Annotated in this window: 99 protein-coding genes (1 of these 99 running past the window's edge); 62 read left to right on the top strand and 37 right to left on the bottom strand. The window is 37.0% G+C overall.

The features are described from left to right. Positions 1-164 precede the first annotated feature (164 nt). Positions 165-278, bottom strand: a complete 114-nt coding sequence (locus ACTJIW_RS18515; RefSeq protein ID WP_440718470.1) for a DUF5777 family beta-barrel protein — start codon at positions 276-278, stop codon at positions 165-167. 437 nt (positions 279-715) lie between these two features. Here ACTJIW_RS18515 and ACTJIW_RS18520 point away from each other — a divergent pair, with 437 nt between their 5' ends. The 5 genes from ACTJIW_RS18520 (at position 716) to ACTJIW_RS18540 (ending at position 4,026) form a co-directional block, all read left to right on the top strand. After that, entirely contained in the window at positions 716-1,150 is a 435-nt protein-coding gene (locus tag ACTJIW_RS18520; RefSeq protein ID WP_121361099.1) for a thioredoxin family protein, read from the top strand. Then, positions 1,134-2,084 carry an FAD:protein FMN transferase gene (locus tag ACTJIW_RS18525; RefSeq protein WP_012025735.1) on the top strand — a complete coding sequence of 317 codons (951 nt, stop codon included), beginning with the start codon at positions 1,134-1,136 and terminating at the stop codon, positions 2,082-2,084. Before ACTJIW_RS18520 ends, ACTJIW_RS18525 begins: the two co-directional genes overlap by 17 nt. Before the next feature lie 59 nt (positions 2,085-2,143). Then, positions 2,144-2,314: a DUF4266 domain-containing protein gene (locus tag ACTJIW_RS18530; protein ID WP_235023078.1), complete on the top strand. Its 171-nt coding sequence runs from the start codon at positions 2,144-2,146 to the stop codon at positions 2,312-2,314. Positions 2,315-2,326: 12 nt separating this feature from the next. Continuing rightward, complete coding sequence (locus ACTJIW_RS18535; RefSeq protein WP_012025736.1) at positions 2,327-3,511, top strand: DUF3570 domain-containing protein; 1,185 nt, start codon at positions 2,327-2,329, stop codon at positions 3,509-3,511. Positions 3,512-3,747: 236 nt separating this feature from the next. After that, positions 3,748-4,026 (top strand): hypothetical protein, encoded by a 279-nt coding sequence (locus tag ACTJIW_RS18540; RefSeq protein WP_044047925.1) that lies wholly within the window; start codon positions 3,748-3,750, stop codon positions 4,024-4,026. 123 nt (positions 4,027-4,149) lie between these two features. Here the strand turns inward: ACTJIW_RS18540 and mobC are convergent, their stop codons facing one another. Genes mobC through ACTJIW_RS18555 form a run of 3 tightly spaced genes read right to left on the bottom strand, consistent with a single transcriptional unit; the run spans position 4,150 to position 7,801 of the window. Continuing rightward, entirely contained in the window at positions 4,150-6,126 is a 1,977-nt protein-coding gene (gene mobC / locus ACTJIW_RS18545) for a conjugal transfer protein MobC (protein WP_440716291.1), read from the bottom strand. A 32-nt stretch (positions 6,127-6,158) separates the two neighbouring features. Continuing rightward, positions 6,159-7,424 (bottom strand): relaxase/mobilization nuclease domain-containing protein, encoded by a 1,266-nt coding sequence (locus tag ACTJIW_RS18550; protein ID WP_440716290.1) that lies wholly within the window; start codon positions 7,422-7,424, stop codon positions 6,159-6,161. Beyond that, positions 7,412-7,801: a plasmid mobilization protein gene (locus ACTJIW_RS18555; RefSeq protein WP_012025739.1), complete on the bottom strand. Its 390-nt coding sequence runs from the start codon at positions 7,799-7,801 to the stop codon at positions 7,412-7,414. Before ACTJIW_RS18555 ends, ACTJIW_RS18550 begins: the two co-directional genes overlap by 13 nt. Positions 7,802-8,110: 309 nt before the next feature. On the opposite strand from ACTJIW_RS18555, the gene ACTJIW_RS18560 reads away from it, so the two are divergent. After that, the gene (locus ACTJIW_RS18560) at positions 8,111-8,410 is read left to right on the top strand and encodes a hypothetical protein (RefSeq protein ID WP_073411337.1); all 300 of its coding nucleotides are present in this window, start codon (positions 8,111-8,113) and stop codon (positions 8,408-8,410) included. A 559-nt stretch (positions 8,411-8,969) separates the two neighbouring features. Here the strand turns inward: ACTJIW_RS18560 and ACTJIW_RS18565 are convergent. Beyond that, positions 8,970-9,437 (bottom strand): JAB domain-containing protein, encoded by a 468-nt coding sequence (locus ACTJIW_RS18565; protein WP_440716289.1) that lies wholly within the window; start codon positions 9,435-9,437, stop codon positions 8,970-8,972. Between the two features lie 366 nt (positions 9,438-9,803). On the opposite strand from ACTJIW_RS18565, the gene ACTJIW_RS18570 reads away from it, so the two are divergent. Then, positions 9,804-10,142: a DUF6965 family protein gene (locus tag ACTJIW_RS18570; RefSeq protein ID WP_440716288.1), complete on the top strand. Its 339-nt coding sequence runs from the start codon at positions 9,804-9,806 to the stop codon at positions 10,140-10,142. Between the two features lie 61 nt (positions 10,143-10,203). Here ACTJIW_RS18570 and ACTJIW_RS18575 read toward each other — a convergent pair whose 3' ends face one another. Further along, positions 10,204-10,653 carry a response regulator gene (locus ACTJIW_RS18575; protein WP_012025744.1) on the bottom strand — a complete coding sequence of 150 codons (450 nt, stop codon included), beginning with the start codon at positions 10,651-10,653 and terminating at the stop codon, positions 10,204-10,206. Positions 10,654-11,081: 428 nt separating this feature from the next. Here ACTJIW_RS18575 and dinB point away from each other — a divergent pair, with 428 nt between their 5' ends. The 6 genes from dinB (at position 11,082) to ACTJIW_RS18605 (ending at position 19,531) form a co-directional block, all read left to right on the top strand. Further along, positions 11,082-12,266 (top strand): DNA polymerase IV, encoded by a 1,185-nt coding sequence (dinB, locus tag ACTJIW_RS18580; protein WP_012025745.1) that lies wholly within the window; start codon positions 11,082-11,084, stop codon positions 12,264-12,266. Further along, positions 12,267-15,323, top strand: a complete 3,057-nt coding sequence (locus ACTJIW_RS18585; protein ID WP_440716287.1) for a DNA polymerase III subunit alpha — start codon at positions 12,267-12,269, stop codon at positions 15,321-15,323. A gap of 29 nt (positions 15,324-15,352) precedes the next feature. Continuing rightward, on the top strand, positions 15,353-15,973 hold the full coding sequence (locus tag ACTJIW_RS18590; protein WP_440716286.1) for an alpha-ketoglutarate-dependent dioxygenase AlkB family protein: 621 nt from the start codon (positions 15,353-15,355) through the stop codon (positions 15,971-15,973). A gap of 187 nt (positions 15,974-16,160) precedes the next feature. Beyond that, entirely contained in the window at positions 16,161-16,478 is a 318-nt protein-coding gene (locus ACTJIW_RS18595) for a DUF3606 domain-containing protein (protein ID WP_440716285.1), read from the top strand. A 149-nt stretch (positions 16,479-16,627) separates the two neighbouring features. Further along, positions 16,628-16,876, top strand: coding sequence for a hypothetical protein (locus tag ACTJIW_RS18600; RefSeq protein ID WP_012025749.1), 249 nt, complete (start codon positions 16,628-16,630; stop codon positions 16,874-16,876). Positions 16,877-17,167: 291 nt separating this feature from the next. Then, the gene (locus tag ACTJIW_RS18605; protein ID WP_440716284.1) at positions 17,168-19,531 is read left to right on the top strand and encodes an ATP-dependent helicase; all 2,364 of its coding nucleotides are present in this window, start codon (positions 17,168-17,170) and stop codon (positions 19,529-19,531) included. A gap of 197 nt (positions 19,532-19,728) precedes the next feature. Here the strand turns inward: ACTJIW_RS18605 and xseB are convergent, their stop codons facing one another. After that, a complete protein-coding gene (xseB, locus tag ACTJIW_RS18610; protein ID WP_440716283.1) occupies positions 19,729-19,953 on the bottom strand; it encodes an exodeoxyribonuclease VII small subunit in 225 nt (74 codons plus the stop codon). Continuing rightward, on the bottom strand, positions 19,913-21,361 hold the full coding sequence (gene xseA / locus ACTJIW_RS18615; protein ID WP_440716282.1) for an exodeoxyribonuclease VII large subunit: 1,449 nt from the start codon (positions 21,359-21,361) through the stop codon (positions 19,913-19,915). Before xseA ends, xseB begins: the two co-directional genes overlap by 41 nt. Positions 21,362-21,714: 353 nt before the next feature. On the opposite strand from xseA, the gene ACTJIW_RS18620 reads away from it, so the two are divergent. The 4 genes from ACTJIW_RS18620 to ACTJIW_RS18635 all read left to right on the top strand — a co-directional run bounded on the left by ACTJIW_RS18620 (position 21,715) and on the right by ACTJIW_RS18635 (position 27,933). Next, complete coding sequence (locus ACTJIW_RS18620) at positions 21,715-22,242, top strand: DUF6252 family protein (RefSeq protein WP_440716281.1); 528 nt, start codon at positions 21,715-21,717, stop codon at positions 22,240-22,242. 16 nt (positions 22,243-22,258) lie between these two features. Continuing rightward, positions 22,259-25,750: a T9SS type A sorting domain-containing protein gene (locus ACTJIW_RS18625; protein WP_440716280.1), complete on the top strand. Its 3,492-nt coding sequence runs from the start codon at positions 22,259-22,261 to the stop codon at positions 25,748-25,750. Between the two features lie 379 nt (positions 25,751-26,129). After that, positions 26,130-27,290 carry an IS3-like element ISFjo2 family transposase gene (locus tag ACTJIW_RS18630; RefSeq protein ID WP_440716279.1) on the top strand — a complete coding sequence of 387 codons (1,161 nt, stop codon included), beginning with the start codon at positions 26,130-26,132 and terminating at the stop codon, positions 27,288-27,290. Between the two features lie 64 nt (positions 27,291-27,354). Then, on the top strand, positions 27,355-27,933 hold the full coding sequence (locus ACTJIW_RS18635) for an IS3 family transposase (RefSeq protein WP_440716278.1): 579 nt from the start codon (positions 27,355-27,357) through the stop codon (positions 27,931-27,933). 182 nt (positions 27,934-28,115) lie between these two features. Here ACTJIW_RS18635 and ACTJIW_RS18640 read toward each other — a convergent pair whose 3' ends face one another. Next, on the bottom strand, positions 28,116-28,361 hold the full coding sequence (locus tag ACTJIW_RS18640) for a hypothetical protein (protein WP_012025757.1): 246 nt from the start codon (positions 28,359-28,361) through the stop codon (positions 28,116-28,118). A 589-nt stretch (positions 28,362-28,950) separates the two neighbouring features. Between ACTJIW_RS18640 and ACTJIW_RS18645 the strand changes: the two genes are divergently transcribed. From ACTJIW_RS18645 to ACTJIW_RS18675, 7 genes are all read left to right on the top strand, one after another. Further along, entirely contained in the window at positions 28,951-31,140 is a 2,190-nt protein-coding gene (locus ACTJIW_RS18645) for a hypothetical protein (protein WP_440716277.1), read from the top strand. Between the two features lie 78 nt (positions 31,141-31,218). After that, positions 31,219-31,977, top strand: coding sequence for an SDR family oxidoreductase (locus ACTJIW_RS18650; protein ID WP_440716276.1), 759 nt, complete (start codon positions 31,219-31,221; stop codon positions 31,975-31,977). Positions 31,978-32,057: 80 nt separating this feature from the next. Then, the gene (locus ACTJIW_RS18655; protein WP_073411356.1) at positions 32,058-32,546 is read left to right on the top strand and encodes an STAS/SEC14 domain-containing protein; all 489 of its coding nucleotides are present in this window, start codon (positions 32,058-32,060) and stop codon (positions 32,544-32,546) included. Positions 32,547-32,784: 238 nt separating this feature from the next. Beyond that, positions 32,785-33,009: a hypothetical protein gene (locus tag ACTJIW_RS18660; protein ID WP_440716275.1), complete on the top strand. Its 225-nt coding sequence runs from the start codon at positions 32,785-32,787 to the stop codon at positions 33,007-33,009. Between the two features lie 28 nt (positions 33,010-33,037). Further along, positions 33,038-33,181, top strand: a complete 144-nt coding sequence (locus ACTJIW_RS18665; RefSeq protein WP_440716274.1) for a hypothetical protein — start codon at positions 33,038-33,040, stop codon at positions 33,179-33,181. A gap of 18 nt (positions 33,182-33,199) precedes the next feature. Next, complete coding sequence (locus ACTJIW_RS18670; protein ID WP_440716273.1) at positions 33,200-33,709, top strand: SRPBCC family protein; 510 nt, start codon at positions 33,200-33,202, stop codon at positions 33,707-33,709. Between the two features lie 201 nt (positions 33,710-33,910). Further along, positions 33,911-34,813, top strand: coding sequence for a magnesium transporter CorA family protein (locus ACTJIW_RS18675; RefSeq protein WP_073411359.1), 903 nt, complete (start codon positions 33,911-33,913; stop codon positions 34,811-34,813). On the opposite strand, the gene ACTJIW_RS18680 is transcribed toward ACTJIW_RS18675, so the two are convergent. Then, positions 34,814-35,191, bottom strand: coding sequence for a response regulator (locus ACTJIW_RS18680; RefSeq protein WP_012025764.1), 378 nt, complete (start codon positions 35,189-35,191; stop codon positions 34,814-34,816). It abuts the gene before it with no gap. Between the two features lie 537 nt (positions 35,192-35,728). Between ACTJIW_RS18680 and ACTJIW_RS18685 the strand changes: the two genes are divergently transcribed. Beyond that, positions 35,729-36,160, top strand: a complete 432-nt coding sequence (locus ACTJIW_RS18685; RefSeq protein WP_073411361.1) for a response regulator — start codon at positions 35,729-35,731, stop codon at positions 36,158-36,160. A gap of 36 nt (positions 36,161-36,196) precedes the next feature. Here ACTJIW_RS18685 and ACTJIW_RS18690 read toward each other — a convergent pair whose 3' ends face one another. Then, complete coding sequence (locus ACTJIW_RS18690) at positions 36,197-38,677, bottom strand: PAS domain-containing sensor histidine kinase (protein WP_440718468.1); 2,481 nt, start codon at positions 38,675-38,677, stop codon at positions 36,197-36,199. A 1,740-nt stretch (positions 38,678-40,417) separates the two neighbouring features. Here ACTJIW_RS18690 and ACTJIW_RS18695 point away from each other — a divergent pair. From ACTJIW_RS18695 to ACTJIW_RS18705, 3 genes are all read left to right on the top strand, one after another. Then, the gene (locus ACTJIW_RS18695) at positions 40,418-40,993 is read left to right on the top strand and encodes a Crp/Fnr family transcriptional regulator (protein ID WP_440716271.1); all 576 of its coding nucleotides are present in this window, start codon (positions 40,418-40,420) and stop codon (positions 40,991-40,993) included. Between the two features lie 87 nt (positions 40,994-41,080). Further along, on the top strand, positions 41,081-41,869 hold the full coding sequence (locus ACTJIW_RS18700; RefSeq protein ID WP_440716270.1) for an alpha/beta hydrolase: 789 nt from the start codon (positions 41,081-41,083) through the stop codon (positions 41,867-41,869). Continuing rightward, positions 41,853-42,434: a hypothetical protein gene (locus ACTJIW_RS18705; RefSeq protein WP_440716269.1), complete on the top strand. Its 582-nt coding sequence runs from the start codon at positions 41,853-41,855 to the stop codon at positions 42,432-42,434. Before ACTJIW_RS18700 ends, ACTJIW_RS18705 begins: the two co-directional genes overlap by 17 nt. A 380-nt stretch (positions 42,435-42,814) precedes the next feature. Here the strand turns inward: ACTJIW_RS18705 and ACTJIW_RS18710 are convergent, their stop codons facing one another. Next, entirely contained in the window at positions 42,815-43,996 is a 1,182-nt protein-coding gene (locus tag ACTJIW_RS18710) for a thioredoxin-like domain-containing protein (RefSeq protein ID WP_440716268.1), read from the bottom strand. 997 nt (positions 43,997-44,993) lie between these two features. Here ACTJIW_RS18710 and ACTJIW_RS18715 point away from each other — a divergent pair. From ACTJIW_RS18715 to ACTJIW_RS18735, 5 genes are all read left to right on the top strand, one after another. Beyond that, positions 44,994-45,782: an SDR family NAD(P)-dependent oxidoreductase gene (locus tag ACTJIW_RS18715; RefSeq protein WP_012025771.1), complete on the top strand. Its 789-nt coding sequence runs from the start codon at positions 44,994-44,996 to the stop codon at positions 45,780-45,782. A gap of 233 nt (positions 45,783-46,015) precedes the next feature. Further along, complete coding sequence (locus tag ACTJIW_RS18720; protein ID WP_149207130.1) at positions 46,016-46,822, top strand: phytanoyl-CoA dioxygenase family protein; 807 nt, start codon at positions 46,016-46,018, stop codon at positions 46,820-46,822. Positions 46,823-46,976: 154 nt separating this feature from the next. Then, positions 46,977-47,663 (top strand): CDP-alcohol phosphatidyltransferase family protein, encoded by a 687-nt coding sequence (locus ACTJIW_RS18725; RefSeq protein ID WP_149207129.1) that lies wholly within the window; start codon positions 46,977-46,979, stop codon positions 47,661-47,663. Position 47,664: 1 nt separating this feature from the next. After that, a complete protein-coding gene (locus ACTJIW_RS18730) occupies positions 47,665-48,090 on the top strand; it encodes a GtrA family protein (RefSeq protein WP_121361085.1) in 426 nt (141 codons plus the stop codon). A gap of 23 nt (positions 48,091-48,113) precedes the next feature. Beyond that, on the top strand, positions 48,114-48,689 hold the full coding sequence (locus tag ACTJIW_RS18735; protein ID WP_012025775.1) for a DUF4833 domain-containing protein: 576 nt from the start codon (positions 48,114-48,116) through the stop codon (positions 48,687-48,689). A gap of 507 nt (positions 48,690-49,196) precedes the next feature. Here ACTJIW_RS18735 and ACTJIW_RS18740 read toward each other — a convergent pair. From ACTJIW_RS18740 to ACTJIW_RS18765, 6 genes are all read right to left on the bottom strand, one after another. Continuing rightward, on the bottom strand, positions 49,197-49,718 hold the full coding sequence (locus ACTJIW_RS18740; RefSeq protein ID WP_440716267.1) for a DUF3347 domain-containing protein: 522 nt from the start codon (positions 49,716-49,718) through the stop codon (positions 49,197-49,199). Next, positions 49,715-52,153 (bottom strand): zinc-dependent metalloprotease, encoded by a 2,439-nt coding sequence (locus tag ACTJIW_RS18745; RefSeq protein WP_440716266.1) that lies wholly within the window; start codon positions 52,151-52,153, stop codon positions 49,715-49,717. Before ACTJIW_RS18745 ends, ACTJIW_RS18740 begins: the two co-directional genes overlap by 4 nt. A 5-nt stretch (positions 52,154-52,158) precedes the next feature. Then, entirely contained in the window at positions 52,159-53,583 is a 1,425-nt protein-coding gene (locus ACTJIW_RS18750; RefSeq protein ID WP_121361083.1) for a RagB/SusD family nutrient uptake outer membrane protein, read from the bottom strand. A gap of 3 nt (positions 53,584-53,586) precedes the next feature. Beyond that, on the bottom strand, positions 53,587-57,129 hold the full coding sequence (locus ACTJIW_RS18755; RefSeq protein ID WP_440716265.1) for a SusC/RagA family TonB-linked outer membrane protein: 3,543 nt from the start codon (positions 57,127-57,129) through the stop codon (positions 53,587-53,589). A 227-nt stretch (positions 57,130-57,356) separates the two neighbouring features. Further along, positions 57,357-58,493 (bottom strand): FecR family protein, encoded by a 1,137-nt coding sequence (locus ACTJIW_RS18760; protein ID WP_440716264.1) that lies wholly within the window; start codon positions 58,491-58,493, stop codon positions 57,357-57,359. A 201-nt stretch (positions 58,494-58,694) separates the two neighbouring features. Beyond that, positions 58,695-59,264 (bottom strand): RNA polymerase sigma factor, encoded by a 570-nt coding sequence (locus tag ACTJIW_RS18765; RefSeq protein ID WP_440716263.1) that lies wholly within the window; start codon positions 59,262-59,264, stop codon positions 58,695-58,697. Positions 59,265-59,491: 227 nt separating this feature from the next. Here ACTJIW_RS18765 and ACTJIW_RS18770 point away from each other — a divergent pair, with 227 nt between their 5' ends. The 8 genes from ACTJIW_RS18770 (at position 59,492) to ACTJIW_RS18805 (ending at position 67,053) form a co-directional block, all read left to right on the top strand. Next, on the top strand, positions 59,492-61,339 hold the full coding sequence (locus ACTJIW_RS18770) for a glycoside hydrolase family 97 catalytic domain-containing protein (RefSeq protein ID WP_440716262.1): 1,848 nt from the start codon (positions 59,492-59,494) through the stop codon (positions 61,337-61,339). A 341-nt stretch (positions 61,340-61,680) separates the two neighbouring features. Continuing rightward, complete coding sequence (locus ACTJIW_RS18775) at positions 61,681-62,808, top strand: NAD(P)/FAD-dependent oxidoreductase (RefSeq protein ID WP_440716261.1); 1,128 nt, start codon at positions 61,681-61,683, stop codon at positions 62,806-62,808. Further along, complete coding sequence (locus ACTJIW_RS18780) at positions 62,809-63,522, top strand: methyltransferase domain-containing protein (RefSeq protein WP_440716260.1); 714 nt, start codon at positions 62,809-62,811, stop codon at positions 63,520-63,522. Beyond that, on the top strand, positions 63,519-64,571 hold the full coding sequence (locus ACTJIW_RS18785; protein WP_012025785.1) for a type III polyketide synthase: 1,053 nt from the start codon (positions 63,519-63,521) through the stop codon (positions 64,569-64,571). The genes ACTJIW_RS18780 and ACTJIW_RS18785 overlap by 4 nt, the downstream gene beginning before the upstream one ends. A 14-nt stretch (positions 64,572-64,585) precedes the next feature. After that, complete coding sequence (locus tag ACTJIW_RS18790; protein ID WP_274253461.1) at positions 64,586-65,023, top strand: 3-hydroxyacyl-ACP dehydratase FabZ family protein; 438 nt, start codon at positions 64,586-64,588, stop codon at positions 65,021-65,023. Next, a complete protein-coding gene (locus ACTJIW_RS18795) occupies positions 65,020-66,294 on the top strand; it encodes a beta-ketoacyl-[acyl-carrier-protein] synthase family protein (RefSeq protein WP_440716259.1) in 1,275 nt (424 codons plus the stop codon). The genes ACTJIW_RS18790 and ACTJIW_RS18795 overlap by 4 nt, the downstream gene beginning before the upstream one ends. Before the next feature lie 4 nt (positions 66,295-66,298). Beyond that, on the top strand, positions 66,299-66,553 hold the full coding sequence (locus ACTJIW_RS18800; RefSeq protein ID WP_012025788.1) for an acyl carrier protein: 255 nt from the start codon (positions 66,299-66,301) through the stop codon (positions 66,551-66,553). Further along, positions 66,550-67,053: a 4'-phosphopantetheinyl transferase family protein gene (locus tag ACTJIW_RS18805; protein WP_440716258.1), complete on the top strand. Its 504-nt coding sequence runs from the start codon at positions 66,550-66,552 to the stop codon at positions 67,051-67,053. Before ACTJIW_RS18800 ends, ACTJIW_RS18805 begins: the two co-directional genes overlap by 4 nt. 190 nt (positions 67,054-67,243) lie before the next feature. Here the strand turns inward: ACTJIW_RS18805 and ACTJIW_RS18810 are convergent, their stop codons facing one another. The 3 genes from ACTJIW_RS18810 to ACTJIW_RS18820 all read right to left on the bottom strand — a co-directional run bounded on the left by ACTJIW_RS18810 (position 67,244) and on the right by ACTJIW_RS18820 (position 69,511). Beyond that, on the bottom strand, positions 67,244-68,224 hold the full coding sequence (locus ACTJIW_RS18810) for an SMP-30/gluconolactonase/LRE family protein (protein ID WP_440716257.1): 981 nt from the start codon (positions 68,222-68,224) through the stop codon (positions 67,244-67,246). Positions 68,225-68,323: 99 nt separating this feature from the next. Then, on the bottom strand, positions 68,324-68,911 hold the full coding sequence (locus tag ACTJIW_RS18815) for a Crp/Fnr family transcriptional regulator (protein ID WP_149207116.1): 588 nt from the start codon (positions 68,909-68,911) through the stop codon (positions 68,324-68,326). A gap of 162 nt (positions 68,912-69,073) precedes the next feature. Beyond that, positions 69,074-69,511, bottom strand: coding sequence for a nuclear transport factor 2 family protein (locus tag ACTJIW_RS18820; protein ID WP_262410425.1), 438 nt, complete (start codon positions 69,509-69,511; stop codon positions 69,074-69,076). A gap of 125 nt (positions 69,512-69,636) precedes the next feature. Between ACTJIW_RS18820 and ACTJIW_RS18825 the strand changes: the two genes are divergently transcribed. Together ACTJIW_RS18825 and ACTJIW_RS18830 are read left to right on the top strand one after the other, a co-directional pair. Continuing rightward, positions 69,637-69,999, top strand: coding sequence for a winged helix-turn-helix transcriptional regulator (locus tag ACTJIW_RS18825; protein WP_012025793.1), 363 nt, complete (start codon positions 69,637-69,639; stop codon positions 69,997-69,999). 449 nt (positions 70,000-70,448) lie between these two features. Further along, positions 70,449-71,543, top strand: a complete 1,095-nt coding sequence (locus tag ACTJIW_RS18830) for a serine hydrolase domain-containing protein (RefSeq protein ID WP_440716256.1) — start codon at positions 70,449-70,451, stop codon at positions 71,541-71,543. Between the two features lie 336 nt (positions 71,544-71,879). On the opposite strand, the gene ACTJIW_RS18835 is transcribed toward ACTJIW_RS18830, so the two are convergent. After that, positions 71,880-72,710 carry a T9SS sorting signal type C domain-containing protein gene (locus tag ACTJIW_RS18835; RefSeq protein WP_440716255.1) on the bottom strand — a complete coding sequence of 277 codons (831 nt, stop codon included), beginning with the start codon at positions 72,708-72,710 and terminating at the stop codon, positions 71,880-71,882. A 754-nt stretch (positions 72,711-73,464) separates the two neighbouring features. Between ACTJIW_RS18835 and ACTJIW_RS18840 the strand changes: the two genes are divergently transcribed. Next, positions 73,465-73,929, top strand: a complete 465-nt coding sequence (locus tag ACTJIW_RS18840; protein ID WP_121361068.1) for a response regulator — start codon at positions 73,465-73,467, stop codon at positions 73,927-73,929. Positions 73,930-73,976: 47 nt separating this feature from the next. Here ACTJIW_RS18840 and ACTJIW_RS18845 read toward each other — a convergent pair whose 3' ends face one another. Continuing rightward, entirely contained in the window at positions 73,977-76,244 is a 2,268-nt protein-coding gene (locus tag ACTJIW_RS18845; RefSeq protein ID WP_440716254.1) for an ATP-binding protein, read from the bottom strand. Positions 76,245-76,363: 119 nt separating this feature from the next. Beyond that, a complete protein-coding gene (locus ACTJIW_RS18850) occupies positions 76,364-76,819 on the bottom strand; it encodes a response regulator (RefSeq protein ID WP_012025798.1) in 456 nt (151 codons plus the stop codon). A gap of 797 nt (positions 76,820-77,616) precedes the next feature. On the opposite strand from ACTJIW_RS18850, the gene ACTJIW_RS18855 reads away from it, so the two are divergent. Continuing rightward, the gene (locus ACTJIW_RS18855) at positions 77,617-78,093 is read left to right on the top strand and encodes a response regulator (protein ID WP_440718469.1); all 477 of its coding nucleotides are present in this window, start codon (positions 77,617-77,619) and stop codon (positions 78,091-78,093) included. Between the two features lie 18 nt (positions 78,094-78,111). Further along, positions 78,112-79,608, top strand: coding sequence for an ATP-binding protein (locus ACTJIW_RS18860; RefSeq protein ID WP_440716252.1), 1,497 nt, complete (start codon positions 78,112-78,114; stop codon positions 79,606-79,608). Positions 79,609-79,705: 97 nt separating this feature from the next. On the opposite strand, the gene ACTJIW_RS18865 is transcribed toward ACTJIW_RS18860, so the two are convergent. Then, complete coding sequence (locus ACTJIW_RS18865) at positions 79,706-80,116, bottom strand: hypothetical protein (protein WP_440716251.1); 411 nt, start codon at positions 80,114-80,116, stop codon at positions 79,706-79,708. A 148-nt stretch (positions 80,117-80,264) separates the two neighbouring features. On the opposite strand from ACTJIW_RS18865, the gene ACTJIW_RS18870 reads away from it, so the two are divergent. Beyond that, positions 80,265-80,483 carry a hypothetical protein gene (locus tag ACTJIW_RS18870; protein WP_440716250.1) on the top strand — a complete coding sequence of 73 codons (219 nt, stop codon included), beginning with the start codon at positions 80,265-80,267 and terminating at the stop codon, positions 80,481-80,483. A gap of 72 nt (positions 80,484-80,555) precedes the next feature. Here ACTJIW_RS18870 and ACTJIW_RS18875 read toward each other — a convergent pair whose 3' ends face one another. Next, positions 80,556-80,939, bottom strand: coding sequence for a response regulator (locus ACTJIW_RS18875; RefSeq protein WP_440716249.1), 384 nt, complete (start codon positions 80,937-80,939; stop codon positions 80,556-80,558). 360 nt (positions 80,940-81,299) lie between these two features. On the opposite strand from ACTJIW_RS18875, the gene ACTJIW_RS18880 reads away from it, so the two are divergent. The 4 genes from ACTJIW_RS18880 to ACTJIW_RS18895 all read left to right on the top strand — a co-directional run bounded on the left by ACTJIW_RS18880 (position 81,300) and on the right by ACTJIW_RS18895 (position 84,122). Continuing rightward, a complete protein-coding gene (locus tag ACTJIW_RS18880) occupies positions 81,300-82,004 on the top strand; it encodes an SDR family oxidoreductase (protein ID WP_440716248.1) in 705 nt (234 codons plus the stop codon). A gap of 242 nt (positions 82,005-82,246) precedes the next feature. Then, positions 82,247-82,813, top strand: a complete 567-nt coding sequence (locus ACTJIW_RS18885; protein ID WP_440716247.1) for a Crp/Fnr family transcriptional regulator — start codon at positions 82,247-82,249, stop codon at positions 82,811-82,813. A gap of 77 nt (positions 82,814-82,890) precedes the next feature. Then, positions 82,891-83,631 (top strand): SDR family NAD(P)-dependent oxidoreductase, encoded by a 741-nt coding sequence (locus tag ACTJIW_RS18890; protein WP_440716246.1) that lies wholly within the window; start codon positions 82,891-82,893, stop codon positions 83,629-83,631. A 206-nt stretch (positions 83,632-83,837) separates the two neighbouring features. Then, on the top strand, positions 83,838-84,122 hold the full coding sequence (locus ACTJIW_RS18895; protein WP_012025806.1) for a hypothetical protein: 285 nt from the start codon (positions 83,838-83,840) through the stop codon (positions 84,120-84,122). Between the two features lie 104 nt (positions 84,123-84,226). On the opposite strand, the gene ACTJIW_RS18900 is transcribed toward ACTJIW_RS18895, so the two are convergent. Together ACTJIW_RS18900 and ACTJIW_RS18905 are read right to left on the bottom strand one after the other, a co-directional pair. Beyond that, positions 84,227-86,347: a cation:proton antiporter domain-containing protein gene (locus ACTJIW_RS18900; RefSeq protein ID WP_440716245.1), complete on the bottom strand. Its 2,121-nt coding sequence runs from the start codon at positions 86,345-86,347 to the stop codon at positions 84,227-84,229. A gap of 3 nt (positions 86,348-86,350) precedes the next feature. Beyond that, on the bottom strand, positions 86,351-86,926 hold the full coding sequence (locus ACTJIW_RS18905) for a hypothetical protein (RefSeq protein WP_440716244.1): 576 nt from the start codon (positions 86,924-86,926) through the stop codon (positions 86,351-86,353). A 260-nt stretch (positions 86,927-87,186) separates the two neighbouring features. Between ACTJIW_RS18905 and ACTJIW_RS18910 the strand changes: the two genes are divergently transcribed. Next, the gene (locus ACTJIW_RS18910; RefSeq protein WP_149207099.1) at positions 87,187-87,495 is read left to right on the top strand and encodes a hypothetical protein; all 309 of its coding nucleotides are present in this window, start codon (positions 87,187-87,189) and stop codon (positions 87,493-87,495) included. A gap of 132 nt (positions 87,496-87,627) precedes the next feature. On the opposite strand, the gene egtB is transcribed toward ACTJIW_RS18910, so the two are convergent. Both egtB and ACTJIW_RS18920 read right to left on the bottom strand, forming a co-directional pair. Then, positions 87,628-88,815, bottom strand: coding sequence for an ergothioneine biosynthesis protein EgtB (gene egtB / locus ACTJIW_RS18915; RefSeq protein ID WP_440716243.1), 1,188 nt, complete (start codon positions 88,813-88,815; stop codon positions 87,628-87,630). 12 nt (positions 88,816-88,827) lie between these two features. After that, entirely contained in the window at positions 88,828-89,820 is a 993-nt protein-coding gene (locus ACTJIW_RS18920) for an L-histidine N(alpha)-methyltransferase (RefSeq protein ID WP_440716242.1), read from the bottom strand. Positions 89,821-90,301: 481 nt separating this feature from the next. Here ACTJIW_RS18920 and ACTJIW_RS18925 point away from each other — a divergent pair, with 481 nt between their 5' ends. Together ACTJIW_RS18925 and ACTJIW_RS18930 are read left to right on the top strand one after the other, a co-directional pair. Then, positions 90,302-92,023 carry a flavin monoamine oxidase family protein gene (locus ACTJIW_RS18925; RefSeq protein WP_440716241.1) on the top strand — a complete coding sequence of 574 codons (1,722 nt, stop codon included), beginning with the start codon at positions 90,302-90,304 and terminating at the stop codon, positions 92,021-92,023. A 1-nt stretch (position 92,024) separates the two neighbouring features. Then, positions 92,025-93,785 carry an alpha-keto acid decarboxylase family protein gene (locus ACTJIW_RS18930; RefSeq protein WP_440716240.1) on the top strand — a complete coding sequence of 587 codons (1,761 nt, stop codon included), beginning with the start codon at positions 92,025-92,027 and terminating at the stop codon, positions 93,783-93,785. A 257-nt stretch (positions 93,786-94,042) separates the two neighbouring features. Here the strand turns inward: ACTJIW_RS18930 and ACTJIW_RS18935 are convergent, their stop codons facing one another. Further along, a complete protein-coding gene (locus ACTJIW_RS18935) occupies positions 94,043-94,495 on the bottom strand; it encodes an Lrp/AsnC family transcriptional regulator (RefSeq protein ID WP_012025814.1) in 453 nt (150 codons plus the stop codon). Between the two features lie 164 nt (positions 94,496-94,659). Here ACTJIW_RS18935 and ACTJIW_RS18940 point away from each other — a divergent pair, with 164 nt between their 5' ends. Further along, positions 94,660-95,652: a bile acid:sodium symporter family protein gene (locus tag ACTJIW_RS18940; RefSeq protein ID WP_121361056.1), complete on the top strand. Its 993-nt coding sequence runs from the start codon at positions 94,660-94,662 to the stop codon at positions 95,650-95,652. Between the two features lie 94 nt (positions 95,653-95,746). Here the strand turns inward: ACTJIW_RS18940 and ACTJIW_RS18945 are convergent, their stop codons facing one another. After that, on the bottom strand, positions 95,747-96,778 hold the full coding sequence (locus ACTJIW_RS18945; RefSeq protein WP_433811777.1) for a methionine synthase: 1,032 nt from the start codon (positions 96,776-96,778) through the stop codon (positions 95,747-95,749). Between the two features lie 33 nt (positions 96,779-96,811). Continuing rightward, positions 96,812-97,864, bottom strand: coding sequence for a DUF1852 domain-containing protein (locus ACTJIW_RS18950; protein ID WP_440716239.1), 1,053 nt, complete (start codon positions 97,862-97,864; stop codon positions 96,812-96,814). A 432-nt stretch (positions 97,865-98,296) separates the two neighbouring features. Here ACTJIW_RS18950 and ACTJIW_RS18955 point away from each other — a divergent pair, with 432 nt between their 5' ends. Both ACTJIW_RS18955 and ACTJIW_RS18960 read left to right on the top strand, forming a co-directional pair. Further along, positions 98,297-101,614 carry a TonB-dependent receptor gene (locus ACTJIW_RS18955; protein WP_012025818.1) on the top strand — a complete coding sequence of 1,106 codons (3,318 nt, stop codon included), beginning with the start codon at positions 98,297-98,299 and terminating at the stop codon, positions 101,612-101,614. Between the two features lie 148 nt (positions 101,615-101,762). Further along, positions 101,763-103,025 carry an MFS transporter gene (locus ACTJIW_RS18960; RefSeq protein ID WP_440716238.1) on the top strand — a complete coding sequence of 421 codons (1,263 nt, stop codon included), beginning with the start codon at positions 101,763-101,765 and terminating at the stop codon, positions 103,023-103,025. Between the two features lie 130 nt (positions 103,026-103,155). On the opposite strand, the gene ACTJIW_RS18965 is transcribed toward ACTJIW_RS18960, so the two are convergent. Further along, entirely contained in the window at positions 103,156-104,946 is a 1,791-nt protein-coding gene (locus tag ACTJIW_RS18965; protein WP_440716237.1) for a S41 family peptidase, read from the bottom strand. A gap of 78 nt (positions 104,947-105,024) precedes the next feature. After that, positions 105,025-105,798 carry an AraC family transcriptional regulator gene (locus tag ACTJIW_RS18970; RefSeq protein WP_440716236.1) on the bottom strand — a complete coding sequence of 258 codons (774 nt, stop codon included), beginning with the start codon at positions 105,796-105,798 and terminating at the stop codon, positions 105,025-105,027. Between the two features lie 679 nt (positions 105,799-106,477). Between ACTJIW_RS18970 and ilvN the strand changes: the two genes are divergently transcribed. After that, complete coding sequence (gene ilvN / locus ACTJIW_RS18975) at positions 106,478-106,981, top strand: acetolactate synthase small subunit (RefSeq protein WP_440716235.1); 504 nt, start codon at positions 106,478-106,480, stop codon at positions 106,979-106,981. A gap of 89 nt (positions 106,982-107,070) precedes the next feature. Here the strand turns inward: ilvN and ACTJIW_RS18980 are convergent, their stop codons facing one another. Continuing rightward, the gene (locus tag ACTJIW_RS18980) at positions 107,071-107,379 is read right to left on the bottom strand and encodes a winged helix-turn-helix transcriptional regulator (RefSeq protein WP_200799108.1); all 309 of its coding nucleotides are present in this window, start codon (positions 107,377-107,379) and stop codon (positions 107,071-107,073) included. 146 nt (positions 107,380-107,525) lie between these two features. Between ACTJIW_RS18980 and ACTJIW_RS18985 the strand changes: the two genes are divergently transcribed. Next, a complete protein-coding gene (locus ACTJIW_RS18985; RefSeq protein ID WP_073411410.1) occupies positions 107,526-108,269 on the top strand; it encodes an SDR family oxidoreductase in 744 nt (247 codons plus the stop codon). 104 nt (positions 108,270-108,373) lie between these two features. Here the strand turns inward: ACTJIW_RS18985 and ppk1 are convergent, their stop codons facing one another. Continuing rightward, positions 108,374-110,395, bottom strand: a complete 2,022-nt coding sequence (ppk1, locus tag ACTJIW_RS18990) for a polyphosphate kinase 1 (RefSeq protein WP_440716234.1) — start codon at positions 110,393-110,395, stop codon at positions 108,374-108,376. A gap of 411 nt (positions 110,396-110,806) precedes the next feature. Here ppk1 and ACTJIW_RS18995 point away from each other — a divergent pair, with 411 nt between their 5' ends. From ACTJIW_RS18995 to ACTJIW_RS19005, 3 genes are all read left to right on the top strand, one after another. Next, positions 110,807-111,883, top strand: a complete 1,077-nt coding sequence (locus ACTJIW_RS18995; protein ID WP_440716233.1) for a calcium:proton antiporter — start codon at positions 110,807-110,809, stop codon at positions 111,881-111,883. 425 nt (positions 111,884-112,308) lie between these two features. After that, positions 112,309-114,588, top strand: coding sequence for a beta-glucosidase BglX (gene bglX / locus ACTJIW_RS19000; RefSeq protein ID WP_440716232.1), 2,280 nt, complete (start codon positions 112,309-112,311; stop codon positions 114,586-114,588). Positions 114,589-114,954: 366 nt separating this feature from the next. Continuing rightward, positions 114,955-115,343: the start of a two-component regulator propeller domain-containing protein gene (locus ACTJIW_RS19005; RefSeq protein ID WP_440716231.1), read on the top strand. The gene runs 3,766 nt beyond the window's last position; the window shows 389 of its 4,155 coding nt (coding positions 1-389); the start codon lies at positions 114,955-114,957; the stop codon falls past the right edge of the window.

A 115,343-nucleotide genomic window follows, 5' to 3' on the forward strand; every position in this document is an offset into this window, starting at 1 on the left:
AAGTCCTTTTTTGATTATTTTATTAGTTTTCATAATTTTTGTAAGTTTTTTAAAGTTACTTACGTGTACTTTAGCCCTGCGGTTTTAGAAATAATTACAAATTGATCAATTTAGAATCGTTTTAAATACAGAAATTACCTAATAATTTAATTATAAAGCAGGTACTAGTAAACTCTGGTAAGATTAAATCCAAAAAATATATCTCGTTTTGTCCAGTCGCCAGTGGTTCTTCCCAGATACCCAGCCTGATCAATTGCCTGTGAACTGGTAAAATGGATCTGAAAACATGACCGCCGGTTTCCAGATCAAAACCTATAAATAATGAATTAAAGAGAATTTGGCGCCCTGTTTAAATGCGCCGCATAATCCATATTTAAGGACCAGCAGCTTAGCGAATTAATATCTTCCTCCAAATCCTATGGCATATTGGGAATTTCAAACGGTATTTTACCAATACGGCTGCTCTATCGCATTTCTGGCATTGTCGGTCTTTTTGGACGCCAGGGCAGGAGGATCAAACATGCTGACTGCAGTCCTGCGAATTTGTATCTGGGGTACTTTTGCAATGGCCGCATCCGCACTGGTCGGATACATTTTCGGGGTGCAGACCTCATAAAAATAAAATCTGCTTTAAAATTTAAGCCAATCTTAAGCAATTTAAAAAAATAAGAAACCGCTCAATTCGTTTTATCGTATATCTCTAAAACAACTGGAAATGAAACTCATTACATTACTCCTGCTGGTAACGGTTCTGCCTATAAATTGGGAACCTGACTTTAATAATGCTAAAAAGACGGCAAAGGAAAAGCACGAATTAATCCTGTTGAATTTCTCGGGTTCGGACTGGTGCGGCCCCTGCATTGCAACACGAAAGGATTATTTTGAAAATCCTGCCTTTACAGCTATGGCAGATCAAAATTTAGTATTGGTTAATGCTGATTTTCCGAGAAAAAAGAAAAATACCGGAACCCCGGAACAGGTGAAACGAAACGAAGCATTAGCCGAAATATATAACAAGGAAGGCAGTTTTCCCTTAACGCTTCTTTTGGATGCTGAGGGCAGAGTAATCAAAACCTGGCATGGAAAACCCGAAAAAACACCTGAGGAGTGGACTGCCGAAATAAAAGCGATCTGTGACAGCCGAAAATAACATTCCCAAAACGCAGAAGTATTCCCAGTCGCTAAAACTGATGGGAAACAGTTTTACTATTACCGTTGTGGCCGAGAATCAAAAGACCGGTAATGAGTACATCAACCTGGCTGTTGAAGAAATCAGGCGGATCGAAAAACTCCTGACCACCTACAAAGCGGACAGCCAGACCAATCTGATCAATGAAAATGCAGGAATCAGGCCGGTCAAAATTGATCTGGAAGTGTTTGATCTTATCGAAAGGTCAATTGGAATTTCAGGAATTACACAGGGCGCTTTTGACATTTCTTATGGAAGCATAGACAAAAGTCTCTGGAATTTTGATAAATCCATGAACAGCCTGCCGGATTCCCAGACAGCACTTAGAATGGTCCATCTTATCAATTACCGAAATATTATCCTGGACAGGGAAAACACGACGGTATTTTTGAAAGAGAAAGGCATGCGGATCGGTTTTGGGGGTATTGGAAAAGGATATGCCGCAGAAAAGGCAAAGCAAGTACTTTTAAAGCATAATGTGCAGAGCGGCATCATCAATGCCAGCGGAGATCTCTGCGCCTGGGGACTGCAGCCAAACGGGCAAAAATGGACCATCGGCGTGGCGGATCCCGATTCTCCAAACGCAGCATTCTCTTATATGGAAATCTCTAATAAAGCGGTGGCTACCTCGGGTAATTATGAAAAATACGTAACAATCGACGGTAAAAAATATTCCCACACCATTGACCCAAAAACGGGACTGCCGATAACCGGAATAAAAAGCGTGACCGTCATTGCATCCAACGCTGAATTTGCCGATGCCATGGCCACTCCTATTGCGGTAATGGGCATTCAGGCAGGTCTGTTTTTAATAGATCAGATACCGGATCTATATTGTATTATCATTGACGAGAGTAATCAAATTTACACTTCAAAAAACATTCACCTGAGATGAAAAAACCAAAACAAAAAAGTCTAAAACTTTTATGCAGTACTGCATTTGCCGGTATCCTTATGGGTTCCTGCACCCCGGTAAAAGAATACCAGAAGGGAAAAATCAACGATTCTGAAATGGTGCTTTCCAATAGAAAAATCGAAAAGACAGAACTTAGTTTTCAATCCTACCGAGAGGGAGCTTCCGGGGCAAATTCAGGAAAAAGCGGCGGCGGCTGCGGCTGTAATTAATAGCAAAAAGAAATGAAAAGAAAATTCATTACCGGATTTGCGCTGCTGATGCTCTTTCAGGCCAAGGCGCAGGATGTCCCAAGTGACTCCACAGGATACAAAAGCAGAAAATTAAAACTCGAAGAGGTAAACCTGGTATCGAGCTATTACAAACAAGACGGAAACAATTCGGCTGTTACCGGCGGCATAGGTTCGGAGCATCTGACCGATATAGCCAACACCATTGATGTTAAACTGGTCAAGTACGGACAGACCGGAATCAAACATACTTTTGATATTGAAGCCGGAATTGACCATTACACTTCAGCCTCATCCGATAGGATTGATTTGAGCGCCAATTCATCCGCTTCTTCCTCAGACAACCGCTTCTACCCTTCCCTGATGTATCTTAGAGAAAATGAGCAAAAAGGCAGAACGATCGGCATCGGGGTTTCCTCCTCTACAGAGTTTGACTACCAGTCATTTGGAGCAAATATCAGCTTCTCCCAGAAAACAAGAGACCGAAACGGCGAGTTTACTGCTAAATTTCAAACCTTTATTGACCAGCTCAAACTCATTGCCCCCCTTGAACTTCGCAGCCCGGGAAGCGAAGGTTATGACACTGCCGGACGCAATACGTTTGCCGGAACCCTGAGCTATTCCCAAATAGTAAACCAAAACCTGCAATTGCTTTTCGTGGCTGATTTAATCAGCCAGAACGGCTATTTAAGCCTGCCGTTTCACAGGGTATATTTTAACGACTATTCGGTTCATCAGGAAAAAATGCCCGACAGCAGATTAAAAATACCCTTGGGGATCAGGGCCAGTTATTTTCTGGGTGATGCTATTATTATACGGGCTTACTATCGTTACTATACTGATGACTGGAGCCTAAAGGCGCATACTGCCGATCTTGAAATCCCGGTGAAGGTAACACAATCACTTTCATTTAGTCCGTTTTACAGGTACTACACTCAGAGCGGCACAAAGTATTTCAAAGGTTATGCACAGCATACTGCAGCTGATCAATATTACACCAGCAACTATGACTTGTCTAAATTCGAGAGCAGTTTCTTTGGAATGGGAATGAAATTTACTCCCCCTAATGGAATCTTTGGGCTTAAACACTGGAATACTCTTGAGATCCGTTACGGACATTACAACAGAACCACTAACATGAGCTCTGATATCATTAGTTTAAACATCAAGTATAAATAGCATTGGATATAAAAAGCCCAAATATAAAATTGGGCTTTTTACGTTGCTCTTAAAACAAGAAAGCAATACTGAGATGCGAATATCTCTATTCAAGCAGCCAAAAACAAACCATTCCCATTTTTCAAGGGCATGCCATTTTTACCACAAAAGGTTTAAGTCTATAATAATATGAAAGAAACCACAGCAAAAACCAAAATGCATGTATGCCCGTCTATAGGGATAAAAACCGTATTGTCATGGAAACATCACCTGTTATATTAAAAGTACTGCAGACTCTTGCAGACCGATATGGAAAAAGCTGTTCTTTGGAAGAGCTGACCAGTCTGGTTCACCTGAAGGTTCACAGCTCAATTACAGATCGTTTGTACGCTGCAAAACAACGCCAGTCTTACCTATTAGATGCTTTGCTGTATCTGGATGATCAGGGGTTTATCTTTTTAAATTCCGATACCGACCGAAGTGTAATTACCATAAAGGGCCTGATGAAAGTAAATAACAAGCTTTTATGGAATTAGTTTGTGCTGCCGGTGCCTGACCGTCTTATCTTTTGATCGAAATCAACATTAAGGGCAGTGGTCTACATAAGATTTCACAGGCAGTCATCCAAAAACACGCCAAACAAAATACCCGAAAAGATCTCACTTCTTAACAATAAGATGCTGCTGCGCGGGGTCATTGAGAAGTCTTTCCATCTCGGTATAAATAATATCCTGCACATCACACTTGATCTGCTGGAAATTCCGCTGTATCATCCCGGAATCCAAATGCCGCACAGGCGGTACTTCCGTATAGTTTTCCTCTTCCCTGCGCAGGGCTTCATGGTCGTTTACAATCTCACAGTGAAAGGTTTTCAGTTTGATGCGGCACTGCGGATCATCGGCAGTCATGCCCACAAATTCCCCTGAACTGAGCGATGAAATCTTGGATGGCGGCACGGCGGCTTCCAATTGTCTGGAGCGGCTGATGGAGGCATCCGAACTGTTGATGGAAATACTTTCCCTGTCCTGCATGATCTTCCCGAAACGTTCCGAAAGCTGTTTGGCCGTATCCCCTGCCACCTGCCCTGATATGATATTTCCGGTGATGTTCATAATCACCTCGGCCTGTTCGCGCCCATAGTCTTTTCTGAGCTGGCTGAAATCCTGTATCCCCAGGCAGGTGCTCACTTTGTTGCTTCTGGCCGTAGCAATCAGGCTGTCCATGTTGTTGAGATAAATAGTGGGAAACTCATCAAAAATAAGACTGGATTTGAGCTTTCCTTTTTTGTTGACCAGTTTGATCAGCCGGTTGACATAGAGCGATAAAACAGCGCCGTAAATCTGTATTTTCTGCGGGTTGTTTCCCATGCAGACAATCTTGGGCTCCAGGGGATTATTAATGTCCAGGGTAAAATCATTTCCCGATAATACATAATAGAGCTGGGGGGAAGAAAGCCGGGCCATGGCTATTTTAGCCGAGGCAATCTGTCCTTCGAGCTGTTCCATGGCATCGTTAAGATATGCATTGACAAAAGGGTTGATGAGCACCTCAATTTCCTTATCGGTGCGCAGCAGGGTAAAGAGGCTGTCATAGTCGGCCTGCATGAGTTCAATAACGTGCGGCAGGGTGCAGAATTCCCCATCCTTGTACCTTCTGAGATACCAGATCACGGCCGATAAAAAATTGATCGGCGATTCCACAAAAAAGTCGCCCTGGCGTTTGATCCACTCCCGGTTGAGCCCCAGAAGGATAGTGCGTGCGGATTCCGAGGCATCGGTAATATCTTCCATACTCTGCGGATCCAGCGGATTGCAGCGGTGCATGATTGCATCAAAATTAATGAAGTAACATTTCGGCACCACTGTGTAGGCGTGTTTGTATTTCTCAAAAGTATTGTAAACGATTTTGGACAGGTCATCGTATTTGAAATCATAGACAAACATGCTGAATCCCTTGGCAATATGCTGGGTGATGAGATGACGGATTACAAAATAGGATTTGCCTGAACCCGGCGTACCCAAAACAAGCAGGCCGCGGAAAGGATTGATGATGTTGATCCAGCTGTTTCGGATTTTGTCCCTGCGGTAATAACGCGCCGGAAGGTTGATCGAATATTCATTTTCCAGCAGTCGTTCTTCCTGGGGAAAGGTTTCATTTTCGCTGTTAAAAATATCCGCATCAGGGAGTCTGTTTTTAATAATGCGGGAGAGCATTGTGCCTCCCGAGAGCACCAGCAGAAAACCCAGAACAGTTGTCCCTATATACAGCGCTGCAAGAAGCGGCTCGGACCCGTAAAAGAGCAGCGCCGTACCACTCAGAAAATACAGCGCCAGTCCGAAAGCCGTATAATAAAAAGCCGTTTTAAACTGTCTTTTTTCGTCCTTTCTTCCCTTGGCGCCGAGCAGTGAAATCACAAGCAGCCCCAGCGAAATACATTTGGAAAAATGAAAACTGCCAAACAGTCCGGTCTTGTAAACCGAAGCTAAAATCTGATCCGCCAAAGCTCCTGTCAGATCCCAGAACCGGAATGCCCCATAGCAGTAATAATAAAAATGCAGCAGCAGCACCATGATGCTCATCAGTCTTGTCATATCGAGTATTTTTCTCAGTGCCTGTTCATTTTCTCCTGTCTGCATAGCTGTCTGTTTTTACGGTTACTGGTTCAGGATTAATTCAGATCCGAACGTCCCTTTTTTTTTCTTTTCCTGCGTCTTGCCTTAAACTTTCCGCTGCTGTACTCTCCCTGCCATTCGGGCTTCATGAGTTCTTCCAGTTCTTTGGTGCTGCTCCCCTGAATGGTATTCCCAGCAGACTGCTTCTCACTTAGATCTGCTTTGTTTTTCAAAACCTCACCGGCCGCTTGGGGCTTCTCTTTCCCGCCCGCAGCCCCACAGCGCTCCAATACTGCTTTGGCGCTGTAATTTTTTCCCAGCGCGCTGCCGTTAAACACGCTTCTGGTAACATGGTCCACATAGGTCAGACCGTATACCAGACCGGCATCACTTTTGCGCAGCACCATACTGATTCCTTCCTTTTCCAGCAGCAGCATGAGCTTGTCCAGACGGATTTGCTTTGCGAAAAAAATACGGTCCACAGCACTTCGGATCCTCTTTTTTTCAAAGATCCTTTCGGTACTGTTCAAGGCAAATCTTTTTTCCAGAAAACCAAGTGTGGGGCGCAGGGATAAATCACTTGCCTTGATGGGAACCCCTGCCGCTTTTCCATCCTGGTCCAGTATGCGGTACACCAGTCCGCCGGACTTAAAAATCCTCGAATCGACGCTGCCCCTGTCGGCCTTGATATTATAGAGCTGCAGCACGGCATTAAGCTCGGCAAGCGAACCGTATGTATAGTTCAAAAGCACGGACTCCAGCACCCCGGAGAGCGCCCTTTTGGATTCGGTTTTCCCGTACAGAACTTTACCCGCAGCGGCCGGTTTCAGCAGCGGTGTCTCCTGTTTTTTATTCCCTTCTGCCCGCACCAGATTAAACTCTTTTTCAATTTCTTTTCGGGCCTTTTCCGACTGGTTCCTGCCAATGTTCTGCATGTCAATTCTCGATCCGTCTTCCCTTACTTTGATGGACACCAGATGGATGTGGGGGTGCCCCGCATCATGATGCTGGTAGACCAGATACGGCTGCTGCGCAAAACCAATTTTTTCCATATAAGCGGCCGCAATTTGGAGCAGCTTTTCTTTTGAATAGTTCTCGCTGGGGTGAAAGTTCAGTGAGATGTGCACGCTGTTTCTTTTCACATTTTCATTCAGGGCATTCTGATGCAGCAGCCGGCTGAGTTTCATTGAAAGGTTCATACGCGAAACTTCCATAGGATAATTCCCTTCCCCGATGCACTGGGCCTTTGCTTGTTTGACTTTATTTTCATTGTAATTGAAAACCGCCCGCACGCAGTGTCCGGTCTTTATCACTGCAACCATTTTTCAGCCGTTTTCTCCATTAGTCTCTCAATGGTTTGGATCTTCTCCAGCAGCTCTGCGCGCTGGGCTTCGGTGCTGGTGATCCAATCCCTGAATTCGGGAAGCTGTCTCAGGGTATGGAGTTTTTTAACAGCCTGGTTAAAATTATTTCCCAGCGCGCTGAGCTCTTTTCTGAGCCTGATAATTTCCAGCATATATTCATCCAGGGATGCATTGCGATACAGGGTTGTTATGGGCTTATTCAAAACACATGCCCTAAGGTACTGGCTCATCTGACGGCAGGTGGATGCCTTAAATCTTTTTTCTATTGCAGTAAATTCAGCGGCGGTAAAACGCACGGCAGCAATACGGTTTCGGTTTGCATTGTCTTTCCTCATCTTGTTTGCTTTTCATTTTTTAAACAGTATTTGTCAGTCTCCTTCTTGTAAAATCACTGCGCGCGAGTTCCGAGCACAAGCCAGCCGGATGCGTTTGTTAAACAAACGGACATCTGGCCGACTGCAGGAACGAGGCAGTCCTGCTGTCTTTTAAAAAGTAAAGCGGTAAAGAATCGCTTCACTCATCTTCGGGCTAAAATAGAAAAGCCCGCCGGATTCCGCCTATCCCGGCCATATTTTGAACGGGGTAGTATCAAAGCATCTTCTTATCTTTGAATAGGTAGATTATAAATTTAAAACATGTGAATTATGCTGACAGAAAATGATGCCGCCCAGGTTTTTGATACCATACTGAGTATCCCGGGCATGAATGAGCCAGTGAGGATTGATCTGAAAATTTCACGAAAAAACGTACTGCTTTTACACCATGTCATCGAGCGGGGCCTGCTTGAAAACAACAGCAGTCCTTCGATGCTTCTGCGGCGCACTGCCCAGGAAAACATTCAAGAAATAAAACAGCTTTCCGCTGACTGCCTGGGCCGGGCCGGCCTTGCTGAACTCCATGAAAAACTCGCCGGTCTTGGAACAGAAAAAAACAATAAAAGCTAAAAGAAAAGCCGTCAGCCAAAAAACAACTGACGGCTTTTTTATTGGTATCAGCCTGAAAGCTTTTTGCTTCAGACTGCATTACAATACAGTATGATTTTTATGTGTTTTAAACCGCTGCTGCAGGCCTGTCTATAGATACTGCCGCATATTAGAAAGTCCAGATTATTTTCTGCAGCAGACCGACTGCCGCTTATGAAATTCTTGATACTGAAGACGCCCGTCCCTGCCCTTTTAACTCCTGAGAGGTGACTGACCGCCTGCAGCCATAAACGAAAAAACTCCCTAAAAATTTAAGGAGTTCTTCGGCAGCCGGCGGGTGCCTGAAAGGGTATGCGGTAACTAACTAAATCATTGAGCAGAACCTCCAGACGAACCCCGCCGGTCCCCTGTTCTTTTTTCTGAATGATCACAAAAGTATCCTTACCGATATACCATCAAATTTACGCCAATAAAGCAATTACTGCCTTACAAGATCTTCGCACGTCCTTACAGGATTATAAGCTTTTCCCATACAGCACTCCAGAACCGTATTAAGAGGTTTAAAAAATAGTAAAAGGCGCTATAAAGCGCCCTGATCTGCAAAGGAATAATAATGCTCTGAGGTAACAATCAGATGATCCAGCAGCTTGATATCCAGAACTTCGCCTGCCATGGAAATCTTTTTGGTAATATGTTTGTCTGGTTCTGAAGGCAGGACATTTCCCGATGGATGGTTGTGGGCAATGATCAGCCCTGCGGCACCGGCTTTAAGCGCCGCGGCAAAGAGCAGTCTGACATCCACTACAGTGCTGGTGATGCCTCCTGAGGAAACTTCATAAATGCCGAGTACTTTATTGGACTGGTTGAGCAGCAGTACTTTGAACTGCTCCAGAAATTCAATCTTGCCGGGATCCCAGCAGTCTTTTATCAGGCTATAGGCATATTGGGAAGATGTAACATGGGGTCTCTGGGAATTTTTAATTTTTGTTTTATAAATCAGATCGATTTCTGACACATTTTTCCATCTGTTGTTTTGTAGAGTTTTCATGATGCTAAATATTTAAGATTAATTTTAGCACCGCCTTCGGGCAGAAGGGAGCAAGCGCAGAAAGCAACGCAATAAAGCAGGACGGCTGTCCTGCATTTATGGGGGAATTTTTTGCAGCGCCCCGAGCCGCTGTGCCCGAACTTTGTGATGGAATTAAACGGTATTTACATCCCCGCAATATCTGCCTGAGAAAGCCAAAGCATGCTGAAAGAAACCCAAAGAAGTACTCGGCAGCACTGTTACAATAAAAAAAGCAGTTGTACGGCTCAGGCAAACAGCTGACCATCAAAACGGTGGGAAAACCATACAAAAAAACAGCTGAAAATATGATCTAAGACCGCTTGCTGCCTTGTATTATGTACCTTATTGAACTATTTTTGCCGCATGAATCATGAAGAAATAAAACGCTATTTTGAGAACAATCCGCCGCCCAAAGAAGTCGTATGGACTCCATGGGCAAAAATCAACGATACGCAGGTTTTTTTAAAAAGCTGCTACATTGGAATTAACAATTTTAACGGCCCGATTGAGAGATGTCCTGCATGGTGGCATCTCAGGGATTTTTACCTGCTGATAAAGCGCAGTACAGTCCAAAAAGCCGCTTCGTCTGAACCAACTGTTTCCCTTGAAGAAACGGTATCCGGGATAGAGAATAGTCCTGCAGAAGAAATACAAGAACAGGAAGAGGAAGCTTCAAACCTATAATGGCAGGTCTGAAAGCAGAATAGTATATTGGCATGGGCCTGTTAAAAAGCCGCGAAAATTATTAAGCCAGCAGAAAATTTTTTTCGCTTTTTGTGAAAAGAGCCCAGTCCGTTCCCAATAGGTTTGCAATCAAGTTTTTGAGTCCCTGGAAAGTACTGGGTTTTATCGCATAAAAATCGGCCCCCATTTTATAGGAAAGTTCAATATGGGAGCGGCTGCCGCTGGTCGAAAGCATAATTATCCTTATATCCTTGAAATAGTCATCTGCTGCGCGGATTTCTTCGAGGCAGTCAAAACCATTTTTACCCGGCATATTAATATCAAGGAAAATAATTTCAGGGAGCCGTCTTAAGGAATCATAAAGGGCATTCAAAAGCTGTTGTCCGTCTTCGAGAGCCTTCACTTCAACTGGGAGATTTAAATCTGTTACCGCATCAAAAAACAACATTCTGTCATCTTCATCATCGTCAGCTATAAATACAAATTTCTGTGGGTGATTTAATTTACTCATGACTCATTTATTTAGTGCAGACAGCAGATGATAAGAATCGAAAGATTTTCACACGTCTGTAAATAAACCTTTGTAAATCAATAAACAATCGACTTACATCCGTGAAGCAGTTAATAGCTTACAAAGTTAAGTCTTAAAATTAAATAAATTACTACAAAACTAAAAAGAAGCTGAAAATTTCAAAATGATTAACATTTTTTTGATTTTTTTTCAAAAAAAAGAGAGTTGCATTACTTTTTCGAACACTTCGAATTTTACAATACTAATGATGCTGTAAATTCTGAATAAAGCAATATGAGCCTTAAAAATGAATTTTTGAAGCACTTGTAAAATAAGGATTTTAAAATTTTGTTATTATTTAGAACATTTTATTTTTAAAAAATGTTCTTATCTGTACTAATTTTGATCTGTATAAAAATGAACAGATCATGAACCGGGCCATTGTACATATTGACATGAACACGTTCTTCGTATCGTGTGAAAGACTGACGAATTCTGAACTTAACGGCATTCCGCTTATTATTGGCGGCGGTGATAGAGGTGTCGTGGCATCGTGTTCGTATGAGGCACGCCGTTTTGGGGTTCGTTCTGCCATGCCGATTCATATGGCTATGAAGTTATGTCCTCAGGCCAAAATCATGAAAGGCGACATGGAACTCTATTCAAGGCTCTCCCATGAGGTTACTGAAATTATCCAGGAAAAAGCGCCTGTGGTTGAAAAAGCCAGCATAGATGAATTTTATCTGGACATAACCGGAATGGATAAATTCTACGGCAGTTATAAATGGACCGATGAACTCGCCCAACGCATTACAAAAGAAACCGGCCTTCCCCTCACCTTTGCGCTTTCGGTTAACAAAACCGTTTCTAAAATCGGCACAGGGGAAGGAAAGCAGAAACAGAACCTTGAAATCCCGCAGCAGCTGGTCCAGTCTTTTTTAAATCCGCTTTCTATCCGTAAAATCCCGATGGTGGGTGAAAAGACATTTCAGCTCCTTTCCCGGATCGGGATCAGGAAAATCCAGACCCTTTCCGAAATGCCGGCTGAAGCGCTCCAGCGGATGATCGGCCAGAACGGAATCGAGCTCTGGAAAAAAGCCAATGGTATTGATAATAATCCGGTAGAACCCTACACGGAAAGAAAATCTATTTCCACTGAACATACCTTCTCCCAGGATACGATTGACATACCAAAGCTGAACAGGGTGCTGCTGGGGATGGTAGAAAAACTCTCTTACCAGCTCCGTTCCGAACAGTGGCTCACATCAACTGTAACGGTTAAAATCCGATATGCCAACTTTGATACCGAAACCAAACAATGTCGTGTGCAGTATACCTCTGCGGATCATATCCTGACCCAGACCGTAACGGAATTGTTTGACAAACTCTACCAGCGCCGTATGAGGCTGCGTCTTATCGGGGTGCGTTTCAGCGGGCTGGTGAGAGGGACCTATCAGATTGATCTTTTCAATGATACTGAAGAAATGCTGGCGCTCTATCAGGCTATGGACCGCATGAAAAACCGTTACGGCTTTGATGCGGTAATGCGCTGTGCCGGCGCTTCTTTCAAACCCAACAATAAAAATGAAATTTTAAAACGTAAATCAGACTAAATGTATCTCAACTGCCACTCTTTCCACTCGCTGCGTTACGGCACTATTCCGGTTGAGGAATTGGTACAGCTGGCTGTGTCCCTGGGTGTTCAAGCCATGGCCCTGACCGATATCAATACTGTGACAGGGATTTACGATTTCATAAAACTATGCAATACAGCCGGCATAAAGCCCCTTATAGGTATGGAATTTCGCTGCCGGCACCAGCTGCGTTATATCGGACTGGCAAAAAATACGCAGGGACTTGCCGGAATGAACCGCTTTTTAACCGGCCATAATTTTGACGGAACTCCCCTGCCCTTGCATGCTCCTGAGATTGCAGATGCTTTCTTTATTTATCCCCTTGAAAATGCGCCCCAGGTGTTAAGAGAGAATGAATATATCGGCATCCAGCCTGAAGAACTGCAAAAATTGGTATTGTCTGAATGGAAGGACAGACAGCATAAAATGGTGGTGCTCCAGCCGGTAACTTTCCGCTCCAAAACCGAATACCAGCTTCATAAAATTCTGCGTGCCATAGATCTGAATGTTTTAGGCTCCAGGCTTAAACCTGAAGACTGCTGCAGGGCGTCTGATACAATGATGCCGTTGGAAAAACTGCTTTTCTTTTATCAGCATTACCCTCAGATCATTGCCAACACAGAGTACATAATAGAGCAGTGTAATTTTGAATTTGATTACAGCACTCCTAAAAATAAAAAATATTATACACAAAACCGCCAGACCGATATTGAACTTTTGACTATCCTGGCCCAGCAGGGACTCGAATGGCGTTACGGAAAAGACAATACCGAGGCCGGGGCCCGAATGATCAAAGAGCTAAAAGTGATTGACCAGCTTGAATTCAGCGGGTATTTCCTCATCACCTGGGACATTATCCGCTACAGCAGCAGCAAGGGGTTTCTGCATATTGGACGCGGCAGCGGTGCCAATAGTATTATCGCCTATTGCCTGGGTATAACCGATATCTGTCCCTTGGAACTGGACCTGTATTTTGAACGTTTCCTGAACCTGAACCGTAAGAGCCCTCCTGATTTTGATATAGACTGGTCATGGAAAGAGCGTGATGTTATTCTCGAATATATTTTTTCCCGTTATGGAGCCGATCATGTGGCTTTCTGCGGGACGAATGTGGAATTCAAATACCGCTCGATTTTTCGAGAAGTGGGTAAGGTTTTCGGACTGCCGAAAGAAGAACTCGATGCGCTGGCCAAAAACCCGATGAACCTGCACCCCACTAACAAAGTAGTCAGACAGGTGCAGCAGTACGGCATGCTGCTCGAAAAATACCCTAACCAGCGCAGCATGCATTCCTGCGGTATCCTGATTTCTGAAGAGCCAATTACCAACTATACACCGCTGGAAATGCCTCCCAAAGGCTTTCCCATTGTGCTTTTTGATATGCATACCGCAGAGGACATTGGACTAGAGAAATTTGATATCCTGAGCCAGCGCGGCATCGGGCATATTGATGACAGCGTTAAAGTTATTGAGAAAAACACCGGAATACGCATCAATATCCGTGACACCTCGATTTCTAAAGATGAAGCCCTATGCAACCAGTTTTTAGCTGCAGGAAAAACAATTGGCTGCTTTTATATTGAAAGTCCCGCCATGCGCGGTCTGCTGCGCCGGCTGAAATGCGGTGATTACAAAACGCTCGTAGCTGCTTCTTCTATCATACGTCCGGGAGTGGCCCAGTCCGGTATGATGAAGGAATACATCTACCGGCACAACCATCCCGATAAGTTTGAGTATTTCCATCCGGTGTTTAAGGAGCAGCTTGGAGAAACCTACGGCATTATGGTGTATCAGGAAGACGTAATTAAAATTGCACAGCATTTTGGCGGGCTTCCTGCCGCTGACGGTGATATTCTTCGCCGTGCCATGTCAGGCAAAGGACGCTCTAAAGCGGCACTGCAGAAAGTAAAGGACAATTTCTTTGCATCCTGCGCCGCTCAGGGACATCCTCAGGCGCTGAGCGCAGAAATCTACCGCCAGATTGAATCCTTTGCCGGGTATTCTTTCTGTAAGGCGCACTCCGCTTCCTATGCGGTGGAAAGCTACCAGAGCCTGTATCTAAAGGTAAACTATCCCATAGAATTCATGGTAGCGGTAATCAACAATCAGGGCGGGTTTTACCGTACGGAAGTCTATGTGCATGAAGCCAGGATGTCAGGAGGCATTATCCATCCCCCATGTGTAAATAAAAGCGGGTATGAAACCACCCTGTACGGAAAGAACATCTATCTGGGCTTTATGCACCTGCAGGGGCTGGAATACAAAACAGCTGTTATGATTGAAGAAGAGCGGTGTAAAAATGGGGACTATACATCGCTGGAAGATTTTATCAACCGAATCCCAATAGGCATTGAAGGGGTGCAGATTCTAATTTTTATAGGGGCTTTTCATTTTACCGGTAAAACCAAAAACCAGCTTTTAGTCATCTCAAGGCTGCTGCTGGTTAATTATAAACCAAACAGCAGCAGTCTGAAACTTATACAGGAACCCGCCAAAGAGTTTCAGCTTCCTGCATTGGAACGCTCTTTATTTGAGGATGCTTTCGATGAGATTGAACTTCTGGGTTTTCCGGTTTCCTGCTCGCCTTTTGAGCTGCTGCAGACTTCTTTCCGGGGGGATGTGATGGCAAAGGACCTGCTGGGGCATCATAAAAAGCAGGTGCGTATGCTGGCGTATCTGATCTCGCGCAAACATGTGCCTACTAAAATGGGCGCTATGTATTTCGGCACCTGGATTGATGCACAAGGCGAGTTCTTTGACACGGCCCATTTTACGGGAAGCCTCAAGGATTATCCCTTTCAGGGCGGCGGCTGTTACCTGTTATTGGGCAGCGTTGAGGTAGATTACCACTTCCCTACCATTACGGTTACCAAAATGGCTAAAATGCCCTTTATACCGGATCCCCGATACGAACATGAAAACGACTGGAAATACAAAACCCAGCAGAAACTGCGAGAAGATGTCAGCATGACCCACAGGGCGCCCTATCCGCAGGAGCATGAAATTAACCTGCCCAGACATAAAATGACAGATTAGTCCCCTAATTAATTCTAATACTAAAAGAAATGATGCTTTTTGATGAGACCGAAATTTTTTCATCGGGAAACAGCGGCAAAAGAATATTTGACGTACCCGATGCTGACCTGCTGCTGATAGATAATTTTTTCAGCAAAGCCGAATCGGATTACTATTATAAGGTTTTATACCACGGCACGCAGTGGCGGGAATACGAAATGCCGATGTATGATAAGGTTGTAACAGCCCCAAGGATGATTTCATGGTACGGCGACACCAACAGACCGGAGAGAAAATCCAATCCAGACTGGCCTTCGGAACTGCTTCAAATCCGTGAGTGTGTAGAAAATGAAACCCAGATCCGTTTTAATGCCGTGCTGCTTAATCTGTACAGGGACGGCACAGATGGTGTGGGATGGCACAGTGATAAAACTTCTTCCAGCAATAAGAATATGAACATAGCCTCGGTGACTTTTGGGGAAACACGTCTGTTCAGGCTTCGCCATAAAACACTAAAACATATTGCGCCGATAGAAATTCCCCTGCACCATGGCACTTTTCTGCTTATGGCAGGAAGCACCAATACGTATTGGGAACATCAGGTGCCCAAGACGGCTCGTGCTGTATTGCCGCGGATCAACCTTACTTTTCGTCAAGTCAGGGAAACCTAAAGTTTCCTTAGATCATTTTAATACCTATTGTTCCTTTTATACAGGCTTACTGTCCTTAAGTTATTGTTTTAGATGCAAACTATAAACAATTGGAAATCATTGCAATCCTATAATAATCCAGTTATATAATATAACAGCTTTGTTTTTACTCACGTTAACTTTGGGTAAACTAATAAAATTAATAATCATGGACGATAGAAACAACATAGGACAAGAGAATATTACACATATCAATATCTCCGAACAAAGTGAAATCCAGCAATGGGCAGAAAAACTAAATGTGCCGCAAGAGATATTAAAAGATGCTGTGAGGGCAGCCGGCACTAGTGTAGAAGAAGTAATCGAACATCTTAATGAAAATCCTCCCTGCAGAGAGAGTGCCTCAGAGGCAGTTCATTTAAAAGACGGCCCATGGCATGATGATCATCAAAAGAGCCGCTATGATAATCCTGAAGGAAAAAGCATTGAAGAGGCAACAGACCCCTCAAAATTATCACAGCTTTAAATTTTTAAAAGCCGTATGCAAAAATATTTAGTTTATTTTTTACAATTATCCATCTTAAAGTTTTAAATGAATAACATAAAATTAAAAAACTATAAATCAAATTATTGAAAACGTTACTAAATTTTAATATAACACTAAAACAGAAGATTATGTCTAGAGAAAATTACGATAACTGCGATCAGGATGAACGCAGCTATCACGCGGCAGATGATTCCATAAATTCAGAACTTATGGAGAAAAAAGATCCGGCGATCAACCAGCACGAAAATGATACTACCGGTATACACGGCGATACTTCAGAACATCCTAATCCTCGTCCCGATGAACGTGATCCTGATGCTGACAGAAGAACCCTTGACGAGGAAAAAGCGGTTGAAGACCAGGATGAAGACAATTAAACCGCTGTTTGAAACTCTCCTGCAGAGAGAAAACGAGATAAGATCCTGAATAGATTTTTTAATTGAACTAATTTAAGAATTCTCTTCAGGATTTTACTTTGAATACCAGAGCCGTTATGCTGCAGAATATTACCTGAAAGCTTTACGACCATTACTTTTATCATTGTTTGATGCTATTTTCTGTTGTCTGTGATTTATTACCTCTTCAAATTAATTGTCTAAATTTGCATAACAGGTACTGATCTAACTGTTTTGTAAAAGGAATTAGATCAAAAAATATTGCTTCAAAAAATGAACGACCCGATTCTAGAAAATCTCAATCCCAGCCAGCTCCAAGCAGTGAAAACCACAGAAGGATACGTGCGTGTTATTGCCGGTGCGGGATCTGGAAAAACAAAAGCCCTTACCTCCCGCTTTGCCTACATTGTGGACAGACTTGGCATAAACTCCTCCAATATACTCTGTGTAACCTTTACCAACAAGGCCGCCCAGGAAATGAAAAAACGCGTCAAGGCACTCATCGGTGATACCTATGATCTGGCTTTTATTACCACTTATCATGGCTTCTGCGTAAGGTTCCTCCGTGAAGAAATCAACAAAATACATTTTCCAAAGAATTTTATAATACTGGACGCGGAAGATCAAAAAAGCATATTGCGTGATATTTTCAACGAACTTCAGATCAACTCCAAACACCTGACTTTCAAACAGGTGCTGCGCTTTATATCCAAGCAGAAAAGCACTTCACATTACTTGGGGTATATACTTGAAAATAAAGGGTTTGAACCTGACCAAAGTGATTCATTATCCAGCCGTATATTTCAGATTTACCTGGACAAACTCAAACGCAATTATGCTTTGGATTTTGATGATCTGATCCATTTTACTGCTTTTATTCTGGACCATAATCCCGATGTGCTTTTAAAATGGCAGCAAAACCTGCATTACATTCAGGTGGATGAGGCGCAGGACAGCTCAGAGAACCAGTTTCATCTGGTGGAAATCCTGTCTCGTGTACATCAAAACCTGTTCCTTGTCGGGGATCCCGACCAGACCATTTATGAATGGCGCGGGGCGAAACCGGAATATCTTGTTGAGTTTGACAGTATGTTCCCCGATACCCAGACCATTATCATGAACCGCAATTACCGCTCTACGCCGAACATCCTCAAGATCGGGAATCACATCATCAAGAACAATACGGTAAGGGTCGACAAAGACATGATCACCGACAAACCCGAAGGCTTTGAAGTGGTGCATTTTCACGGAAAGAATGACTTTGAGGAAAGCCAGTGGATCGCTTCTGAGATCAAGGAAATACTGCAGGCTGAACAGGCCGCATATTCCGATATCACCATATTATACCGTTCGAATCACCTTTCAAGAAATATTGAACAGGCCCTTATCAAAGATAATATTCCCTACTCTATTTTTGGGGGCATCCGTTTCTTTGAAAGAAAAGAGATTAAAGATGTGCTCTCTCTTTTAAGGCTCATTGTTCAGGGAGACAACTTCTCCTTTCTGCGCATGCACAACCACCCTGCCAGGGGACTTGGCAAAAAGTTCCTCGAAAGACTCAGTCTTCTGGCAGGGGAACAAAACCTTTCCCTTTTACAGGCATTGGAGCGCAACATCACCGACAAAGAACTGGCAAAAAAAGGCGCTGTTGAATTCCTGGAACTGATTGCAGAGCTGCGTGAAACAGCCAAAACAAAGTCCATCTCGGATCTGGTCAAAATTATACTCGATAAAAGCGGGCTTTCTGAACTATACCGCAAAGACGGTGATGAAGACAGGCTTGAGAACATTAAGGAACTTGTCAATTCGATGTTGCTGCTGGAAAAAGAAAACAATGCTCCGGTGGACATTATTGAGTATCTGCAGGAAATATCCCTCTACACCGATCTGGATACTGATACCGAAAATCAGGACAAGGTTAAACTGATGACCATTCATATTTCGAAAGGACTTGAGTTTCCCTATGTCTTCCTGTGCGGTTTTACCGAAGGTGTACTGCCCAGCGCCCTTTCTGTCAAAGAAAGAAGGGCACGTGCTATTGAAGAGGAAAGAAGACTGATGTATGTGGCCGTTACACGGGCAGAAAAACGATTTTACATGACTGATTCCGAAGGTTTTAATTTTACCACAGGACTCAATAAATATCCATCAAGGTTCCTTTTTGAGATCAAAGACGAATTTTATGTCCGCAAAGGAAAACTCTCCCAGCAGATTATCGAAAACAGCCGCAATCATCAAAACCCTGGACAGCTGCAGGAAAATACAGCTTTCAAAGAAGGGGATTTCGTAATGCATCCGGTCTGGAATAAAGGAAAAATACAAACGGTTGACCTGGAAAAAAAAGAATATCTGGTGGATTTTTTTGATATGGGAAAAGTAAAACCCATCGATTTTGGGTTCAAACATCTGACGGGCTTCTCCGAAGACAGCGGGGATGCTGAAGGACCGAAAGAACTTTTGGATCTGGCAGCGCATTTGAAAACAGCACCTGACCCTTTTGAGCAGGATACTGCTTTGAAACCACAGGGCATCACGTCGTTATCTTCTGACAGTATTTTTGATTCCGGCCCTATGCCGGATCTAAGTGAAAATACGAAGCCAGACAAAAAAGATTCAAAAAAATGGTGGAAGCTTTAAAAGTCCTGCTGCTGCTTCTCTATTTTTACATTTCATCCAGCAGCAATGCAAAAGCCCAGTGTTTTTTTATGTAAACAATGGGCTTTTGTACGTTTTCCGGCTTGTATAAGACCAGCAGACTATCATGCAGGCGCTTTTAATCGGCGTATATACTGCTATAACGCCGAAAACACGGTTTTAGTATGCATGACACAGATTCACTCCTTCGCGTTCTCCATCGCGCTGATAATTTTAGCTACTTCAGTCTCGGTAGATTTAAGTTTTGCCTGGCAGAACTCAATGAGTTCAGATGCTCTTTTGACTTTGGCAGCCAGCTCATCCACAGAGATCGTTTCATCTTCCATTTCTTTGGCAATTAATGCCAGTTCTTTGGCAGCTGCCTCATAAGTCAGTGTGTTTTCCATCATAATGTATTTTTTCATTGACCGTACTTTTCAGTATGGCATCTTTTAATAGTATTTCAATCTGCTCTCCTTCTTGTATACTGCCGGCTCCGTTTATAATTTTATCATGAACCCGTACAACAGCATACCCTCTGCTCAGTACATGCTGCGGAGAGAGCAGTTTTATGGTTTTCCGGCAGTCCTCCAATTGCAGTTTGCGGCTGCGCAGGTAATGGCTGGTAAAAATCTTTAAGTTTGCTTTTAAGTGCTGCAGATTACTGTTTTTCTGCTGGATGATGCCCTGCGGGCGCTGTAGGGTAAGCTGCGCCGTTAAAAGCAGCTGCTGTTTCTTGTCATTTAACAGGGATTTTCCTGTCTGAACAATATGCTGCCGAGCCATCATCAGTTCTTCTTTCTGCACTGAGATCAATTCCCTGGCATTATGGGCAACAGCATTTTTAAGACTGTTAAGCTCGTTATGATATTGCAGAAAAAGCTGCTGGGATTTTATGACGATGTTTTTCTGAAGCGCTAGTATTCCCAGCTCAAAACTCCTGTTATGAGCAATGATGAACTCCGCAGCCTTGGTTGGGGTTTTAGTATGGGTATGGGCCATGAGATCGGTAATGCTGACATTTTTCTGGTGCCCGATGCCGGTTATAACAGGAATAGGGAATTTAGCGACAGCCCTTCCAATATTGTAATTGTCAAAAATAAGAAAATCGGACTGTGATCCTCCGCCTCTTGTAATAACAATGACATCGTAAGGAATCCCAGTATTGTAGACCTCAATAAGCTTGTTTAAAAAAAGTTTGGCATTATTGTCCCCCTGAACAACGGTGTGATAGTCATCGATCTGGAAAACATAACCAAAATCATTATGCTGCATGGTGTGGCGGAAATCCTCATTTCCTGCAGAACTGCTTGAAGAGATTACCGCGGCCCTTTGTATTACTGCAGGCAGTTTCAGACGACTGTTCAATGTCGTGTACCGCTCACCATCTTTCTTTATAAAATCATTTTCCTTAACAAGCCTCTCAAGTGTCGCGTTGCGCTGCTGCTCGAGAATGCCCAGCATAAAACTGCTGTCGATATCCAGAAGGTTCACCGAAAGGCCATACAGCGGATGAAAATCCACGCTTACCTGCACCAGCACATGCAGGTTGTTGGTAAAGCGCTGTCCGGTGCTGCTTTCAAAATCAAGGATCCTCAGTGCTCCGGATCCCCAGCTCTTGCCCATTATTTTTGCTGTGATCGCACTGCTTTTATCTGATTTCTCGACCAGTTCAAAATAGTGGATCTTTTTATCAGCCTTAAAAGAATGATTGGTAATATCGGCCACTACCCAGTAGGTCTGTCCCTTAAAGCGGGCATTGATCGTATCCTGGATCTGGTCGTTGAGCTGTGAGAGTTTTATATACTGGACTGGCTGCATAGTTTTCTTCAAGGCTGCACTTTATGTTTTTTCTCTGCTTGTTTTTATTTCTGCTAAGGTACTAATAATACAACGCAATCTCCAAAGTACTCTTTAGGATCCTAATAAACAGCTTTATTAGAAAACTATAGTATTGAGCCGGCAGATAACTTCCAACTTTTTATACAATTTTTTTTATTATACCGTAAAAATCGGCATGCGAAGAACTGCTGTCCATACGGTACTGCAATATACTGGATTCCAGCCCCATTATTTAGTAACAGTTAAGAAAAAACTTAAAAATTAAATTAGCATAACAATACCACAATGTAAATTTTATCCTATATTTAAAAAAATATTTCATCTTTATATAAACCTTAAAAACCATGAAAAATCTGCTAATTTTATTCGTCTTCCTGACATTTTTGAATTCCTGCGATAAAGACGATAAACCAAAAACTGCATTAGAACAGCTTCCTGCATTAACTTCTACGGGAGCTAATACTGCAGGATGTCTGGTTAATGGCGAAGCTTTTCTGCCCAAAGGCAATCTGCCGGCTCCGCTGTTTTGTCAATATACAGATCAGAAACACTTCAGTATTGCCATTAATGAAAAAATCAGCAATACAATCAGAACTGTCAATGTTGCCAGTTTAAATGAAACACTTGAAGTAAATAAGGTGTACCAATTAAAAGAATATGGAGAAAATTCCAAATTTGGAGAGTATGCGGTGTTCAGTGAGGATTTTAGTGATAATCTCTATCAGACCAATTCCATTGTTAAAGGTGAATTAAAAATTACAAACCATGATTACAAAAAAGCCACCATCAGCGGTACATTTTGGTTTGATGCCGTTAATGATAAAGGCGAAAAAGTTGAAGTACGGGAAGGCCGGTTTGATATGGAATACTAACCCTTAAATATAATATATGAAGAAAATTTTACTTATCTTTTTTACGCTTTTCTTTTACAGCAGCATGAATGCCCAACAGGAAGAAATTAATACAACATTCAGCTCACAAATGAACCAGATCTTTGGTTCTCTAGACCGTTCCAGAATACCCAATGGAATTTTACTCGATTATGGAATGGAATTTATCAATGTACCTGCTTTTAACGGTACATTAAGCGACAGCACCTATTGCAATAAAACAATATTAAAACAGATTTATAAAACCCTTCTTACCAGCAGGGTTCAGGCATCCAGCCCCGCCTGGATTAGTCCTGCCGAATACGATACTCTGTGGAATTCAGAAAAAACATCCGGGGTACTGACCGTAAGCGGTCTGTTCTATAAATATTCACAATTTGCCGCTAATGCCCTTTCATCCAACAAACTCACACTGTCGAACAACATATTTTATGATAAATTTGTAAATGGTGTCTGGCAGAATCCGTATCAGGAAATGAAAGCGTTTGCTATGTCGCCGGCCGTTATGCAGGAGGACAGCAAAGTGCTGCAGGTAAGGATCCCATCGAGCATATTCTTAAGTAATGCACAAAACTCAGTATCCAGCATCCAAATTGATTTCAGTAATGGTTCAGGCTATGTAAATGTGCCGTTGAATCAAAATATCACCGTAACCTATACCACAACAGGAACTAAAATCTGGAAATACAAATTAAATCTCTCTGACGGGACTTCGCTGTACAGCCACTCTTTAATGAAAATTGGAAGAGAAGAAAATTTCGGTGATTTTATATGGCCGCCTCCAAAACCTGTATGCGAATTGTGCAGAGTAAATCCGAATGAATCACCGGTTCAGATAACGGGAACAATACCTTATCTGGGCATGACGGGTTCTGCCAAACTGACTATAGATTATGCCGGGGAACCAAGTCTGGGAATCCGAAATCCGTTAATTGTTGTAGAAGGCTTTGACCTGGGCATTTTACTGGAACCAGAAAAAACATATGGGAATACGGATTATGCCACTTTTAGAACCTCTGTAATGAATTCCAGCAGCATCGAATTGAGAAACTTACTTTTTGGGGAAGGTAAGCATTATGATATCATTTACGTTGACTGGGATAACGGGGTAGATTACATGCAGCGAAATGCGTATGTGCTCGAACAGGTAATCAGTTATGTAAATTCCCGTAAAGTAACCAACGCAAAAACAGTAGTTTTGGGACAAAGCATGGGCGGTGTAATTGCCCGATATGCGCTTGCCGATATGGAACAAAGAGGCATAGATCATCAGACCGGTTTATTCATATCACATGATTCACCCCAGCAGGGAGCCAATATACCGGTTTCACTTCAATACATGTTTCGTCATATTACCAAACAATTTGCACAGGTGGGCAATACTACCTGGGGGAATTTAGTAACTATTCCCATTGCCGATGATAAATATAATGTTGTGAATTCGCTGTCAATTCTTGATGCCCCGGCCTCCAAACAGTTAATTGCCAATTTTGTAAATACAAATTATGCCATAGACAATACCGAATATACCAGCTTTTACAACGAATTAAAATCAAAAGGACTGCCCAACAGCGGAGGTTATCCCCTTCAGTGCCGCAATATTGCTATAAGCAACGGAAGTGAATGCGGTACACCGCAGAATTTTAATCCCGGAGATGACATCGTCAATGTTCAATACAATAAAAGTTTAAATTTTTTAGAAGATCTGGCAAGTTTAGTAATCAATCCCCTGGGAGGCACCCTGGCCGGTGAATTTATAAACCGTAACTTTTACACCGTAGCGTTTCTGGGACTGCATCCGGGACATTCTACGTATGCAGCGGATTTTCAGGCAAAGTCATTGTATGCCTCTGAAGGCAATAGAATCTACAGAGGAAAAATTTCATATACAAAGAAAATATTCTGGCTCGTAAAAATCACAGTTGATTTCACTAACGTTGGCAAAAACCAGCCTTCAAACTTATTGCCTTTTGATACCTATGGAGGTGGTTATTATGATACTAAAAACCTAAATTCAAACAATACTATCCCTGATTTGAATGTGATGATCAGAGATCGTTTTAACTTTATTCCAACTGCAAGTGCATTGGATATAGGAAAAAGAAATATATCATTGACAAATGCTGATTATACAAACTCTTATATTGGCGCCATTCCGCCTCAGGCTCCTAAAAACAGTCCATTTGCAAATTTTACGGCTGATATAAGCAATACAAACACCGCTGCACATAACAAACCTCACATTAGTTTTAACAAAAGAAACGGAGACTGGCTGGCCTCTGAGCTTAATGCAGTGGAAAATCCTTCTCCCAACCCTATCCAATCAAATTGTTCCTTCATATGCACTGACCCGCAGATCAGCGGCAGCAGTTCGCTTTGTAATACAGCGGTATATAGTGTTCCCAACGCTGCCCAAAGTTATACCTGGAATGTAACGCAAGGCGCCAATCTGGTTGCTCTTACCGGAAACGGAACAAATTCAATTTCACTTCAGCTGCTGGCTCCCAGAGCAACGGGTCAGATTGTATTAAGCCTTACACTCAGCAGTCCTGAATGCGGTTACAAAACTATATCCAAAACAATCAATGTTGGAAATATACATTACACATCTTCTATAGAAGGCCCTCATGATATCTGTGAAAACCAGACAGTAACCTATACCATTCCTGGAACCTGTCCTGATATACCTGTAATACAATGGTCGGTTACGCCCAACTTAACTATACTTTCTACTTCTGGATACTCCGTTACAGTTCAGGAAAATACCGGAATGGCGGGAACAGGACAGCTTACGGCAACTTTCCCTACAGACGGTTCAACCATGACTCAGTATGTAGAAATTGGAGACAATCAATATTTTGGAGCGCAAAAAACCGTTTTCCAATATCCGACCGATCTATACAACAACTATCCTGCCAATGGAAATCTGATTTTCAATATGTGGGTTTACCCCAATAATCCTGACAGCGAGTATACCTTTTCTGACTTTAAAATAAAAGGTGTTCCTGTAAATATTAATATTGAAAGAAGAACAAACGGCATATATACTTTCTGGGTGCCGCAATATATGGCAGATGAAATAGAATGTCCTGTTCTGGATTACACACTGACCTGTACCTCTCGATGCGGGGTAGTCCGTTCAATTCCAGGAGGCGTTGCAATCACTTGTCTTGGTTTCTTAGATCCCGGTCCACTGGAACCAATCGGACCAATAGAGGGCAGATCTGCCGGTAATCAAACCAGTTATAAAATTTATCCCAACCCAAGCAGTAATATTATAAATATAAATCTGGCAGATGAAAATTACAGGCCGGTTTCCAGCAGTCTAATCCGCGCAGAACTTTATAATATTTCAGGTGATCTGAAATCTGCCGTGACAATTAAAAATCACACGGCCCAGCTTGATGTTTCCGCTCTGCCGCTCGGTGTTTATGTGCTTAGAATAAATGTTGATGGTAAGACTGAAAGCCATCAGGTTCTGGTCAAATAAAACAAAAGAAACTAGCAATTTTGATAAAAAACCTTTTGGGTTGATCCCAAAAGGTTTTTTTTGTTTAAAGACTCTGAACGGATTAAATTAAATCTTTGTTGCTGAAACGAAATCGTCTCGATAGGTTTTTCCGCTGATTAAACCGGCAATAAACTGCTTTTATTCGTCCCTATACTCAAAGGAGGTCTCAAATATCTTGATATGAACCTTCTCCCCCTGTCCCGGACGTGACTGTAAGTGAACTAATCAGAATTAAAAAGGTCCGTTTTATATTTATCATCTTGGTATTTTACTCTACCTTCAATATACCAACTAGTTATCCTCAAAACCAAAATGTACAACGGTACAACTTAATAATTTAAATAACTGAAATTGAATTATGAAAATAAACCGAAAATTATATGATCGTGATTTCAAAATAAATGCAGTTAAAGTAAGCTATGAAAAAAACAGCCTTAAGCGATATGCTGAAGAAATTGGGATACTGCCCTGCTTACTTACCAGATGGCGCAAGGAATTTCAGCAGTTTGGAACCGCCAGTTTTCAGGGACCGGGATTTGTCAGGGTTCATCCGGATCAGAAAAGAACTTTTGAGCTCGAAAAAAGAAAAAAGGAATCCGAACTGAGATTTGAAATTTTAAAACAGGGAGCGCCATTTCTCTTGCAGGGAAACCTGCCAGCCTATCAATTTATAAAAGACAATGAAAAAAAATACGGTGTTGTGCGAATGTGCGAGGTTTTAGGTATTGGTTCAAACCGATACTTAACTTGGAAATACAAAGGTATTTCAGAGAAAAAAAAATATTTAATCTTATTACGAAAAGAGATCACTTCCATTTTTTTAGATTTTAAAAAGCTCAAAGGCAAAAATCAAATCACAAAAGAACTCAACAGCCGAGGCTTTACTATAGATCACAGGAGAGTATCATTTCATATGAAAGCTCTAGGACTGCGCAGGATTAAAAAAAAATTTAAAATAACAACAACAGACTCAAAACACAGTCTTTACACTCCACCTAATGTACTAAACAGAAACTTTACAGTTTCCGAACCTGGTAAATTCTGGGTTTCTGATATTACCTATCTTCATACCACTAAAGGATTTCTATACCTGACCATAATCATGGATCTGTATGATAGAAAAATAATAGGATGGAATATCAGCTCGGAACTTTCCACAATAAAAACCACAATACCGGCCTGGGAAATGGCTGTACGCAATCGAAAAACCGAGGAGGGACTGGTATTCCATTCTGATCGCGGTGTTCAATATGCCAGTAAAGCCTTCGCGGAAAAACTGGGGTCCTACAACTGCATTAGAAGTATGAGCGGTAAAGGAAACCACTTTGACAATGCCGTTGCGGAAGGCTTTTTCAGCACCTTAAAAAGGGAATTGATCAGAGGTGAAAATAGAGTCATGACACCAAAGCAGATGAGGAATCAGATATCTGAATTTATTGAAAACTGGTACAATAAAAAAAGAATCCACACGTCGCTGAATTTTAAAACTATAGAAGAGTTTAACACTTTAAATTCATAGTATGGATGGATACAAAACTAATATGTACCTGCTTTTAAAAACATAATTGAAATGTCATAAGTGTATGAAAAAACAACGCAGATCATATAACAAGTTATTTAAAGAGAAAGCTGTTCAGCTGAGCTGCGAAAAAAAGAATATTGGAAAACTTGAAAAAGAACTTGGGCTCTATCCGGGTGCTATTTACAATTGGAAAATAGCTTTTCAAAAAGCTCAAAATGCAAATATAGAAAAGGACAAGCCCCTAAAAGAAGGAAGTAAAATTCAAATACTTGAACTGAAAATTAAAAGATCTGAATTAAAATACCAATTTTTTAAAAGTGCTTTGAAATATATTGACCAAGGAAATGAAATCCTATTTAGCTTTATGTTAGAAAGTGAAAAAGAATATCCTGTACGATTAATGTGCGAAGCAGTAAATTTTAACAGAGACACCTATTATACATGGAAAAACCAGACTATTTCAAATAAAAAGACCAGAAAAAAATTAATTAAAAAAGAAATAGTAATCATATTTCATAATGCAAAAAGACGCTATGGTACGCCTCGGATTAAGGTCGAACTTCAAAATCTGGGCTATAAAGTAGCTCGTAAAACAATAAAAAAATACATGAAGGAACTAAACTTAGAATGCAAAGTTTAAGATATTTTCAGAATGCAGTACTTGTAGACAAGTAATTACCAAAAAAGGTCTTGTCATCAAAAATATTTCTATATTATTTCTAATGAAAGTTTAAATCCAATAAGACTCAATGCTTTTTATCAGAATTAAAGTTCAGAGCCCGTCGGCTTGATATAGGGCGGGCTCTGGTTTGAAAATTGGATTTACTTTAATGTGATGGTATCTACAAGATTCTCCTGATCGATAAAAGCCGCAATATACTGCTGGACTTCATTACGTTTGTCTGAATCCGTTTCAAAAGTGTTGATATGGTACTCGTCATCCTGATCTAGAATATGGATAATTTCGGTATATCCTTTTGAAATCAGGTTCCCTTTAAGCTTAATGACAGTGAGCTGCTGGCGTGCGTCCAAATCTTTTCTCACTTTTAATTGTATTGCTTTTTCCATTGTGAAAGATTTGTATAGTTATATCGGAATTATTCTAATCAAATATAATAATTTAGGCAATTACTGCTATAATAGAGATTGTTAAAAAAATAGGTCAAGATTCCAAAAATATTCTATTCTTTCTTTATTACTATTTATACGCTTCATCCGTACCTTAAATAAGAGTATAGACTAGTCCTTGCACATATGGAAACTGCAGGCCGTGTTTCTATTTGGATATTTATGAGAACATTGCCTCCAAAACATTCAGGAAACTGGTAATACACTCGTACTAAACAAATTACCCTGCCACTCAGTTGAATATAATATTATGAATACAGTTCTTGGATTCACTAGACAAAATCTTATAAAATGTAAAATAAATTATGTAAAGAATAAAGTAGTGGTTCTGCTGAAATTTGTTACAAATAAAAATATCATGGAGGCATTTTTACGCAGGTACGGACTATTCATTTACTTTATGACTATCTCTTTCGGTACGGTGATAGCGGGAATTTATCTTTAATACCAGATTGATTCCACCGCAGGAACTAAATGCGGGCTGATGCTTATTACTAAGCACTTTATATAACGAACTAAATTTATCATTATGCATACAGTTACCCCTTGGAGCGCGACTGCTCAGGCAGATATTGAAAATAGTGAAATACTTTTAGAAAGAAAAATTAGTTCCTTTACCTATCAGCTTTATAACACAGGTGATTCTCTTTGGATTACAGCCATTATGCCCAATAGTGGAAAAGTAGCTTTTCGTGCCGCCTTTGCCATGAACAGCTGTTTTGAGGTATCCAATCTATTTGATGACCAGGATAGTATTGTGGTTATTCTGGATTCAAGACTTGGCAGTTATGAAGTCCGCATAAATTTTCCGGATACAGCAGTGCCTGTCTTACACTATACCACCACATTTACGGCTGCTGTTCCGTTGATGATACCATTCTGGCCCCGTGACATTATTCCGCTGACAAAAAATGGAAGTGTTCAAAATACCAATGGTATAATTCATATGGAACAATTTGGATCCCGCTCAGGATTATTGTTTGCCAGCATAACAAAACCTAAGACTGGGTCGTTTTTTTATTTCCAAAATCTCACCTCATTATCTGAATATTGTGAAGCTACTCAAACTGAATCTAAAAATACAGTTGGCGGAAAATGGCCGGAAGTTGGTTTTCAGCTGCCATCCACTGATAAACTGCCTCTTCCTGCCGGTAAAGCTTTTATCCTTTCAGATGCTTATGTCATACTGCACACTGAAGTTGTAAATAAACCAGCTGTGATTTGCGAACACTTTTTAAACAATCTTGTCAAGATATATAAAGTACTGCAACAGCCCGAAATTGAATATAACAACTGGCCAGACATTGCAAAAAAGGTAATTACCGATTTAACAAATAATAAGGGTGCATGGACTCAAAAAAACGGAATCCCGTATCTAAATGCCTACTTATGCGATTATGAAACTCCCGCTGAAAGTATGGTGCAGCTCGCTGTACTAATTCCTTTCAAAGAATATGAAAAATGGAGCAGCGAGAAACAACCGGTATGTGATGATTTAATTAAAGGACTTCCTGCATTTTACGATCCGAAAATAAAGTGTATCAACCGCTGGCTTCCCTCTCTTGCGCAGCAGCTGGATGGCTCAGAAGAACAGAAAAAAGAAATGGTGATGGATTCCTGGTACCTCCACCATCCGCTTATGAATTTATCAAGACTGGCGCTTCATGGTAATAAAACAGCTGAGAAGCTTCTATTGGATTCTATTGATTATGTAATCAGGACCGCCCATCATTTTGATTATAAATGGCCTGTATTTTACAACATGGAAACACTGGAAATTATAAAAAAAGAAACTGCACCCGGAGCCGGAGGAGAAAATGATGTTCCGGGTTCCTACACTCATTTAATGCTTTTAGTATATAAGCTGACAAAAGAAAAACGGTATTTAAAAGAAGCTGAAAAAGCGGCAAAAAAACTAGAGGATCTCGGCGTTTCTATTTTATACCAAGCCAATAATACTGCCTTTGCTGCCGGCGCTTTGTTAGAATTATATAAAATTACCTCAAAAAAATTATATCTCGATCTTAGTTATATATGTCTTGCCGGGCTATTTAAAAATGTACAGCTGTATGACTGCAGGTATGGATTTGGAAAAAATTACACCAATTTCTTTTCGATATTTCCGCTCAATGATGCGCCTTACACTGCTGCATATGAAGAGTTGGAAGTATATGCCGCTTTATCAGAATATTTAATTCAGGCCGAAGATGTGCAATTACTGCCTGCAGTAAAGACACTCATTCCTGAGTTTGTTAAATATGCCGTTAACAGGATTGCCTACTACTATCCTCCCTTACTTCCGAAAGAAATGCTTTCTGATGAAGTAAAAACTGGTGAGCTCCAGCATGATTTGTGGATCCCTTTGGAAGATCTCTACAATGGCTGGGAAAAAAGCGGTCAGGTAGGTCAGGAAGTTTACGGTGCCGGAATGGCATTTGGCGTGGTACCAAGACAATACATCAAAATCGATGAAGACTTTTTAATTTTTATCGACTATCCCATTATGCACCAAAGCAAGACAGGAAAATCAATTACCATCCATCTTGACGGCGATAAGGAAATGTGCTGCAATTTGAAAATACTGAAATTGGGTAAGAGAAGTATTAAAATGACTGTCTTTCAGGATAAGAAACTTCTCAGTGCTTTCGACAAGACTGCAGAAATACATGACTATAAAATTTCAGGCAGAGGTCTGGTTAAAATTAAATGGGAATATTGAATCAAGGCCAAGTATCAAAATGGCAGAATGCGCAATACTCAAACAATAAATAGTAATTACTTTATAAAAAAATATAGAATGGAAAAATTAACAGATTATTTTGGACAGAACATAAAAGATAAAAAAATAGTGATAACAGGAGGAACAACCGGAATAGGAAAAGCAATTGCCGATGTACTGGTATCACTTGGCGGCAGGGTGCTGATTTTTGGAAGAGATGAGAAGGATTTCAAAAATGCCGTTGCAGATATTCAAAAACAATTTCCCGGAAGCGAAGTTTACGGTACTCCAGCAGATGTCACTAAAAAAGAAGATATTCAGAAAATCTTAGAAATAGCAGACAATGAACTCGGCGGCATTGACATCCTCATCAACAATGCGGCATTGGGAGCTCCAGGAATAACTAACGAAAGCTATGATGATTATAAATATATTATAGATACCAATATTACCGGTTATCTCGCATTTGCTCAGGAAGCAGTATCAAGGATGAAGCAGCAAAAATCAGGACATATTATCAATATCGGATCGATGAGTGCAGAAAGTAAAGAAGCAAAAAGTACAATATATGTAGCAACTAAATCTGCTATAAGAGGATTCAGCACTTCGCTGCGAAAGGAATTAAATCCATTGGGAATTAAAGTTTCATTAATTGAACCGGGAGCGGTGACAAGCGACATGCAGCCCGGAACCAATGCAGAACAGGAAGAGAAGATAGAAAAAATGGAGATGCTTGAAGCATACGACATTGCAATGAGTACATTATTTTGCCTTTCCCAGCCCAAAAGATGTGATATTGTAACAATGCAGATCAGGCCTCATCTTCAGCTTATTTAATTGAACCAGGAAGCATTGCTGATTTTTATAAAGCAGCTAAAATGTTCCCCAAAGAAAAATAGATTTAATTTTTATTCAATATGATCCTAAAAATTGAAACATCAGACAACGCAGCGGCTTTTAGAACTGTCGGTGAGATAACGGCATATGATTACAAAACAGTAATAATTCCCTCTATAACAGCTTTAATGAAACGAATCAACGAGATCAATTTTTTATTTTTAATTGATAACGAAGTCGAAAATTTCAATACTTCTGCCTGGCTTGAGGATACTCTGATCGGACTTCGTAATCTTGGAAAATGGAATCGTACAGCTGTGGTAACAGAATGTGAAAAAGCAATTTCTTTTACCAATTCATTTCGGTACATTGTATCAGGCGAATTTCGATGTTATAAAAAAGAAAGTTTTCAGGAGGCTTTAAACTGGGTTCAGGGAAAAGAACTTCCGGTTTTTAATACACAGGAAGTAGGAAATGAACCCTTTATTGATCCTGATGATTTAGGTGAAGAAAATCAATCTAACGGCTATTCAGATTCTGATGATATTGATTATAATTACAAACCATAATTTAGATATTACAAATCTCATTTTATATCTGATGCCATATTATTTTTTAAAAGATTAGAAAAGTATTGAGAATGTTATACTTCCGGTAATTGCTTTTATTACTTTATACTTCTAATAATTTTACCAAAATGTGTCTGCAATGCAATGGTAATTTGATAAAAAAAACAATTTACCATGTAATCTGAAAAGCATCATCTTGTTTTAATTTAGGATTATTAAAATATTAAAATTAATAGTCATGGAAAATTTACATAATTACAGCAATGAGGAACTTCAAAAATGTCCGTACCACCAACAGTTAAATGCAGCTGCAGATAAGAATCCAAATGAGCATGTCAACACAGGAGATTGGGGCGAAGAGCGTGACGAAGACGGAACAGATCCTGACCGTTATGAAAAAGAAGGCGACAACAACAATTCTGGAGGTGCCGGAAGCACAGGAAGCGCCGCAACTAACAGTTAACAGTATATAATTTTTAAAAATATAAGCTATGCACACTTCAACTATATCCAATAGAAAAGTAAGCTCAAAAAGCAATATAAATGTTTCTCCATTTGAACGCATCCTTATGACAGCGGCTGGATCTTATCTGTTGTACAAAGGTTTGACCCAGGAAAAGAAAAACATTTCGTAGATTACATCTGGAGGCGCCATGCTTGCCAGAGGTATCAGCGGCTATTGCCCAATTTACAGCGCTGTAGATCATCTTAAAAATGACAAAGGTTCTAATGTTAATATTAGGACCAATATTACTATCAATAAACCTATTAGTGAGGTTTATGCCTTTTGGCGCAACTTAGAGAATCTTCCAAAATTCATGAACCATCTGGAATCAGTGAAAACAATCAATAGTACACAATCAGAATGGAGCGCTAAAGGACCAGCAGGCATTGGATCACTGAGCTGGAAAGCGGAAATCATTAAAGACCAAAAGGAAAAGATGTTAAGCTGGCAGTCTACCCATGATGCGCCGGTTAAAAACTTTGGAAAAGTACTATTCAAAGCCCATCGAGACATCACCGAAATAGACATCACCATATCTTATCGTGCCCCTCTGGGAATTGCCGGTCAAGGTGCAGCAAAACTGCTGAACCCTATTTTTGAGAAAATCGTACGCGATGATATTAAAGGATTTAAATCTTACCTTGAAACCAAACAATAAACAGTTATAAACAAGATTTTTTGATTGTTTCTTAAAACCTTTTGAATCAGGATTTCAAAAGGTTTTTACTTCCTGTCTGGTTTTAAATAAAAACATTAATAAAAAAAGAAAAATTTCTACTTATAAAATCATGATGAAAAATATTGTAGAATTCCGTCTTATACGTCTTATTGCCAATTCACCATACAAACAAAAAAGATTATGGCACTAAGCAGCTGTCAGATAAAAGGTACTGAGATCACCTGGATTGATATATACAATCCTACACAGCAAGACATTGAATCAGTCAGCAGTAAATACAGCCTGAATTCGTATGCCCTGCTCGACTCGCTCGATCCAGATCATCTTCCAAAATATGAAGAGCATAATGATACTCATTTTTTTATTATCAGGCTCCTGCACGACGAAAAACAGAAACTTCCCACCATACAAAGCCTGAGCAGCAAAATTGCCGTGTTTTTTACTGATAAGTTTATTATTACCATACACCGCTGTGCACAGCCTTTGATTCAGAATATCAGGGAAAGCCTGGTTAGTACAGGAAGAATAAAATCTGCTTCAGGAATTGCCATACATATTGTGGGAGATGCCCTTCGTTCATTTGAAGAACCTGCCATGAAACTATCTGCCGATATTGATTCTTATGAATCCACCCTGTTTTTAAAGAAAAATATACCCGATGATATGATCGAAGACATTTATTATCTGAAAAACCGTGCAGGGCTTTACAAAAAATTGCTCCTGCTGAGCAACGAAGTGGTAAACTCGATCAAAGCCGAGGGAGAAGAACGTCCTGCGCAGCGTGATGTACGTGACCTGCATACCAAGCTGGTCCTGCTCTATGATCAGGTACAGGAAGATGCCAACAACCTGCTCAATATTTATCTTTCCCTCTCTGCCCGTAAAACTAATGATGTTATGAAAATCCTGACGGTTTTCTCGGTCTTTTTTATGCCGCTTACTTTTATAGTGGGAATATATGGGATGAATTTCAAATTTATGCCTGAATTAGAGTCGCCTTTTGGATACCCTCTCACCATTATATCAATGTTTGTTATATCTATTTTGATTTTTTTCTGGTTTAAAAGAAAGAAATGGCTTTGATTATAAAATTGAATCGAGTATCGCAATAAGTTCTGAATAACTGTTAGGCTTCTTAAAGTACTTTATTATTGCATTTTGTTCAAGCTTCAGTTTCATGAATTCTTCAGATGGGGTTGAAATTAAAATTACAGGGATACTGGAAAGCCTGTTATTACTTTTTAGCTTTTCCAGCAGTTCCCCTCCATTAATTAGGGGCATATTATAATCCAAAAAAATAAGATCCGGAAGGTATTCTGATGAAATTAATTCTTCCATTGCAGCCCGAGGGCTTGCTATCCATCGTATTGAAATTTCTTTGTTAAGAGAAGCAACGGCTTCCAGAAACAATTCAGCATCATCATGATCATCGTCAATCAGTAAAATATTTTTATATAACATGACTTTTATTTTAACTGCTTTATTTAACCGCAGTAGTTATAAATACGTATTTTATCTTACTGGGGTTTGCAGTAATTGTAAAAATAGAAAAAAAAATATTTTCAAATTCAACACAGTTTCCAATATATTTAAAAGCACCAACATAAGAACCTCCGATTAAATTTTTGGGAAGATAAATCCCTAAGTAGGATCCTCACCGGGAGTACTGGTAAAACTTACACCCCCGTTATGTTTTTCGACTATACGTCTGAATAAATCAAGCCGATCCCATTACCTCACTCTCCCTTAGGTGAAAGTGCTGGAACATAGCAACAATCTTTCCCTAGCAAGCTGTCCATCCCTATTTCATTATCGGCAAAAATACGAACATGGAAATCGCTGCCAGTGCACTCTTTTCGAAAGAGCAGCCACTCTCTAAAAGCTTATGTATGTCTAGATTAAAAGCGAAATTTCACTGTTTGAAAACCAGTCAAAAATGTAAAGTTTTACTAGTTAATCAGTTCTAAAATTTTACCTTTACCTACTGAATTTAATTTTATGGCAGTAGACACCTGTACAACAATATTTTATGTGGATGACGATGAGGATGACAGAATGTTTTTTGAAGAAGTAACCCAGCAGATCGGTGAAAAAATCAGTCTTTTTGAATTTGGTGACCAGATGCTGTTGCAGCTGGAAAACCCGCCGCCATATCCCTCTGTTATATTCGTCGATCTGAATATGCCCATTAAAGACGGGTTTGAAGTTCTTCAGGAAATCAAAAAAGCGGAAAACCTTAAAAATATACCGGTTATTATTCTTTCCACAACCAACAATTCAGATACTGTCAACAGATGCCTGGATCTTGGCGCTTCGCTTTATGTACAAAAGTCAATTTCATTGAAAGATCTAAAAAAATCCCTTGAATATGTAATTTCAATAGACTGGCAGAGTCACGTTGTGACCAAAAACAACTTTTTTTACAAGTGAGAAAATTTACAGTCTTTACAAAAGGTAAGATAAAAACTAGTACTGGATTTCTCCGGCAGGTAGGTCAGGAAGGAAAATATGAAAAGTGCTTCCCTGTCCAATTTGAGATTCAGCGTACATAAAACCCTGATGGTTCATAACAATCCTCCTGCACAATGCCAGACCGATGCCGCTGCCCGGAAAAACCGTCTGAACATGAAGGCGCTTGAAAATTTCAAAAATCTGCTGTTCGTGGTCTTTTTCAAAACCAATACCGTTATCACTAAAAGATATATGGAAGTAGTTTACAGAAAGCAGTACCGAACTGCTCAGTAAGGCGGCCTGCTCATAAGGCAGCAACACTGAACTTATTTTTATTCTCGGAGTCCTGTCCGGACTAATGAATTTAAGCGAATTGCTTACCAGATTATAAAACAGCTGGTTCATCTGTAATGCCACAGCCTGCAACACAGGCAGGTTATCGAAATCTAATTCGGCTCCACTTTCGGTAACTGTCAGTTCAAAATCGGTCCATATGCTTTCCATCAGCCGGTTAAGATCCACTGTCTGGAGATTTTTTTCAGGCTGGATCAGTCTTGAAAAGGCAAGCAGATCAGAGATCAGCTGGCTCATACGCGCCGCTGAAGCAGTTATTTTGCCAATAATCGTCTTTGGATCCCTTCCTGAATTCCCATCCTGCAGCATGGCAGCGAATATTTGAATTTTGCGCAGGGGTTCCTGAAGGTCATGACTGGCAACATAGGCGAACTGTGCCAGCTCTTCATTGGAGTGTTTTAGAGCTCTATTAGATTGTTCAAGCTCTTTGTTGGCTTCCTGAAGTTCTTTTAAAACAACAGCAAGTTCATTGGTTCGCACTTCTACTTCGCTTTCCAACGCCAGCTGCAATTCCCTGTAAATGGTAATATCCTGAGTAGTACCGCTTATAAACAAAGCATTTCCATTTTCATCAAAATGGGTCCGGCCAACGGCATGAATAACCTTTTCCCTGCCGTTCTTCCCATGCATAATTCTATACTCTGCCTCGTAACTGCCGTTAGAACCTTGCTTCTGGGCTCCTAAAAAGGCTTCCGTTACACGTTTATAATCCGAAGGTCTGATCAAAGTCCTGATAGCCTCGGCCGGCATCACAGTACCGCTCAGTCCAAACATATCGGCATGGCGCTGCGAGACGGTGCTGATACCCGTAGCAATATCCAGCGACCAAGTACCCAGCTGGGCCACCTCTACGGCAGACAATAGCTTTGATTCGCTTTCACGAAGGGCGAATTCTGCCAGTTTACTCTGCGTAATATCGGTAGCATGCACAATAAGTCCCACAACAGTTCCTTTAGGGTCTTTGTGGGGTGTATAAACGATACTGAGCCATCTTTTAATTCCCATTCTTGACGGCGCAAACATTTCGTATTTTTCCTGTTTTCCGCCATAAGCTATTTTAAGATGAGGAAGCGTTTTTGCATAAGCGGCTTCACCCAAAAATTCCCGAACAGTTTTCCCAACGGCCTGATCGCCTTCAATGGAAAACCACTCTTTGAAAACAGTGTTGTAAGTGACATAGCGCTGCTCTTGGTCAAGATAAAAAATCATGGCCGGCACTGTATCTCTTAAAAGCTGTAAATGAGCTTCACTAGCCAGCAGTTTTTCCTCCTTTTCTTTTTGATCAGTAATATCGATAGCTATGGCCGTTATGTACTTTTCACCCAGCTGGTCCATAACAACTGAAATGCTATTATTAACCCAGATTACGGATCCGTCACGGCATATATAACGTTTGGTAATTAAAAAATCATTTCCATTTTCAATGCAGTCCTGCAACAACAGCATATTTCGCTGCAAATCATCCGGATGAGTGAGCTCACCTAAATTCATCAGCAGGATTTCTTCACGGCTGTACCCTAGCATCTGGCAGTAGCGGTCATTCACTTCCACAACGCGCCCCTGGATATTGGCCTGTGCAATTCCTGCATTCGACTGCATCAGCAGGCTGTTAAGCTGCGAACGGACAGAACTTGAACCGATCATATCCGGGATAACGGCAGAATTTTCCAGACAGGTCACAAAAACGCCTTCAATGGTATCGTTTTTATTTGTTATGACACTGTAACCTGCAGTAAGATATACTTTCTGCTGCAATCCGTTTCTCATTACTGTGGCAGTAATGTTGGATTCGGATTTTAAAATTCCCTTTTCAATAATTCCCTGCACCGCATCGCAGACCACCAGCCAATCCTGGTGCAGGGCATCTGTTAGTGTTTTTCCTAATGCATAAGGATGTTTATTATTTTCTCTAAGGAATATAATAAAAGGGTCATTGTACAAAAGAGTTTTTTCTTTACCCCAGACTAAGAACATGGGCACACGTGAAGAAAGCATGATTCCAGCAGCGGTTCTAAGGCTTTCCGTCCAGTTATTCGGAGCGCCCAGAGCTGTGGTGCTCCAGTCTTTTTGCAGTAAAATGGATCCGGCTTCACCTCCCTTTTTTAAAAATGAATACTCAGGCAATTGGTCTTCTGTGTTCACGGTCATAGATTTGGTTCAGCTCTAAAAGTAGTGCAATTTTGGCATACCCGCAATATTTCAAAATATCTGCACTAGCAAATTACATCTTAAAACACTAAGAATCAAGCTTTCTTCAAAATAAAAATGGGAATTTTATAAAACCGTAAAGAAATAATATAAGTTTCGAAAAATATCGAAATATCTTTTTTCATACACAGGATTAACAAATGAAACAGTAAATTATGACAGATCCACCCACATTCTTAAAAAGATAAACATTGCAAAAAAACATAACAATTATATTAGACACAAAGAAATAGTATTTTGAAAACTAAATAATTATCAAAAAGTATCTTCATAAAAAATTTACTAAATTTGCTTTAACCACTGGTTTAATGTGTTCTTAAAAATATATATCAAAAAGTCCTTATATCAGATTTTAATTTCGATTTTTTATTTGTATTTATTTTGTAATCCTTTGTTAATTTTTTGTACCTCAGTTGTACCTCGACCATTAAAACCCCTTGTAAATACAGAAGTGCTAACTTCTGTATTGGCAAGTAGAAGAACAAAATATTACAAAATAAAAACAAATAAACGAGTTAAGATATTGGTAAACAATATTTTAACTCGTTTATTACATTCGTTTTATTTTGGATATGCTTCTTTTTCTTGAATGATCTTAAATTCAGCTTTCTGACTATCAAAATAATCTGAAAAACTAACGCTGAAAGGTGTGCCTTCTATATTGTAATCGCTCATTTTCGAATCTTTTTCCAATTAAATTTATTATTCTTAGTTATAATCTTTTAGTGTCTAAATTCTTAAAGTCAAGTTTTGTAATATCTGACGAAAAAATTGTCCAGCTATCTTTTTTAACTTCATTTATTTTTTCTAAAGTGACCTCGTCTAATTCATGCTTAAAACCTTCAGATAGGGATTCATAATCATTCGATTTTTTCGTTTCCAGTTTCTACCTAGATAGATGCTTCTGTGATGTAAAAGGTTGGGAAAGTTTTCTTTTCCCAACTCCCCCATCGCTGGCCAAAAACAAAACAAAAACTAAAAAAATCTAAAAGAGAAGAAAAACTAACTAACTAACTAACTAACTAACTAACTAACTAACTAACTAACTAACTAACTAACTAACTAACTAACTAACTAACTAACTAACTAACTAACTAACTAACTAACTAACTAACTAACTAACTAACTAACTAACTAACTAACTAACTAACTAACTAACTAACTAACTAACTAAGGAATAATTACATTAAAAGGTTCAATCTCCAGTGAAAAACACTGTTCGAGTCCCTGTAAGGTCACTCAGACAGATGTCGCCAATTGAAGACAATTGGTGACATTTTTTATTATACACCAAATCAATAAAGTAAGTTTGATCATTTTTACTGTTATTTTCTTTCCTTTAAAATAATGCTAAAACAATTTAAAAAAACGGTGTATATTTGAGATTTAGCTGTAATACATCGACGGTCTTGCAGACTAACCGAGATCTAAAAATGAACAACAATGGCACAAAATGACTTTGCATCATCGGAAATTATCATTCGTTTTTTGGACTTAAATTGTTTAGTAATGACGATTTTATAAAAACTGGTGTTTAGATAATTTTCTAAATTCATCTGCCGCAGATAAGCTTTTGTAATTTGCGAAATTGAAATCAGCACGTAATCCCAAAAATGTTTCATACATGCAAACTAAATGAATCACACCGACATTCAATCATCAGAAAAGCAAATTTTGTTTAATTTTTTTAATCAGGTTCACTCGATATCAAACCAAAATTTTGAACCTATTGCAAAAATCTGTAAAAAGAAGACCTACAAAAAAAATGAAATAATTTTAGATCTAGGACAAATTGAAACTAAAACCAGTTTAGTATTAAAAGGGGTTGTCCATCAGTATGTAATTGTGGATGGCAATTTATGCACAATCGATTTTTCTCTTGCCGGCATGAGCTATAACTGTTTTACAAGCTATGTAGAAAACAGTCCTTCAAACCAAATACAAGAAGCTCTAACTGATGTAGAAATCATATATATAGAAAAATCTGATGCTGAGAGATTACTGCTGGAAAACCACGATTTCTGTTACATCTATACTAAATTATATGAACAGGTTCATTTGGAACGAGAAAAAAGATCTTTGGTATTACAATATAAAAATGCTTATAAAAAATTTGAATTATTTTTACTTTCAATCGCAAAATCAGAGGATTTTTTAAAAGAAGTTCCTCAAAAACTAATTGCCAACTATCTGAGTTTAACTCCTGAAACATATAGCAGAGTTAAAAAAAAGTACCTAAAAAAGACTTAGCATCTTATCGGAATTTCTTGATTTCGAATAAGTTTTACTGTATAAAGTTACTCTATTTTTGTAAAAAAAATAATAACTTTTACACACATGAGACACATTTCATTATTGTTGATTTTATTAATCAGCTGCAGTAGAGCTGAGGATTTTAAGATCATTGGGACAACTGAAGAGTTTGTCTTAAAATCAAATATACATAAAGAAGACTACGTTATTTATGTATATCTGCCTCAAAATTATAGTCCGGCATCAGTTAATCAGTTAGTAATTGGTCTGGATGGTGATTTGCACTTTAATACTATTTCTGAGTTAATTTCAAACAAAGTCCTAAGGGGCAGTATGCCGCCATCGATATTTATTGGCATCGGCAACAGTGAAAAACGAAATAGAGACTACACACCCACTGCATATAACAAAGGTTCAGGCGGGGCTGACAATTTTTATCTGTTTTTAAAAGATGAATTAATTCCTGAATTAGAGGCAAGATATAATATAGACAAGTCCAACAATAAAACATTGATTGGCAACTCATTTGGAGGGTTATTTACTCAGTACGTTATGGCTAAGGACAGAATATCAAACCCTTTTGACAAATTTGTGGCTATTGGAACATCCTATTGGTATGACTCAGGCATTATTTTCGAATACGAAAAAAAATATGCAGATACACATACTGATCTGCCGGTAAAATTTTTCAATGGCATGGGAACTCTGGAAGGAGGTGTTTCACTGGGATCGTTTGAGCAAATGAATAATACATTAGACAGCAGGTCTTTTTCAAACTTTAAGCACAAATCAGAATATATTAAAAAAAGCGGCCATTCAGGTGCTGTTAATGAAGGATTTAAAAAAGGATTAGATTATGTGTTCAGCAATTAGAAAAAGCGTTCTTGTTATTTTTACTTTATTGTATTTTAATTTTACTTTCTCCCAAAACGGCAGAAAAAACAATAATTCAATAGAAGGCGGGGCAATTATAGCCGGTGATGAAGCCATCTATTATGGTGTGTATAGCAAGTATACAGTACCCTTATCCCAAAGCAAACATTATTTTACAGTAGGAATATCTCTTGCTGCTTATTTTGATTTTAAAGGCGAATCAGAACCGTTAGCATATTTAAGGAATGATGTTGACATGCGACTGGTGCCTGCAATAAACCTTGGCTATTCTTTAAATTTCTCCAAAATACAATTAAATTTCGAAGTTCCTCTGGGTGCCAGTTTTGCATATACCAAGGGAACCCTGGTAAATAAGCGTGCAGGATTTGAAACAGATTACTCCAACTGTGAAGTGTTTATAAATTATGGTTTACTTTTTGCTCCAAAATATAAGATCAATCGCAACAATTATATCGGAGTATATGGTTTTTTACCTTTAATAGTCGACAAGGCGCAATCAGGTTATCAGTTTGGAATAGGCTGGACGACAACGTTTACTCATTAATGTTCTTTTCTAAATTTCATTAAAATGTAAAATGAGAGACAAAAAAGAGACGGCCAGCAGGCCTTCTCTTTTTCAGTTAGCTGCGCGGTTAAACTATAAAAACAGCTAATCTGCACACTACCAATTTTTTAAACAAAGAAGAACAAGATCCGTCAGGACAAAAGTGGACCCGATATCCACAAAGAGGTTAATGGAAGAAATAGAGTCTTAATTTTAATTGGGTACAGAATCGGTTCATTTCGTTTTAAGACCAACATAAAGCATTGCATAAAAACTATTTTCATTTATCAATTGGCAATTCTTCTTTTTCTAAATACTGAAAAAGATACGCAAAGTTTTCGGTCGTATATTAAGGGGGTTATCTAAATGTTTTATAGAATCTAATCTCTGTCAAAAGTTTCTTCAAGTATTTTTTTTAATTGCATTTTGTTTTCATCTCCACCACCTTTCCATCGTCGAATTATTTCGCCCCGTTTGTTAATCAGAATCTTGACAGGAATTGCCGTAACAAGGTAATTATCTTCCATTTTTGTCTGATTTTCGGCAACAGATATATGCTTCCAAAATCCTATTTTTTCATCGACTATTGCTTTTCTCCATGAATTCAGATTATTGTCTCTCGATATGCTGATAATTTCAAATCCCATATCTTTATATTTCTCATAGGCATCTTTAAGAAAAGGCAGGTCTTGCCTGCAAGGCCCGCACCAACTTGCCCAGAAATCTATCAAAATATATTTTTTTTCCCGAAAGGAACCCAAAGACACTATCTGTCCATTGTAATCCTTTAATATGAAATCAGGAGCAATGCTTCCCACTTTACTGTTATTAAAATCAGAAATCCTTTTAAAAAGCCTTACTCCCAACGGAGATTCTTTTACTTCTTTTGACAACCCATCAGCAAGAGAAATAATAGTTTCAGAATGTAAAAGCCCTTCTTTCTTAGCCAATCTGTAATAAAGTAAAGAGGGCGCTGTAAACGAAGATGGATTCTGTCTGATAAAATTAAAATCTATCTCCATTTCTGCGATTTTATTTTCATCTGACAGCTTTTCCAAAATTTCCAATTGATGTTCCAGTTCCAATTTAATCTGCGGGTCTGAGGCGGCAGTGATCCTGTCAAAATACGATCTTATAAGCAATGAGATAGAATCTCTTTTACTAAATACGACATTTTTTACTTTTTGAAGCTGGGAATATTCGTCTTGTGTTTTACTGCCCTTCATCTCTGCTGTTGAAAAATCATAAAAATCTAACTTAATTTCCATTATCGCTGGTTCAAGGAACAATTCTATAGAATTACTTTTGCTCATACTAAACTCTCGATTATTGCATAAAGTGGCTCTAGTGGGATAATCGATATTTCCTTTCAAAATAAATTTGCTATTATCTATTTTAACTGAGTCATAAATTCTTTTGTCGCCAACTTCGTAAACCAGGTAGATCTTATCAATACTTAATCCTTTACCTGCACCCCTTAGTTCGAATGCAGTTCTATTGCCTAATTTCTGGGCAGATAGAGAAATGGAAACTAAAAAAAGAAGAAGAGCCGGTTTGAACATTTTTTTGTATTTTCTAAACAGTTGATTTCAGAACAGTCAAAAAGCAGTTTTTTTTTTAAAAATACTGCATTGGCATCTCTAAATTTTAATGTCAAAGGAACTGCATGCAATTCCTTTACTTTGTTAACCAGGATTGGATAATCTTAGCAGTCGCACTTTCCGTCTGCAGTAGCCGCAGCATCCATCACAGCCTCCTGCATCGCCTCCGCATTCCTAACCGCATTCATTTAAATACACTTATTAATGTATTTCACAGTACAATCTTCTATACAACTTTTGCAAAATTGGTCCGATGTTTTTAAATCGTACTCACAGCTTCATCAATAAAAAATTTGTCAGATTTTATTTCGATGTAAATATATTAATTCTATAAAATTAATAAAATTTAAAACACAATTAATTCAATTGTCTATCCAGTAAGCAAAACTAACATTATATTAAAGAAATAACTCAATTTTTAACTTCAGTCCAACGACATTTAATGATTTAAATTTCCTCAACAAATTAAGGCGTAAAATAACAGCGAAACCAGAATCCTTACCAATATTTTACTAATCTTATTTAACCATTAGAAATAAACTGACCCTAAAATAATCTTCCTATTAAAATAAACTTTCCATTCCATCCTACCTCTCCCGTCACCGGTCAAAATCAAAAATAAAATAAGTCTGAAAAAAAAGAAGAAAATTATAACTAACTACTATTTCAGTATAGGTTTAGAAACTTTATTAAAAATTTCTAAATCTTTTTAATCAATTGAGAAAATAAATGTTATTCTACGGATTGCAGACTTGGTTAAATGAATATAGAATCCAGTATTTATACTGTGATTTCAGTTTTTTAAAATTAAAGTCACAGCCGAAAAAAAGCATTACCATGCTTTTTGTACTACTATTAATTCATCTTCAAGAGCCCCTTAAAGAATAAATCAAAGCATTTTATTAATCTCCTATAGTTTAAAATTAATCTTTATATTTGATTACCAAAATTAATACAAATGAGCGATACAACTAAACCGTATGCCTTGATAACCGGCGCCAGTAAAGGAATTGGAAAATCTATCGCTCATGAATTAGCTAAACAGGGTTATCCATTGCTGCTCGCCGCAAGAAGTGATCAGGAATTGAAAGCATTATCTGATGATCTTGAAGTTAAGTATAACATCGATATTTTTTATTTATCGATTGATCTTTCAATAAATGGCGCATCACAAAAAATAACCAATTGGATAAAAAGTAATAACTATCCGGTTGCAGTTCTAGTTAATAATGCCGGATATGGGGTGTGGGGTGATTTTAGTGCATCTTCCCTAAACGATCAGCTTGGCATGATGCAGCTCAACATGAACGTAGTGGTTGAACTTTCACATTTATTAGTACCCATACTTTCACAACAAAAACAAGCCTATATTTTAAATATATCGAGTACTGCTGCATATCAAGCTGTACCTACTCTGGCTGTTTATTCGGCTACTAAGGCTTTTGTTTTATCATTTACCCGTGCCTTACGTTTCGAGCTTGCCCAAACTTCAATTTCAGTAACCTGTTTTAGTCCGGGTCCGGTTGATACTGGTTTTGCAGCAAGAGCTGGTTTAAGTGCTTTAAACAAAATGGCTGAAAAGTTTAATATGCAGCCTGATGAAGTTGCAAAAATGGCAGTAAAAGCTATGTTCAGCAAAAAATCAGAAGTTATTCCGGGTTTTACTAATATCATTTCGGTTTATGCCAATCGTATACTGCCAAAGGCTTTTATAGAAAAAACCGCTGCTGGAATTTATAAAATTTAATTTTTTTTTTTAAAAAATCAAAAAAATATTCTTTGCAAAAGAAAAATTATAGTAAGTTTGTATAAAATTCTACTAATTCTATAGAGTATGTCAAATAAAAGAAAAAATATGTTTAGTTTATCTGAAAACCGAATGCACGCCAACATGCTAATGTCTTGTTGCTGCTGTTGTTGTTATTCTGTTTTAGATAAAATTACAAACTATATTATTTCATTTATTAAATCTATATTATCATGGTATCTTCTTATAAAACCTTCACCCTTGCTGAGCAATTAACTAATGAGCAAATAAACTTTTTTAACGAACATGGCTTTATCCATTTCAAAAAATTTATAAATCCGGAAACTGTTTCATCCATCATTGAAGCCTCGAAACAAGTAGAGCAACAATGGATTGACAATGATCTTCAAAAAGTAAACGGTGTTCCTATTAAATACGGAAAGGATTTAGACGGCTCTCCTATTGTGCAGCGCTTTGCTTTTATCAACCAGCATCATCAGACCTTAAGCGGTCTTTTACTCGATCCAAGATTCAATGGTTTACTGCCATTGGCCGGCGATGGCGCAAGATTAGGTACTGAAGAAAAAGACGGAATGGTTTTCAATCACTATATCAACGGGCCGGAAAGTAAGTTTACAAAAATGGGCTGGCACACAGATGGCTTAAGAGATATTTTTTATGGTGGAAAATTAAACCCGATGCTAAATGTGGGTATTCACTTAAGTACTTTAAAACCTGAAAATGGCGGTCTTAAAATCATCCCGGGTACACATAAGCAAAGTATTTATCAAATGCTTTTCCGTAAAAAATACTTTTTAGATCATCAACCTGATCCAGAGGAAGTTTCCATCAATCCCGAAGCTGGAGATTTAACTATTCACGATGGACGTTTGTGGCACAGAGTTGCACAATCATCTATCCGTGGCGAAGAAAGCAGAAGAAGAGTTATTTATATTCCGATTATCGCAGGGAAATATGCTCCTAAAAACGAGAATAGTCCAACGGTTTTCTATCAGCGTTTTGCAGGAATTGTTAAATAATTATGCTGATTGTTCTCGCATTTAGTTATCTGGTTAGATCAGGTAAACTAAAAAGTACCACCGATTTTTTTAAAAGCAAGCAAAGAAAAATCAAATTGAAAATGGCAAAAATAGAATTGGCTATACTGTCAGGTTTACAAATATTGGGCTGATAATGGGAAAAGAAATACAGGTTGAGGATTATAATGCAATTGCGCAAAGAACATTTTCAGACCGCAAGCGGACTAATATTTTAAAAAGAGCAGAACAGTTAACGATTGTATTTTTGCTTCCAAAGGTGCCTAAATTCATTTCGCCAAACCTGCTTACTTTAATGGGAACTCTTGGTTCAGGATTCGTTTTTTTAGCTTTTGTTTTAGGAACTTATTTGGCTGATTGGTATTTGCTTTTGGGTATTATTGGATTGGCTGTAAATTGGTTAGGCGATTCTTTAGATGGAAGATTGGCTTATTATAGAAATACCCCGCGCCGCTGGTATGGTTTTGCACTCGATATTATCGCCGACTGGATTGGTATTGTACTTATAGGCTTTGGCTACTACATTTATGCTAAAAATGGCACACAAGTATTAGCCTTTGCTTTTGTTGCATTGTATGGCTGGTCGATCATCATCAGTCAGTTACGGTATAAAATTACAAATGAATATAGTATTGATTCCGGCTTTGTTGGTCCAACAGAACTTCGATTTATTATTGCTTTAATTTTAATTATAGAAGTTTTATTTACTGGATCAATTACCTATTTGGCAGGCTTAATCACTATTGCATTATTTATAATTAATACGATAGACAGCATGAAACTCTTAAAGCTGGGCGATTTAAAAGATAAAAAAACAGACTGAAATGTTCAGGAAAAAAGCTGTTTTAACTTTTCTGCAGGCACAAGTTGCGGCATTTTTAGGCGGTATTACCGATTATAGCTTAATGATTCTATTAACAGAAGTATTTAAGCTGCATTTTACCTTTTCTATTTTAATCTCAGGAACTGTTGGTGCAATCATCAATTTCAGCATCAATAGATTTTGGGTATTTAAAGATCAATGTGGGTATAGCTGCCACATCAATAGTCAGCTTTTTAAATTTGCGGTAGTTGTACTAGGAAGTATTTCATTAAAATCATTTGGCACACTAATTTTACAAAAAACATTTCAAATCGATTACAGAATCGGAAGATTAATCACAGATAGTTTTGTTTCGTATGGATTTAATTACCCGCTGATTAAATATTGGGTTTTTAGGTTAAACAAAAAACAAAATGTCTTAAAATAAAATTAAATCATAAGTACTTTGTTATGAATAAATTACCCTTTAATTATTTTACAAAATCCCTAATCGTTATAACGATCTTAGTAAATATAATGGCTCAAAATTTACTGGCACAATCCAAAAATCCATCACCATTAAATTTTCCAACACCCAAGAATATAGATAACATGCTGTTTTACATTCAGCGAGATCCCAATACAAACACTGCTGTGTATGCCTTAAATTATCAGGAAAATGGGAAAATAAACAAAAGCAATCCTATAAAAGCCTACTGGATTCGATATGCTGAGAAAGGAGAACAAAAAAATTTCAGCTATATACAACGCAAATTTGCATATGGAATAGAAAGTAAAACCTTAAATAATGACGAGTTTGAGTTTCAATTTGTATCCTATAAAAAGTTTCCCCTAACCCTGGAGAAGATGGATTCAGATCAAAAATATCATGTTTTTGTAAATGTAAATCAGAAAAGGATACAGGTAGAAAAAATATTTGTGCGCATTGAAGGGGGATCTTTTTGGTTACCAAACGTAAAGTATGCCGAAGTTACCGGAATTGATGCTTCCTCAAATCAAAAAATTACGGAAAGAATAGTATTTTAAATCAGCCCCCGTGTTTAAGGGAATGATCAGAGTAATGACACGCTTTATAAGCGCCTTTATCGAATTACAAATGTAAAAACGTTGCTGCTGCAATAAAGGAGTTCACACTAAATTTAGTTAAATTGATCCAGCAGTTCAAATGAATCTCCCACACCAGTCATCTTCCTCTTTATCGCTCAGCCCAATTTAAAAATAAAAAAGATCTAAACTAACTAAAATAAAAACTTTCATCAGCAAGCGTTTCTATGCAAAGCAGTAGAGTTTTAATTTCCAAAAGCCTTTGCATAAATTTCTTATAGTTTTGCTGTATACGATTTAGGTAAATCAACTAATTGCAAAGACAATTACTTAGAAAGAATGTCAGTAATAAAAAAATGCCAGCTCTTTCGGCCCGGCATTTGATCCTTTTACTGTATTTTTTTCTCATACATAAAAAAATATGATAAACGACAAAATACGGCTCCTTTCAGAATACCGTATTTATCAAACTAATTCAAATTAAAAAAACTACAAACTTGCTTTCACTTCACCGCAAGTCAGCATATTTTTGGGATAATAAGGATTTTTAATTTCTTTACTATCACTTGTCCATACAGCACCTGTCATTGGGCAGACCTGCAGGTATAATGCTGCATCAGCTGCTTTGAATTTTGAAGCCGCTTCCCAGTATTTCACAGAAAGTGTTTCAAAAATTTTGCGCTGTTTATTAATATTTTTAGTTGATGCCATTTCAGCTGCTAAATCTGAAATTGCTTTTCTTGTTGTTGTCGCTGCATTCATTTGTTCTAAACTCAGCTTTTTAAATTTGAAGTTCTTTAAAGAATTCCTTAAAGCTTCTGCGTTTTTTACCACCGCTAAACTATCTGAAGTAATTAAACTGTTTTTTAAAGCCAGATAATTTTTAGTAATTTCCTTTTTCTGCTCTTCTCTTTTTTGAACCAATTCTGGCGCTACTTCTTCTTTTGATGTTAGTTGGGCCTGAGTCAGACCGCTTAAGAAGAGGAATATGATCACTAATACTTTTTTCATATCGTTGTAATTGAGTTTAATTTTGTAACTATTTTGTCCATTTCGATCAAGATTGCTTCGTAATGATCTTTACTTAAACCTGATGTGCCGTTCATTAACTTAACAACATCATCTCTTAATTTTACTAAGTGCTGTTTCGCGTACAATCTCACATCGCTGCGCTGCGCTGCATTGGCTGCTTTTCCAGGCTCTAATTCTTTTGGCAGTAAAAGCATGCCTAACTTTTCGACATAAGCGCGCTGCAAACTTCTTCTGTAAAAATCTTGTTTTTCGTCACCGCTGAATTTTACCCAAACCGTCTGCTCCAGATCATTTAAAAACTCCGGTACGGTGTAAGCTCCTTCAAACTGTATGGCTTTCAAGCTAATGTTGTAAAGCATTCCGGAACTTAAAAGCATATTTAAAACCTGATTCTGCTGATCTGATATTTGGTCTGCCGTTTTCAACGCAATAAGCTGTTCAATTTCCTTTGGATACATCCATAATGGTGCTGTAAACAATTGTCTGCCAACATAATCAACAGCTGCCTTTACTTTTGCTTTTGGAATTGGCTGATATACTGCTCCTTTTTCGTCAACCGTTCTTTTGGTTACATAATTATTGCCAATGTTTTTCAATACATGATACAAATAGCGGCTATATTGCGATACAACTGCTTTATGCATATCTGATAGGTTATCGTAAGCATCGTTTGGCTGATAGGTCCATTCAACCAGATTTGGAACTACTCGTTTTAGGTTTTTAATTCCATAATCGCTTGCCTTTACAGAATCGTCTCCCAAATCCTCTGACTGACTGCGAGGATCTTCGTCTTTTCCTTCTCCTCCAAACCATAATTTAGGATTAGCCGTTAAACTTTCTGTCGTTAATTTAGCAAGGGTCTTTTCTTCTTCAAACTCATCTTCAGCGTTTGGATAATAGGTATAACCCCATTTTACAGCCCATTTATCGTACATTCCTATTCTTGGGTAAATTCCTTTTGGACTAATGTTATCTTCCGGCTGCGCTACATAATTAAAGCGGGCATAATCCATAATAGAAACGGTATGACCATTTTCTTCCACCCATTTTTTATCACGAAGTTTTTCTACAGGAGTCGCACTGCTCGCCCCCATATTATGACGCAGACCAATGGTATGCCCAATTTCGTGCGAAGAAACAAAACGAATTAATTGTCCCATCAATTCATCGTCCAAATGCATTTTTCTGGCTCTTACATCTAATGGTCCAGCCTGAATCATGTACCATCTTTGGACTAATTTCATCACATTATGATACCATCCAACATGGCTTTCCATAATTTCTCCGCTTCTCGGATCGCTGATTCTGGGACCATAAGCATTTGGTGTTTCAGAAGCCAGATATCGTACAACAGAATATCTTGCATCTTCCAAACTCATTGCTGGATCATTTTCCGGCCATTCTTTACCTATAATTGCATTTTTAAAACCTGCAGCTTCAAAAGCTTTCTGCCAATCGTTGATTCCTGCAATTAGATATGGACGCCATTTTTTTGGTGTTGCAGGATCAATATAATAAACGATCTGTTTTTTTGGTTCGACCAATTCGCCTCTTAGATACTTTTTGATGTCTTTCTCTTTAGGCTCTAAACGGTAACGCTGTACAATAAATTTTTTCTGTGCGCTTTGTTCATCATCATCAAACAAAACATATTTATTAGCAAAATACCCTACTCTTTCATCAAAAAAACGTTTACGCATTGGCGTTTTTGGAAGCAATACAATTGAAGTATTTAATCGCAATGTAATACTGCCGCTGCTTGCTGTAGAACTTGTATAGGTCTTTGTTGTCTTGACTTCTATATTAATCGGATAGGTATCTATACTTTCAATAAAAGATTTATCATCAGCAAGAGAGGTTAATTTTTTCTCTGTTTTTTCTTTGCCTTCAATAGCAAACATTGCGTTGTCTTTCTTGAAAACATCGGTTACATCGATAACCACATTTCCGTTATCCGGATTAGTTGTTTTGATTGGAAAAGCCGCAACAATTGGATTTTCATTGCTTCCCGCCAATGCTTTTGCCAGCATCGAGTCAGCAGAACGAACGTCTTGCCTGTACTGTAATGATCTTAAAAAAACAGTATTATTTGCCCCTTTTTCAAAATAAATAGTCTGCTCGTTGGCCTTCTCCCCTCCAAAAATTCCCATTCCTTCCGGAGTCGAAAGATAACGGGTTACTACCAGCATATAACGATTAAACAAACTGTCTGGAATTTGAAAATAGTATTTCGTATCGACCTGACTTACCATAAAAAGACCCGACTTGTTTTTGGCTTTATCTGTGATCACTTTATTGTAAGCCTGCATTCCTTTTGGCTGCGTGCTGGTGCTGTCGGCTTTTTTTTCCGGAGTTTGAGCAAAACCATGCTGTCCAAAAGACAGCATGATCAGCATTATAAATAATTTCTTCATCTAAATTAAAATGGAAGTTTTTCGTCTGTGTTTAGGGTCAATTTCGGGTTTTTCTGCAAAGCAGATAATGGAAACGGAATAATATACAATCGAGAGTTGGGCTGTAATGTATATGTTTTTTGAGGAACAGTTTTGTTTACCAATGGAAATACTCTTGTAACGGTTTTGGCAAACTCAGTTTCTGTATTTAATCTCTTTAAATCAAAGAAACGGTTAAAACCAAAAAGCAGTTCTTTTCTTCTTTCATTGATTACCAAATCCATTGTTTCTTTTCTTGTAGCCGGAACCGTTAAATTTACAGTACCCGAAAGAATACGTTTTGCTCTTAAGGTATTTAAGACTCCAACTGCTTCATTAAGTTTATTGTCTCTTGCATAGCATTCTGCAAGAATTAAATACACTTCAGTTGTTTTCATACCCACTGTAGGATAGAAAAATCGTGTGTACTGCGTGCCCCAATACGCTGTGCCTGAACCTTGGTCGAGATTGGTTGTACTGGTTGAATTGAAAAATAAATTGAAACGCGCGTCATTTGTTCCAAATAAAGTTCTTAATTCCGGGCTGATGATATAAAGCTGTCCGAAATTCATTTCGTTATACCCTGTCATGTACATATAACTCAATACTTCAATATTATTTGCAGCCGGAACAGCTGCTGCAGTTGGGCCTCCCTGTTTATTGTAAGCTACCATATCAAATATTTGATTATTATAGCTTAATGATTTTTCAGCTGCTGCCTGAGCCTGTGCAATTTCACGTTTAAACAAATGAACTTTGGCTTTAAACGCATAAGCAAATGCTAAAGAAGGATGATAAACATCAACAGGTTTTTCCTGAAGATAAGGTAACGCATCTTCGATATCTCTTTGAATAAAATCATAAACCTGTGCCACAGTAGATTTTGAAGGCTGTGTTTCAAGGTCAAATTTTTCCATGATACAGATTCCGCCGTCTGCAGCTGCAGTCTGCGGATCGTAACCTTTTGCATAAGTGTTTACCAATAAAAAGTGATCATAAGCTCTGTAAATCTTAGCTTCAGCTTTTGCTAATCTTTTGATATTTTCATCTCCTTTGCTATTATCTACTAGTGAAATAATAGTGTTCCATCGGTTGATGTAACTGTAAGCCTGATTATAAAAACTAGAACCAGTTATTAACGAAACTCTATCTACACTTTCATCAAATGTAAAATTAATAATATCAATGTTTGGAGTTCTTCCTATCACATTGGCTTCTCTCATCCATTGATCGTCTGATAAGTATTGAAAGTTGTTAATAGGATAACCACGTCCAGGCAGAGATACTAATTCAAGAAATTGCTGCGGAGTTTCGATAACTAAAGCGCCTTTGGGTGTGATTTCCGTGTAATCTTCGCATGATGAAATCGTTAACATCATACAAGACAGTACTGTTATATATATCTGTTTCATTTTTTAAAGAGTAAGATTAAATCCAAATAAATATGTTTTTGGCAATGGTAAATTGCGTGTGCCAGAATTTACAGTGTAAACTTCTGGATCTATACGATTTCCGGCAGCACTCCAATACCAAATATTATTCATCTGGAAAGTAAATTTTGCCGATGTTATACTCATTCGATTTGCAAAAGCTTTAGGCAGACTATAACCAAAAGAAATGTTTCTCAATTTAATATAATCACCATCTACAACATTTGCAGTTGAATTTCTCCATTGACTGCTTATAGTTCCTGCATAATTTCTAACACTTTCGTCGAAATCTACATACAAACGAGTATTTCCGTTTGGATTTGCATCTGTATAACGATCTGTAATACCAGAAAGATTTACAGCATCAGAACTCATGTCAATCGTTTCTTTACGCATTACATTTCCGCCAGAGAAAACAAATAAGAAGTTTAAATCGAATTGTTTATAAGAAAAACGTTGTGATAATGAACCTGTATAAGTTGGCATTAAAGTTCCCACATTTACTAAAGCATCTGGATTGGTAATCGATTTGATACTTGTTGAAATGGGATTTCCATTTGCATCAAAAGTAATAGATGGATTGCCGTTTTCATCTAAAACATACGGATAGCCATTTACCGTTCCTCCATATTGGTAAGCATACATACTATTGAAGAAATCATTTTCTACAAAGAAATTAGTTGGTGAAGAAACATATGACGCAGCTGTAGTTTGTGCTCTTGTTACTTTTTTAACAGTTGTTTCGTTAAAGGCAAAAACTAAATTTGAATTAATGCGGAAATTACCATTATTATACCATTCAGAACCAACTGTAAATTCTACACCTTTGTTTAAAAGTGCTCCAGCATTAATTCTTCTTGATAAAGCTCCAACTGTAGGATCAAGATCTGTAGTGGCTAATAAATCAGTGCTGTATTTGTGATACAAATCGATAGAACCGTTTAATTTAGCACGGAATAAGCTATAGTCAATACCAACATTGGTACTTTGAGTTTTTTCCCATCTCAACATTGGGTTTGGCTGTGCCGTGATGTTTGTATATTGCAACGACTGATATAAATTATCGTTTCTTCTCGTAGCCGTTATATAAGGTGTTGTGCTTTGATCTACGTTTCCATTAATTCCGTAAGTAGATCTTAATTTCAACATAGTTACCCATTTAACTTCTTTCATGAAATTTTCATTGCTGACATTCCATCCTAAACCTGCAGACCACAAAGGGCGGTTTTTGTACTTTGGATCAACTCCAAATAAATCGGCTTTATCAATACGGTAACTTCCTGTAATGTTATATTTAGATAAATAAGTATAACTCGCAGTACTGAAAATTGAAAAATAACGGTGTAAAATTTCCTGCTGTGTTCTTCCTAAAGCTGACAACGTTCTATTGTTTCCGAAGATATAACTAGGAACTCCTGTCTGACTCAATGCAAGATTGTTCAATACAGCAGAACTAAGTGTCACTGGATCATAACCATAACGTACCTGTTCGATTGATCTTGGAAGAAAAGTTTCGCGCATTTCTGTACCAACCAAGGCATTAACAGAATGTTTTCCATCTGCAAATTCTTGATTAAAATCTAACTGATTTCTAAAAGAATAATTGCTCGCCTGAGAACTTGACTGCTTATATCGTCCTCCTGTAGAGAAACCTTCAACGTACGTATATGCATTTGTGGTTGGATTATATCCTGTTAATGCATTAATAGCATAACGCATTCTATACGAATTAATATCGTAGTACTGTTCCCTGTCATTTTTTCTTACCTCATATTGAAATTGGGTATTATAACTTAAACCTTTCCACAATTTAGCTTTAATATTAGCGAAAGTTCTTAAGCTCAATGAATTTTGTTCTTCAAGACCTTCTTTAAGAGCATCTAAAACATTAAAATTCGTCGATTTAAAACCACTCAAACCCGCCAGTTTTTCGACCATAGCTGGATTAAGAGCACCGCTAGAAGTAAAACCATCTTTAACTGATGAAAATGAAGACTGAACTAAATTTCCGTTATCGTCTGTAATACGCTCGTATCGTTTTTGAATATCATAATTGCCAAGATCGTATTCTGTAACATCCTCATTACTATAAGTTCCATTTACTCCAAAAGTAGCGTTTAACCAGTTATTTACCTGAAAACTACTTTTTGCGTAAAGGTTAAAATTGCGTCCGCTATTGTACTTTATACGACCTTTTGATTGGTCATAATTAAGCGATACATAAGTATTCTGCTTACTTGTACTTCCAGAAAAGGCAACATTATAACGCTGTCTTAATTCATTTTGCCAAACATTATCACGATAATCTTTATTGTAATCGTTTTTTCTCCACTGTGCAAGAGTGCTGTTATAAGCAGCATTGTCAATTTTTCCTTCTTCTAAATTTCTATTTAATTGATAAAGAGGACTGTAATATTTCGGACTACTGTTTCCAATGTCTCCATAACTGCTAAACATTGTTGCAGTGTCTGCAAATCTGGCTCTTTCTCTATTGTAAACTGCCTGTTCAAAATCGATCATATCGCTTGTTGAGGCATAATTCATATCTCTCAAATTTGGTTTATCTGAAATAAAGAAATCTGAGTTTATCGTTACTTTTAATTTACCATTTCCTTTTTTGGTAGTTAAAACGATAATTCCGTTTGCCGCTCTTGAACCATAAATAGAAGCTGCAGCCGCATCTTTTAGAACGTCTACACTTTCAATATCATATGGATTTATCTCATCTAAAGTTAACTCAGTTGGTAAACCATCAATTACTACAAGCGGGCTGTAACCAACTTGATCTGAAGAAAATGTACCAATTCCTCTTAAAATAGGCTGATCTGAACCAAGTCCGCTTGGATTTTTTTGAAACATCAAACCCGCAACACGTCCTTCAATCGCGCTTGATAAATTAGAGTTGATGTTTTCGTTTAATGTTTTTTCATCAATTTTAGAAATTGCACCCGTAAAATTACTTCTTGCAATAGTCTGATAACCTGTAACTACCACTTCTTTCATTGCAGCCACTTTGTCTTCAACTATAACGGTTAGCGTATTTCTGCCATTTATTGCGATAGACTTTGTTTCTATTGTTAATCCGGAAAGCTCTAAAATTCCATTGGAGGGTACATTATCAAATGTAAAACTTCCGTCAAAATCAGTAATACTGGTTTTGTTTGTTCCTGATAACGTTACTGTTACACCCGGAAAAGATTCGTTCTTATTATTGGTAACTTTTCCGCTTACGCGGATTAGGTCGTTTCCCAAGCTTTCTGTCTTATCTTTTGAAGCGGTTACTACAATTGTCTGATTGGCAAGATTGTACTTCAAATTTTGACTGCTGAAAATTCGGTTTAAAGTTTCCTTTAAAGATGAATTCTTTACATTAATCGTAACAGGTTTAGCATCTTTAAGCAGTTTTTGAGTATAAAAAACTTCATAATTGGCCTGTTTCGCCACTTCTTTCAAAACTGTTTCAAGAGAAGCATCTTTAAAATTGATGGTAACATTTTGTGCTTGTGCTGAATAACTGAAAAACAGCATTATAAACACGGTTAAATAGGTAGAAAAATTAAATCTGGGAATCTTTTTTCCAAGATTTTTGTAAGGTTTTTTTGGTTGTAAATTTAATTTCATACATTTACATTGGTTATAGTTAAACAATAGGTGGACAACTTATACCGGCTATACACTTTTATAACAACCAGAAGCATCGCAACTGTTTCTGGTTTTTTAGTTTATAGTCACAGTATATTCAGGTAAACTTAAAATCAGGGATCTACAATTACTGTTTTTCCTTCAACCTTAAATTTTATATTACTAAGCTCAAGTACTTTTAATACTTCAGACAAATTTTTATTTCTAAATGTACCTCCGTTAAAACGAACATCAGAGACATTCCCACGGTATTCTACTTTTATTCCGTACCAGCGTTCCAACTGTCGCATTACATTTTTCAAATCGGCATTGTCAAATTTGAAACGGCCGTTTTTCCAGGCAACCGCTTCTTCCGGATCTACTTCTTTTACTTTAATTTTAGAAAAATTATCAGATACATCAGACTGCTGTCCAGGTTTCAAAATCGCTTTTTGATTTTTATAAGTAACAGCTACGCTTCCTTCTAATAAAGTAGTTTTAACAACCGATTCATTATTATACGAATGAACATTAAAATGTGTTCCCAATACTTCAATTGACTGGTTATTTGATTTTACAATAAAAGGTTTGTTTTTGTTTTTGGCTACTTCAAAATAAGCTTCACCTTCTAACTCAACAACTCTTTTATCTCCGTTGAATTGTGTTGGATATTTAATAGAAGAAACCGCATTTAGATATACTTTGGTACCATCCGCTAAAATAATATTATACTGTCCTCCTATTGGTGTTGAAAGAGTGTTGAATGAATTATCATCTTTACCTCCGTCTGTATTTGGATTTATAATATAGGTAACTTCTCCATTTGCGTTCATCTTGATTGTTACTTCATTTTCTTCTCCTTCTTGCGCAATAGTATCTTTTGCCGTAATTTCAGAAAGTACAATTTGTTTTCCGTTCGAAAGTGTCAATACACCTTTAGTACCTCCCGGAGCAATTTCCTGTGGTTTTGCGGCAACCTGAACGTTTTCTTCTTTTGGCTGTGTAAAATAAAATATTCCTGTACCTATTAGTACAGCAATTGAAGCCGCAACAGCTATTCGAGGCCAAAGACGAACTACTTTAGTTTCTTCTTGCAGCGGTAATTTCGATTTTAGAAGTTTGTAACTATCTTCCAGCTCGTATTCATTAAGCTGTAAATTGCTGTTTGACGCTTTTTTCAAATACCACGCATCAAGTTTATCCTGATCTTCATCAGATAAAGTTTTTTCTTGATATTTTTTAAGCAATTCTGAGATTTGGGTTTTATTCATAATTACTACACGAAATTTTTGTCTTGTTTAATAGTAAGACAGTTAGAAAGAGATTTTGTCATAGACAATGACAAAAAAAAATTAAAAAATTATTACTATATCTTTAAGAAATGGATAGAAATATTAGCTTTCTGTTTAATAACGAATGAGTTACAAAACCGAAAATCATTCAAAAAAATTAACAAAAAACATAAATATAATTCACCAAACAAAAAGATTCATCATAGATTTCAGCTTTTCTCGAAGAATTTTAAGAGAATTATACACTTGCTGTTTCGCTGTTTTATCCGTAATATTCAATTGAAGCGCAATTTCATCATACGAAAGCTCTTCTACTTTTCTCAACAGAAAAACTTCACGCATTTTTTCAGGCAGCATTGCAATTTCTTTAGCAATTATAGCTTCTAATTCTTTTTCTCGCAGATTCGAATCCGCAAAAACATAATCTTCTTCTATAAAGTTTGAAATTGAATCAGCATAACGCGAAACCACTTTTTCATGAGCAATGTGGTTGAGTACTCTGTTTTTTACAGATTTGTATAAATAAGAAGAAAGGGAACCTGTAATGTTTAATTCATAACGTTTGTTCCAGATTGAGAGAAAAACTTCCTGAACTACATCATTTGCTTCATCCTGATTTTCAAGAATTTTATACGCATGATTAATTAAAAGTTTAGAATATCGCTCGAAAATCTCTGTATACGCTGACTGATTATCTTCCTTAAGAAGATTCAATAAGAAATCATCAGTATATTCGTTATAAACAGACATTAAATTGAAGGGGTGCTAATCAAAAAGGCAATATTAAACATTTTTTATGTTAAAAGCTAAAAGAGGCACCTGCGATTTTTTATGCAATCAGTAGCTTAAATTATCTGGTTTTTATTATTCGGATTCACTAGTTTTGTTAGTAGCGTAAAAAAATTAAAGTTTACGTAGTATCTGCTATCTACCCGAAATAAGACAGAATTCTTTTCCTGAATAATAAAAAGCAAAAAATGAAATTTAAAACGAAATTAATTGTCTTTGTATCTGTATTGGTTCAACTTTCTGCAGTGCTGTCTGCACAATCAAAAAAACAATCGGTCACAATCACTTCCCCAGATAAAAAACTTGTAGTTCAAATTGAACAAACCACTGCAAACACAATTGAATACACTTTTCGGGCTGAAGGTCATCTATTGATACAAAAATCTAGGCTTGGATTAGAAGCAGCAAACAATATTCGTTGGAATAAAGTGAGCACTTCATCGGTAAAAAGTGTTTGGAAGCCTATTTGGGGGAAAAGAAAAAATGTGCCTGATCATTACAATCAAACCATAATAGATCTTACTTCCTATCAAATAAAAGTAAGAGTGTACAATGATGGAATGGCTTTCAGATATGAAGGTTTAACGTCGGAGAAAGAATTGACAGAATTTAACTTTGCAGATAACTATTCTGCTTGGTACTATAATGGCGAGCAGCACAATATTGGTCCTGAAAAACTGCACGAAGCAGCTGATACCCGAAAACCGGTCATGGTTGTTAAAGCAGCTGAAAATAGTTACATGGCAGTGCACGAGGCCAATCTTGAAAGCGGTGAACCCCTACTTTTACAGCCGCATAAAGGAACGAATCTCTTCTCAGTGCCTTCTAAAAATGCAAAGGCATGGAGAGTTGTGATGCATGGAAGAACTCCGGGAGAATTAATTGATTCTCATCTGATTGAATTACTTAATCCTGAACCTGTAAAGAATGTAGATTTCTCATGGGTAAAACCGGGTGTCGCTGTGTGGGATTGGCGCATTGATGGCGCAGCAGTTGATGGATTCAAATATGAGATGTCATTGGAATCTTGGAAACGCATGGTCGATCTGGCATCTGCCAACGGAATGAAATCGCTGGTCTTGGATGCCAACTGGTACGGTGAAGAATTCAGCAAAGAATCAGATCCTTTAAAAGGAGGTAAAGTACAGCAGGTACATCATATCATTGCTTATGGAAAAGAGAAAAATATAGGAATCTGGCTGTATCTTAATGATGTTGGAGGAAAAAATTATCCTCTAGAAAAAACATTAAAGCAATATGGTGACTGGGGAGCTTCTGGTGTAAAATATGGTTTTATGCAGGGCAGTACAGAGGAGAAAAACGCGCATACACAGCATATAACCAAACTTTGTGCTGAAAACCATTTAATGGTCGATTTTCATGATGATCCAGTTCATCCCTACGGTCAGATGAGAACATGGCCAAACGCGGTTACCCGTGAGTTTTGCCAAGCACAATTGGATGCGCGCAGAGTTTTTCAACCCAAGACATTTGTTACCTCTGTATTTGTCAATATGGTGGCAGGACCTCTTGATATGAACAACGGGACCTTTGATATGGAGCAAAAAGGACGAGTTGACAATCCAATGCCGGTACCTTCTACCCTTACAGCGGAAGCAGCCCGCACCCTGATCACATTTTCTGGCGCAACCATCATTCCTGATATTCCTGAGAACTATAATAAATATCCGGAATTATTACAGTTTATCAGTGCTCAAAAACAGCCTTGGCAGGAAAGTAAAACAATCAGTGGTCAAATTGGAGAATATATTGTTATGGCACGTCAGAATGCAGAAGGATATTGGCTGATAGCTGCAGCGACAAATGAAGAAAGCCGTCAGATTCACATTCCGCTTACAGTATTAGAAAAAGGCACTTACAAAGCGGTCATTGTTCAAGACGGAGACGATGCCGATTTCAGAACCAATAAAGTAAGCCATAAAACCATTTCTAAAGAAGTGAACCGCAACGACCTTATTCCTATTAAACTTGCTCCAGGAGGAGGAGCTTGTATTTTATTACAAAAAGAAAAATAGTTGATTTTAAGGATAAGACTATCGAAGTTTTTTTTTCAAGGGATTAAGTTTTGACACCGTTTTATTTACTAAAAACGATAGTGCTTTACTGGCTGATTCTACGGACAAAAATCAAATTAATACACTAAAATCCGCTTAAATTATCTTCAGCAGGAGATTCTTTTTTTATATTGACTTTCAAATCTTTTTAAAATACTTATACCAAAATCTAGATATACCGGCTTTTCTCTATAGCAGAATTCTTTTTCAGAAATAAACTCACCGTTGTTTAAAAAAGTTTCAACTAGAAATAACAGCTCTGTTTTCTTTTCTTTAAATGCTTTTTTTCGTAAATTGCTTGTATGAAGATCAATGCAGATGTATTAATTATTGGCGGCGGACTCGCAGGTTTGACAGCGGCTATACACCTGTCTCAAAAAAATCTAAAAGTAATTCTTATCGAAAAATCTAATTTCCCCAGACATAAGGTCTGTGGTGAATATATTTCCAATGAAATTTTACCTTACCTAACTTGGCTTGGCGCCGATGTTACAGAACTTAATCCCTCCAGCATTTCCAAATTTGAATTCACTGCAAGTAATGGAAAAACGGCAATGGTAGAACTTCCTCTGGGAGGATTCGGCATAAGCAGGTACGCCCTTGATGATTTTTTATATCAAAAAGCAATAGCAAACCACTGTTTGATAATAAAAGAAAATGTTATTGATGTTTCATTCAGTGATGACCTGTTTACTGTTACTTCTTCAAATCAAATTTTAACGGCTAAAATTGTATTGGGCGCATTTGGCAAACGTTCCAATTTAGATCAGGCTTTAGATCGCAGCTTCTTCCATAAAAAATCACCTTGGCTGGCTGTAAAAGCCCATTATTCGGGTAATTTAGAGGATGATCTTGTTGCACTGCATAACTTTAAAGGCGGCTACTGCGGTGTTTCTAAAGTAGAAAACAATATTATAAACATTTGTTATCTGGCAGATTATGCCACTTTCAAAAAATACAAAAATATTCAGGATTACCAGGAGGGTGTACTTTACAAAAACAAACATCTAAAAGCTGTTTTTGAAAACAGTACACTTCTTTTTGAAAAACCGCTTACAATAAGCCAGATTTCTTTTGAGAAAAAAAAAGCGGTAGAGAACCATATTATAATGATTGGAGATACTGCCGGTCTTATTCATCCGCTTTGCGGTAACGGAATGGCGATGGCAGTTCACAGTGCTAAAATTGCATCAGAATTAATCTTGGAATATTATTCAGATGATAAAGCGTCCCGCGAAGTATTAGAGAAAAAATATACTAAAGAATGGAAGAAACACTTTGGTAAAAGAATATGGATGGGGCGAATTCTGGCGCGCATCCTGACCCATAGAACAATTACTGCTGTATTTACTGCCATAACAGCATCATTTCCCAAACTTTTAGCAGCGATCATCAAACAAACGCACGGAAAACCTATAACAATTAATTAAATGCCGATAAACACGCAATATAGAACGCAGGAATCAGAAATAATGGATGATTTTTTTCTTCAGGGAAAAGATTTACAAGAAGCCCTTGATCAAATTGCTCGTATTAATCAATTACTAGGCGGGAATAAAGTAACACTTCACGGCGTAAAAAAAATACTAAAAAAACTGGACCGCACTAAAACAATCACAATAGCCGATATTGGATGCGGCAATGGAGATATGCTTCGTATGCTGGCACGATTCAGTAAAAGGAAAAATTACACATTTAAAATCATCGGTATAGATGCCAACGATTTTACTATAAATTATGCCAAAACATTGTCTGCATCATATCCCAATATTGAATACCAATGCATGGATATTTTTAGTGAGGATTTTAAACTGGTGAAGTATGATATCGTTTTATGCACTCTTACCCTGCACCATTTTACAGATGATGAAATATTAAATATAATTACTATCTTTAAGAAAAATGCCGCGGCGGGAATCATCATTAATGACCTGCATCGTAGTAAAACGGCATATCGGCTTTTTGAAATGATCTGTTTTATTTTTAATCTAAGCAGAATGTCACGTAAAGATGGACTGGTATCAATTTTAAGAGGATTTAAGAAAAAGGAACTGGAAGAATTTTCTAAAAAAACGAATTTAAAAAACTATACCATAAACTGGAAATGGGCGTTTCGCTACCAGTGGATAATTATAAACAAATGAGTGTAAAAATAGTAACAACTGCCAAGCAGCTGCCGCAATATTCACGCGAAACCAAAGACATACTTCCTATGCTGGAAGGCTGGCTTGACGGGCAGGATGAACGTTTTATAAAAAAAGTAAAAAAAATATTTGAAGGCGCCGCCGTTGATAAACGTTATTCAATAATGGAGCCGCAAGAAGTTTTTACTGCCACTTCATTTGAAGAAAAAAATGACATTTATACGCGTGAAGTTATTCTATTGGGCGAGCAGGTGCTTCAAAAAGCACTTGAAAAAGCAGATTGGGATCCAAAAACTCTGGATTATATCATTACCGTAAGCTGTACCGGCATAATGATTCCCTCCTTAGATGCATACCTAATCAATAAAATGAACCTGAGACAGGATATTGTACGTCTTCCTGTTACAGAAATGGGCTGTGCTGCCGGTATATCAGGAATTATATATGCTAAAAATTTTCTGAAGGCAAATCCACAAAAACGCGCAGCGGTCATAGCTGTAGAATCACCAACTGCCACCTTTCAGCTTGATGATTTTTCAATGCCTAATATTGTCAGTGCCGCTATTTTTGGAGACGGTGCGGCCTGCTGTTTGTTATCTTCTTACGAAGATGATCCGGGTCCGGAAATACTACAGGAAGAAATGTACCATTTTTATGAAGCTGAACATATGATGGGATTCAAACTTACCAATACTGGTCTGCAGATGGTTTTAGACATTGAAGTTCCCGACACTATTGCTTCTAATTTTGACGATATTATTCATCCGTTTCTTCAAAAAAACAATTTAGAAATCAAGGATATAGACCACATGATATTTCATCCCGGCGGCAAAAAGATTGTGACGACCGTTGAATCGCTTTTTGCAGGTTTGGGAAAAAATATAGATGATACAAAAGAAGTTCTCAAGCAGTATGGCAATATGTCGAGTGCCACTGTATTATATGTTTTAGAACGTATTATGGATGGAAATCCAAAATCGGGAGAAAGAGGACTTATGCTTAGTTTTGGTCCAGGATTTTCGGCACAAAGAGTTTTATTGCAATGGTAATTAGAAAATAGATTATGACAGTACAGGATATTATAATACGACTGCCTTACAGCAAGCCCTTTTTATTTGTAGATGAACTGCTTGATGTGAATGAAAATAGTATTACCGGAACTTATACTTTTAAGGAAGACCTTGATTTTTACAGAGGACATTTTAAAGGTAATCCTGTAACTCCCGGCGTGATCTTGACTGAAACTATGGCACAGATTGGAATGGTCTGTCTTGGAATATATCTGCTGGGGGATGCTTTTAATAAAGATACTGTAATTGCATTTACATCAGCTGATATGCAGTTTTTAAAACCCGTATACCCTAATGAAAAAGTAACGGTAACTGCTCAAAAATCATTTTTCAGGTTTGGAAAATTAAAATGTGATGTCATTATGAAAAACCAAGCTGGACAGGAAGTCTGCAAAGGCATTCTGTCGGGCATGATTACCAATAAATTATGAGCAGAAGAGTTGTCATAACAGGTCTGGGTGTTGCAGCTCCAAACGGCGTTGGAATTGCTGCCTTCAGCCATGCTTTAAAAAATGGAATATCAGGAATCAGGCATGACAAGCAGCTGGAGGAACTCCAGTTTTCCTGTCAGATAGCGGGTAGACCTGAAATATCCGAAGAACTCAAGTCAAAATATTTTACAGAACTTGAACTTCGCGGTTTTAACAGTACGGGTATTTTATACGGTGTTATTGCAGGAATGGAAGCTTGGGAAAATGCCGGATTACCAATAGAAAATAATGAAGAGCCGGATTGGGACAGCGGTACTGTTTTTGGATCTGGCACCTCAGGTATCGATAAATTCCGCGAAAGCATTTATAAAATAGATGAATTACAAACCCGAAGATTAGGCAGTACTGTAGTGGCACAAACCATGAACAGCGGTATCAGTGCTTATCTTGGCGGGAAACTGGGACTCGGAAACCAGGTTACCACCAATTCATCTGCCTGTGCAACGGGAACGGAAGCTATAATAATGGCGTACGAGCGTATACAATCCGGACAGGCAAAACGCATATTGGCAGGAAGTACAAGCGACAGTGGACCTTACATTTGGGCAGGATTTGATGCTTTACGTGTCTGCAGTTCAAAATTTAATGACAAACCTGAGCAGGGTTCACGCCCCATGAGTGTTACTGCCTTAGGATTTGTACCCGCAAGCGGCGCCGGTGCATTGGTAATCGAAGATTTGGAAAGTGCTTTAGAACGCGGTGTGGAAATTTATGCTGAAATATTAGGCGGTAACGTAAATTCCGGGGGACAGCGCGGCAATGGAAGCATGACCGCTCCTAACAGCAGTGCCGTACAGCAATGCATTAAAAAAGCCATCCAAAATTCAGGTATTTCTGCCGATGATATAGATGCCATAAACGGACATCTTACGGCCACTGCAAAGGACAGTCTTGAAATTGAAAACTGGACGAAAGCCTTAAACCGGAAGGGAACTGATTTTCCGTATATAAACTCCTTAAAAAGCATGACAGGACACTGTTTAAGCGCAGCGGGAAGCATAGAAAGCATCGCGGCGGTACTACAGCTTTATGAAGGTTTTGTTTTTGGAAATACGAATTGTGAAGATCTTCATCCTGAAATAAGTGCTCATATAAACTCTTCAAAAATACCCTTACAAACAATTGATTGTAAACCTAATATAATTGCCAAGGCAAGTTTTGGCTTTGGTGATGTAAATGCCTGTGTAATATTTAAAAAATTTCAAAAATAATTGTATGAACAAAGAAGAAGTTATAGCTCGACTCAAAGTAATTATAAAGCCGTATGCAGCAAATATTCAAGCATTTGAAAGCCTTACTGAAAATACTGATTTCATAAATGATTTAAGCATCAATTCGGCTAATTTGGTAGACATTATTCTGGATATTGAAGAAACATTTGATGTTGTGATTGACAACACTGATATGGAGCGTATGCTCGACGTAAAAACGGCGGTAGAAATTATAGAAACAAAACTGGCCGAAAAATGATCGGCAATGATGTCATCGATATTCTGCAGACCCGCAGGGAAAGCAATTGGCAGCGCAGGGGATTTATAGCAAAACTATTTAACGATGAGGAACAATTGCTTATTGAAAAATCTACAGATCCGGAAAGTATGCTTTGGATACTTTGGAGCATGAAAGAAGCCGCTTATAAAGTGCATAATCGGAAAACAAAAATAAGGGAATATATCCCTAAAAAGCTGATATGCACGATAGAATCACAAAACCAGAATTCTATAAATGGAAAAGTTACCTGCTTGAAAAACATCTATTATACTCAAACCCTTTTCTCAAAAGACAGTATTCATACCATAGCGGTGAGCGTTTTAGATGATCTGAATAAAGTAATAGAGGTTGAAAAAAAATCAATCGTAAAAGATCAGTATGGAATTCCTTATTTAGATGTTTCTTCACAAAATAGATTGCAGGATATTTCAATAAGCCATCATGGAAGGTTTGAAAAAGCAGTCACAATCAGCAGTTGATTAAAAAGAGCAGGTTCCACAACATAAAGTGCTCTTCTCAACAATTATTATACTTTATCGTAGGTTTAAAGCTTTTTACATAAGATTTATTCGCTTCTAATAAACTACAGACCGCCAAAATGAGTCTCTGACGGTCTGCAGCCTTTTTGTGTGTAATGTAATCTAAACAAGCTAAAGCACCTTGTCTAAATCAGTCTATTTTTTGAATGGTGTAAATTGACTGCGATCGATCTCCCGAAAGAAGTTCTCCTAATTTCGAATTCACAACATATATATTCCCATCTGATGCCATTGCCGCTGTGGTTGGAAATTCCTGCTTTCCAATATTGGTCTGCTTGATTTTTACGGCCGTTTTCCATTTATCACTGCTGGAAAACGTGTATACAGTACCCTGGCCTAGGCCGTTTTCTACCAGCACAAGATTATTGTTTTTATCAAGCTCAATGCCGTCTGGAGAACTGAAAGACATTCCCTTCACTTCAGTAACGGATGACGGAACAGGGAGAGAAATTTTATACAGCTTAGCGTCATCTGTTTTTACGGCCAGCAGATAGCCGTCTGGGTGGAAAACAATTCCATTTAATCCGAATTTATCAGCGGCGGGTGTAAAAAGCATACTGCTGGCAAATATCGACGCATTATAATTAAGATCAATTTTATAGATATTGGGAGCGAACGAATCGGTTATATAAATATTTCCTTCATTATCCACCGCAATATCATTTGGACACGAACCTTTATTTGGCGTGAAATTTTTTAAATCAATTTCTTTGATTAACGCTCCTGATGAAAGATCGAAAACACTTACCGAGGCAATTGTTCCGGCACTTGAAGCGGTGCTTTTCTGCGAAACACCTAAATCAGCATTAGCCACTATTAATCGGTTTCTGGTTTCATCTGTAAAAACGCCTGTAGGCAGAACAAGTTTACTGCTTGATGCAAAAACAGCCATTTCGCCTTTTGGATTTACTGAATAGACAACACCCTTATAAAGGGAGCTCAACAGAAACCTTCCATTGTTTAAATCATAGTCAATCCCTTCAGGATAAAGTCCAGTCTCTGTCAGCGTATATCTGCCTTTAAGAACCGCTGGAGTACCCGATGTTTTTTTTTCGCTGTCACATCCTGCTGAGAGAACCATGCATAGCAGCATAAAAAAGATATTTTTCATTTTATTTCATTTTAGATTATTGTCTTATTGACAATGCAAATCTGGTGTAGAAAAGCAGAAATAAAAATGAACTGGTTTAAGAAATAAGGTTGAACTAGATCAACTTTTTGAGGATTTCCTGCTGCGGATTCTGCTTAGATATTCACTGCTGAAACCCAAATAGGAAGCCAGTGCATACTGAGGCACACGTGAAGCAATTACGGAGTATTTATTCATGAATTCCTCATACCTCTCTTCTGCAGTTTTAGTGAAATTAGAAAGAAGTCTTTTCTGCTGAAATGCCAGGGAACGCTGGGTGATGATCCGCTCAAACTTTTCCAGTTTTGGAATCTGCGCTAGAATTTTTTGTTCATCTTCGTAAGCAATTTGGATAAGAGTGGAATCTTCGAGCGCTTCAATAAACAAGGTAGCGGGTTCCTGATAAATCAAACTGCTGTAATCAGAAATCCACCAGTCTTCAACAGCAAATGACAAAGTATGTTCCTTTCCCTCATGATCTACCAGATAGCCCCTGAAAGCTCCTTTTACCACATAGCTTTTATATTTGCATACAAAACCAGGCTGGACTATAAACTGTCTTTTTTTTACCTTAGTTATTTTCAAAAAAGAGGCTAGATGATTTTTCTCATCATCGGTTAAATCAACAAATCTTGAAATATAATCTATAACGGGCAGTAAATCTTTCACATAACAAATATACCGCTGTCAACCTGAACAGCAAAGTCCGGCTGAAAATAAATTAGATTTTTACAATCTCTTTCAATAAAACTAATTTTGAATACTGCTAAGTTGGTACGCACCTCTTCTATTTCATTCACACAAAAGCCAAACCTGTAAAACTGTTATTTTTTATTTTTTCTCAATAACGAATGCTTTTAATTCGGCTAATTTACCATTATCAAATCGCCAAATGTCACAATAGTAATAGTGATCATATTCTCCATTCACATTTTTTAAGGCAATGTTTCCTGTTGCAGTGACAAAGTCTCCCTCTTCTATGGCTTTTTCCATATCAAATATTGGCGGTGAAAGGTAAAAATCTTTTATATACTGCCTTACTGCTTCTTTTCCCAAAAGGGTTCTCTCACCTACAAAGACCCATTTGGTATCTTCAGTGAGATACGATAAATATGCTTCGTATTCTCCTTTTCTTACATGTTCGTTTGCATTAACTAATATAGATGTGTTTTTCATGTTTATTGTCTTTTTAAATTTTAAGTTTTCATTTTGAGAATAAATGTTCTGTACAGCCATCATTAATAAAATATTTGTCAAGCCTTTTTTCATCGTTATCATTTTTGATTTAATTTTGAACTTTAAATTATTAACTAATAGTTCTGCGAAGCTATAACATAAAAGTTATATTAGCTTTATTGACAACCAATTGTAAGGTACTATCAAAAATGTAAGTTATGTCGAAAGTTAAGATTACAAGCACCAATTTTGAAAATAAGAAAATCTTAGAAGATGAGTGTTCAGAGGTATACGCAGCAAACATAATTGGCGGCCAATGGTCACTTGTAATTTGTTCCTGGCTGTTACAAGGCAAAATGCGTTTTAGCGAAATAAAAAAATCTATACCAAATATAACCGAACGTATGCTGACCCTGCAGCTCAGGAAACTGGAACATGATAATATCATAAAGAGAATGGTATATGCTGCAGTTCCTCCTAAAGTGGAATATGAGTTAACAGAAATTGGCTATGAATTAAAACCGATAATCCAGCAAATGGAACAGTGGGGAAAACGACACAAATGTTTACATGCAAAATGAAATAGTCTTAAAATTGAAAATTGGTTAATCAGCCCTGCACTTTGTATAATTTGACCAGTAGTTTCAAAATGCGTTGAACACAATTATTCAATTTTAATTGACCACAATAATTTAGAATTAATTAATATTACTTTTATAAAAGAAAAAACCAGTATTTATACTACCCATCAGCGGCAGATTCAAATACTATTTTGAATTAATCTCCCTTTTGTATCAATAGCAAGAGCAAGCTGTTGATTTTTTTATAATAGAGTAATAGATAATCTTCTCATTCCGACCACAAACCTCTTCTGCCTCTCCAATCACCAGCCAAAAGAAAAGTAAAGAAAAAAATCCAATTGAATTAATTAAATTTAACAACTTAGGGATACGGCCGCTTCAGTGGCAGCTGATTAGATTTACACTCGATATACGTTAATATTTTTAACTTTGAGAAACTTAACAATCCGATGAGAAATATTTTTTTTATTTTACTGCTATCATTTTTTTCATTTAATCTGGTTTTGTCCCAGCATAAAAAAACAGAAATCATCAATTGTCTCAAAAAAGAAATGGAGGACAAAAAAATTCCAGGATGCCAGCTGGTAGTGCTGAAAGATGATAAAATTGTACTGTCTCAAGCTATTGGAACCGCTTACCTGCCATTTTCGGTACCTGTCAGAAAGAATACTGTTTTTTCAATAAATTCAATCTCTAAAGTTTTTACTTCAGTTGCTGTGATGCAATTACAGAACCAGAACAAACTCAATATTAATGACCGCATTTCCATCTATATGGATTCAATTCCTGAAAACTGGAAAAAAATAACGATTAAACAATTGATGAGCCACACATCCGGGCTTCCGGACATTGAAGATGAGAAAGGCTTAATTGGAGATAAGGGTCAGGATTCAGCGTGGCTTAAAGTCAAAAAATTACCATTGGTATCAGAGGCTGGAGAGCAGTTTAATTATAATGCGACTAACTATTATATATTACAGCGGATTATTGAAAAATGCAGTGGTGAATCATTTGAAAAGTTTGTCCGAAAAAATCAGTTTGATATCTTAGGAATCAAACAAATATTCTACGGAAACTCTTATGATGTAATTAAAAATAAATGTCCGACTTACAGCTATTATAGTCAGGACAAAACAACAGGTGAATATATCAAGGGAGTAAAATTAAAGGAGACGTATGAAGAATTTCCATCAAAAATGATAACCGATGCAGGTGCATTTACAACAGCTGAAGAAATGGCAAAATGGATAATCGGACTTCAAACGGGTAAACTTCTTAACAATAATAAAGATATAGCTGCCATTTGGGAACCGGTAAAATTGAAAAATGGTTCTTATGACGGCTTTGGCGGACTTTTAAATGCTTATGCTTTAGGATGGCCGGTAATTACAAGGCAAAACCATTTTGCAGTCGCCTCTATTGGCGGCGGCCGTGCCGCTTTTATTATTTACCCTGAAGATAAACTTGCCATCATTCTTTTTACAAATCTGACAGGTGCTGGTCCAGAAGAAATTATCGAAAAACTAGCAGGTTTTTATTTCTGAATAGTTAATTTCATCATTAATCCATGCTGGAGCTCTACCTAATTCTTCTGCAAAAGCTTAGGCGGATTTTAAAAATGATTTTCTATCTGAGAATATTCTGAAGGTTTACGCAGATGAATACTGTGTTTATTTATGCTGCATTGTTTTAGGAAAAAAATCCAGCATTGTCTATGTAAATCATAGTCTACTACAAGGCAGACCAGTTAATTTAAGATTTAAAAAATAAGGATAATTACTACAAAAATGACACCGTCGTCTAGTTTTTCAAATCATATCTTATAAAAAAGCCCGCAGTATCTCAAACGATAGCTGCGGGTTATTTTTACATTATAAAGATCAGAAGAGCACTTTTCTGGCTATTATGTCTCCATTCTCCAATGTAGTTTTAACTACTAAGACTTGAGTGCTGGAGCAAATACTGTGAATCTCTAATTGGCGGTCTCCAATTTTCTGATTACTATAGAGCAATTTTCCGGTTATATCAAAAACATTGACTTCTCGAAGCGTTTTATCAGTTGATCTCAAAATAATAATCTTACCTTTAGAAACAACTGTAAAGGTATCGGCAATTGTTTTAGATTCATTTACTCCCAGGTTTTTACCGGCGTATTTAATTACAAAGCGATCATTAAAGGTCCCAGTAAGGGTTGAAAATGTATAAGGACCGGATTTCAAATTATGCGTAATACCAGTCTGATTATCCTGCAGATAAATATCCGCATCCGTTAAATTACCATCTGCATGATCAATAGATATCTTAAGATTACCCATGATAGTGGATCTATAGCCCAAAGGTATAGTATCTGCAGGGTTAAATGGAACTGCCCGTCCCTGAATAACCAGCTTTCTATCTTCATTAATGCTGTAAAAATCAGCATATTTATTAGCATCCATGGTCAGAGCATCATAATTATGATCCCATCCATTTGTCGCTCCGGGTATATAACCAATCAAAATTTGTTTGAAAAGCCCCTGATCATTAGTTAAATTAAGCCAAACGCGGTGCTTCTCTTCTTCCGGCGGGGCAAATGTCTTTGAAGAAGGACTTTTTTTAAAATTAAAAAATCCGATGCTTACAGGCGAAACATTACATTGAACAGGATTTGAAGCTAGCAGCAAAATCCATAGCATAAAAAAATATTTTGGTGAGGTGAAATGTTTTTTCATAGGTGTTGATTTAAAAATTATTAAAGGATTACGCGCCGGCGCACACTTTCTCTAAAATTTAAATAACATCAATAGAAAATCATGAACATTCTAAATGTTCTGAAAATACAACTTTTTTTATACGTAAATGAAAGTAGTTTTTTTGCTATCGCTGCTATTTAAAATTAAAGATTGTATTTGAAAAGTGTCTGGCAAAAAACAGTTAATTGAGTGGCCATTCTCAAAAAAAAAATTAAAGTGAATACCATTTCACAAGGCATTACATCGATGTTTTTTGCTTTTTAACGATCAAATACTATATTTAAGTTAAGAATATATCTATAATTATGAAACTATTTTTCAATAAAAATCAAGCTGAATTTGATACTTTTTAATAATCCGGTGAGTAGATTTTAGGCGCTCTTTAAAGAAAGGCGGCCTTGTTAATTGAAAGAGATATTTTTTAAAAACTTTTTTTACATAATTTCCATATTAGAAATGGAAATTATGTAAATCTAACATCGTTATATATAACATTTTTTTTATATAGAGAATAAAAAGCAGGGTGAAGATATTTAGTGGCTCTAGTATTTTGTATACTGCCCAAAACCTATCTGGACTGCCTATATGGCTTTTTATACATCCGCAAAGAACAGTATTTTTGAAACCTGTTACTATTGTAGAACGGCTGTCCACAAATTTTAGAAGAAAAGCTGCACAATTTTACGATATTTGTCAAAATTCATAAAAATCTTACCTTTGATAAAATGCCGTAATGCAGCTAGGAATTATGACCCAAAAAACATATAAACATATTTTATTAGCGGATGATGATCCGGATGACTGTGATTTTTTTTCTGAAGTTTTCAACGAGAATTTTCCAGAGGTTAAACTCTCCATTTCAAATGACGGCGCCGCTTTAATCAATCTTCTTGAAGGTCCTCCAAATCCGGAAGCCGATTTGATATTTTTAGATTTGAACATGCCGATATTATCTGGAGCAGAATGCCTGGACAAAATCAGAACATCACTAACGCTAAAGAATCACATCGTAATTATATTCAGCACCAGCAACAGCCCTTCTGACATCGAAAAGATGTATGCTATGGGAGCCAACTATTTTATTACCAAACCGGTTGAATACCAGCATTTGGTTAAGCTGATCAGCAAAGCCATGTCTTTAGCGGCCGAGACGCATACCAAACAGCCGTCGTTTGAAAATTTCAATATTACGATCTGATTTTTCTTCCAGCCGGAATCAGACTGCTTTTTCTTAAATATTAAATTTTAGATAAGGGTATCCTGCGAATCACAGGGAAAATAAATGGTAATTGAGGTACCTTGATCCACTTTTCCCTCTGCTGTAATTGTTCCTCCTAATGTCTGCATAATTTTTTTGCACAGCGCCAGTCCAATTCCAGAACCGCTATATTGCTGCTGGGTATGAAGTCTTGTAAAAACTTTAAATATTGAATCTGCGTACTTTTGATCAAAACCGATACCATTATCCGAGAATTTAACCCAGGAACAATATACATTAAACGATTCTTTTATAAGTACCGGCTCCTGCGAAGCCGTAATTTTAATTACAGGTGATCGGTCAGGCGAAGCATATTTTAAGGAGTTTTGAATAATATTTAAAAACAACTGCTTCATGAGAAACCCAATTGCATTAACTTCCGGAAGTTTCTCACACTCAATAACCGCATTATTTTCAGTTATCGCTTCGCTGATTTCATCTAATGTATCTTCAAAAATGAGATTAAGGTCAATTTTTTCAGCTGCCTCTCTGGTGTTTTTAATACGGGTGTATTTCAAAATATCCTGCAGTAGTCCTCGCATCCTTGCAGCAGATTTTGATACACGTTCCAGTGAATCAAATTCAGGATCTTCGCGGTCGCCTTTTTTTTCAGAAAGCAGCTTAGAGGTAATCATTTGTATTTTCCTAAGAGGTTCCTGAAGATCATGTGTACTGATCCAGTTTATATTTTCCAGTTCAGAATTAGTCTCTCTCAAGATTTCACTTTGAAGTCTATATCTTTCTTCTTCCTCACTCAGCAGAATCATCATCAGATTATTATGAAGAGAATGGGCATATTTAGCCGCTGCATTTATTTCATACTGTCTCCAGATAGTACTCTGTCCTTTAACAGTCTCTTTCCAGATATTAAATGAGTTTCTTGGATGCAGCCCTTTTTCATCCTTAACAATGCTTTTTTCCGGATCACCTGCCCAGTGAATTTCTGAGATAGTTTCAGGCCTGTACCAGATGATGTGATTGGAATTTCCAAGAGGATGATAAATTACTCCGGCAAAATTGGAAGATCTTTCCAGTTCAGGAAAATCATCGCTGATTTTTCTGGTCGCATAAAATTCGGCGGCTCTCTTCTTCTCTATTCGCTCCACTAAAGCTTCTATCTGTTCATCTTCTGGAGTCAGACCATTTCTGTATATTTTATTTCGAAACATTATCGAAACTCCTCCTGAATTGCATAAGGCAAGCAGCTCGGGCATTTTGATTATAACGTTCAAGGAATCTTCAGACAGCGGCAGATCAAGATTTGTTAAACGCTCTAATGCTTCAATGGATTTCTTTGAATTAATATTTTCATCGTTTGATTCCCGGATATCAATCTGCGAGGTAATGAACTGCCCCTGAAGTTTTGCAGCAAGGCGCACTGCAGGAGAAATATTCTTTTCCGAATAATGATGGCATGCAATAAGACCCCACAAACGATCATGGTGTATAAGTGAAATAGTCAGCGTTGCACCGACACCCATATTTTTAAGATATTCAACATGAATGGGCGATGTGCTTCTTAAAATCGCAAGGCTTAAATCAAGGTTTTTGTCCTTGCTGTCATCGATTGTAAAAATAGGAACTGGCTGATAATTAATATCTACAATCAACCTGAGCTGGTTCTTTATGTAAAGTTCCCTGGCCTGTACCGGAATATCAGTATGCGGATAATGCAATCCTAAAAATGGTTCAAGATCTTTATTGCAGCTTTCTGCATAAACTTCACCGTTATACTGCTCATCGAAACGATAAATCATTACACGGTCATACCCAGTTATTTCCCTTGTACCTTCTGCTACCAGGGCACAGAGATCTTTCAGCGATTTTGTGTTGTTCATCTGTGTCACAAACTGGATAGTCTGTGTATAAACGTCTGCCAGGATCTGTTTGTCGAACTGAGGTTCTGCTTCTAAAACATAAATATCATCACTTTTGTGAATATTGACCTGAAACTTTTCGTTAAGAAGTTCTATTTCCAAAGGAAACACATCCTGCACCGTATCTGAATTTATATAACTAAAAATACGTTCCTGCGCTTGTGTACCAAAAACAGCTGCAAATTTATTTCCTAATGCCTGAGTATGGCTTAGAGGAATGAAAGATGAAATATTACTGGTGCAATAGTCTATTATCCAATCATTAGTAAGCCCAATTAAAAAGCCATGCGGCTGGATTTGTCCCGGAATATGTATAGGTTCTTGGTCGCAATTGGTCAACGTAACCAAATCACGGTTAACTATATCTTTAAACTTCATTAATAACTGAATTTAGAAAGCACACTTCATGCTTTTAGAGCTGGAAACTACATCTGTAACGTTACTGCAACAATTATAAAATTGTCGATATTTTATATTTAAAATAATTGCTTATTGTATCAATTAAATGTATAAATATTTTCTGGTAAATTGGAGCGCATGTCTGCCAGCGTGCTTTTTAAATCTGTCTGCACACCAATGCAAAGCTGCTGCATGATCTGCTTTAATTCATCAAAGTCTGAAGGTTTTACAATGTATGCTTCCGCACCTAAAGAATGAGCGTCGTCAATACCTTTCATTCTTGATGAAGTTGCCATCATTACAACTGGTATTTCTCCAAAACGCAGATCCTGCTTAATAAGCTTAAGCAACTCCCAGCCGTTCATTTTCGGCATCCCGGCATCCAATAATATCAAATCAGGCAGTGAATCTAATTGGGACAGTAAATCCAGCGCAGCATCACCACTGTCCACAAATTTAACGGCGAAACTTTCTTCTGTTCCAACCATTGCCCACTTAAAAAATTCAGCATCATCACAATCATCATCCACCAGTAAAATTATCTTTCTATTCATTTATATTAATATAGTATTACAGCACTATTTTTGAGCCGCAATGATGTAAGTAAATTTAGGTATACATTCTCTTGAAAACAAGAGAAAGAGAAAATTATTTCTAAAATTAATAAGTAATCAAGAATAATTTCTTTTTTAATAAATGCTTATATTTTCAAGAAATTGATAATGATTATTTTGTTATAATAAGGTAATTTTTAAATATTAAATCTCTTAAAGGATATAAAAATACTCTAAAGGATATAAAAATAAAAAAAACTTTACACTATTTATATTTTCAATCCGCTTTACAGCAATATCAATTCAATTAATAAAACATTATAAGCAAAGTTAACCAAATACAAAAATGCTCAGTTTATAGATTGAATAAGTTATATTACATAATTTAAATATTTATAATGCAACCTGTTATACATAATTCATTTACTATTAACAATTTGTAATAAGTAGAAATAACTGACAAATTCAATCTAAAACTTTTAAATTATATAAAAACAGCACAGAATTATGTAAGTAAAAAATAAGCAGACTAACCTATTTTTGATTTTTGCAATAAATTTATACACATATATGAAGTCATTTACATTTCCAGCATATAATTCTTCTTATCTATCTTACCTAATCAGGCACTTATTTTTCATGAGGCAGGAATTTTACAGATTCAGAACATGATTTTAAAAATATTTGCGGGCTTTTTAAGCGGGCTTAATATATTAATAGTATAGGTCGTATTAAAAATTCTGGATATATTTACCCATCGTTATGGGCTATTAAAATGCATATTTGTGCTTATGCTAATGAAGAACTATGATAATGAAATTATTATGACTCAAAAATTATTTAAACATATTCTGCTGGCAGATGACGATTTAGATGACTGTGATTTTTTTTCCGATGTTTTTAAAACTAACTTTCCGGATGTCAAGCTGTCTGTTTCAAATAACGGGGGGGCATTGCTAACACTGCTTGAGGGCCCGCCGCATCCAAAAGCAGACATGATTTTCTTAGACCTTAACATGCCTGTAGTATCAGGACCCGAATGTCTAGAAAAAATCAGAACTTCAACGGAGTTAAAAAACCATGTAATTGTTATTTTCAGTACCAGTAACAGTCCCGACGACATTCAGAAAATGTATTCGCTTGGCGCCAATTATTTCATTACAAAACCTTCGGAATACAATCATCTTTCCAGACTGATCAGCAAAGCGATGTCTCTGGTATCTCACACAGATGTACGGCAGCCTGCCTTTGAGAACTTTCACATTAAAATTTAATTATTATTTTTTGCCAGCATGATGGATCTTCCAGAATCAATAAGAGAAAAGGTTTTACGTGATGTTATAGATACAGCGCCTTTTCCAATCGGAGTATACACAGGAGATAAAATGAAAATTGTACTGGCAAACCAGTCCATGATTAAAACCTATGGAAAAGGACCTGATGTGATAGGGACAAACTATACAGAAATTCTTCCTGAACTTGAAAACCAGCAGATATTTGATCAGCTCCGCGAGGTGCTGCATACAGGAAAATCATATGAAGCTAAAAATGCACGAGTTGACATTGTTGTAAATGGCAAATTGAAACCGCACTATTTCAATTACAACTTTACGCCCATTTTCGGCGCGGAAGGAGAAGTCTACGGCGTAATGAATACGGCTGCTGAAGTAACAGAACTTAATGTTGCCCGGCAGCAGACTATAGAAATTGAAAAGAAATTAAGACTGGCTGTTGAATCCTCGCAGCTTGGAATATTCGAGATAGATATCAAAAAAGGTCTTATGAGAGGATCAAAACGTTTTACAAACTTTTTTGGACTGGAAAAGCGTGAGTTTACACTCAATACTTTGGTGTCTTTTATCCATCCGGAAGATATAGCGTTATGGCACAATGCGCTCGAAACACTCTCAGAAACAGCAGACTTAAACTGTGAGCTGAGGGTGATAAACAATAAAAAACTGCAATGGATACGATTTTCCGGTTCACTATCAGAGAGTGATGATAAGGAGAATACTATCGTAGGAATAGCTCAGGACATTACTGTACAGAAAGAAAATGCCCAGGAGCTTATGCAGCTGGTGGAACAGCGCACACTTGAACTCAGACGCTCTAATGATGACCTGAAACAGTTTGGGCACGTGATCAGCCATGACTTAAAAGAGCCGGTTCGCAAATTGCTATTGTTCTCCAATATTCTTAAAGAAGATTTAGATAATGATAAAAAACCGAGAATGAGCCAGTATGCCCATAAAATCAATAAAAGCGCTGCACGTCTCACAGAAATGATTGACTCTATATTAAACTATTCCTCTGCCGGAAGTCCGGATTTGAACGAAGTTGTCGACCTGAACCATATTATTGAAAATATAAAGGAAGATCTTGAAATAAAAATTCTCGAAAAACATGCAGTCATTGAGCACAAAAAAATGCCTCTTTTAAACGGGTCAAAAATTTTATTCCATCAGCTGTTTTATAACCTTATTGCCAACTCCCTGAAGTTTTCTCGTGATAATTTTGATTCTCATATCAAAATTGACTGTAGTTTTGACTCTGAAAAACTTCTAATTACAATAACGGACAACGGTATAGGGATTTCCATCGAAAATTCCCAGAGAATCTTCAATGTCTTTGAGAGGCTGCATTCGAAAGATGAGTATGAAGGAACCGGGTTAGGACTGGCGCTCTGCAAAAAAATAGTTGAACGCCATAACGGGAAAATGATGTATGTTAAACCTGAAACTACAGGTGCTGTTTTTGAAATTATCTTACCGGCATCAATTTTACACTAATGTAATTTTACGTGTAAAATTACAGACTAAAGCAGCTCATTACGAATTGCTTTTGGTGCGATTAAAATCAGTAATCATATAGAGACATACCGCAAGCTCATCCTGCAATAACTTTAACATCATAGCCGCTATTCTGATATAGGGTTAAGCCCTGCCCGACAATTGCATTGCCTCCATCTCTTGGAACAAGAGAAAAATAGATTGCGACGTCTTCAATGCCGTCTCCTGTAAAATCTCCAGTATAGAATTCCTTACCATCAAGTACTGCATCATGGGATTCTAAAATTTTTGGCAAATACTTTTTGAATTGTTTTTCTGCGAGCCTGACGGCATCATTTGTAGTTATTTTAGGTCTGTTGTTTTGATTTTCTTTTATAGAAAGTTCTTTTTCTTTTAACAATAATTCTTTTTCCTTAAGTTCCAATTCTTTTTCTCTTTGTGAATTATTGAAGCCTGCCAGAACTAAAAACACAGGTAGTATTACTTTGATTTTGATAGATATGTTCATCTGAATATGATAAGGTATATTTTTTTGATTTTAGTGGCGGTCATGGGAAAATAAAATATCCATGAAATCAGGTATTGCCATCTATAAATCACAGTGCTAACTTTGCTCCCCATCTAACCCAATATACGCCTTTAGCAGCAGTACCAGAATGAAAAAGTTTAAAATTAAAAGAACAGACCAGAACCAATGGATGGTGTCACATCATGAATACCCTAAATTTACCTGTCATTTTGAGTCCAACCGTTTCAATTATGAAAGAACCATAAACGGCCTGTCGGATCCATCGGGAAATTTCAATGAAATAGAGCTGCTCCATAAAATGGAAAAATGGCTCGCGCAGCACCATAAGGAAAAAATTAACGGATAGCCGTTAAGCCAAAATTATCCGAACCTGCTGCTCATTTACACCTGCCATTAAGAAATCTTAGATCATGCCGTTCTAGTTAAACAGCTCCTTTAGTATTTCCTGAAGCTCTTCCATGTGGACTGGTTTTGAGATGTATTTAACCCTGATATTGTTACGGTCCAGCCAGGGCACCATGACTTCTTCTGGAGGCGTGGAAAGAACAATAACCTCAATATTTTTGAGACGTTCGATCTGCCCCATGCGTTTGAGAAACTCCAGCCCGTTTACTGCCGGCATGTTATAATCTAAAAAAATAATATCTGGCAGCTGTTCGGTTGTTTCTAGTTCTTTGAGTGCTTTGACCGGATTTTCTGAAGTAAGGCATACAGCCTCTTTATTTACCGCCTGTACCGCTTCCACAAAAAACTGTGTATCGTCTTGGTCATCGTCAATCAAAAGTATATTTCTATAGGACATATTTCTTTTTTTAAGAGCAGTCAAACTGCAATAGGTTTACAAATATAATCATATGATCAAAGAGCAGCTTACACGATTATAAATTCAAATTTATATTATTCTATTTACATTTGAGTTAAATCGCTGCATTTATGAAACCTTATTACTTAATTTTAACTTAGTCGGTCAGCTTTAGCTGACAGAATTAAATACTCTTTTATTTAAAGAAACATCTAGTCCCAGCAAGTGTTACAATAAAATAGAAAAGTGAGAATATTTTAATTTATCGTATTTTTATAACCTATCTTGTTTTTAAACAAAATATATACAAAACATCAGACTTAGATAAGAAAGTAAAAACAATAAAAGTAAAAAATAACTATGCAGAACATAGAGAACAAAACAGCGTATATAACCGGAGGGGCAAAAGGCATCGGTTTTGGTATTGCAGAAGCTTTAGTAAAAAACGGAGTAAAAGTAGCTATTTCAGGAAGGGATACCGATGCACTTGAAAAGGCGCAGCAGGCATTAGGGAAACAAAATGTACTGATCCTGCAGTCTGATATCAGAAATTTCAATGATGAACGCAAAGCTGTTGAACATATCGTATCTGAATTCGGTAAACTGGATATTGTCATTGCCAATGCAGGAATCGGAAAATTTGCACCTATAGACGAAATGTCACTTGAGGACTGGAATACGATGATTGACACGAATCTCACTGGGGCTTTCCATACCCTGAAAGCAGCAGTGGAACAGCTCAAAGAAAACAAAGGCTATTACATTTCAATTGCCTCTCTGGCCGGAGCAAATTTCTTTGCTAAAGGTGCTGGTTACAATGCTTCAAAATTTGGTCTGGTGGGCTTTACCCAGGCTGCCATGCTGGATCTGCGTAATTATGATGTAAAGTGCACTACTATTATGCCCGGGTCGGTTACTTCCAACTTCAACAGCCATATTCCAAGTGAAGAGGATAAATGGAAAATCCAACCCTCTGATATAGGACAGATGGTCGTGGATCTCTTAAGAATGAACCCTAATGTGCTGCCCAGCAAAATAGAAGTCCGTCCAACGAAAACGAAATAAATAAAATGGACTGTCAAAATACATGTGCAATAATTACACTTACACAATCTAAAACAGAAAGAAGAAAGATCTTATGCTTGTCTGTCAGAAAAAAACAATGCTTTATAATTGATTTTCAGACGGTAAATAATCATCAGATATTTTAATAATACAAAATTATTCCGCTATTAAAAAGTAGTATCACAGTTGATTTTTTACCAAATGGTAAATCAGAGAAAACATATTCTTTTTAAATTGCACAAATGGAAAAAATGATTCAATATATCCTGCAGTTTGGCAGTCTCAATACACAGCAGATTGACCTTGTTATCAGTAAGGGACAAATCTTCAACTTAAAAAAAGACGATTATTTTTCTGAGGCTGGAAAAATTCCTAAACAGGTTGGGTTTATCACTCAAGGGGTTATCCGCGGCTGTTATTATAATAATAAAGGCGAAGAAATCACCCGTTGTTTCATCAGCGAAAACAGCCTGGTATGTGATTATGTTAACTTTGAGGCTCAGGCTTCATCTTCCGAATATCTGCAGGCCGTTACAGATTGCAGCCTTATTATATTTTCTAAGAAAGACTGGGAAGAACTCTCCCATATTATTATGGAATGGGACACTATTAAAAATAAAATGGTGCAGTTGTGCATGCACCAGAAATCAAGAAAAGGCCCGGTTATTTCTCAGGATGCAACCACAAGATACTTGGAGTTTATGGAAAATTATCCTTCACTGATCAATCGTGTTCCATTATCCTATATAGCTACCTATTTGGGAGTAACACAACAATCTCTAAGCAGAATCCGGAAAAACATACGCTGATGGGCTTTTTACCAAATGGTAAATGACACCGCTGTTTAATACTTGAATTTTGTATTGAAATTTTAAAATTACAAAATATGAAAACAGTATTAATTACAGGAGCAAACAAAGGAATTGGTTTTGAAACTGCCAGGCAGCTTTTACAAAAGGGATTTTTTGTATTTATTGCAAGCCGCAATCCAGGTAACGGTCTGACGGCTCTCGAGAAACTCAAGGCAGAAGGATTTTCAAATGTCGAGAGTATAGAATTGGATGTTACTGACCTTTGCTCAATACAGACAGCACGTAAGAAAATTGTTGAAGAGGTATCAGTTTTAGATGTTCTGATCAATAATGCAGGTATTAACGGCGGGAGTCCTCCTTATACTGTACTGGAAGCTTCAAGCGTCCAATACCTGGATGCTGTCAATACCAACTTAATTGGTACAGCCAATGTAACGCAAATCTTTATTGATCTGCTGAAAAAATCTTCGGAACCCCGAATAGTGAATGTTAGTACTAGTGTTGGTTCTCTTGCATTACAAAGTAATCCGCAATGGCCTGCTTACAGCTATGCCAAATACGGAGTATATGCTGTATCCAAAGCGGCATTGAATATGTATACCATACAGTTAGCATATGAATTGCGGAATACCAATTTTAAGGTAAATGCTGTTTGTCCGGGGCTTACAAAAACCGATTTTACGTTCTTTAATGGTGGTGAAGTCGAAGTAGCAGCGAATAGAATTATTAAATATGTCATAATTGATAATGCTGGACCAACCGGCGGATTTTTCAGTGAAGAAACAAATCCAGAAACTGGTTTGATACAGTGGTAAAAGAGTATTTTAGTTAGTAAGAGGTTGTTTTTATTCAACCTCTTACTGCTGTGGTGATGCTGTTCAAATCAACCTCCACTCCAGCCAACCTCCCCTTTATGAGATAAAAACTCAATAAAAATTTTACAAAGTTTATAACAAAGAAGAAACCCGCGGCAAAAACTAAAATGTATTTATTCTCGTATATGAATAAAAACCGTATTATCATGGAAACATCACCTGTTGTATTAAAAGTACTGCAAATACTTGCAGAACGATATGGAACAAGCTGTTCTTTGGAAGAGCTTACCAGGCTGGTTAACCAGATCGTTAACACCTCTATGTCTTTTACAGATTGTTTATACGTTGAAAAAATGCATCAGTCTTCAGTATTAGATGCTTTACTGTATCTCAATGATCAGGGGCTTATATTTTTAAATTCTGATACCGACCGAAGTGTTATTACCATAAAGGGTCTGATGAAAGTAAATCATAAAGTTTTATGCAATTAGTTTTTACTGCCGGTAACTGACAAATCACAAAATAAATAGAGTTGCTGTCTTAATAAAAAGACAGCAACTTTTTATCATTAAATCTCTAAGAAGTACACCAAGTTCTACTTAAAAATTCGGCCGATAATTTTTCCGATATCAGCAAAATCATCAAGATTGCTTACAGCTCTTTTTTCTATAACCGTATTATCAATTTTTGTGAAAGGATAAATTAATATATAGTTATTACTGCTCAGTTTTTTATTTAAAATTTCTGGCACTTCTTTCATCTGAGGGAAATAAGAATGCATACCCCTGTCAGCCATTAAAATGATAAGACCTTCGTCTTCTTCCAGACTGCCCGCAGTATTTTCAGCTTCCTGCCATGAGGTTACAGGATTAAAAACAGCTTCAATATTTGCCTTTACTATAATACTCTTCAATACGCCAATGGTTTTCTGGTTTGCATAAAAACTCATTTTAGCCCCCGTATTTTTTCCAATGTTCCAAATTCTTAATAAACAATGAAAAAATCCCGGTTCCAGTTCAGCATCGGCAGGAATAAGCACAGCATATTTTTTAATAGTTGACACCGGCTGAACCGCATGATAAATAATCAGATTTATATTCTTGTTCTGCAGGTAGCCGTTATAAAGATTATAAATAAAGGAGGAGGAAAATCCTTTTTCTTCTTCCAGTCCAATAATCAAATCAGTAATATTCTGTTCTTTTACCACATTATTAATCCCTGCAATCACATCATTATCATGACGGGTTATCGGGTTTAATTTAACATCGGCGGAGGCCGCTATATTTACAGCCGTACCCAGCAGTTTTTCTGCATTTTTTGAAGATGATTCACTTTTGTCTTCGTTAATAACATTAAGTGCAAAAAGTTTGTCTTTATTGTTTCTGCCTTTTATGAGAAGCCCCAGATTAACCATTTTCTCAACTGTATGTTCATGATTTACAGCCAGCAGAATTTTTTCTTCTTCATCACCTGCACCTGCCGCGGTTTCTTCTTTATCTGCATCGGCAATCCTTTGAGCGCTTGCCATTGACACAAATGACGAAATAGTACAGGAAATAAGTATAAGCAGAATACTGCCATTAAGCACATGTTCATTTAAAAGTCTGACAGGCTCACCTGCTTCATTTTCGGATAAGATAATATTATATCCCACCATTACAGAAGCAAGCGTTGCTGCCGCAGAAGCCGCACTCATACCGAAAATAAGACTGCCTTCATCATTTGTAAATCTAAAAGTCTTTTTCGTTAAAAAAGCTGCCGCGTATTTCCCTCCAATTGAAGCTGTAAGCATAACTGCAGCTACTCCCAGTGTTTCCCAGCTCTGGATAAAAGCATTAAAATCAATCAACATACCAACACTAATCAGGAAAAATGGAATAAAAATAGCATTCCCTACAAATTCTACTCTATTCATAAGTGATGAACTGTGCGGTATCAGCCTGTTTAGCGCAAGACCGGCAAAAAATGCTCCAATAATGGCTTCTATTCCAGCGAGCTCTGCCAATAAAGCAGCTAGATAAATCATCACAATAACAAAAATATACTGGGAAATCTTGTCTTCGACATTCTTAAAAAACCAGCGCGCCAGAACAGGAAAAAAAAGCAGAACTATTAAAGCAAATACCAGCATGGAAACAGACAGCTTAACCCAGAAGGAAGTTCCAACTTCTCCCTGTGACATGCCCACCACAACAGCCAGTACTACAAGCGAAAGTACATCTGTAATCATCGTGCCGCCTACCGTTACATTTACCGCAAGCTTTTTTGCTATCCCTAATTTGCTCACCATTGGATATACAATAAGAGTATGGGAAGAAAAAAGGCTGGCAAATAGTACCGAGCTTAAAAGCGAAAAATGGAGTATGTAATAACCACCCACAAGCCCCAGTGCAAATGGCACAATAAAGGTATAGAGCGAAAAAGTGATACTTTTCCATTTATTTTTTTTAAAATCGCCCATATCTATCTCAAGTCCGGCAAGAAACATTATATAGAGCAGTCCAGTAGTACCTGTCACCACTACACTGCTGTCTCTGGCAAGAACATTAAATCCATTTGGACCAATAACGGCACCGGCTATAATAAGACCCAGCAGGTGCGGCACTTTTATTTTATTGAGTAAAAGAGGAATACATAAAATTATAATAAGCTCGATAAGGAATTTTAATACCGGATCTTCAATAGGAAGACTGACATGCTGTATACTTAATAACATAAATTATTTTTTTTGAGGAAGTGTAAGTTCAACCGAAAATCTGGCAGAACAGTTCTCTTGTCTGGTGATAGTCTGTGTGCCTTTAATAATATTTTCTTTAATATCATCAAGAACCACATTCATTTTTACTCTGTTTTTAGAAACACTGTCACTGCTGAATTCAAGCAGTATCCTGTCTTTAAGGTATTTTGCCTTAAATACCCTTACCAGTTTTTTATTATTTAAAACATTTGTAAAAATTCCTGTCGAATCAGATACAAATTCCCAAGTTTCATTACGCTGGTCTCCTATAACATACTGGCCGCAGTTTGATTCTCTGCACAGCATCTTACTGTTCCAAAATCCTTTAAGTTTCTCAGGCCATTCCGTTATTAATTCAGTATCATTATTGACAGTATCTTTTAGGGCAGAGATGCTGTCTCGCATGGCTAATAATACTTTATAGTCAGCTTCTTTTTTTTCAAATTCTTCTTCCTTTAAAGTTAAAGCCTTTTCTCTCTTGAGCAGTTCCTGCTCTTTTCTGTTTTCGCATGAGATAAAAATGCAGGTAAGAATTAATAATAGGGATAATTGTTTCATAAAAGTTTTTTTTGGATATACAATTTAACCAAAATATACCGCTGTACAAAATAAAAGACCTCTAAAAAAACGGAAGCCTGCATTAAAGTTCTGCACAGTCGGCTGTAATAAGTAAATTTCATTTAAAGTAAGTCACACAGTTACAAGCTATTTAATAATTCAAAATTATGTAACTCCAAGGCAGAATTCTGTAATTTAAAAGCTTCCCCAATCGGTTATTTTTGCCTCAGACAATTATAGAACCACAAATAAATTACATTATGAAAACCACAGCAGCAGTGCTTCCAGTCATTACATCATTATCTCCATCAAGCAGACAGTCTAACAGCAATTTTTCAGACGCGGCAACTCAACGTGAAATACAAAATTTAGATCTTCTAACAGATTTATACCGTAAATTTGAGGATGAACCTGACTTTGACTGCGAATTTCTGCATGCAGCTCATAACCAATCCGAAAACGAAAGTATAATTGATCCTGAATCTGAAGATGATCTTTTGGATGAATTTGATGATAACCAGTGGGATGCAGATATCTACGACCCATACCTGGAGTCAACCTATTATTAAACAGCCATTCTCAAGTGTTTATTCTCAAAATTTTCCTAATTATTTCTTTTCAGTTAAAAAAAATAAACACTTAATTATTTTAAAAATTCTGGTTATCGTTCGTGAAATACTATGGACAGGAATCAATTTGTCTCATCTTACAAGCCGGATTCCTGAAAACTGCCACTGGTGTCTTGGATGGAAAAAATTACGATAGGATGCACGGGTATGCCCTTGCGGAGTAGCAATTGAGCCTCCCCGCAGTACCATCTGGTTTACCATAAACTTTCCGTTATATTCACCAATGGCTCCAGACTGTTTAGTATATCTGGGATAAGGAAGATAAGCACTTGCTGTCCATTCCCATCTTTCTCCCCAATTAAAATCACCGCAGGCTGCCTCCCACTCTTCTTCTGTAGGAAGGCGCATGCCTTTCCAAGCGGCAAAGGCTGAAGCTTCATAAAAATTAACATGACATAACGCTTCATGCGGATTAACAACCTGTAATCCGCTAAGTGTATAATACATCCACTTTCCATCGATAAAATGCCAGTATAAAGGTGCTTTTGCTTGTTGCTGTTTTACCCAATCCCATCCTTCCGAATGCCACCACACAAAATTCTCATAGCCCCCTTCGTGTATGAACTGAAGGTATTCTACATTGGTTACAAGGGAAGCTGCGATCTCGAAAGCCTCTAAATATTTTTTATGCAGTCCCCACTCATTATCAAAGCTGAAACCAGTGCCCTTAAATCCTATTTCATAAATACCCTCAGCCATTGAAATAAACCCAGCATCTATGGAAGGTTTTAAATCTTCCTCTACTCTGTCCGTTTCACGATAAGGTGGAAAAAGAGGATTATGACCCAGTATGTATTTAATGTCTGTCAGGAGAAGCTCCTGATGCTGCTGTTCGTGGTTTAAACCTAATTCCAGTACAGCAGATACTTCATCTGAAAGCATTGAATGCTCCAGAAAAACCTCAATCTGCTGGTCTACATAAGTCCTGTAAGCATAAATGTCAGCAACCGACGGACGGCTCAAGTTGCCGCGGTCCGTACGCAAAACTCTTGCGCCTACTGTTTCATAATAACTGTTAAAAACAAAATTATACTGCGTATTAAATTCCTTATAACCTGAAAAATGAGGAATAAGAATAAAGGTTTCAAAAAACCAGGTTGTATGCCCTAAATGCCATTTAGGAGGACTCACATCTGCGATGGGCTGCACTACATAATCTTCTGTTTCAAGCGGACTGCAGAGCAACTCTGACTGCATGCGTATTTTTTTATACTTTGCCAGTAAAAGGCGGGTATCAAAATGTGTTATTGTCTGTTCCATAATTATTCTTATTTAAACGGCTGTCCAAAAAACATCCACAAACCATTCCCTGCTGTCCATAATGCTGTAAACCGTCTTAAATCCAGACTGTAATGCCATTTTTTGGGTATCTTCTATGGAAAATTTCTGAGACACTTCCATATAAACAGGTTCGTTTTCAGCAAAATGAAATACATCGCCGTCAAGAGAAACGTTCTGATCCGCAAGACTGATCAGATAACTTCTGCAGGCACCCGTAACAGGGTCATAAGTTTCATAATGTTCAAACTGATCTAACACAAAATCAGCACCGAGCTCTTTGTTGATACGCTCCAGCAGATTCAGGTTAAACGAGGCAGTCACTCCCTCTGCGTCATTGTAAGCATTTAATATAGTATTGGGTTCTTTCTTGAGGTCAAAACCAATCATGACAATGTCTCCTTTATTAAGATTCTTGCGGAGTTCAAAACAGAATCGATATGCTTCTTCCAGTTCCATATTCCCTATATTACTTCCCAGAAACAAGATCACTTTTCTACGGGAAGAAAGCTGAGATGCCTTATAAAGCATCTGAAAATATTCTCCTTCAAGACTAACTATATCAAGCCCTGGTATTTCTTTTTTCAGTCTTTCATCTAAAACCGAAAGGATATTGCCAGATATATCAATAGGCATATATCTGAAATCAGTGTCCAGATTTTTCAGGTATTGCAGCAGATGTATGGATTTAGAGGCATCTCCTGCCCCAAGTTCAATTAAATCAAAGGGAGTATTATCTGCGCTGATGCCTAAGGCTATCTCAGCAGTTTTACTCTTAAAAATATCCATTTCACATCGGGTCAGATAATAGTCTGGAAGGCTCATGATTTCCTGAAAAAGCTTGTCCCCGCGCTGATCGTAAAAATATTTCGACTGCAGCTGTTTGGGATGCTGCCGCAGACCAGCTGTTACATCCTCAAGAAAAGTATTGGCAGTCTGCTGTTCTGTTTCTTTATTTTGTGCTGTAAATGTTTCTGATAACTTCATTGTTTTTTGTTTTTTGCATTTGTGGTACTGCAGTTCCCATTATACCATTATATGATGAAGCCTGCTATTTACATAAAGGTATATCTTGCCACGCTTTAATGAGTTCTCTATTAAAAAGAATCTTAACTTAAAAAAACTGAAACAGCAGCTTTTGATACATAAAGGTGCAGTGGTGTTTTAAAAATTTTATTGCGTATAAAATCACTCTTATACCCAATAATCCCCGCTTCGTGTCATTTCTTTTACGTTTATTTTATATCTGTTATAATTTAGATTCCAATCAAGCACTTTACGATGGTCATTATAAACGCGATGCTGAAAAACAGTCTAAGGGTAAACCGCCCTGCAAGCAATCTAATATGCAAACCGTTAATCCATTACCCATGCACGTTCCTATTTATCTAATTACTAAAAGAAAAATTGGTCTATTCAACTCTAAATCCTACCTCATTTAAATAATAAACTAATAACCAAACTGATTATGGAAAACTACTTACACGGCTTACTTGACGAAGACAATGACATTATTATCCAGCAGTACTTAAAGTATATTGACCAGGGAATCCCGCCTACGGATAAACCAAAAGACGTATTAATTATTGGTGCCGGAATGGCTGGAATGGTAGCAGCAGGTATGTTAAAACAAGCTGGCCATAATGTTACTATAATCGAATCAAACACCCGAGTGGGCGGCAGAATCAAGACTTTTAGGAACTCTAAAGACAAAAAATATTTTGAAGATGATAGTGTCTATGGTGAAGCTGGTGCAATGCGTATCCCGACCATACACCAAATGGTGCTCAAATACATCGATAAACTCGGACTCAAAACGGAGCCATTTTATTATCTGTCGGTAGATAAAAAACAAGCAATCGCACATCAAGCAGACCCTTCTAAACCTGAGCCTGAGGTGACCAGAAATTCCCTTTTTTATGTTAACCGCAAACGTGTTGTTCAAAATGAATATATTCCAAAAGACACAACTAAGGTCGTTGATGTAAACAAACTGCTGGACTTTCATTTGAGCAGCAGTGAAAACATGCGTGCCGACCAGTTAATGGCTAATCTTATTAATCCTCTTAAAGCTTTTATTGCAGAAGATCCTGAGAAAAACTGGCCTTTGCTTATTGAGCGTTACGGAGAATATTCGATGCGTCGTTTTTTAAAGGAAAATTCGATGTATTCAGAGAACGCCATCGAAATGATTGGGGTTATGCAGAATCTGGAGTCCAGAATGGCTTATGACTTTATCCAGAGTTTTATTGAACAGAATATCATCAAAGATTCTACTCGCTTTTTGGAGATTGTCGGAGGAAGCGACCTGCTGCCAAATGGACTCTTCAAAGCTCACAGTCTGGAAGAAAACACCTATTTTGACTGCAGAATGACTAAAATGATGCTAGTTAACGATAAGGTAAAAGTTGAGGTAGATATTGAGGTGCAGCGTGACTTTCAATTTTATGAAGATGCAGGATTCAAAGCCTTAAAAACACCTGTCAGTGATCTGGAATTTGATGAAATAATTGTCACAATACCGTTTTCTGCCTTAAGACATGTTTATGTAACACCGCAGTTCAAGCAGCTTAAAAGAAAAGCGATCCGCGAACTGCATTATGATTCTGCAACTAAAATACTGCTGGAATTTCGCGAGAAATGGTGGCAGGAAGAACCTTATAATATTGTTGGCGGCGGTACGATTACTGATTTTTCAAACCGTTTCACCTATTACCCGAGCAATGACTTAGGCAGTAACGGACATGGCGTTGTATTGGCATCCTACTGCTGGTCTGATGAAGCAAGCCGCTGGGATTCTATGGATGACGATGACAGGTATTTTTATGCACTTAAGAACCTGGCCATTATGCACTCTGATGATAAAAAGGAACAGCAGCGTATTATCGACCTTGCCGTAATCAGCTCGAGCATTAAGGAGCGCAAGGACAAAAACGGAAAATTAATTGGCGGCGCAACACAAAGCTGGATGCGCGACCCGTATGCTTATGGCGAAGCCGCAATCTTTAATCCGGGACAACTGCACTTATTGCAGCGCCATATCATCTCAACTGAATGGAATGGAAAAGCACATTTTGCAGGTGAGCATACTTCTCTGAAACATGCCTGGATTGAAGGTGCAATTGAATCCGGAATCCGAACCGCGCTTGAAGTCAACGAAAATACTGGTAACCTTAATAACCCGATTTAAGATGGCACAGAAAAAAATATCCGTTGCAAAATACCTGCAGATACGTCTTGAACAATTAGGATTAACACATTTATTTGGAATTGCGGGCAATTATACCGCACCCTTTTTAAATACGATTCACGAAGATAAAAATGCAAAAATTAAAATCGTTAACGACACAAATGAAATAAATGCCGGACACTGTACTGATGCCTATGCACGTCAAAACGGTTTCGCTGTAGTAGCGGTAACCTATGGCGTAGGCGCATTTACACTGCTTAATTCAGTTGCAGGTTCTTATGTAGAGCATTGTCCCGTGCTTGTTATTAATGGAGCGCCTACCAACAAAGACCAGCAGCGAAGCTTGGTTCAGGGTATGCTGGCATCACATATGACGGGAGACATGTATAGTAATATCAATGTTTTTCGAAACGTTACCGTTGCAGCAGAACAAATTACGGGTTCATCTGATGCTCCTTACAAAATTGATTCGGTACTGAATGCTTGTATTTTATATGGAAGACCGGTTTATCTAGAAGTTTTTGAAGATGCCTGGCGAATGGAATGCAATCCGCCTGATGCTCCATTAGCAGAAAGAGAAGTATCTAAATGTCAATCAAGTGCACGCAAGGCTGCTAAAAGAGTAGCTGCAATGGCACAGGGCAAAGAAATTATTTTCTGGGGAGGAATTGAGATCCAGCGCTATGGTATTCAAAAAGAATTTTTGGATTTGATTGAAACAACCGATACAGAATTTGTGACCTCAATACTTGGAAAATCAATTGTGTCGGAAAACCATCCTAAGTTCAAAGGCGTTTTTAACGGTAAGGCATCGCCAAAAGATGTCAAGGAAAAATTCGAAAAAGCCCAGCTTAAAATCGGCCTTGGCGTATGGACCACAGGCAAAAACCTGGGTGGTTTTGATGTTTGGAAAGATGATACTGTACTTGCCAATCACAGCGGTGTAAGGATTGGCGCCTCTTACATCGCCAATGTATCGTTGCGGGATTTTATGATATTTCTAAAAGAAGAACTTACTAAAGTTAAATTTAGTGCTTATGAAATGTATGACGCAGAACAGCTGCCTGAATCATTTTTTGTAGCGGATCAAAGCATTAGAAAAAATGCGAAACCAACGCTTACTTATGATACCTTTTTCAAACGGATCAATACTTTTATTGACGAAAGGCATATAGTAGTGGCAGATGCCGGTTTTCCTTTATTGGGTGCACAGGGAATTCGTATTGCAGAACCAAATGGATTTGTAGCGCAGGCATCATGGCTTTCGATAGGTTATTCCGTTCCCGCCGCCACCGGAATAAAATGTGCCAGACCAGATAAAAGACCCGTAGTATTTGTTGGAGACGGTGCTTTTCAGGAAACATGCCAAGCTATATCTACACAGAATAAACTAAAACACGATACGGTTGTATTTGTTTTGGATAATGGAATTTATGGTATTGAACAAATGCTTGTTAATCCAAATCCTTTTCGCGGTGCAGATAAGGTAGAATACAGCATTCCCGATCTAAACGATATTTATGATTACAACCAGATGCACCGTTGGAAATATGCAAAACTTGTTGATGTATTTGGAGGAAGAGGCTTTGAAGTGAGTACTCTCGACGAACTTGACGAAGTTTTAAAACATCTTGAGAATATTAAAGAAAATACTATCGTTCATGTAAACATTCCTAAAACATCTATTCCTGAATCAATTGCTTATAAGACAGAGGAGCCTGGAGAAGATGAATTTCTGGATAAAGACTGGAGTTTATGTTAATTTCAAAATAGACACATTTTAAAAACATTCAACCGGCAGGAACATACCTTTTTACCGAATGAACTTAATACATTTTCTGCCGCAAAAGCTAAGGCGAATTTTAAAAATAAACGCCAGCATGTCTTTTGTGGCAGAAACTTAATACACTGCTTAATTTGGAACAGCAGGACTTTGATGAAATGAAAGTCTTAGTTGAGGAAAAATTTAAGCAGATAAAAAAACTTTACCAATTTCAAACAAATAAACCCATCACAGGACTATCCATACATATTTTTTATTTCTGACATAACAAAGGTACTTTGGGTACTCCCTATACTTTCAACTGAGCCTAATTTGTTAAACACAAAATCCTGATAATGCTTCATATCTTTGGCAGAAACTTTCATTAAAAAATCGTAATCTCCTGAGATATTGTAACATTCTACAATTTCTTCTATTTTCATAATATCACTAACAAACTGATTACCAATATTACGATCGTGCTGTTTAAGTTTGATATTACAGAAAACGATAAATCCCCTGTTTAGTTTTTCTGCATCCAGCAGGGCTATATATTTCTTAATATAACCGTTGTTTTCTAGTCTTTTAATACGCTCAAAAACAGGTGATGCCGAAAGATTTACCATTTTCGCCAGTTCTTTCACAGTATATTTAGAATTATCGTGAAGTATATTTAGTAATTGAAGATCAACATCGTCTATCTGCTCCATAGAATATTTTACTTAAAAAAGGTTAAATTAATTTACAAAAAAGAATAATAATCTTCAAATGTAACGAAAAACAACATAAAAACCTTATTTTAATTAAACCAAAGATTTAATGACCTTCAAAATATACTTTTGCAGTATAAAAATCTATTAAAAATAAGAGCGCATTGAAAAAGTTATTAGAAGTATTAAGTAAAGCAGGTTTCGACGGTTTCCTGTTAATGATAGGCACCATGATCCTGCTGGCTTATTTTTTGCCGAAGCCGGGCATAATCAAAGAACCTGTTTCGCTGGAAGAAATTGCCAATGCAGGTGTATCGTTAATTTTCTTTTTTTATGGCTTGCGCCTGAGTGTTGAGAAATTAAAAGCCGGACTTACCAACTGGAAAATGCACATTGTCGTTCAGTTCACAACCTTTTTGTTTTTTCCGCTTATCGTTTTGGCATTTCGTCCTTTGTTCATCAACGCCGGCTTTGAGCTCCTTTGGCTGGGTGTATTTTTTCTGGCGGCTTTACCATCCACAGTTTCCTCTTCAGTGGTCATGGTTTCTATTGCTAAGGGCAACATTCCCGCAGCCATTTTCAATGCGAGCATTTCCAGTTTAATCGGAGTAATCGTTACACCGCTCTGGGTTGGATTGTTCATAGCTTCTGCAACAGGCGATTTTGATGTCACTGATATCGTAATAAAGTTGGTTTTTCAAGTCTTATTGCCTGTCATCATTGGCATCAGCCTTAACTCTCGTTTTGGAGCCATTGCAGAAAAATATAAGAAACAGCTCAAATATTTCGATCAGGCAATCATCCTTACCATCATTTACACGTCGTTTTGTAAGTCATTCACACAACATCTTTTCGAAGGTTTCACAGCCCTTGAGCTTGCGGGACTCGCTGCAGGAATGATGGTCTTGTTTTTTGCCGTATTCCTTTGTGTCGGGCTTCTCAGCCGCTTACTTGGTTTTTCGGATGAAGATCGTATTACGGTTTTATTTTGCGGATCTAAAAAGTCGTTGGTACACGGCACCGTCATGTCAAAAGTGCTTTTTCAGCACAGTACTGTCACCGGTATCGTATTGTTGCCGCTTATGATTTATCATGCCTTGCAATTGATTGCTGCAAGTATCATCGCTCAGGGTATGGCTCGACGAAAAAAAGTATAATTTTAAGAGCCAATTGTTAGTCCGTAGAGTCTCTTAACTCTACGGACAGAGGGAGTTAAAAAAAACAACTCCATTTTATAATTAGTACATTGAATTAAACAGCAAGTTCTCTGCGTATAATTTCTGCTCCTGCACTTAAAGCATTTAACTTCCCTATGGCTACATTTCGGGATAATGGAGCCATACCACAGTTTGTACTTGGGTAAAGATTTTCGACATCTACGAACTCAAGAGCTTTTCGCAGGGTATCAGCTACTTCTTCAGGTGTTTCGATAGTGTTTGTTGCCACATCAATTGCACCAACCATTACTTTTTTACCACGAACAAGTTCCATTAAATTAAAAGGTACACGTGAATTATGACATTCTAATGAAACAATATCAATATTAGATTTTTGAATTTTTGGGAAAATTTCTTCGTATTGACGCCATTCTGACCCCAATGTCTTTTTCCAATCAGTATTTGCTTGTATTCCATAACCGTAACAAATATGTACCGCAGTTTCGCAGTTTAAGCCTTCAATAGCTCTTTCCAATACTGCCATTCCCCAATCGTTTACTTCATCAAAAAATACATTAAATGCAGGTTCATCAAACTGAATAATATCTACCCCTGCATCTTGAAGTTCTCTTGCTTCTTGATTGAGCGCTTTTGCAAATTCCCACGCCAATTTTTCCCTGTTTTTGTAATGGTCATCATATAAGGTATCTACCATTGTCATCGGACCTGGCAATGCCCATTTTATAGGTTTATTAGTCTGTTTACGTAAAAATTTAGCATCTTCAACAAAAACTGCTTTTTGACGTTCAACTTCACCAACAACAACAGGAACACTCGCATCATAACGGTTACGAATTTTTACAATTTTACGATTTTCAAAATCTACACCGCTTAAATGTTCGATAAAAGTGGTTACAAAATGCTGGCGTGTCTGCTCACCATCACAAATTATATCAACCCCAGCCAATTGTTGTTGATGCAAAGAAATACGCAAAGCATCTTGTTTCCCTTCAAGTAACTGATCTCCTTCTAATTTCCAAGGTGACCAAAGTTTTTCAGGTGGCGCAAGCCAGGCAGGTTTGGGCAGACTTCCAACAATTGAGGTGGGTAATAATAATTTCTTCATAATAAAATAATTTTAATGTGTTGTTGTAATTAATTAAAGGGAAAAATCAGCAGACCATTGTTCCAGTAGATTTTTGTAAGGCTTAATGAAATGCTCTTTTGCATATTTACCCTGTTCTACAGCCAGTCGGCTGCGCTCTTCGCGGTCATAATCCACGCGAGTCAGCGAAAAATCTTCGTGTTTAAGACTAGGTTGATAGATTTTCCCAGCCACTGAATTTGCATTGTAAATTTCAGGGCGATAAATCTTCTGGAAAGTCTCCATAGTGCTGATTGAGCTGATTAGTCCAAGATCAGTATAATCAGCAAGCAGATCTCCGGAATGATAAAAAGCCATTGGTGCCGCACTGTTCTGAGGCATGAAAAAACGAACTTTTAAGCCCATTTTAGAGAAATATTCATCAGTGAGAGAATACTCATTCTGCAGATACTCAAAACCCAGAACCGGATGCTGATACTCGGTGCGGGTATAAGTTTTGCTGCTCGATACACTTAGACAAATGATAGGTGACATCTTAAAGTGCTCTTTATAAGTGACTGAATTCACAAAGCACTTATAAAGTTTTCCGTGCAAATCACCAAAATCTTCAGGAATAGAAAAATTAGCTTTGTTTTTATTGTACTCAATCAATAAAATACTAAAATCATAATCACGAACATAAGAAGAGAAATTATTTCCGGCAATACCTTCAATACGCTCGCCAGTCTTATGGTCAAAAATATTCGTTTTTAAAACTTCAATCAACGGCAGATTGTTACTACCATTCTTGTCATCAATATTCATCGTTACTGTGATGATTTCAAGTTCTACAAGGTAACGATCACCTTTTGGATTATCCAAATGAGCCAATGCATTGAATCGATTGTTAATCATATTTAAGGCATTACGTAAGTTTTGCTGGCGATTAGCTCCTCTAGCCAAGTTTGCAAAATTGGTTGTCAAACGCGTTTGACTTGAGGGGTGATAGTTTTCATCTAAACAAGTGCTCTCTAATGTGAATGTAAAATCATTCTTTATTGCATTCTGGATGTTTTCAATATCTTGCTTTTCGTTTATTCTTAAATCTTCTTGTACGTTCGCTTTCATTTGATGATGACTTTTAGTTTTTTTACCTTGCAAATTTGAATATAAAAGACGAATTATTTTAGTAATTAGAAAAACTCAGATAAATATTCCTTTTACTAGTATATTTAAAGAATATTTATCTTTTCAAGAATACAATACTAAAAAAAACAGATAATTATTCTTTAGAGAAACTTAAATATGATTGATTTGGAGTATATAGAATACTCAAAAAGATGTGGAATTGATATCTTAAAATAATAAAATCAATTTATCTAAAAGAAAAGTAATCTTCCTGTGGAATCAGCTTTTTCAGTTACAAGCTTTTCAAAAAGACCAGCCAAATTCCTCCATTTACAAGGAAAACTTAAAATACCCTTTTGTTAATATTGTATTAACACCTTCCTTCTTATATGTTATAATTTTGCCAAAAAATTTATAAACTTATACACCAAAATGAAAAAAACTCTATTTGTTTTGTTTATTCTTCTAACAACATTAGGACATGCGCAGGTAACTGGATCAGCTATGTCAGGTACTGTTAGATCAACCAAAGGAGAAGTACTTCCCGGAGCTACGGTAGAAATTATCCACAAACCTACTGGTACAAAGTATTTTTCTACTTCTGATTATGACGGCGGTTATTCTGCACAGGGTTTAAGACCAGGCGGACCCTATACTGTTAAAGTTAGTTACGTAGGATATAAGACTTCTGAAATAACTGACATTAACGTTGGATTAGGAAGTAATTTAACGGTTAACATTAAAATTGAAGAGGAATCAAATGCCCTTCAAGAAGTTGTGGTTTCTACAAAATCAAAAGGAAACTTTAACAAAGGCCGAACTGGAGCATCACAACAGTTTTCAAACAGAGAAATTACAGCTGTTCCAGTATTAGGATCAAGATCTGTAAACTCTGTAACAAAATACAACGCAAATGCTGGTGCAAATGGTACTTTTGGAGGACAGGATTCAAGATTGAACAATTTTACAATTGACGGTTCTGTTTTTAATAATGGATTCGGTCTGGGTTCAGAGTCACAAGCTGGAGGAAGAACAGGATCTACAGCAATTTCTTTAGACGCTATTGAGCAGCTGCAGGTAAACATAGCACCTTTTGACATTCGTCAGTCTGGATTTTTAGGTTCAGGTATCAATGCTGTAACCAGAAGTGGTACAAATGAGATTGAAGGGTCTGTTTACAATTCTTTCAGAAACAACAAAAAGACTTTTATTGGAACTCATCCTGGTAAAGATGTAACAATCAAACCTGGAACATTTAATGAAAAAATATGGGGAGCACGTGTTGGTGCGCCAATTATCAAAAACAAATTATTCTTTTTTGGTAACTTCGAAACTATCGAAAATACAAGCCCGGCTACTACTTGGACATCTACTGGCTCTCCGTCTGGAGGTTCGCAGATTTCTAATCCGACTTATACTGAAATGCAGACACTTTCAAATTACATGAAAGATAAATTTGGATATGAAACAGGTCCATGGGAAAATTATGATGCAAATAAAACATCTAAAAAATTCTTAACTCGTATTGACTGGAATATCAACGATAATCATAAACTTACAGCTCGTTACGTATTCCATAATTCATCTTCTGACGAATTAACTTCAAATTCAAACTCGTTAGGTTTTGGAAACAGAAGAACAAGTGTATTGGCTATGTCTTATAAAAACAGCGGTTATACCATTTTAGATAACACAAGATCTATTGTGGTAGAATTAAACAGTAAATTTGGAAACTCATGGTACAACAACTTTATTGCTGGTTATGACAAACAAATTGAAGACAGAGGGCTTCAAGGTGGCGGCTTATTCCCAACGATTGACATTAAGAATGGAGCAAATACTTATATTTCAGTTGGTTTAGATCCTTTTACACAAGGTAATAAACTTAGCTACTCTACTCTTCACTTTACAGACAATTTAACTAAAACTATCGGAAAACATTCTATTGTTTTAGGTGCTAACTTTGAATATTTCAAATCAAGCAACTTGTTTTTCTCTGGTTCAAACGGAGTTTATGTATTTAACTCTTTAGCTGATTTTTATGCAGCTGCTGATCAATCTGCAGCAAATGGAGGTGCTCCGTCTTCGGCTACAGCGACTTCACCTGCACGTTTCCAATACAGATATTCTGCTTTACCTGGCGGTGAAGAACCATTACAGATTTTAAAATCTAACAAACTTGATTTATATGCTCAAGATGAAATTAAATTGAGCGACAACTTTAAATTAAGTATTGGTCTTAGAGCTTCAAGAGTTTGGTTTGCTGATACAGCATTAGAGAATCCAACAGTAACTGCGATGACTTTTGCAAATGGAGAAAAATTCAATACAGGAGAGATGCCTGATGCACAATATTTATTTGAACCGAGAGTTGGTTTCAACTTGGATTTAAACGGGGATGCTTCTACATTACTACGCGGAGGTTCAGGAATTTTCACAGGAAGAGCTCCTTCAGTTTACCTTTCAAATCAAATTGGAAACAATGGTGTTCTTACAGGATTTGTTGATGTCAGCGGTGCTGCTTTGGCTGCAGGCGGATACGGTTTTACTCCTAGACCTGCACAATATTTTACACCAGAAACTCCAACCCTGCCTACAAGTTTTGATTTAGCTTTTACAGACAAAAAATTCAAATATCCTCAGGTTTGGAAAACAACTATGGCAGTTGATCAAAAACTTCCTTTTGGTTTCGTAGGTACTGTTGAAGGAATCATCCAGAAAAACATTAACGCTATCAATTATTATAACGCAAATTTAGATGCACCAGTAGGAACTTTTGGAGGTCCTGACAACAGACCAAGATACTCTCGAAATGATGCAGGAACCAGAGTTAATGATAATGTTTCTAATGGAATTGTTTTAACAAACTCTGATAAAGGATACTTCTACTCTACTACTTTCAAATTAGAATACCCATATCAAAACGGTCTTTGGGGATCGATTGCTTATACACATTCTGAAGCTGCAGATTTAATTTCTCCGGGATCAATCGCATCAGGTTCATGGACTAGTGCAAGATCTATCAATGGAAATAATGACTTAGCTGTTTCGGCTTCAAATAACAATACACCGAATAGAATTGTTGGGGTACTTGGTTATAGAATTGAATATGGAAAAGGTTTAGGAGGTGCTACTTCTATTAACTTAGGTTATATTGGTGAACAGGCAAACCCATTTACGTATGCTTACGGAGGAGATATGAATGGAGACAGAGTAAATGGAAATGATCTTATGTACATACCAAACAGCGCTTCTGAAATTCGTTTCGCTCCATTATCAGTTACTAATACTGTAAATGGTGCAAATGTTGTAACCACTTACACTGAAGCACAACAACAGGCTGCATTCGATGCTTACATTAACCAGGATAAATACCTTCGCACAAGAAGAGGTCAGTATGCAGAAAGAAATGGAGCTATCCTTCCAATGCTTCACAGATTAGATCTTTCTGTTACTCAGGATATCTATATTAAAATAGGCGGTAAAAAGAATTCTTTCCAAGTAAGGGCAGATATTCTAAACTTTACAAACATGCTTAATAAAGACTGGGGAGTTACACAAAGAGCAACTAATCCAAACGTTCTGGCTTATAACTCAACAGCTGCAGGAAACATACCAGTTTATCAGTTAGCTACACAAACAGATACAAATGGAATGAGAACTCTAATAAAAGATACTTTCCAAAAAAACACATCAACATTTGATGTTTGGCAGGCACAATTTACTATTAGATATACTTTTGGTAATTAAAAAAATATTTTACTGTTTATTGTTTTTTAAAAAAAGCCCTCTCATTTACTTGAGAGGGCTTTTATATTTAGTGCTTTTTTATAAAGAAAACAATTCTTTCCTGTTGCGTTTGAATTCGTATATTCGGCCTTTATTTTGAAAAAAGAGAATGATTGCTAAATTGAATGAAAAAAAATCCTATCCATGGATTGTTGTTGGCCTGCTGTGGTTTGTTGCTTTATTGAATTATTTAGACCGACAAATGCTGTCGACTATGAAATCAGCGATGATGGACGACATTCCTGAATTGGCTAAAGCTGAAAATTTCGGTCTTTTGATGGCTGTTTTCCTTTGGATTTATGCACTTATGAGTCCTGTTTCCGGAATTATAGCAGATCGGTTTAACCGAAAAAGAATCATCATAGGAAGTCTTTTTATCTGGTCCGGGGTGACTATGGCGATGGGTTATGCCTCAACTTTCAATCAGATTTATATTTTGCGCGGTATTATGGGTTTTAGCGAAGCCTTTTATATTCCGGCTGCCTTATCCTTAATTGCAGATTACCATCAGGAAAAAACACGCTCTTTTGCCATTGCAATTCATACCACCGGAATTTATTTAGGACAGGCACTTGGTGGTTTTGGAGCCACTATTTCTAAGTATTTTTCCTGGCATTTCAGTTTTCACTCAGTAGGTTTATTTGGTGTACTTTACAGTTTAATACTGATATTTTTTATACAAGAAAAGAAAACATACTTCTTAGATCCCACAAAAAAGTCATCTGTCGGCAATGAATTCAGGCAAATGTTCAAAGGATTGGGAATATTATTTGGTAATATCTCCTTTTGGGTTTTGCTCTTTTATTTCTCTGCACCAAGTTTACCAGGCTGGGCGGCCAAAAACTGGTTACCCACCTTATTTACTGAAACTTTACATTTAGAAATGTCTCTGGCAGGACCAATTGCAACGGTAACCATTTCGATGTCTTCCTTTTTTGGCGTATTAATTGGAGGTGCCATTTCAGACAGATGGGTAATGAAACATCTTAAAGGAAGAATTTACACCAGCGTTATTGGACTGTTTCTTACCATCCCGGCGTTGTTTTTATTTGGCTATTGCTGTGATACAACTGCTATTGTTTTTGGCGCTGTCCTTTTTGGACTTGGATTTGGAATATACGACACTAATAATATGCCTATTCTTTGTCAGTTTGTTGCTCCACGCTACAGGGCTACGGGATATGGAATTATGAATTTTGTTGGTATTTCGGCAGGAGCTGTTATTACAGAGTTTTTAGGAAAAGCCGCTGACAATGGAGGAATGAGACACGTTTTTGTACTACTCTTATTTGTAGTTTTTAGTGCAATTGTTTTACAACTGATAAGCCTGCACCCAAAAACTATTGATATGACTGATGAAATTATCAGATAGAGCTTCATAAAAATGGACTCTATCTCATAATCTCCAGCAATTAAAAGCGATCTGAAAGAAAAAAGTAAAGAGAAAAAAGCAATCCTTTTAACTAACAATTTTGATAATCATGTAGAGCAAAATTGATCCTTTATTTCTTTCTAATCAGTGTTTTTACATATTCCATTTCACTATCATATCCTGCAAGATACTCCTTGATGGTTGGCTGTACTTCATAATCAGGCAAAACGCCGCGCCCAAAGGGAATTGAATCAGCTTTAGGTTCTATTACAAATTTACATAAGGGAATACGGCCTGTTACAGCTGAATTAGGAAGAGTGAAACTTAGAAAACTGCCGCTTGAATTCCCGTAATAACCACCGCCGGTTTCTTCACCAATGAATTTTGCATGGGTATAGTTCTTTGCAAGTGCTGCAAATTCTGAACCTCCCGAAAAAGTGAGCCCCGAAATTAAAATATAAAGGTCTCCTTTAAAATTTTTTGTATTGGGTTTCTCCCCAGTATAATGTCCCGCTTTATTTAAATACCTGCCGTCAGTTGAAAGATAAAAATCCTCCTTTAATTCTTCAATCAGGATTTCTTTTTGACCTGCATAATTAGTATGCTCCAGAAATGAATAGGTAAATCCCGGAATCTCTACATATTTGTATTTTTTATACTCTTCATTGGTCAGGTAAGATAAAAAGTGGTCTTCCATTCCCTGCTCTCCTCCTTCATTTTTTCTGACATCAATAATCAAATGTTTTATTTTTTGAGAAGAAATGCTGTCAAAGGCTTTTTCCAGAAATAACTGAAATCCTTTTCGCTTATCAGTATAACTTCCCAAACTAAAAGTGTTGACTGTAATAACAGCTGTTGAAGTTATTGGATCTATAGAAAAATCAGATGATTTACTGAATGTATAATTAGGAACCTGTTTTTTAATTTCTTCATATAGTTTTGCGAACTCCTTAAAAGTGCAGGAAGGAATGTTTTCATAAACTATTTTAGTATTGTTATCAGGATCTAGAAGTTCCAGTGTAATAAACTTGGAAGCAGGAAAATACCGAGCGTAATATTTAGAAAATGCTCCTTCAATCCATCGGTATTTACTTGTCATATTAAATCCGTCTGCAGGCTCAATTTCCAGCATTTTTGCCATGATATTTTCTATGGCTTCACCGTTTATTTTTGAAAGAACAAGACCTTTTAATTTGAAATCTTTATAATCATTTATGACATATATTTTTTTATCTAAAACTTTAATTCCAAATGGCAGATAAGTTCCCTTTTGTTTTAAAAAAGCTGTAGTTTCATCAGAAATTTTAATGTTGCAGTGTCCTTCCTTGGTAAACGAAACCACCGGAGCAAGTATCCTGTAAAATTCTAAAGCATTCATAGGTGTTTTTATTTTGCTTTTCTGCAGATTACAGATACTGTCAAATTGTGTTCTTGAATTGTACCAAAGACCAACTCTGGTTTCGTAGTAGGCATTCTGGAGTAAATCAAAATCAGAAAGAAGATTTTTAACCGGGATTTTTTCAAGTGTATTAGGAACTTTTTGCAGTCGAATTGTATATTTTCCAGACTCTGAATTTGATTTTTCATCAAGAGGTTTAATCCCAACTTCAAATTCATCGGTTCTGTCAGGAGAAAACAAAATTTTCTCAGGACCGTTCTTGCCATTTGGAGAGTCAACTTCGGCCATTAGTTTCCCTTCTTTGTTTATAATCGAAACTATAAGATCTATTCCCTGCTGCTGTACATTTAGAGCATAATAGGTGTCTGCGGTAAGTTTAATTTTAAAAAAATGCTCCTCACCTCTTTTTATTTCAAGATTGTCAATCAGCTGGTTTAATTTGATAGTCTGCTTTTTGTGCTGTGCAGTAAGAGAAATACAAACGCATAGTGCTAAAAATATTGAGAAAAATCTTTTTTTCATTTCATATCAGAATTAGAATACCCAAAAATACAATGCTGTAACAAAACTCTGTTGTACGATATTGCAGTATTAGGAAATTTAAGAAATTTTATACTGCAGAGGTGTTACTCCGGTGAATTCTTTAAATTTTCTGCAAAAATGCGCTGTATCGTAAAATCCGCTTTCGATTGCGGCATCAGCTAAATCAATCCCATCATTGAGCAGAATTTTTGATTTTTCGATTCTCTTTAAAATGACATAACTGTTTGGCGTCATTCCTGTCTCATATTTAAATAGTCTCAAAAACTTATATTTGTCAAGTCCAAAACTTTTTGCTGCTGCTTCTAATGAAAATTTTTCACTAATCTTATCTTCCAAAAACCTTGAGAACAAGTTAATTTCGGAGTTTTTAAATTTTTGATTTTTTCCCCAGCGTCGGATAAGACTTTCTAATACTGCCAGCAATGCTTTTTCAATTTCAAAACTCTCAAAATTTTGAGACAAGAAATAAAACTCCCGAAACAGCTGTTCGTCATAAATAATCTTGTGATCAAAAAAAACGTCGTTGTTATTGTTGATCTTTTTCATAACATCCGGTGCAATATAAAATGTAAAAAATGAATTGCCGGTTTTTCCATCACAGGGTGTCGCATGAACCTCAAAAGGATTTGTTATTGATAAGGTCCCTGCCGGTGCCTGCAGATATTTATTAGTCAGCTTAGTGTCAAAAGTATGTTTTAAAATTAATGCAATGTTAAATGTATCGTGTGTATGATAGGGAAAGCTTACCGTATTGTTTTGGGCATTCAAAAGCTCTAAACCATCTAGAATGGGAAGTTTGTGAAATGTATTATGATTTTTTACAACTGTCATAAGTATTTGATTAAACTAATAAAAAACATTCTATTATGATAAATACTTCATACTGAAAAAGAGTATCTTATACTTCATTTACAACACAAATATAAACAGGATTTATTTACTTAATACACCTTCTTGAAATCTGTCTCTATTTATAGCGCAGCAGTCTTTAACCTGATATCTTTTCCGCCATATCTTGCCTGCAATCAAAGCAATATGTCTACAGATCAAATTCAGATGGAAATGGTCAAAAACTATTGGAATTATCTTCTGCTTTCAAAAAATTTATTCTAAAATACATTCGCTTGGAAACAAATAGTTTCATTAAAAACTTTTTTTAAACGTTATAAAAATCAATACATTTGTCACACATCAGAAATACAAAATGAAAAACTCAATTAACATCACTATCATTAGCAGTATTATTATCATTAGATAATGATCAGGGATGTTATATAAATAAGTACACAGATACAATTTAAAACCTCCCTTTTTGGGAGGTTTTTTTATTTAAAATATACATGAAAAATTCAGTACAAATTATCATTAGCGCAATTATCATTATTCGTTTGTTATGACGAGGCAGGATTCTATTGTACAATAAAAACCTTTCTCAGTCATAAATGAGAAAGGTTTTTTTATTTCTAAAAAACACAAACTACTAATAATTCAAAAATCAGACACTTTTTAAATGAAACAGGAATATACTTTTACCGCCTACACAGAAGATCAAATGGGATTACTTAATAAAATAACGATCATACTTTCGCGAAGAAAAATCAGTATAAAAAGTCTCAATATCTCTACTTGCGAAATTGATAAAATGTACAGATGTACTTTGGTTATAGAAGAAACTTTTGAAATCGCCAGAAATATTGCGCTTCAAATCGAAAAAATAATCGAGGTTTTCAAATGCTATTGCAGCACTAACGAAGAAATCATCTGGAAACAAATGGGATTGTTTAAAGTAATAACTTCAAGTTTCATTAACGAGGAAAATATGAATCATCTACTTAAAAAACAAAGCGTCAGATTTATAACAATAGAAAAAGATTTTATTGTATTTGAAGCAACAGGACAAGAAGAAGAACTCGATAATCTGGCTGCAGAATTGAGGAACTTTGGATTAATCGAATTTATAAAAACTGCCCGAATTGCAGTTGCCAGCAATAGTCATGCTTTCGATATTTACTAACATCGGCAAATAGAGAAATATCACAAAACAAATACAAATAAACGAGTTAAAAATATTCTTAACTCGTTTATTATACGTTTGCTTTTGCACTAACCTTCAATAATCACCTTGCGATGTTTTATCCCCCACTCAGCAAGATCATTTATGATAGTTTTTAATGTCAGTCCATACTCAGTGAGCTGATAATGAATGGTTACAGGCTGAGTATCTAAAACTATACGTTTGATTAGTTTATTGATTTCCAATTCCTTTAATTCTTTGCTTAACATTTTATTGGATATCCCGTTTACATCATTTAAAATATCTGTAAACCTTCTTTTGTTATGATAACAGATGGATGAAATAATAGAAATTTTCCATTTTCCATTTAGTATGTCCATCGTATCGTGGACAGCCATTATCTCTTTTTTATGTTCAATCTGACATTCGTTACTCATAGGTTACTTGGTTACTCAAATGTTACTGTTACTTTTAGTTACAAAGTAACAATAATAAACTTCACTAAACTAACTTTGCCTGTATAAAATTTTAAAACATACTAAAAATGGATTTTACCAATAAAAATGTCCTTATTACCGGAGGTACTACAGGAATTGGATTAGCAACAGCAAAAGAGTTTATAAAAGCAGGTGCAAACGTTTGGATTACCGGAAGAAACAGCGAAAACCTTGAAAAAGCTGCTAACGAAATTAATAGTTCAAAATTAAAAACGATAGTTTCTGATACTGCCAATTTATCTGATCTTTCTCTTTTGGAAAAAGCTTTTGCAGAAAACAACGCTCCATTAGATGTTCTTTTCTTAAACGCTGGAATAGCAAGATTTACTTCAATCGAAGATGTAACTGAAGCCGATTTTGATGCACAGTTTAATACCAATGTGAAAGGTCATTTTTTCACACTTCAAAAATTACTGCCGCATTTAGCCGAAGGTTCATCAGTAATATTTACTTCCTCTACAGTGGCGACGGCTTCTAATTTAGGAAGCAGTATATATTCAGCTACCAAAGGAGCTTTGAACAAAATTGCCCAGATTGCGGCAAATGAATTAGCAGGCAGAAAAATACGCGTTAATATTGTAAGTCCTGGCCCGGTTTCTACACCTGGACTTCATAATGCAGTACCTGAGGAAGCAAAAGAATATCTGGCGGGTGCTACAGCAATGCAGAGACTAGGAGATTCATCCGAAATAGCCAAAACTGTATTATTTCTTGCTTCAGAAAATGCAAGCTTTATTACTGGAACAGAGCTTTTGGCTGACGGAGGATATATAAACTATGCTCTAAAATAAAATCAAGGATTTAAAGTAACTGGATAAGAAAACGAACGAGATTAAAGTGCGATAAATATCCAAAGAAATCTGAGCTGTTTGCTCAGATTTCTTTTTAAACTGATTCAGTATATTCTATTTGCATCTGCTATCCAGTTGTAAGTTTCTGTCTGTGCCCGACGTGGATTTTCATTATCCTTATTTTCTAATTCATTACTGCCCTGAATGTTTACAATTCTTCTTTTTGTATTATCTTCTAACTGCAGCTGAATTATTTTATTGATTTCTTCAATATGCCTTTCATCATACAAAGGGAAAGCGACTTCAATTCTTCTGTTTAAATTTCGGCTTAACATATCGGCAGAAGATAAATAGATTTTTTCCTGTCCGTTATTGGCAAATTTGTAAATTCTGGAATGCTCTAAAAACATATCGACAATACGATAGATTTTTATATTTTGTGAGATTTTTTTAATTCCCGGCAAAAGCGTGCATATTCCGCGAACTATTAATGTAACTTCAACATCTGCCCTGCTTGCTTCAATAAGTTTATCAATAATATCTTTTTCATCCAGTCCGTTTACTTTTAAAAATACCGAAGCCGGTTTGCCTGCTTTTTTGTTTTTTATTTCGGTATCTATTAATTCCAGTATTTTTTCTTTCATATTAAAACCAGCGGCTAAAATATGTTTTGGCTCAGTTGTTTTTTTCTTGGTTTTTAAAAAAGAAAAAATCTTTTTTAAATCGTTTGTATAGGCCGTTTCTGCTGTAAAAAATCCAAAATCTGAATATATATTTGCCGTACTTTCATTAAAATTTCCTGTTGACAGATATCCATAATTCTTTTTATTACCGTATTTATCTTTCATGGTAATCATGGCCGCTTTGGCGTGTACTTTTAAATTCGGCAGGCTTTGAATGATTTTTATACCTGCTTTCTTCATTTCTTTAGACCAGTACAAATTATTATGTTCGTCAAAACGTGCTTTTACTTCAACAAAAACGGTTACTTTTTTGCCATTTTTTGCAGCGCTGATTAAAGCATTTGCGATTAAGGATTGAGAAGAAATGCGATACAGCGTAATTTTAATCTCGGTAACATTTTTATTAATTGCCGCCTGATTAAAAAACTGGAGCACATAATAATACGACTGATAAGGAAAATGAAGTAATTGATTTTTTTTATTTATCACATCAAAAATTGATTTATTGTTTTCAAAAGGCAGATGCGGAAGATTTGGATAATACGCTCCCTGAAGCTTTGGGGTAACCGGATTTGGAAATCTGAATAAATCGAAAAAATTATGATGGCTTCCTCCCTTTATCATTTCACTTTTGTAAAGTTTAAATGCTTTTTTACAGATCGAAAAAGAATCAGCATCCATATTCGAATCATATAGAAATCTTGTGGCAGAACCTCGTTTACGCTCTTCAACCTTTGCTTCAATTTTGGCTATTAAATCGCCTGTATTTTCGTCTTCTATCAAATAATTTTCATCTCGGTTTAATTTTATGGCATTACATGAAATGATTTTATCTGACGGAAAAATAAGTGATAAACATTTTCGAATTATAGTATCAATGGAAATAATATAATGTATGTTTTCTATGCTTTGCAACTGTTTAAAACGATCTAGTTTATCAGAAGGAATATTTAAATAAACAAAATTATAATTGCCTTTGCTGTCTTTAAGTTTTACTAAAAAGTATAAACTGCGATTGTTTAAGAAATAGGTTTTAGGCTGATTCAGTGTAATGTAAACTACTTGTATATAAGATAGAATAATGCTTTTAAAATAATATTCGATCTCATTTAAATGTTCCGGCAATAATTCCTGATATTCATAATATATAATATCATTTAAAGCCAATTCAGTCAGAATCGAATAACTCCATATTTTCCCAAATCTATTTTGCTGAAGGTTTACTTCATTTAAAACATTTTCCAGAAGATCGCTGCTTTTCTTAGTTTTCTTTTTTAGAAGTTTATTTATTTTTACCCTGAAAAACTCATCCAGATTAGAGGAATGTATAGCCAAAAATTTAATTCTGTCATATACTGCATTATTTAAGTCTTCTGCTTCATCCAAAATACAATTATTGAAAGAAAGCCAAGATATTTCTGAAGGAATAAGATAGTTATGCACGTTTTATATTTTATGATTACAACTGAATTAGTACTACTAACTTCGTAAATTTAAGTCATTATTTTTTCTATACTGCGTCACAAAATCAAGTAATTAACTAAAAAATAAAGTATTACTAACACTGCATACAATTATTCAGTCTGTTTCTAATAATATTTAAACGAAACATTAACTGTAGTTTAAGAAATCAAAAACTTAGAGAGAGAAAAAACTCTTTTATTATTTCAGATACAATTTAAATTTAATAGCCAATTTTAAATTCAGTTGAAGATTTTTTAATACAGATTAGTTATAATTTAAGCTTTTGATCCAGTTTTTTTATCAATTCCGGCAAAAAACCCCTATATTACAAATTGGGAAAGGCCAGTTTTGTTGGGATTTTGGCCAAATATTAATTTTTAAATTAAAAAAATGAAACGATTATTACAATGGACTATTATCATTCCGGCATTATCATGGATACTTTTCTTCAGCGGACTTATAGAGGGAAGCAGTATTTTTCAAATTGCTGCCAGTATATTACTTATTTTAAGCGTTATGTCGGCTGTACACCATTCCGAAATAATAGCAGAAAGAGTTGGAGAACCATATGGAACAATTATTTTGGCTATATCAATTACCGTAATAGAAGTTTCGATAATTATATCCTTAATGATGTCAGATGGCCCGGAAGCAGTTTCACTTGCCAGAGATACAGTATATGCGGCAACTATGCTTATTCTGAACGGGATTATTGGACTCTGTCTTTTAATTGGAGGTTTAAAACATTATGAACAGAATTTTTCTGCTTCTTCTGTAACCATTGGTTTGGTATCCCTTATTTCAATTATAGTATTTACACTCGTATTTCCAACTTTTACAGAAAGTGTTTCAGGATCATATTATTCGGAACCGCAGCTTGTTTTTGCTTCTATTGCCTGCATAGTTATTTATTCCTCTTTTCTGTTTGCACAAACTACACGATACCGTCAATATTTCCTGACTGAGGGTGAGGATGAAAATGACGATACTGCTAAACGCATTACAATTGATACTAAAACATTCTATACTCGTTTGATATTTTTAATTGTTAGTTTAGGCATTGTAGTATTACTTGCTAAGACACTCTCTCCTACTATCGAAAGTATTATTGTGAGTTACAGACTCCCAAAAAGTCTGGTTGGAGTTATAATTGCCATTATTATCCTGCTGCCCGAAGCTGTGGCTGCTATTATCGCAGCAAGAAAAAACAGATTACAAACCAGTATAAATTTAGCTTTGGGTTCAGCTTTGGCAAGTATTGGATTAACGATTCCCAGCGTTGCAGCTGTCTGCATTATAATGGATATGCCCATTATATTAGGGCTCGATATTAAATCTATTGTTTTATTAGCCTTATCTGTATTTACCGTAATGCTGTCACTTAGTAAAGGAAAATCGAATATAGTTTACGGAGTTGTACTTCTGGTTAACTTATTTGCTTTTATTTTCCTTATGATATATCCGTAATCTTCTTTTTACTGCATCAAAGAACAAATTATAAGGTTTGTTCTTTGATGCATTTTATTTTTTTAGAAGATGAAATTCTTTCAATAAAACCTTAATTGAATTTTCTAAAAGGAATGTTTCGCATTCCTATTCTCCACTTATTGTTAGATGGATCTTTAATTTTAAAAATTAAAGACAGCCGCTCCCCTTTTTCACTGCACACAACATCTCTTTTACTTTTTTTCAGTCCAAAAGACTGCAAATGCATCATTTGTATTACATAATGCATCAAATTTACTATTGAAATTATTGTTGTAAAACTAAATTTACAACCTTAAATAATGCCGATTTCGCACAAATAAAACAGCAAAATTATATTATTCATTAAAAAAGTAAACTTCAATAACTAATACCAAAAATATTTAAGATATAAACAAAACCACCTAATGAAAAAACAAATTAAAAATTATGCCTTTCTACTGTTAGCCCTTTCTATGAACGGATATGCACAAACCAAAAAATATATGGATACCAAAAAACCAATTGAAGACCGTATTTCACTTTTGATGAAAGAAATGACATTAGAAGAAAAGGTAGGTCAAATGAATCAATATAATGGTTCATGGGATGTTACCGGACCAAAACCAGAATCTGGTTCTAATGAAGAAAAATACAATAACATAAAAAAAGGATGGGTCGGTTCTATGCTTACCGTTCGCGGTGTTAAGGAAGTCAGAGCAGTACAAAAAATTGCTGTTGAAGAAACCCGACTTGGAATTCCTCTTATTTTTGGGTTTGATGTTATACACGGATACAAAACCCTAAGTCCTATTCCGTTGGCAGAAGCGGCAAGCTGGGATTTAGAAGCCATCAAAAATTCGGCACGAGTAGCAGCACTTGAAGCTTCAGCTTCAGGATTAAACTGGACTTTTGCTCCTAATGTTGACATTTCAAATGATGCCAGATGGGGAAGAGTTATGGAAGGTGCAGGCGAAGATCCATATTTAGGAAGTAAAATTGCAACGGCAAGAGTAAAAGGTTTTCAAGGGGAAAGTTTCAGTAATACCTCTATTGTGGCCTGCGCGAAGCATTTTGCCGCTTATGGTTTTGTAGAAGCTGGCCGAGAATACAATAGTGTAGATATGAGCAATTCTAAATTGTACAATACCGTTTTACCGCCTTTTAAAGCAACGGTAGATGCCGGAATACGCACTTTTATGAATTCATTTAATACCTTAAATGGTATTCCGGCAACAGGAAGTGTCTTTTTGCAAAGAGACATTTTAAAAGGTGCCTGGGGATTTAAAGGATTTGTAGTATCTGACTGGGCTTCTATCGCCGAAATGATTACTCACGGTTACGCTGCAGATGCAGCCGATGCGGCTAAAAAAGCGGCTATTGCAGGTTCTGACATGGATATGGAATCGAATGTATATGTAACAGAATTAGTTCAGTTAGTAAAAAAAGGATCAGTAAAAGAAAGCGTGATTGACGATGCTGTACGCAGAATTCTTCGAGTAAAATTTGAATTAGGTTTATTTGACGATCCTTATAAATATTGTAATGAAGCTCGTGAAAAGACAAACATTGGCAGCAAGGCAAATAATGATGACGTTCTGGATATGGCCAAAAAATCGATTGTTTTATTAAAAAATGATAAAAACCTTCTTCCTTTAAAAAAATCGGGAGCTAAAATTGCTTTAATTGGTGCTTTGGCAAATGATAAAAACAGCCCTTTAGGAAGCTGGAGAATTGCTGCTGATGATAATACCGCTGTTTCTGTACTCGAAGGAATGCAGCAATATAAAAACAGCGCCTTAGTTTATGAAAAAGGAACAGATGTAGCCTTAAATAAACAATTATTCGTAGACGAAGTAAAAATTAATACAACCGATTTTTCTGGATTTGAAGCGGCAAAAAAAGCAGCAAAAGAAGCAGAAGTTGTGGTAATGGTACTGGGTGAAATTGGTTTTCAAAGCGGTGAAGGACGAAGCAGAACAGAATTAGACTTACCTGGAAACCAGCAGCAATTATTAGAAGAAGTTTATAAAGTAAATCCAAATATTGTTTTGGTTTTAAACAACGGACGTCCGTTAGCTTTACCATGGGCAGCAGAACATATTCCTGCTATTGTTGAAGCCTGGCAGTTAGGAACACAATCCGGAAACGCAATTGCACAGGTTTTATACGGAGATTACAACCCAAGTGGTAAACTGCCAATGTCATTTCCCAGAAATGTAGGCCAATGCCCTATTTATTACAATTTATACAATACCGGAAGACCTACAGATAAAGATAAAAATGTGTTTTGGTCACACTATTCTGATGTAGAAAAAACGCCTTTATATCCTTTTGGTTATGGATTAAGCTATACTTCTTTCGCTTATAAAAATTTAAAAATTGCAAAACCTTCATTTCAAAAAGGAGAAAAAATTGAAATTTCTGTTGAGGTTACCAATACAGGAAATTTTGACGGAAAAGAAGTAGTTCAATTGTACATAAACGATCCTGCCGCCAGTATTGTAAGACCTGTAAAAGAATTAAAAGGTTTTGAACTTATCGAATTAAAAAAAGGAGAAACTAAAACAGTTCAGTTTACTTTAACCGATGCAGCTCTTGGTTTTTATGACAATGACGGTAAATTTTTAGTAGAACCAGGTTTATTCAATGTTATGGTGGGCTGGAATTCTAATGATGGACTTACAACTAAATTTGAACTAAAATAAAGTATTTTAAAAAAAACACATAGAAACATAGATTCATTATTTGTGAAGAAAGAAGTTAAAAAGAAACTCATTTCTCAAACACAGCTATGTGAATTAAAAATAAGTGAAACGCCTTTTTTTAAGTAAACAAAAGCTATATTTCTATGTGTTAAAAAAACTACTCCAGCAGAATAGTTTTTTGTTACAACTCTATATCCTGAGTACGATAATTCCTTATTTGGCTATTTATCATACTCAGGATTTTGGCAATATGCCAGATTTGAATAAAAAAAATTAAGTGTTCTGTTTAGTTTTATTAATATTGTTTTCTATATCCTAAAAAAAACATTTTACAAACAAGCGGATAATCAATACTGTTACATCTAAATGAAAAATACCACCACTATCCTTTTATGCTTTTTCAGCTTTATAAACTGCCTGTTTTCTCAAGGTAAATTTGACAGCTATCAATTTAGAAGCATACAGGAAACTACCTCAAAACGAGCTGTTTCTTCTATCATTCAGGATAATAATGGTTTTATATGGATAGGCACAAACGGTGCGGGTTTATATCGTTATGACGGTGTAAATTATTTTGGATACAAATACGATAAAAAACCCGGCTCTGTAAACAGCAACTTTATTTATGCCACATTTATCGATTCCAATAATAACCTCTGGGTTGGCACTGATGAAGGTTTGTGTTTGTACAACAGAGATTTAGATAATTTTACCAAGATTAATATTGAAGATGTTATAACAAAGGGATATAGTGA

This window comes from Flavobacterium sp. 22659 (assembly GCF_052044235.1).
Classification (GTDB): Bacteria; Bacteroidota; Bacteroidia; order Flavobacteriales; family Flavobacteriaceae; genus Flavobacterium; species Flavobacterium johnsoniae.

Coding starts and splice junctions, on each gene's coding strand:
- ACTJIW_RS18520 (WP_121361099.1), top strand. CDS start 716: ATGAAACTCATTACATTACTCCTGCTGGTAACGGTTCTGCCTATAAAT.
- ACTJIW_RS18530 (WP_235023078.1), top strand. CDS start 2,144: ATGGGTTCCTGCACCCCGGTAAAAGAATACCAGAAGGGAAAAATCAAC.
- ACTJIW_RS18535 (WP_012025736.1), top strand. CDS start 2,327: ATGAAAAGAAAATTCATTACCGGATTTGCGCTGCTGATGCTCTTTCAG.
- ACTJIW_RS18540 (WP_044047925.1), top strand. CDS start 3,748: ATGGAAACATCACCTGTTATATTAAAAGTACTGCAGACTCTTGCAGAC.
- mobC (WP_440716291.1), bottom strand. CDS start 6,126: ATGCAGACAGGAGAAAATGAACAGGCACTGAGAAAAATACTCGATATG.
- ACTJIW_RS18550 (WP_440716290.1), bottom strand. CDS start 7,424: ATGGTTGCAGTGATAAAGACCGGACACTGCGTGCGGGCGGTTTTCAAT.
- ACTJIW_RS18555 (WP_012025739.1), bottom strand. CDS start 7,801: ATGAGGAAAGACAATGCAAACCGAAACCGTATTGCTGCCGTGCGTTTT.
- ACTJIW_RS18560 (WP_073411337.1), top strand. CDS start 8,111: ATGCTGACAGAAAATGATGCCGCCCAGGTTTTTGATACCATACTGAGT.
- ACTJIW_RS18565 (WP_440716289.1), bottom strand. CDS start 9,437: ATGAAAACTCTACAAAACAACAGATGGAAAAATGTGTCAGAAATCGAT.
- ACTJIW_RS18575 (WP_012025744.1), bottom strand. CDS start 10,653: ATGAGTAAATTAAATCACCCACAGAAATTTGTATTTATAGCTGACGAT.
- dinB (WP_012025745.1), top strand. CDS start 11,082: ATGAACCGGGCCATTGTACATATTGACATGAACACGTTCTTCGTATCG.
- ACTJIW_RS18585 (WP_440716287.1), top strand. CDS start 12,267: ATGTATCTCAACTGCCACTCTTTCCACTCGCTGCGTTACGGCACTATT.
- ACTJIW_RS18590 (WP_440716286.1), top strand. CDS start 15,353: ATGATGCTTTTTGATGAGACCGAAATTTTTTCATCGGGAAACAGCGGC.
- ACTJIW_RS18595 (WP_440716285.1), top strand. CDS start 16,161: ATGGACGATAGAAACAACATAGGACAAGAGAATATTACACATATCAAT.
- ACTJIW_RS18600 (WP_012025749.1), top strand. CDS start 16,628: ATGTCTAGAGAAAATTACGATAACTGCGATCAGGATGAACGCAGCTAT.
- ACTJIW_RS18605 (WP_440716284.1), top strand. CDS start 17,168: ATGAACGACCCGATTCTAGAAAATCTCAATCCCAGCCAGCTCCAAGCA.
- xseB (WP_440716283.1), bottom strand. CDS start 19,953: ATGAAAAAATACATTATGATGGAAAACACACTGACTTATGAGGCAGCT.
- ACTJIW_RS18620 (WP_440716281.1), top strand. CDS start 21,715: ATGAAAAATCTGCTAATTTTATTCGTCTTCCTGACATTTTTGAATTCC.
- ACTJIW_RS18625 (WP_440716280.1), top strand. CDS start 22,259: ATGAAGAAAATTTTACTTATCTTTTTTACGCTTTTCTTTTACAGCAGC.
- ACTJIW_RS18630 (WP_440716279.1), top strand. CDS start 26,130: ATGAAAATAAACCGAAAATTATATGATCGTGATTTCAAAATAAATGCA.
- ACTJIW_RS18635 (WP_440716278.1), top strand. CDS start 27,355: ATGAAAAAACAACGCAGATCATATAACAAGTTATTTAAAGAGAAAGCT.
- ACTJIW_RS18640 (WP_012025757.1), bottom strand. CDS start 28,361: ATGGAAAAAGCAATACAATTAAAAGTGAGAAAAGATTTGGACGCACGC.
- ACTJIW_RS18645 (WP_440716277.1), top strand. CDS start 28,951: ATGCATACAGTTACCCCTTGGAGCGCGACTGCTCAGGCAGATATTGAA.
- ACTJIW_RS18650 (WP_440716276.1), top strand. CDS start 31,219: ATGGAAAAATTAACAGATTATTTTGGACAGAACATAAAAGATAAAAAA.
- ACTJIW_RS18655 (WP_073411356.1), top strand. CDS start 32,058: ATGATCCTAAAAATTGAAACATCAGACAACGCAGCGGCTTTTAGAACT.
- ACTJIW_RS18660 (WP_440716275.1), top strand. CDS start 32,785: ATGGAAAATTTACATAATTACAGCAATGAGGAACTTCAAAAATGTCCG.
- ACTJIW_RS18665 (WP_440716274.1), top strand. CDS start 33,038: ATGCACACTTCAACTATATCCAATAGAAAAGTAAGCTCAAAAAGCAAT.
- ACTJIW_RS18670 (WP_440716273.1), top strand. CDS start 33,200: ATGCTTGCCAGAGGTATCAGCGGCTATTGCCCAATTTACAGCGCTGTA.
- ACTJIW_RS18675 (WP_073411359.1), top strand. CDS start 33,911: ATGGCACTAAGCAGCTGTCAGATAAAAGGTACTGAGATCACCTGGATT.
- ACTJIW_RS18680 (WP_012025764.1), bottom strand. CDS start 35,191: ATGTTATATAAAAATATTTTACTGATTGACGATGATCATGATGATGCT.
- ACTJIW_RS18685 (WP_073411361.1), top strand. CDS start 35,729: ATGGCAGTAGACACCTGTACAACAATATTTTATGTGGATGACGATGAG.
- ACTJIW_RS18700 (WP_440716270.1), top strand. CDS start 41,081: ATGAGACACATTTCATTATTGTTGATTTTATTAATCAGCTGCAGTAGA.
- ACTJIW_RS18705 (WP_440716269.1), top strand. CDS start 41,853: ATGTGTTCAGCAATTAGAAAAAGCGTTCTTGTTATTTTTACTTTATTG.
- ACTJIW_RS18710 (WP_440716268.1), bottom strand. CDS start 43,996: ATGTTCAAACCGGCTCTTCTTCTTTTTTTAGTTTCCATTTCTCTATCT.
- ACTJIW_RS18715 (WP_012025771.1), top strand. CDS start 44,994: ATGAGCGATACAACTAAACCGTATGCCTTGATAACCGGCGCCAGTAAA.
- ACTJIW_RS18720 (WP_149207130.1), top strand. CDS start 46,016: ATGGTATCTTCTTATAAAACCTTCACCCTTGCTGAGCAATTAACTAAT.
- ACTJIW_RS18725 (WP_149207129.1), top strand. CDS start 46,977: ATGGGAAAAGAAATACAGGTTGAGGATTATAATGCAATTGCGCAAAGA.
- ACTJIW_RS18730 (WP_121361085.1), top strand. CDS start 47,665: ATGTTCAGGAAAAAAGCTGTTTTAACTTTTCTGCAGGCACAAGTTGCG.
- ACTJIW_RS18735 (WP_012025775.1), top strand. CDS start 48,114: ATGAATAAATTACCCTTTAATTATTTTACAAAATCCCTAATCGTTATA.
- ACTJIW_RS18740 (WP_440716267.1), bottom strand. CDS start 49,718: ATGAAAAAAGTATTAGTGATCATATTCCTCTTCTTAAGCGGTCTGACT.
- ACTJIW_RS18745 (WP_440716266.1), bottom strand. CDS start 52,153: ATGAAGAAATTATTTATAATGCTGATCATGCTGTCTTTTGGACAGCAT.
- ACTJIW_RS18750 (WP_121361083.1), bottom strand. CDS start 53,583: ATGAAACAGATATATATAACAGTACTGTCTTGTATGATGTTAACGATT.
- ACTJIW_RS18755 (WP_440716265.1), bottom strand. CDS start 57,129: ATGCTGTTTTTCAGTTATTCAGCACAAGCACAAAATGTTACCATCAAT.
- ACTJIW_RS18760 (WP_440716264.1), bottom strand. CDS start 58,493: ATGAATAAAACCCAAATCTCAGAATTGCTTAAAAAATATCAAGAAAAA.
- ACTJIW_RS18765 (WP_440716263.1), bottom strand. CDS start 59,264: ATGTCTGTTTATAACGAATATACTGATGATTTCTTATTGAATCTTCTT.
- ACTJIW_RS18770 (WP_440716262.1), top strand. CDS start 59,492: ATGAAATTTAAAACGAAATTAATTGTCTTTGTATCTGTATTGGTTCAA.
- ACTJIW_RS18775 (WP_440716261.1), top strand. CDS start 61,681: ATGAAGATCAATGCAGATGTATTAATTATTGGCGGCGGACTCGCAGGT.
- ACTJIW_RS18780 (WP_440716260.1), top strand. CDS start 62,809: ATGCCGATAAACACGCAATATAGAACGCAGGAATCAGAAATAATGGAT.
- ACTJIW_RS18785 (WP_012025785.1), top strand. CDS start 63,519: ATGAGTGTAAAAATAGTAACAACTGCCAAGCAGCTGCCGCAATATTCA.
- ACTJIW_RS18790 (WP_274253461.1), top strand. CDS start 64,586: ATGACAGTACAGGATATTATAATACGACTGCCTTACAGCAAGCCCTTT.
- ACTJIW_RS18795 (WP_440716259.1), top strand. CDS start 65,020: ATGAGCAGAAGAGTTGTCATAACAGGTCTGGGTGTTGCAGCTCCAAAC.
- ACTJIW_RS18800 (WP_012025788.1), top strand. CDS start 66,299: ATGAACAAAGAAGAAGTTATAGCTCGACTCAAAGTAATTATAAAGCCG.
- ACTJIW_RS18805 (WP_440716258.1), top strand. CDS start 66,550: ATGATCGGCAATGATGTCATCGATATTCTGCAGACCCGCAGGGAAAGC.
- ACTJIW_RS18810 (WP_440716257.1), bottom strand. CDS start 68,224: ATGAAAAATATCTTTTTTATGCTGCTATGCATGGTTCTCTCAGCAGGA.
- ACTJIW_RS18820 (WP_262410425.1), bottom strand. CDS start 69,511: ATGAAAAAAGGCTTGACAAATATTTTATTAATGATGGCTGTACAGAAC.
- ACTJIW_RS18825 (WP_012025793.1), top strand. CDS start 69,637: ATGTCGAAAGTTAAGATTACAAGCACCAATTTTGAAAATAAGAAAATC.
- ACTJIW_RS18830 (WP_440716256.1), top strand. CDS start 70,449: ATGAGAAATATTTTTTTTATTTTACTGCTATCATTTTTTTCATTTAAT.
- ACTJIW_RS18835 (WP_440716255.1), bottom strand. CDS start 72,710: ATGAAAAAACATTTCACCTCACCAAAATATTTTTTTATGCTATGGATT.
- ACTJIW_RS18840 (WP_121361068.1), top strand. CDS start 73,465: ATGCAGCTAGGAATTATGACCCAAAAAACATATAAACATATTTTATTA.
- ACTJIW_RS18845 (WP_440716254.1), bottom strand. CDS start 76,244: ATGAAGTTTAAAGATATAGTTAACCGTGATTTGGTTACGTTGACCAAT.
- ACTJIW_RS18850 (WP_012025798.1), bottom strand. CDS start 76,819: ATGAATAGAAAGATAATTTTACTGGTGGATGATGATTGTGATGATGCT.
- ACTJIW_RS18855 (WP_440718469.1), top strand. CDS start 77,617: ATGAAGAACTATGATAATGAAATTATTATGACTCAAAAATTATTTAAA.
- ACTJIW_RS18860 (WP_440716252.1), top strand. CDS start 78,112: ATGATGGATCTTCCAGAATCAATAAGAGAAAAGGTTTTACGTGATGTT.
- ACTJIW_RS18865 (WP_440716251.1), bottom strand. CDS start 80,116: ATGAACATATCTATCAAAATCAAAGTAATACTACCTGTGTTTTTAGTT.
- ACTJIW_RS18870 (WP_440716250.1), top strand. CDS start 80,265: ATGAAAAAGTTTAAAATTAAAAGAACAGACCAGAACCAATGGATGGTG.
- ACTJIW_RS18875 (WP_440716249.1), bottom strand. CDS start 80,939: ATGTCCTATAGAAATATACTTTTGATTGACGATGACCAAGACGATACA.
- ACTJIW_RS18880 (WP_440716248.1), top strand. CDS start 81,300: ATGCAGAACATAGAGAACAAAACAGCGTATATAACCGGAGGGGCAAAA.
- ACTJIW_RS18885 (WP_440716247.1), top strand. CDS start 82,247: ATGGAAAAAATGATTCAATATATCCTGCAGTTTGGCAGTCTCAATACA.
- ACTJIW_RS18890 (WP_440716246.1), top strand. CDS start 82,891: ATGAAAACAGTATTAATTACAGGAGCAAACAAAGGAATTGGTTTTGAA.
- ACTJIW_RS18895 (WP_012025806.1), top strand. CDS start 83,838: ATGGAAACATCACCTGTTGTATTAAAAGTACTGCAAATACTTGCAGAA.
- ACTJIW_RS18900 (WP_440716245.1), bottom strand. CDS start 86,347: ATGTTATTAAGTATACAGCATGTCAGTCTTCCTATTGAAGATCCGGTA.
- ACTJIW_RS18905 (WP_440716244.1), bottom strand. CDS start 86,926: ATGAAACAATTATCCCTATTATTAATTCTTACCTGCATTTTTATCTCA.
- ACTJIW_RS18910 (WP_149207099.1), top strand. CDS start 87,187: ATGAAAACCACAGCAGCAGTGCTTCCAGTCATTACATCATTATCTCCA.
- egtB (WP_440716243.1), bottom strand. CDS start 88,815: ATGGAACAGACAATAACACATTTTGATACCCGCCTTTTACTGGCAAAG.
- ACTJIW_RS18920 (WP_440716242.1), bottom strand. CDS start 89,820: ATGAAGTTATCAGAAACATTTACAGCACAAAATAAAGAAACAGAACAG.
- ACTJIW_RS18925 (WP_440716241.1), top strand. CDS start 90,302: ATGGAAAACTACTTACACGGCTTACTTGACGAAGACAATGACATTATT.
- ACTJIW_RS18930 (WP_440716240.1), top strand. CDS start 92,025: ATGGCACAGAAAAAAATATCCGTTGCAAAATACCTGCAGATACGTCTT.
- ACTJIW_RS18935 (WP_012025814.1), bottom strand. CDS start 94,495: ATGGAGCAGATAGACGATGTTGATCTTCAATTACTAAATATACTTCAC.
- ACTJIW_RS18945 (WP_433811777.1), bottom strand. CDS start 96,778: ATGAAGAAATTATTATTACCCACCTCAATTGTTGGAAGTCTGCCCAAA.
- ACTJIW_RS18950 (WP_440716239.1), bottom strand. CDS start 97,864: ATGAAAGCGAACGTACAAGAAGATTTAAGAATAAACGAAAAGCAAGAT.
- ACTJIW_RS18955 (WP_012025818.1), top strand. CDS start 98,297: ATGAAAAAAACTCTATTTGTTTTGTTTATTCTTCTAACAACATTAGGA.
- ACTJIW_RS18960 (WP_440716238.1), top strand. CDS start 101,763: ATGATTGCTAAATTGAATGAAAAAAAATCCTATCCATGGATTGTTGTT.
- ACTJIW_RS18965 (WP_440716237.1), bottom strand. CDS start 104,946: ATGAAAAAAAGATTTTTCTCAATATTTTTAGCACTATGCGTTTGTATT.
- ACTJIW_RS18970 (WP_440716236.1), bottom strand. CDS start 105,798: ATGACAGTTGTAAAAAATCATAATACATTTCACAAACTTCCCATTCTA.
- ilvN (WP_440716235.1), top strand. CDS start 106,478: ATGAAACAGGAATATACTTTTACCGCCTACACAGAAGATCAAATGGGA.
- ACTJIW_RS18980 (WP_200799108.1), bottom strand. CDS start 107,379: ATGGCTGTCCACGATACGATGGACATACTAAATGGAAAATGGAAAATT.
- ACTJIW_RS18985 (WP_073411410.1), top strand. CDS start 107,526: ATGGATTTTACCAATAAAAATGTCCTTATTACCGGAGGTACTACAGGA.
- ACTJIW_RS18995 (WP_440716233.1), top strand. CDS start 110,807: ATGAAACGATTATTACAATGGACTATTATCATTCCGGCATTATCATGG.
- bglX (WP_440716232.1), top strand. CDS start 112,309: ATGAAAAAACAAATTAAAAATTATGCCTTTCTACTGTTAGCCCTTTCT.